The 111,088-nt window shown below is 64.6% G+C and carries 117 protein-coding genes, 2 tRNA genes and 2 pseudogenes (2 of these 121 cut by a window edge); 47 read left to right on the top strand and 74 right to left on the bottom strand.

Translation table 11 applies throughout. The annotated features are described in order from the left end of the window. Positions 1–460 carry the beginning of an NADP-dependent malic enzyme gene (locus tag V6B15_RS14085; RefSeq protein ID WP_334201697.1) on the bottom strand. It extends 1,802 nt beyond the left edge of the window, so only the first 460 of its 2,262 coding nucleotides appear in the window; the start codon lies at positions 458–460; the stop codon falls past the left edge of the window. Positions 461–573: 113 nt separating this feature from the next. On the opposite strand from V6B15_RS14085, the gene mutS reads away from it, so the two are divergent. The 3 genes from mutS to V6B15_RS14070 are packed head-to-tail and all read left to right on the top strand — an operon-like array spanning position 574 to position 4,077. Further along, a complete protein-coding gene (gene mutS / locus V6B15_RS14080) occupies positions 574–3,198 on the top strand; it encodes a DNA mismatch repair protein MutS (RefSeq protein WP_334201696.1) in 2,625 nt (874 codons plus the stop codon). Between the two features lie 26 nt (positions 3,199–3,224). Next, positions 3,225–3,629 (top strand): hypothetical protein, encoded by a 405-nt coding sequence (locus tag V6B15_RS14075; RefSeq protein ID WP_334201695.1) that lies wholly within the window; start codon positions 3,225–3,227, stop codon positions 3,627–3,629. A 37-nt stretch (positions 3,630–3,666) separates the two neighbouring features. Continuing rightward, a complete protein-coding gene (locus V6B15_RS14070; RefSeq protein WP_334201694.1) occupies positions 3,667–4,077 on the top strand; it encodes a YidH family protein in 411 nt (136 codons plus the stop codon). Here V6B15_RS14070 and V6B15_RS14065 read toward each other — a convergent pair. From V6B15_RS14065 to gluQRS, 5 genes are all read right to left on the bottom strand, one after another. Beyond that, complete coding sequence (locus V6B15_RS14065; RefSeq protein WP_253520522.1) at positions 4,074–4,412, bottom strand: hypothetical protein; 339 nt, start codon at positions 4,410–4,412, stop codon at positions 4,074–4,076. The genes V6B15_RS14070 and V6B15_RS14065 overlap by 4 nt on opposite strands. A 268-nt stretch (positions 4,413–4,680) precedes the next feature. After that, complete coding sequence (locus V6B15_RS14060; protein WP_334201693.1) at positions 4,681–5,553, bottom strand: 3-hydroxyacyl-CoA dehydrogenase NAD-binding domain-containing protein; 873 nt, start codon at positions 5,551–5,553, stop codon at positions 4,681–4,683. A gap of 67 nt (positions 5,554–5,620) precedes the next feature. Next, a complete protein-coding gene (locus V6B15_RS14055; protein ID WP_334201692.1) occupies positions 5,621–6,199 on the bottom strand; it encodes a cob(I)yrinic acid a,c-diamide adenosyltransferase in 579 nt (192 codons plus the stop codon). 19 nt (positions 6,200–6,218) lie between these two features. Continuing rightward, positions 6,219–6,449: an HIG1 domain-containing protein gene (locus V6B15_RS14050; RefSeq protein WP_253520528.1), complete on the bottom strand. Its 231-nt coding sequence runs from the start codon at positions 6,447–6,449 to the stop codon at positions 6,219–6,221. A gap of 12 nt (positions 6,450–6,461) precedes the next feature. After that, complete coding sequence (gluQRS, locus tag V6B15_RS14045) at positions 6,462–7,292, bottom strand: tRNA glutamyl-Q(34) synthetase GluQRS (RefSeq protein WP_334201691.1); 831 nt, start codon at positions 7,290–7,292, stop codon at positions 6,462–6,464. A 128-nt stretch (positions 7,293–7,420) separates the two neighbouring features. On the opposite strand from gluQRS, the gene V6B15_RS14040 reads away from it, so the two are divergent. The 3 genes and pseudogenes from V6B15_RS14040 to V6B15_RS14030 form a co-directional block, all read left to right on the top strand. Further along, entirely contained in the window at positions 7,421–8,029 is a 609-nt protein-coding gene (locus tag V6B15_RS14040) for an HNH endonuclease (RefSeq protein ID WP_320181117.1), read from the top strand. 31 nt (positions 8,030–8,060) lie between these two features. After that, positions 8,061–8,672, top strand: coding sequence for a hypothetical protein (locus V6B15_RS14035; protein WP_334201690.1), 612 nt, complete (start codon positions 8,061–8,063; stop codon positions 8,670–8,672). A 79-nt stretch (positions 8,673–8,751) separates the two neighbouring features. After that, positions 8,752–8,841, top strand: a pseudogene (locus V6B15_RS14030) (HNH endonuclease); the annotation flags it as partial. A gap of 465 nt (positions 8,842–9,306) precedes the next feature. Here the strand turns inward: V6B15_RS14030 and kynU are convergent. From kynU to dksA, 7 genes are all read right to left on the bottom strand, one after another. Further along, the gene (kynU, locus tag V6B15_RS14025) at positions 9,307–10,536 is read right to left on the bottom strand and encodes a kynureninase (protein WP_334201689.1); all 1,230 of its coding nucleotides are present in this window, start codon (positions 10,534–10,536) and stop codon (positions 9,307–9,309) included. After that, a complete protein-coding gene (gene kynB / locus V6B15_RS14020; protein WP_334201688.1) occupies positions 10,529–11,179 on the bottom strand; it encodes an arylformamidase in 651 nt (216 codons plus the stop codon). The genes kynU and kynB overlap by 8 nt, the downstream gene beginning before the upstream one ends. After that, the gene (locus V6B15_RS14015; protein ID WP_334201687.1) at positions 11,176–11,967 is read right to left on the bottom strand and encodes a tryptophan 2,3-dioxygenase; all 792 of its coding nucleotides are present in this window, start codon (positions 11,965–11,967) and stop codon (positions 11,176–11,178) included. Before V6B15_RS14015 ends, kynB begins: the two co-directional genes overlap by 4 nt. 36 nt (positions 11,968–12,003) lie before the next feature. After that, complete coding sequence (locus V6B15_RS14010) at positions 12,004–12,420, bottom strand: DUF4112 domain-containing protein (RefSeq protein WP_253520541.1); 417 nt, start codon at positions 12,418–12,420, stop codon at positions 12,004–12,006. 6 nt (positions 12,421–12,426) lie between these two features. Next, on the bottom strand, positions 12,427–13,887 hold the full coding sequence (locus V6B15_RS14005; RefSeq protein WP_334201686.1) for an ABC transporter substrate-binding protein: 1,461 nt from the start codon (positions 13,885–13,887) through the stop codon (positions 12,427–12,429). Between the two features lie 44 nt (positions 13,888–13,931). Continuing rightward, positions 13,932–14,306: a PilZ domain-containing protein gene (locus V6B15_RS14000; RefSeq protein WP_253520546.1), complete on the bottom strand. Its 375-nt coding sequence runs from the start codon at positions 14,304–14,306 to the stop codon at positions 13,932–13,934. 113 nt (positions 14,307–14,419) lie between these two features. Beyond that, complete coding sequence (gene dksA / locus V6B15_RS13995) at positions 14,420–14,875, bottom strand: RNA polymerase-binding protein DksA (protein WP_253520548.1); 456 nt, start codon at positions 14,873–14,875, stop codon at positions 14,420–14,422. A 290-nt stretch (positions 14,876–15,165) separates the two neighbouring features. Here dksA and V6B15_RS13990 point away from each other — a divergent pair, with 290 nt between their 5' ends. Next, positions 15,166–15,495 carry a hypothetical protein gene (locus V6B15_RS13990; RefSeq protein ID WP_320182149.1) on the top strand — a complete coding sequence of 110 codons (330 nt, stop codon included), beginning with the start codon at positions 15,166–15,168 and terminating at the stop codon, positions 15,493–15,495. Here the strand turns inward: V6B15_RS13990 and V6B15_RS13985 are convergent. From V6B15_RS13985 to V6B15_RS13965, 5 genes are read right to left on the bottom strand one after another with little or no spacing between them, the layout of a single operon-like run. Next, complete coding sequence (locus V6B15_RS13985; RefSeq protein ID WP_334201685.1) at positions 15,492–16,628, bottom strand: GNAT family N-acetyltransferase; 1,137 nt, start codon at positions 16,626–16,628, stop codon at positions 15,492–15,494. The two genes, V6B15_RS13990 and V6B15_RS13985, sit on opposite strands and share 4 nt — an antisense overlap. Beyond that, complete coding sequence (locus tag V6B15_RS13980) at positions 16,625–17,386, bottom strand: glycerophosphodiester phosphodiesterase family protein (RefSeq protein WP_442969031.1); 762 nt, start codon at positions 17,384–17,386, stop codon at positions 16,625–16,627. Before V6B15_RS13980 ends, V6B15_RS13985 begins: the two co-directional genes overlap by 4 nt. Then, positions 17,370–17,825: a RidA family protein gene (locus V6B15_RS13975; protein WP_320181123.1), complete on the bottom strand. Its 456-nt coding sequence runs from the start codon at positions 17,823–17,825 to the stop codon at positions 17,370–17,372. The genes V6B15_RS13980 and V6B15_RS13975 overlap by 17 nt, the downstream gene beginning before the upstream one ends. Beyond that, complete coding sequence (locus V6B15_RS13970) at positions 17,822–18,451, bottom strand: HAD family hydrolase (RefSeq protein ID WP_253520556.1); 630 nt, start codon at positions 18,449–18,451, stop codon at positions 17,822–17,824. Before V6B15_RS13970 ends, V6B15_RS13975 begins: the two co-directional genes overlap by 4 nt. Beyond that, complete coding sequence (locus V6B15_RS13965) at positions 18,448–18,681, bottom strand: DUF3572 family protein (protein ID WP_253520558.1); 234 nt, start codon at positions 18,679–18,681, stop codon at positions 18,448–18,450. Before V6B15_RS13965 ends, V6B15_RS13970 begins: the two co-directional genes overlap by 4 nt. A gap of 101 nt (positions 18,682–18,782) precedes the next feature. Here V6B15_RS13965 and V6B15_RS13960 point away from each other — a divergent pair, with 101 nt between their 5' ends. Beyond that, the gene (locus tag V6B15_RS13960) at positions 18,783–19,151 is read left to right on the top strand and encodes a response regulator (RefSeq protein WP_253520560.1); all 369 of its coding nucleotides are present in this window, start codon (positions 18,783–18,785) and stop codon (positions 19,149–19,151) included. On the opposite strand, the gene V6B15_RS13955 is transcribed toward V6B15_RS13960, so the two are convergent. Continuing rightward, positions 19,148–19,741, bottom strand: a complete 594-nt coding sequence (locus V6B15_RS13955) for a Pycsar system effector family protein (protein ID WP_334201683.1) — start codon at positions 19,739–19,741, stop codon at positions 19,148–19,150. The genes V6B15_RS13960 and V6B15_RS13955 overlap by 4 nt on opposite strands. 161 nt (positions 19,742–19,902) lie before the next feature. Here V6B15_RS13955 and V6B15_RS13950 point away from each other — a divergent pair, with 161 nt between their 5' ends. Genes V6B15_RS13950 through V6B15_RS13940 form a run of 3 tightly spaced genes read left to right on the top strand, consistent with a single transcriptional unit; the run spans position 19,903 to position 21,880 of the window. Next, entirely contained in the window at positions 19,903–20,145 is a 243-nt protein-coding gene (locus V6B15_RS13950) for an acyl carrier protein (protein WP_253520564.1), read from the top strand. Then, a complete protein-coding gene (gene spt / locus V6B15_RS13945; protein ID WP_334201682.1) occupies positions 20,145–21,395 on the top strand; it encodes a serine palmitoyltransferase in 1,251 nt (416 codons plus the stop codon). Before V6B15_RS13950 ends, spt begins: the two co-directional genes overlap by 1 nt. A 53-nt stretch (positions 21,396–21,448) precedes the next feature. After that, on the top strand, positions 21,449–21,880 hold the full coding sequence (locus tag V6B15_RS13940) for an OsmC family protein (protein WP_334201681.1): 432 nt from the start codon (positions 21,449–21,451) through the stop codon (positions 21,878–21,880). A 12-nt stretch (positions 21,881–21,892) separates the two neighbouring features. Here the strand turns inward: V6B15_RS13940 and V6B15_RS13935 are convergent, their stop codons facing one another. Continuing rightward, positions 21,893–22,546, bottom strand: a complete 654-nt coding sequence (locus V6B15_RS13935) for a YqaA family protein (protein WP_334201680.1) — start codon at positions 22,544–22,546, stop codon at positions 21,893–21,895. 196 nt (positions 22,547–22,742) lie between these two features. Between V6B15_RS13935 and V6B15_RS13930 the strand changes: the two are divergent. The 7 genes and pseudogenes from V6B15_RS13930 to V6B15_RS13900 all read left to right on the top strand — a co-directional run bounded on the left by V6B15_RS13930 (position 22,743) and on the right by V6B15_RS13900 (position 28,940). Beyond that, positions 22,743–23,705: pseudogene (locus tag V6B15_RS13930) on the top strand (IS1595 family transposase). A gap of 269 nt (positions 23,706–23,974) precedes the next feature. Then, positions 23,975–24,487 carry a hypothetical protein gene (locus V6B15_RS13925; RefSeq protein ID WP_334201679.1) on the top strand — a complete coding sequence of 171 codons (513 nt, stop codon included), beginning with the start codon at positions 23,975–23,977 and terminating at the stop codon, positions 24,485–24,487. Between the two features lie 175 nt (positions 24,488–24,662). After that, positions 24,663–24,815: a hypothetical protein gene (locus V6B15_RS13920; protein WP_334201678.1), complete on the top strand. Its 153-nt coding sequence runs from the start codon at positions 24,663–24,665 to the stop codon at positions 24,813–24,815. 977 nt (positions 24,816–25,792) lie between these two features. Next, complete coding sequence (locus tag V6B15_RS13915) at positions 25,793–26,542, top strand: GTA baseplate fiber-binding domain-containing protein (RefSeq protein ID WP_334201677.1); 750 nt, start codon at positions 25,793–25,795, stop codon at positions 26,540–26,542. A 12-nt stretch (positions 26,543–26,554) separates the two neighbouring features. Continuing rightward, positions 26,555–27,013, top strand: a complete 459-nt coding sequence (locus V6B15_RS13910; RefSeq protein WP_334201676.1) for a DUF2793 domain-containing protein — start codon at positions 26,555–26,557, stop codon at positions 27,011–27,013. Positions 27,014–27,203: 190 nt separating this feature from the next. Continuing rightward, the gene (locus V6B15_RS13905; RefSeq protein WP_334201675.1) at positions 27,204–28,316 is read left to right on the top strand and encodes an OmpA family protein; all 1,113 of its coding nucleotides are present in this window, start codon (positions 27,204–27,206) and stop codon (positions 28,314–28,316) included. A 96-nt stretch (positions 28,317–28,412) separates the two neighbouring features. Continuing rightward, on the top strand, positions 28,413–28,940 hold the full coding sequence (locus tag V6B15_RS13900; RefSeq protein ID WP_334201674.1) for a superoxide dismutase family protein: 528 nt from the start codon (positions 28,413–28,415) through the stop codon (positions 28,938–28,940). On the opposite strand, the gene V6B15_RS13895 is transcribed toward V6B15_RS13900, so the two are convergent. From V6B15_RS13895 to V6B15_RS13865, 7 genes are all read right to left on the bottom strand, one after another. Next, complete coding sequence (locus tag V6B15_RS13895; RefSeq protein WP_334201673.1) at positions 28,937–30,529, bottom strand: MFS transporter; 1,593 nt, start codon at positions 30,527–30,529, stop codon at positions 28,937–28,939. The genes V6B15_RS13900 and V6B15_RS13895 overlap by 4 nt on opposite strands. A 4-nt stretch (positions 30,530–30,533) precedes the next feature. Beyond that, complete coding sequence (gene queC / locus V6B15_RS13890; RefSeq protein ID WP_334201672.1) at positions 30,534–31,247, bottom strand: 7-cyano-7-deazaguanine synthase QueC; 714 nt, start codon at positions 31,245–31,247, stop codon at positions 30,534–30,536. A gap of 44 nt (positions 31,248–31,291) precedes the next feature. Then, positions 31,292–31,693: a hypothetical protein gene (locus V6B15_RS13885; RefSeq protein ID WP_320181151.1), complete on the bottom strand. Its 402-nt coding sequence runs from the start codon at positions 31,691–31,693 to the stop codon at positions 31,292–31,294. A 113-nt stretch (positions 31,694–31,806) separates the two neighbouring features. Further along, positions 31,807–32,712, bottom strand: coding sequence for an Hsp33 family molecular chaperone HslO (gene hslO, locus V6B15_RS13880; protein ID WP_334201671.1), 906 nt, complete (start codon positions 32,710–32,712; stop codon positions 31,807–31,809). 51 nt (positions 32,713–32,763) lie between these two features. Then, positions 32,764–33,687 carry an ornithine carbamoyltransferase gene (gene argF / locus V6B15_RS13875; protein WP_334201670.1) on the bottom strand — a complete coding sequence of 308 codons (924 nt, stop codon included), beginning with the start codon at positions 33,685–33,687 and terminating at the stop codon, positions 32,764–32,766. Between the two features lie 14 nt (positions 33,688–33,701). Beyond that, complete coding sequence (locus V6B15_RS13870; protein WP_334201669.1) at positions 33,702–34,889, bottom strand: aspartate aminotransferase family protein; 1,188 nt, start codon at positions 34,887–34,889, stop codon at positions 33,702–33,704. A 141-nt stretch (positions 34,890–35,030) separates the two neighbouring features. Further along, on the bottom strand, positions 35,031–35,828 hold the full coding sequence (locus V6B15_RS13865) for a cold-shock protein (protein ID WP_334201668.1): 798 nt from the start codon (positions 35,826–35,828) through the stop codon (positions 35,031–35,033). Between the two features lie 245 nt (positions 35,829–36,073). Here V6B15_RS13865 and V6B15_RS13860 point away from each other — a divergent pair, with 245 nt between their 5' ends. Together V6B15_RS13860 and V6B15_RS13855 are read left to right on the top strand one after the other, a co-directional pair. Next, positions 36,074–36,886 carry a TerC family protein gene (locus V6B15_RS13860; RefSeq protein ID WP_334201667.1) on the top strand — a complete coding sequence of 271 codons (813 nt, stop codon included), beginning with the start codon at positions 36,074–36,076 and terminating at the stop codon, positions 36,884–36,886. Next, entirely contained in the window at positions 36,886–37,326 is a 441-nt protein-coding gene (locus V6B15_RS13855; protein ID WP_334201666.1) for a TIGR01244 family sulfur transferase, read from the top strand. Before V6B15_RS13860 ends, V6B15_RS13855 begins: the two co-directional genes overlap by 1 nt. Here the strand turns inward: V6B15_RS13855 and V6B15_RS13850 are convergent, their stop codons facing one another. Further along, positions 37,327–38,748 (bottom strand): amidohydrolase, encoded by a 1,422-nt coding sequence (locus tag V6B15_RS13850; protein WP_334201665.1) that lies wholly within the window; start codon positions 38,746–38,748, stop codon positions 37,327–37,329. 61 nt (positions 38,749–38,809) lie between these two features. On the opposite strand from V6B15_RS13850, the gene V6B15_RS13845 reads away from it, so the two are divergent. The 3 genes from V6B15_RS13845 to V6B15_RS13835 are packed head-to-tail and all read left to right on the top strand — an operon-like array spanning position 38,810 to position 41,769. Continuing rightward, the gene (locus tag V6B15_RS13845) at positions 38,810–39,214 is read left to right on the top strand and encodes a hypothetical protein (protein ID WP_253520633.1); all 405 of its coding nucleotides are present in this window, start codon (positions 38,810–38,812) and stop codon (positions 39,212–39,214) included. A gap of 5 nt (positions 39,215–39,219) precedes the next feature. Next, positions 39,220–40,158, top strand: coding sequence for a sterol desaturase family protein (locus V6B15_RS13840; protein ID WP_334201664.1), 939 nt, complete (start codon positions 39,220–39,222; stop codon positions 40,156–40,158). A 24-nt stretch (positions 40,159–40,182) separates the two neighbouring features. Further along, complete coding sequence (locus V6B15_RS13835; RefSeq protein WP_334201663.1) at positions 40,183–41,769, top strand: GMC family oxidoreductase; 1,587 nt, start codon at positions 40,183–40,185, stop codon at positions 41,767–41,769. A 229-nt stretch (positions 41,770–41,998) separates the two neighbouring features. Here V6B15_RS13835 and V6B15_RS13830 read toward each other — a convergent pair whose 3' ends face one another. The 19 genes from V6B15_RS13830 to glpX form a co-directional block, all read right to left on the bottom strand. Next, the gene (locus V6B15_RS13830; protein WP_253520640.1) at positions 41,999–43,336 is read right to left on the bottom strand and encodes an ammonium transporter; all 1,338 of its coding nucleotides are present in this window, start codon (positions 43,334–43,336) and stop codon (positions 41,999–42,001) included. Between the two features lie 14 nt (positions 43,337–43,350). Beyond that, positions 43,351–43,689: a P-II family nitrogen regulator gene (locus tag V6B15_RS13825; protein ID WP_253520642.1), complete on the bottom strand. Its 339-nt coding sequence runs from the start codon at positions 43,687–43,689 to the stop codon at positions 43,351–43,353. 141 nt (positions 43,690–43,830) lie between these two features. After that, positions 43,831–44,532 carry an endonuclease/exonuclease/phosphatase family protein gene (locus tag V6B15_RS13820; RefSeq protein ID WP_334201662.1) on the bottom strand — a complete coding sequence of 234 codons (702 nt, stop codon included), beginning with the start codon at positions 44,530–44,532 and terminating at the stop codon, positions 43,831–43,833. Between the two features lie 6 nt (positions 44,533–44,538). Continuing rightward, positions 44,539–45,096: a pyridoxamine 5'-phosphate oxidase family protein gene (locus V6B15_RS13815; RefSeq protein ID WP_334201661.1), complete on the bottom strand. Its 558-nt coding sequence runs from the start codon at positions 45,094–45,096 to the stop codon at positions 44,539–44,541. Continuing rightward, entirely contained in the window at positions 45,096–45,968 is an 873-nt protein-coding gene (locus V6B15_RS13810; protein ID WP_334201660.1) for an alpha/beta fold hydrolase, read from the bottom strand. Before V6B15_RS13810 ends, V6B15_RS13815 begins: the two co-directional genes overlap by 1 nt. Before the next feature lie 37 nt (positions 45,969–46,005). Beyond that, a complete protein-coding gene (locus tag V6B15_RS13805; protein WP_334201659.1) occupies positions 46,006–47,526 on the bottom strand; it encodes a peptide chain release factor 3 in 1,521 nt (506 codons plus the stop codon). A 97-nt stretch (positions 47,527–47,623) separates the two neighbouring features. Then, positions 47,624–48,376, bottom strand: a complete 753-nt coding sequence (locus V6B15_RS13800) for an SDR family NAD(P)-dependent oxidoreductase (protein ID WP_334201658.1) — start codon at positions 48,374–48,376, stop codon at positions 47,624–47,626. Next, complete coding sequence (gene pheT, locus V6B15_RS13795; protein WP_334201657.1) at positions 48,373–50,763, bottom strand: phenylalanine--tRNA ligase subunit beta; 2,391 nt, start codon at positions 50,761–50,763, stop codon at positions 48,373–48,375. The genes V6B15_RS13800 and pheT overlap by 4 nt, the downstream gene beginning before the upstream one ends. After that, entirely contained in the window at positions 50,760–51,878 is a 1,119-nt protein-coding gene (gene pheS / locus V6B15_RS13790) for a phenylalanine--tRNA ligase subunit alpha (protein ID WP_334201656.1), read from the bottom strand. The genes pheT and pheS overlap by 4 nt, the downstream gene beginning before the upstream one ends. Positions 51,879–51,940: 62 nt before the next feature. Continuing rightward, positions 51,941–52,864 (bottom strand): helix-turn-helix domain-containing protein, encoded by a 924-nt coding sequence (locus tag V6B15_RS13785; protein WP_334201655.1) that lies wholly within the window; start codon positions 52,862–52,864, stop codon positions 51,941–51,943. Between the two features lie 114 nt (positions 52,865–52,978). Beyond that, positions 52,979–53,869: a helix-turn-helix domain-containing protein gene (locus V6B15_RS13780; RefSeq protein WP_334201654.1), complete on the bottom strand. Its 891-nt coding sequence runs from the start codon at positions 53,867–53,869 to the stop codon at positions 52,979–52,981. A gap of 88 nt (positions 53,870–53,957) precedes the next feature. Continuing rightward, a complete protein-coding gene (locus tag V6B15_RS13775) occupies positions 53,958–54,830 on the bottom strand; it encodes an AraC family transcriptional regulator (RefSeq protein WP_334201653.1) in 873 nt (290 codons plus the stop codon). A gap of 120 nt (positions 54,831–54,950) precedes the next feature. Further along, positions 54,951–55,310, bottom strand: coding sequence for a 50S ribosomal protein L20 (rplT, locus tag V6B15_RS13770; RefSeq protein ID WP_006834668.1), 360 nt, complete (start codon positions 55,308–55,310; stop codon positions 54,951–54,953). Between the two features lie 23 nt (positions 55,311–55,333). After that, entirely contained in the window at positions 55,334–55,537 is a 204-nt protein-coding gene (rpmI, locus tag V6B15_RS13765; protein ID WP_253520667.1) for a 50S ribosomal protein L35, read from the bottom strand. A 119-nt stretch (positions 55,538–55,656) separates the two neighbouring features. Then, positions 55,657–56,403 (bottom strand): SDR family oxidoreductase, encoded by a 747-nt coding sequence (locus V6B15_RS13760; RefSeq protein WP_334201652.1) that lies wholly within the window; start codon positions 56,401–56,403, stop codon positions 55,657–55,659. 1 nt (position 56,404) lies between these two features. Then, the gene (locus V6B15_RS13755; protein WP_334201651.1) at positions 56,405–57,160 is read right to left on the bottom strand and encodes an SDR family NAD(P)-dependent oxidoreductase; all 756 of its coding nucleotides are present in this window, start codon (positions 57,158–57,160) and stop codon (positions 56,405–56,407) included. A 26-nt stretch (positions 57,161–57,186) separates the two neighbouring features. Beyond that, a complete protein-coding gene (gene hisN / locus V6B15_RS13750; RefSeq protein ID WP_334201650.1) occupies positions 57,187–57,987 on the bottom strand; it encodes a histidinol-phosphatase in 801 nt (266 codons plus the stop codon). A gap of 2 nt (positions 57,988–57,989) precedes the next feature. After that, positions 57,990–58,925, bottom strand: a complete 936-nt coding sequence (locus V6B15_RS13745; RefSeq protein ID WP_253520676.1) for a ribose-phosphate pyrophosphokinase — start codon at positions 58,923–58,925, stop codon at positions 57,990–57,992. Between the two features lie 96 nt (positions 58,926–59,021). Beyond that, the gene (gene glpX, locus V6B15_RS13740) at positions 59,022–59,996 is read right to left on the bottom strand and encodes a class II fructose-bisphosphatase (RefSeq protein ID WP_334201649.1); all 975 of its coding nucleotides are present in this window, start codon (positions 59,994–59,996) and stop codon (positions 59,022–59,024) included. An 86-nt stretch (positions 59,997–60,082) separates the two neighbouring features. On the opposite strand from glpX, the gene V6B15_RS13735 reads away from it, so the two are divergent. After that, positions 60,083–60,604: a hypothetical protein gene (locus V6B15_RS13735; protein WP_334201648.1), complete on the top strand. Its 522-nt coding sequence runs from the start codon at positions 60,083–60,085 to the stop codon at positions 60,602–60,604. Here the strand turns inward: V6B15_RS13735 and V6B15_RS13730 are convergent. Both V6B15_RS13730 and V6B15_RS13725 read right to left on the bottom strand, forming a co-directional pair. Then, complete coding sequence (locus V6B15_RS13730) at positions 60,558–61,865, bottom strand: homoserine dehydrogenase (protein WP_334201647.1); 1,308 nt, start codon at positions 61,863–61,865, stop codon at positions 60,558–60,560. The two genes, V6B15_RS13735 and V6B15_RS13730, sit on opposite strands and share 47 nt — an antisense overlap. Before the next feature lie 69 nt (positions 61,866–61,934). Continuing rightward, the gene (locus V6B15_RS13725) at positions 61,935–62,777 is read right to left on the bottom strand and encodes a hypothetical protein (RefSeq protein WP_334201646.1); all 843 of its coding nucleotides are present in this window, start codon (positions 62,775–62,777) and stop codon (positions 61,935–61,937) included. A 362-nt stretch (positions 62,778–63,139) separates the two neighbouring features. Between V6B15_RS13725 and V6B15_RS13720 the strand changes: the two genes are divergently transcribed. The 4 genes from V6B15_RS13720 (at position 63,140) to V6B15_RS13705 (ending at position 65,737) form a co-directional block, all read left to right on the top strand. After that, positions 63,140–63,796, top strand: coding sequence for an energy transducer TonB (locus tag V6B15_RS13720; protein ID WP_253520687.1), 657 nt, complete (start codon positions 63,140–63,142; stop codon positions 63,794–63,796). Between the two features lie 64 nt (positions 63,797–63,860). After that, on the top strand, positions 63,861–64,646 hold the full coding sequence (locus V6B15_RS13715; protein WP_253520689.1) for a MotA/TolQ/ExbB proton channel family protein: 786 nt from the start codon (positions 63,861–63,863) through the stop codon (positions 64,644–64,646). Between the two features lie 83 nt (positions 64,647–64,729). After that, on the top strand, positions 64,730–65,260 hold the full coding sequence (locus tag V6B15_RS13710) for an ExbD/TolR family protein (RefSeq protein ID WP_253520692.1): 531 nt from the start codon (positions 64,730–64,732) through the stop codon (positions 65,258–65,260). Positions 65,261–65,299: 39 nt separating this feature from the next. Continuing rightward, on the top strand, positions 65,300–65,737 hold the full coding sequence (locus V6B15_RS13705) for an ExbD/TolR family protein (RefSeq protein ID WP_334201645.1): 438 nt from the start codon (positions 65,300–65,302) through the stop codon (positions 65,735–65,737). Positions 65,738–65,846: 109 nt separating this feature from the next. Here V6B15_RS13705 and V6B15_RS13700 read toward each other — a convergent pair whose 3' ends face one another. From V6B15_RS13700 to V6B15_RS13680, 5 genes are all read right to left on the bottom strand, one after another. Beyond that, the gene (locus V6B15_RS13700) at positions 65,847–68,315 is read right to left on the bottom strand and encodes a ligase-associated DNA damage response DEXH box helicase (RefSeq protein ID WP_334201644.1); all 2,469 of its coding nucleotides are present in this window, start codon (positions 68,313–68,315) and stop codon (positions 65,847–65,849) included. A 61-nt stretch (positions 68,316–68,376) separates the two neighbouring features. Beyond that, positions 68,377–69,222, bottom strand: a complete 846-nt coding sequence (locus tag V6B15_RS13695) for a DUF2059 domain-containing protein (RefSeq protein ID WP_334201643.1) — start codon at positions 69,220–69,222, stop codon at positions 68,377–68,379. Between the two features lie 27 nt (positions 69,223–69,249). Continuing rightward, positions 69,250–70,653 carry a phosphoglucomutase/phosphomannomutase PgmG gene (pgmG, locus tag V6B15_RS13690; RefSeq protein ID WP_334201642.1) on the bottom strand — a complete coding sequence of 468 codons (1,404 nt, stop codon included), beginning with the start codon at positions 70,651–70,653 and terminating at the stop codon, positions 69,250–69,252. Beyond that, positions 70,650–70,952 (bottom strand): DnaJ domain-containing protein, encoded by a 303-nt coding sequence (locus V6B15_RS13685; RefSeq protein WP_320181179.1) that lies wholly within the window; start codon positions 70,950–70,952, stop codon positions 70,650–70,652. The genes pgmG and V6B15_RS13685 overlap by 4 nt, the downstream gene beginning before the upstream one ends. Beyond that, positions 70,949–71,758 (bottom strand): division plane positioning ATPase MipZ, encoded by an 810-nt coding sequence (locus V6B15_RS13680; RefSeq protein ID WP_334201641.1) that lies wholly within the window; start codon positions 71,756–71,758, stop codon positions 70,949–70,951. Before V6B15_RS13680 ends, V6B15_RS13685 begins: the two co-directional genes overlap by 4 nt. A gap of 215 nt (positions 71,759–71,973) precedes the next feature. Between V6B15_RS13680 and panC the strand changes: the two genes are divergently transcribed. Then, positions 71,974–72,822, top strand: coding sequence for a pantoate--beta-alanine ligase (panC, locus tag V6B15_RS13675; RefSeq protein WP_334201720.1), 849 nt, complete (start codon positions 71,974–71,976; stop codon positions 72,820–72,822). Between the two features lie 32 nt (positions 72,823–72,854). Here the strand turns inward: panC and V6B15_RS13670 are convergent. From V6B15_RS13670 to pepN, 9 genes are all read right to left on the bottom strand, one after another. Beyond that, positions 72,855–72,928 (bottom strand) — tRNA-Gly (locus tag V6B15_RS13670). A 46-nt stretch (positions 72,929–72,974) separates the two neighbouring features. Then, positions 72,975–73,592 (bottom strand): OmpA family protein, encoded by a 618-nt coding sequence (locus V6B15_RS13665; protein WP_334201640.1) that lies wholly within the window; start codon positions 73,590–73,592, stop codon positions 72,975–72,977. A 1-nt stretch (position 73,593) separates the two neighbouring features. After that, a complete protein-coding gene (locus V6B15_RS13660; RefSeq protein ID WP_320181182.1) occupies positions 73,594–75,447 on the bottom strand; it encodes a cation:proton antiporter in 1,854 nt (617 codons plus the stop codon). A 100-nt stretch (positions 75,448–75,547) separates the two neighbouring features. Beyond that, positions 75,548–76,078, bottom strand: a complete 531-nt coding sequence (locus tag V6B15_RS13655) for an adenine phosphoribosyltransferase (protein WP_253523052.1) — start codon at positions 76,076–76,078, stop codon at positions 75,548–75,550. A 79-nt stretch (positions 76,079–76,157) separates the two neighbouring features. Beyond that, positions 76,158–77,009, bottom strand: coding sequence for a cytochrome c1 (locus V6B15_RS13650; RefSeq protein ID WP_253520712.1), 852 nt, complete (start codon positions 77,007–77,009; stop codon positions 76,158–76,160). 19 nt (positions 77,010–77,028) lie between these two features. Further along, positions 77,029–78,321 carry a cytochrome b gene (locus tag V6B15_RS13645; protein WP_253520714.1) on the bottom strand — a complete coding sequence of 431 codons (1,293 nt, stop codon included), beginning with the start codon at positions 78,319–78,321 and terminating at the stop codon, positions 77,029–77,031. 23 nt (positions 78,322–78,344) lie between these two features. Beyond that, positions 78,345–78,917 carry a ubiquinol-cytochrome c reductase iron-sulfur subunit gene (gene petA / locus V6B15_RS13640; RefSeq protein ID WP_334201639.1) on the bottom strand — a complete coding sequence of 191 codons (573 nt, stop codon included), beginning with the start codon at positions 78,915–78,917 and terminating at the stop codon, positions 78,345–78,347. 271 nt (positions 78,918–79,188) lie between these two features. Continuing rightward, on the bottom strand, positions 79,189–79,851 hold the full coding sequence (gene pgeF, locus V6B15_RS13635; protein ID WP_442969030.1) for a peptidoglycan editing factor PgeF: 663 nt from the start codon (positions 79,849–79,851) through the stop codon (positions 79,189–79,191). Positions 79,852–79,858: 7 nt separating this feature from the next. Further along, entirely contained in the window at positions 79,859–82,510 is a 2,652-nt protein-coding gene (gene pepN, locus V6B15_RS13630; RefSeq protein WP_334201638.1) for an aminopeptidase N, read from the bottom strand. Between the two features lie 147 nt (positions 82,511–82,657). Here pepN and V6B15_RS13625 point away from each other — a divergent pair, with 147 nt between their 5' ends. Together V6B15_RS13625 and V6B15_RS13620 are read left to right on the top strand one after the other, a co-directional pair. Beyond that, the gene (locus V6B15_RS13625; RefSeq protein ID WP_334201637.1) at positions 82,658–83,902 is read left to right on the top strand and encodes a M48 family metallopeptidase; all 1,245 of its coding nucleotides are present in this window, start codon (positions 82,658–82,660) and stop codon (positions 83,900–83,902) included. After that, positions 83,899–84,684, top strand: coding sequence for an SDR family NAD(P)-dependent oxidoreductase (locus V6B15_RS13620; RefSeq protein WP_334201636.1), 786 nt, complete (start codon positions 83,899–83,901; stop codon positions 84,682–84,684). Before V6B15_RS13625 ends, V6B15_RS13620 begins: the two co-directional genes overlap by 4 nt. Here the strand turns inward: V6B15_RS13620 and V6B15_RS13615 are convergent. Continuing rightward, positions 84,668–85,612, bottom strand: coding sequence for a DMT family transporter (locus V6B15_RS13615; RefSeq protein WP_334201635.1), 945 nt, complete (start codon positions 85,610–85,612; stop codon positions 84,668–84,670). The two genes, V6B15_RS13620 and V6B15_RS13615, sit on opposite strands and share 17 nt — an antisense overlap. Then, positions 85,609–86,604 (bottom strand): threonine aldolase family protein, encoded by a 996-nt coding sequence (locus V6B15_RS13610; protein WP_334201634.1) that lies wholly within the window; start codon positions 86,602–86,604, stop codon positions 85,609–85,611. The genes V6B15_RS13615 and V6B15_RS13610 overlap by 4 nt, the downstream gene beginning before the upstream one ends. A 110-nt stretch (positions 86,605–86,714) precedes the next feature. Here V6B15_RS13610 and V6B15_RS13605 point away from each other — a divergent pair, with 110 nt between their 5' ends. Then, a complete protein-coding gene (locus V6B15_RS13605) occupies positions 86,715–86,954 on the top strand; it encodes a GNAT family N-acetyltransferase (protein WP_334201633.1) in 240 nt (79 codons plus the stop codon). On the opposite strand, the gene V6B15_RS13600 is transcribed toward V6B15_RS13605, so the two are convergent. After that, on the bottom strand, positions 86,951–88,486 hold the full coding sequence (locus tag V6B15_RS13600; protein ID WP_334201632.1) for a PH domain-containing protein: 1,536 nt from the start codon (positions 88,484–88,486) through the stop codon (positions 86,951–86,953). The genes V6B15_RS13605 and V6B15_RS13600 overlap by 4 nt on opposite strands. Then, a complete protein-coding gene (locus V6B15_RS13595; RefSeq protein WP_334201631.1) occupies positions 88,483–88,950 on the bottom strand; it encodes a PH domain-containing protein in 468 nt (155 codons plus the stop codon). The genes V6B15_RS13600 and V6B15_RS13595 overlap by 4 nt, the downstream gene beginning before the upstream one ends. A gap of 89 nt (positions 88,951–89,039) precedes the next feature. Here V6B15_RS13595 and V6B15_RS13590 point away from each other — a divergent pair, with 89 nt between their 5' ends. Further along, positions 89,040–89,936, top strand: a complete 897-nt coding sequence (locus V6B15_RS13590; protein WP_334201630.1) for an SDR family oxidoreductase — start codon at positions 89,040–89,042, stop codon at positions 89,934–89,936. Between the two features lie 63 nt (positions 89,937–89,999). Here the strand turns inward: V6B15_RS13590 and V6B15_RS13585 are convergent. Then, a tRNA-Thr gene (locus V6B15_RS13585) sits at positions 90,000–90,074 on the bottom strand. Positions 90,075–90,186: 112 nt separating this feature from the next. Here V6B15_RS13585 and V6B15_RS13580 point away from each other — a divergent pair. From V6B15_RS13580 to V6B15_RS13535, 10 genes are all read left to right on the top strand, one after another. Continuing rightward, a complete protein-coding gene (locus tag V6B15_RS13580) occupies positions 90,187–90,330 on the top strand; it encodes a hypothetical protein (protein ID WP_253520741.1) in 144 nt (47 codons plus the stop codon). Between the two features lie 37 nt (positions 90,331–90,367). Continuing rightward, positions 90,368–91,054: a 2,3-diphosphoglycerate-dependent phosphoglycerate mutase gene (gene gpmA, locus V6B15_RS13575; RefSeq protein WP_320181193.1), complete on the top strand. Its 687-nt coding sequence runs from the start codon at positions 90,368–90,370 to the stop codon at positions 91,052–91,054. A 1-nt stretch (position 91,055) separates the two neighbouring features. Continuing rightward, entirely contained in the window at positions 91,056–91,550 is a 495-nt protein-coding gene (gene purE, locus V6B15_RS13570) for a 5-(carboxyamino)imidazole ribonucleotide mutase (RefSeq protein WP_334201629.1), read from the top strand. After that, positions 91,550–92,605 (top strand): 5-(carboxyamino)imidazole ribonucleotide synthase, encoded by a 1,056-nt coding sequence (locus V6B15_RS13565; RefSeq protein WP_334201628.1) that lies wholly within the window; start codon positions 91,550–91,552, stop codon positions 92,603–92,605. Before purE ends, V6B15_RS13565 begins: the two co-directional genes overlap by 1 nt. Continuing rightward, positions 92,602–93,081, top strand: coding sequence for a dihydrofolate reductase (locus tag V6B15_RS13560; RefSeq protein WP_334201627.1), 480 nt, complete (start codon positions 92,602–92,604; stop codon positions 93,079–93,081). Before V6B15_RS13565 ends, V6B15_RS13560 begins: the two co-directional genes overlap by 4 nt. Beyond that, complete coding sequence (locus V6B15_RS13555; RefSeq protein ID WP_334201626.1) at positions 93,078–94,259, top strand: dipeptidase; 1,182 nt, start codon at positions 93,078–93,080, stop codon at positions 94,257–94,259. Before V6B15_RS13560 ends, V6B15_RS13555 begins: the two co-directional genes overlap by 4 nt. Further along, a complete protein-coding gene (locus V6B15_RS13550; protein ID WP_334201625.1) occupies positions 94,256–95,182 on the top strand; it encodes a bifunctional riboflavin kinase/FAD synthetase in 927 nt (308 codons plus the stop codon). Before V6B15_RS13555 ends, V6B15_RS13550 begins: the two co-directional genes overlap by 4 nt. A 135-nt stretch (positions 95,183–95,317) precedes the next feature. Further along, positions 95,318–98,161: an isoleucine--tRNA ligase gene (gene ileS / locus V6B15_RS13545; RefSeq protein ID WP_334201624.1), complete on the top strand. Its 2,844-nt coding sequence runs from the start codon at positions 95,318–95,320 to the stop codon at positions 98,159–98,161. Next, the gene (lspA, locus tag V6B15_RS13540) at positions 98,158–98,706 is read left to right on the top strand and encodes a signal peptidase II (RefSeq protein WP_334201623.1); all 549 of its coding nucleotides are present in this window, start codon (positions 98,158–98,160) and stop codon (positions 98,704–98,706) included. The genes ileS and lspA overlap by 4 nt, the downstream gene beginning before the upstream one ends. Next, complete coding sequence (locus V6B15_RS13535; RefSeq protein ID WP_253520765.1) at positions 98,706–99,116, top strand: DUF3035 domain-containing protein; 411 nt, start codon at positions 98,706–98,708, stop codon at positions 99,114–99,116. Before lspA ends, V6B15_RS13535 begins: the two co-directional genes overlap by 1 nt. Before the next feature lie 250 nt (positions 99,117–99,366). Here V6B15_RS13535 and V6B15_RS13530 read toward each other — a convergent pair whose 3' ends face one another. Continuing rightward, entirely contained in the window at positions 99,367–100,671 is a 1,305-nt protein-coding gene (locus V6B15_RS13530) for a hemolysin family protein (RefSeq protein WP_334201622.1), read from the bottom strand. A 185-nt stretch (positions 100,672–100,856) separates the two neighbouring features. Between V6B15_RS13530 and V6B15_RS13525 the strand changes: the two genes are divergently transcribed. Next, the gene (locus V6B15_RS13525) at positions 100,857–101,552 is read left to right on the top strand and encodes an OmpA family protein (protein ID WP_320181202.1); all 696 of its coding nucleotides are present in this window, start codon (positions 100,857–100,859) and stop codon (positions 101,550–101,552) included. A 61-nt stretch (positions 101,553–101,613) separates the two neighbouring features. On the opposite strand, the gene V6B15_RS13520 is transcribed toward V6B15_RS13525, so the two are convergent. Next, positions 101,614–102,390 carry a 3'(2'),5'-bisphosphate nucleotidase CysQ gene (locus V6B15_RS13520; protein WP_334201621.1) on the bottom strand — a complete coding sequence of 259 codons (777 nt, stop codon included), beginning with the start codon at positions 102,388–102,390 and terminating at the stop codon, positions 101,614–101,616. A 117-nt stretch (positions 102,391–102,507) separates the two neighbouring features. Here V6B15_RS13520 and sucC point away from each other — a divergent pair, with 117 nt between their 5' ends. Continuing rightward, the gene (gene sucC, locus V6B15_RS13515) at positions 102,508–103,707 is read left to right on the top strand and encodes an ADP-forming succinate--CoA ligase subunit beta (RefSeq protein ID WP_253520778.1); all 1,200 of its coding nucleotides are present in this window, start codon (positions 102,508–102,510) and stop codon (positions 103,705–103,707) included. Between the two features lie 71 nt (positions 103,708–103,778). Here sucC and V6B15_RS13510 read toward each other — a convergent pair whose 3' ends face one another. Further along, positions 103,779–104,288, bottom strand: coding sequence for a DUF6265 family protein (locus V6B15_RS13510; RefSeq protein ID WP_334201620.1), 510 nt, complete (start codon positions 104,286–104,288; stop codon positions 103,779–103,781). Positions 104,289–104,489: 201 nt separating this feature from the next. Here V6B15_RS13510 and V6B15_RS13505 point away from each other — a divergent pair, with 201 nt between their 5' ends. After that, entirely contained in the window at positions 104,490–105,236 is a 747-nt protein-coding gene (locus V6B15_RS13505) for an electron transfer flavoprotein subunit beta/FixA family protein (RefSeq protein ID WP_253520784.1), read from the top strand. A gap of 29 nt (positions 105,237–105,265) precedes the next feature. Beyond that, positions 105,266–106,195: an electron transfer flavoprotein subunit alpha/FixB family protein gene (locus tag V6B15_RS13500; protein ID WP_334201619.1), complete on the top strand. Its 930-nt coding sequence runs from the start codon at positions 105,266–105,268 to the stop codon at positions 106,193–106,195. A gap of 100 nt (positions 106,196–106,295) precedes the next feature. Here V6B15_RS13500 and V6B15_RS13495 read toward each other — a convergent pair whose 3' ends face one another. The 3 genes from V6B15_RS13495 to V6B15_RS13485 form a co-directional block, all read right to left on the bottom strand. Next, complete coding sequence (locus V6B15_RS13495; protein ID WP_334201718.1) at positions 106,296–107,507, bottom strand: DUF445 domain-containing protein; 1,212 nt, start codon at positions 107,505–107,507, stop codon at positions 106,296–106,298. Between the two features lie 65 nt (positions 107,508–107,572). Further along, positions 107,573–111,049 (bottom strand): efflux RND transporter permease subunit, encoded by a 3,477-nt coding sequence (locus V6B15_RS13490; RefSeq protein WP_334201618.1) that lies wholly within the window; start codon positions 111,047–111,049, stop codon positions 107,573–107,575. 14 nt (positions 111,050–111,063) lie between these two features. Next, positions 111,064–111,088: the end of an efflux RND transporter periplasmic adaptor subunit gene (locus tag V6B15_RS13485; protein ID WP_334201617.1), read on the bottom strand. 1,178 nt of this gene lie beyond the right edge of the window; 25 of the gene's 1,203 nt are visible here — the last part of the coding sequence; the start codon falls outside the window, past its right edge; the stop codon is at positions 111,064–111,066.

Below are 111,088 nucleotides of genomic sequence, written 5' to 3'. Positions count from 1 at the left end.
GCGCCTGCTCGATGATGAAACATTCGGGCGCGGCGATGTCTTCCAGATTGATACCGCCGAAACTCGGCTCCATCAGCGCAACCGCTTCGATGAACTTGTCCGGATCCTCGGTATCGAGCTCGATATCGATCGAATCGACATCGGCGAAGCGCTTGAACAGCACCGCCTTGCCTTCCATCACCGGCTTCGAGGCCAGCGCGCCGAGATTGCCGAGGCCGAGAATCGCGGTGCCGTTGGAAATCACCGCGACCAGATTGGACCGCGCGGTGTAGCGTGCCGCATCCGCGGGATTGGCGGCGATCGCTTCGACCGGTGCAGCCACGCCGGGCGAATAGGCCAGGCTCAGATCGCGCTGGCTCGCCATCGGCTTGGAGGCGATGATCTCGATCTTACCCGGGCGGATAGTCTCGTGATAGAACAACGCCTCACGCGTGGTGAAAGCGGATTTTTCGTCGGCCATGGGTGTCCTCGTCTCGCTGCCCCCTGCCCCTAACCGCTCGCGCGGCGAAGTCATAGGGGAAATGGGGCCGCGGCGACTCCCCAATCGCGCGCGCGCTCGCTAGGTCCGGCGCCATGGCCGACACGCCCACTCCGATGATGCAGCAATATCTCGCGCTCAAGCGCGAGGCGGGCGATGCGCTGCTGTTCTACCGCATGGGCGACTTCTTCGAACTATTCTTCGAGGATGCGCGGGTCGCGGCGGGCGTGCTCGATATCGCGCTCACCACACGCGGCGAACATGGCGGGGAACCGGTGCCGATGTGCGGCGTGCCGGTGCATGCCGCCGAGGGCTATCTCGCGCGGCTGATCAAGGGCGGCTGCCGCGTCGCGATCGCCGAACAGACCGAGACGCCCGAGGAAGCGAAGGAACGCGCCCGGCGCGACGGGACCCCGGTGTCCAGGACGCTGGTGGCACGCGATATCGTGCGCTTCGTCACCGCCGGCACGCTGACCGAGGAAGCGCTGCTCGAACCGCGCCGCGCGAACCTGCTGGTGGCCGTCGCCCCGGTGCGCAACGGCGTGGGACTGGCGTCCTGCGATATCTCGACCGGGCGGATGGAGCTCGAACAATGCGCCCCCGATGCGCTCGATGCAGCGCTGGCCCGGTTGGGTGCGAGCGAGATGGTCGCCCCCGATGACTGGGATGCTACCCCCGCCGACATGATCGCCCGGCCGCGCGCCGATTTCCGCAGCGAGGATGGGGAGGCACGGCTCAAGGCGATCCACGGGATCGCCACGCTCGACGGGCTGGGCGATTTTTCGCGCCCGATGCTGGCCGCGGCGGCGGGCCTGATCGCCTATCTCGACCATGCCGGGCGCGGGACGCTGCCGTTCCTGCTGCCACCGGTCGCGCGCGGGACGGGTGCGCATCTGGCGATGGACGCGGCAACGCGGACCAGCCTCGAAATTCTCGAAGCGCAGGGCGGCGGGCGCGCGGGCAGCCTGATCGCCTGCGTCGACCGCTGCGCCACCGGCGCGGGCGCGCGCCAGCTCGCCGAAGACCTGTCCGCCCCGCTGGCGGATCGCGGCGCGATCGAACAACGGCTGGCCAGCGTCCACCATTTCCACGCCGATCCGCTGCTGCGCGCCGATCTGCGCGCGGTGCTGCGGCAGGCGCCCGATATCGGGCGCGCGCTGGGGCGGCTGGTCGCGGGCCGCGGCAGTCCGCGCGATCTGGGCCAGATTCGCGATGGCCTGTCCGAAGCGCGCCGGGTGCGCGCGATGCTGAGCGACAGCGCCGACCTGCCCGCGCTGCTGCAGCGGATGAGCGACGCGCTGGGCGGGCATGCGGCGCTGGTCGACCACCTGGCGCGCGCGCTGGTCCCCGCCCCGCCCACCGAACGCGGCCAGGGCGGCTATGTCGCGAGCGGCTACGACCACGCGCTCGACGCGCTGCGCGAGACCTCGGGCAATGCGCGCAAGGCGATCGCCGCTCTCGAGGCGAAATATCGCGAAGAAACCGGCACCCCCTCGCTCAAGATCAAGCACAACAAGGTGCTCGGCTATTTCATCGAAGTGCCCGCCAAGCACGGCGACAAGCTGATGGCGGCGGACAGCGGCTTCACCCACCGCCAGACCATGGCAGGCGCGGTCCGCTTCAATTCGCTCGGCCTGCACGAGGAAGCAACCCGCATCGCGGAAGCCGGCGCGCATGCGCTCGCGGCCGAGGAAGCACATTTCGAAACGCTCGTCGGCGAAGTGGTGGCCGCGCGCGAAGCGATTGCCGCGACCGCGGCGGCGCTGGCGCGGATCGATGTATCCGCGGCGCTGGCCGAGCGCGCGGTCGAGGGCGACTGGGCCCAGCCCGAAATGCTCGACGAGCCCTGTCTGGAGATTACCGGCGGGCGGCACCCGGTGGTCGACGCGGCGCTGGCGCAAGGCGGCGAGCGCTTCGTCGCCAATGACTGCTCGCTGGGGAGCGACGACCGGCTGTGGCTGATCGGCGGGCCGAACATGGGCGGCAAATCGACTTTCCTGCGGCAGAATGCGCTGATCATGCTGCTGGCACAGGCGGGCAGTTTCGTACCTGCCCGGTCGGCACGCATCGGGCTGGCGGACCGGCTGTTCAGCCGCGTCGGCGCGTCCGACAATCTCGCGCGGGGTCGCTCGACTTTCATGGTCGAGATGGTCGAGACCGCAGCGATCCTCAGCCAGGCCACCGCGCGCAGCTTCGTGATCCTCGACGAGGTTGGCCGCGGCACCTCGACCTATGACGGGATGGCGCTCGCCTGGGCGGTGGTCGAGGCGGTCCATGAGAATTTGCAGTGCCGCTGCCTGTTTGCCACGCATTATCACGAGCTCTCGCGGCTGGCGGACACCTGCGACAAACTGACCCTGCATCATGTCCGCGCGCGCGAATGGAAGGGCGACCTGGTGCTGCTGCACGAGCTTGCAAAGGGCGCCGCGGATCGCAGCTATGGGCTCTCGGTGGCCAAGCTGGCGGGGGTCCCCGCCCCGGTCATCAAACGCGCGCGCGCAGTGCTCGACAAGCTTGAAAAGGGCCGCGAGCAGACCGGCGGGCTCGCTGCGGGGCTGGGTGAACTGCCGCTGTTCGCGGCGACCGCGCAGCAGCAGGACGACAAACCCGATCCAGTGCGGACCGCGCTCGAGACGCTCGACGTCGATGCGCTTTCGCCGCGCGAGGCGCTCGATACGCTCTACGCGCTCAAGGCGCAGGCGAGCGAAACGGACACTTAACCGGCTTTCGTATAGGGTGCGCCGCTATGGATGACGGACTGCCTCCGGGAGTGCTGAAGAAGCTGGCGATGGTCGGCCTTTTCCTGCTCGCCGTGCTGCTGCTGGTCGGCGGCGAAGACGACCCCGGGCTGATCGGCCAGCTGGGCGACGGCGCACCGGGCGATGCAGGCTATGGCGAACCGCGCCAGACAGAGATCGTTTCATCCAGCCCCGAGCCGCCACCACCGGCACGGGGGCCGGACCCGTCGCTATCCGCATGGTACGCCGAGAGCGAGACCTCCGGTCCCGCCGAACCGACACCGTTCACCCCCGCCCCGCTCGATGACAGCTATCTGATCAACGACGCCGCACCGACCATCGACACGTCTACCTCGGTCCCGCCGTCAGGTGTGGTGATAGACCGGGAGCCCCCTCCCGAGATCGTCGAGTAAGCGCGGAACCGGGACACCGGTCCGCGATTGATATCCTATGGCGCAAGACGATCCCCCCGAAGATCCCGACAAGTCGACCGAATGGGCCGAATTGCGCACCGATCTTGCGGAAGACCGTAATATCATGGCGCTGGAACGCACCTTTGCGGGGTGGATGCGCACCGCTTTCGCCGCAATCGGCATCGGTCTGGGGTTCAAGGCGGTGTTCGGCGCGTTCGATCCGCCCTGGCTGGCCAAGGCGATTGCGACGGTATTCATCCTCGCGGGCGGGTGGCTGGCAATTACCGCGCAGCGCCGCGCCTGTCATACGATGAACAAGCTGAGCGCACACAAGTTCGAGGCCGTATCGACCCCGAACTTCCGTGTGCTGGCCTATGCGATTGCTGCGGGTGCGCTGATCCTGACCGCGGGCCTATGGATCCTCAATGATGGCAGCCTGACCTCTTAGGTCCCGTCGCCGCGCAATCCGTCGGGCTTGGCGGACTTGCCGTATTTGTCGACATTGTCGTCATGGTTGGGTTCGCCCCGATAGGCCGACATGTCGATCCGGCCCGAGCTTTCCATGTCGCGCATGTGGTCGATCGTGTCCTGCGTCGAATCGCCCATCAGGTCGCTCTTGTTGTCGCCCTTGATGCTCTCGGTCGGCGAGCCGGTCTCGCGGTTCTGCGCTTCCTCGGACACTTCCTGCGCCTGGTTGCGATGATCGTCCTGCTCGTCGTTATGCGTTTCGGGCGCGAGGTCGGCCTGGCGCTCCTCCTGGCTGCTTACCTTCTTGTCGGTCATGCGTCGTCTCCTTTGCCTGACCAACGGAGAGCGGGGGCGCGGGGTTCCTGCGGAGTTTGGTTAGTGGGCGCCCGGTGATGTTGGCTGCACCAGCCCGCGGCCCTCCCGAATCTTTGTAGCGTGCGGTCAGGACATCCGTCCTGACCTACGGCACCGGCCCACACCCCCTCCCGGCCACCCATAAAATACCGTGCGGTGGGTGGCCGGGAGGGGTTGCGGGCCGGTGAAGCAGCAAGGGGAGCGCGAATGCGCTTCCCGCACCCAGAAACTACCTGGTCGGCACCGGCTCATCGCCCGAATAATCGTAGAACCCGCGGCCCGTCTTGCGGCCGAGCCAGCCGGCCTCGACATATTTCACCAGCAGCGGTGCGGGGCGATACTTGGCATCGCGGGTGGTCTTGTAGAGCACCATGATGATGTCGAGACAGGTATCCAGCCCAACGAAATCGGCCAGTTGCAGCGGGCCCATCGGGTGGTTGAGACCGAGGCGGCAACCCTTGTCGATATCCTCGATCCCGGCAGTCGACTGGCCCAGCACGAACACCGCCTCGTTGATCATCGGCAGCAGGATGCGATTGACGACGAAGCCGGGCTCGTCCTGCGAGAGGACCACTTCCTTGCCCAGGCTCTCGGCGAAGGCGGTGGTGCGGTCGGTGGTCGCCTGTGCGGTCGCAAGGCCGGGGATGACCTCGATCAGCTTCATCACCGGCACCGGATTGAAGAAATGCAGGCCGATAAAGCGCGCCGGATCGGGCGCGTAATTCGCCATCCGCGTGATCGGGATCGAGCTGGTGTTCGAGGCCATGATCGCATCGGCGGCGAGGTACTGGCCGGCCTTTTCGAAGATCGCCTGCTTGATCGCTTCCTTCTCGGTCGCCGCCTCGATGATCAGGCTGGCGTCCTGCATCGGCGCGTAATCGGCGACCGGGGTGATGCGCTTCAGCGTCGCTTCGGCATCGGCGATCTCGATCTTGCCCTTGCCGACCAGCTTGCCCAGCGCCTTGTCGATCCCGGCGTGTGCCTGCTCGGCGACCTCCAGGCTGACATCGGCCAGCAGCACATCAATGCCGTTCGCGGCCACGGTCTGCGCTATTCCCGAGCCCATCTGGCCCGCACCGATGATGGCAACCGTATTGTTCATCGAAATTTCCTTCGCGTCTGCAGCATTGCCGCTGCACTAGCGAAGGCGCACAGCGCTGGCTAGCGCCTCAGCGGTTGGCGCCAGGCACCCACTTCACGTCTGCCCGACCGTCGTCATTGGCGACCCGCGCCAGCACGAACAGATAATCCGACAGGCGGTTGATATAGGCCAGCGCCTCGCTGTTGGTGGGCATCTGCGCCGCCATCGCCGTCATCGCGCGTTCGGCTCGCCGGACGGAAGCGCGGGCGACATGCAACCGCGCAGCCGCATCGCTCCCACCCGGAAGGACGAAGCTGGTCAGCGGTTCGAGCCGGGCATTGGCATCGTCGATCGCGCTTTCGAGCCATGCGACCTGCCCCGCGACGATCCGCAGCACCATTTCCGAGGGCGTGAAATCGTCGTCCTCGCCCGCAGGCGTCGCCAGATCCGCTCCAAGGTCGAACAGATCGTTCTGGATGCGATAGAGCGGTGCGGCGAATTCGCCATCGGCCAACGCCACCGCGGCGAGGCCAAGCGCGCTGTTGGCTTCGTCGACCGCGCCGATCGCTTCCATCCGCGCGGCGTGCTTGGGCAGGCGCGAACCATCGACGAGGCCGGTGGTCCCGTCATCACCCGTGCGGGTATAGATCTTGTTGAGCTTGACCATGCTGCAGCGGCCGTCCGGCTCAGTTCGCGATGGCGAGGATCACGGCGACCACCACCACTGCCAGTGCCTGGTATTTGATGCGTGCGAACATCATCTTGTTCTGCATCAGCTGCATGTCGGTGGCATCGGTCTGCTCACCACTTTCCAGATCGATCTTGGTGCTTTTCATGAAGGCAACGATCCCGCGGATGAGCGAGGCGACCACGAGAACCATCAGGATGACGAGGAGAATGATGAGGAATGTGTTCATAGCCCAACGGACTTAGGCGCTCGCGAGCGAAATGCCAGCCGGAAAACTGTGCAAGCGCAGTTGCTCTGCAAGCAACAGCCCGTCCTCGCCCGCCTCCCGCCGATCGGCCAGTGATGGCGACCCGCGCCGCTTGGCGAGCTTGTGCCCGCTCGCATCCACCAGCAGGCCGTGATGGTGCCAGCGCGGTACCGGCAGTCCGAGCAGCGCCTGTAGCAGACGGTGGATCGGCGTTGCCGCGAACAGGTCCATTCCGCGCGTCACCAGCGTCACCCCATCGGCGGCATCGTCGAGCGTGGCGGCAAGGTGATAGCTCGCGGGGGCATCCTTGCGCACGATCACGACATCGCCCGCCTCGCGCGGATCGGCAACTTGCGGGCCGGCCAGCGCATCCTCCCATGTCAGCGCGCCGACATCGGCCAGCGCCCGCGCGACATCGAGCCGTAGCGCTGCGGGCCGGTCCGGATCGGGCGGGCGGATTTTGCAGGTCCCGGGGTAGACGAGACCCTGCGAACCCATCTTCGCCCCCTGCGCCTCGATCTCGGCGCGGGTGCAGGTGCAGCGATAGAGGTAGCCGCGCGCCAGCAGGTCCTGCGCGGCGGCGGCATAGGCCGCGAGCCGGGTCGATTGCGCGGGCATTTCCTCCCATTCGAGCCCGAGCCACGCGAGATCGCGGCGAAACGCATCGGCCAGTTCGGGCCGCGAGCGCGGTCCGTCGATATCCTCGATCCGCAGCAGGAACCGCCCGCCGGCCTGCTTTGCCAGATCATGCGCGACCACCGCCGAATAGGCATGGCCAAGATGCAGCGGGCCGTTGGGACTGGGGGCAAAGCGGGTGACGGTCATACGGTTCTAGCAAGGGAGAGCGCGGAATAGCGCCGGTTGCGGACAAGTTTGTGGATAGCCTGTCTGTAACAGGCTTGACGCTTTTCCTTGCAAGTGCATTTTCTACCGCATCGGGGAGGAACGCACAGGTGTTCAGGGCCGAACTGCTTGAACGGGCCGCAAGGTTCCGCAGTACCGACGAAGATCCGACGCGCAATCTGCAGTCGTGCCCTTCGCTCGTCCTCAATGCCGACTACACCCCGCTGTCCTATTACCCGCTGAGCCTGTGGCCGTGGCAGACCGCGATCAAGGCGATCTTCCTCGACCGGGTCGACGTGATCGAGACCTATGACCGCGAGGTCCATTCGCCTTCGCTCGACATGAAGATCCCCAGCGTGATCGCGCTCAAGCAATATGTGAAGCCGAGCGAGTTTCCCGCGTTCACGCGCTTCAACCTGTTCCTGCGCGACCGCTTCAGCTGCCAGTTCTGCGGCGCGATGCACAATCTGACCTTCGACCACGTCGTCCCGCGCCGGCTGGGCGGCAAGACCACATGGGAAAACATCGCCACCGCCTGCGCGCCGTGCAACATGAAGAAGGGTGGCCGCACGCCGAAGCAGGCGGGCATGCAGCTCTACAACGAGCCGATCCGCCCGACGCACTGGCAGCTGCAACAACACGGCAAGCAGTTCCCGCCCAACTACCTCCACGAAACCTGGCGCGACTGGCTCTATTGGGACATCGAACTGGAGGCGTGAGAGAATGCGTGCAGGTCGAAACGCGATGGGCTTGAAGACCACGCTCGCGCTTGGCCGGATCGCGCGGGCCGGAGTTCTCTCGCTACTCTTTGCCGCGGTTCTAACACCCCCGACTGCAGCGCAGGACCACAGCGACCCAACCGAGACCCAACCTGACGCTCGGCCGAACAATCCCGAAATGACCGCAATTTTCGAAGCGGACCAGGCCGCTCGCAAGAAGCCCGATATCGATTGGGAGAAAGTCGCCATCGAAGATGCAGCGCGCAGGAAACGCGTCGGAGAACTACTCAATGGAGGCGCATTGCAAAGCGGTGACGATTACTATCACGCGGCATTTGTCTTCCAGCATGGTGATGCCCCGTCGGATTATTTGAAGGCACATGCGCTGGCGCTGCTCGCGGTGTCGCGGGGAAGGAAATCCGCCACTTGGATCGCTGCAGCGACACTTGATCGCTACCTGATGGCTATTGGGCAGCCGCAAATCTACGGAACGCAATTCACCAAACGGGACGATGGCTGGTCGCAAGAGCCCTATCAGCGTGAACTGCTAAGCGATGCCTTGCGGGAGGCGTCCAGCGTTCCACCGATCGCACAGCAGGAACGGCAGCGAAGCGCGCTTTCCGCACGAGATACGGGCGAATAATCGCTAAGCCGATAGAGCCTCACGTTACCGCTGCCCGATCGCGAAATTCATCGCTGCAATTCGCCTGCCGCTCGGGCCGCTGCAGCAGCCCGGCAAGCAGTTCCCGCCCAACTATCTCCACGAAACCTGGCCCGACTGGCTTTATTGGGACATCGAACTGGAGGCGTAAGATAGTCTATCTAGGTCAATCTTACGCCTTCTCGCGTTTCAGCTCAGGAATTTCTCTAGCGCTACAAGCGCAAGCAACCAAAAAAGGACTCGCAGGCTCTTCCGTTGCCAAACTGGTTTAGAGTCCTCGTATTCGTCAACGTCCGTAATTTTAATTCCGGGATCTTTGTATCGTCGACCACTCCAAGAATAAACCGAGCGAAACTTGGTCATCAAGTCCCCTCGCCTTGCTTCCGCCGAATGCGAACGCGCAGCAATTACATTTGCGTGGATGTGGCGACCCTGTTCGCGATCATAAGCTTCCTTGCCCTCCCCTTTCCGAAGGGATGGGTCCGTCGGTCGCATTCCGCAATCGATACAAGGATCGAAAAGGCTGTACCTCGGCGCACCGCAATTGAGACAGACTTGAATCATGGGCTCCGCTTAGCTTCGGATACTAAACAATGACTTACAAACGCGGCTCGGCTCATGTCACCGCTGCCCGCTCGCGAAATTCTGCGCGCTGCCATTCGCCGGTTTCGACCACCTCGGCAAGGTGCCGCGCGGCTCCGGCAATATCCTCGAACCGCAGATAGGCGGGGGCGAAGCCGAAGCGCAGGATATCGGGATCGCGGAAGTCGCCGATCACGCCGCGTGCGATGAGCGCCTGGCAGATCGCATAGGCTTCCGGATGGCGGAAGGAGAGCTGGCTGCCGCGCTGCGCGGGATCGGCGGGGCTGACGAGATCGAGTTCGACGCCGCGTTCCGACAGGCACTGGCGGAAGAATTCGGAGAGCGCCTGCGATTTGGCATACAAGCGGTCGACGCCGATTTCGGCAATGAGGTCGACGCCCACTTCGAGCGCTGCCAGCCCGAGGATCGGGGGCGTGCCGCACAGCAGCTTTTCGATCCCCGGCGCGGGTTGATAATCGTCGCTGAACGCGAAGGGCGATGTGTGGCCGAACCAGCCGGTCAGCGGCTGTTGTGCAGCGCTTAGGTGCCGTTCGGCCACGAAGGCATAGGCGGGCGCGCCGGGCCCTCCGTTGAGATATTTATAGCCGCAACCCACCGCGAAATCGGCCGCGCACCCGCCCAGATCGACGGGGAGCGCGCCGCCCGAATGCGACAGGTCCCACAGCACCAGTGCCCCCGCCTCATGCGCGGCGCGGGTCAGTTCGACCATGTCGAACAGTTCGCCGGTCTTGTAATGCACATGGGTCAGCAGCAGCAGCGCGACATTGTCATCGAGCGCCTCGACCAGCTGCTCGCGCGGAGCCAGCCGGCGCTCGGCAAGCCCTTGTTTTTCCAAGCCATCGATCATGTAGAGATCGGTCGGGAAATTGCCCGGCTCGCTCAGCACGACCTTGCGCCCCGGGCGCATCCCGAGCGCAGCGGCAATCAGTTTGAACAGGTTCACGCTGGTGGAATCGCAGGCGATAACCTCCTGTGGCTGCGCCCCGATCAGCGGCGCGATCCGGACGCCGATCCGGGCCGGCCAATCGACCCATCCGGCCGTATTCCAGCTGCGGATCAGGTCCTGCCCCCATTGCTCGCGCACCACCTCTTCCATCCGCGGCGGTGTCGCTTTCGGCAGGCAGCCCAGCGAGTTGCCATCGAGGTAGATCACGCCTTCGGGCACAAGGAACCGCTCGCGAAATTCGGCCAGCGGATCGCCTGCATCGAGGATCCGCGCGCGCTCAAGCCCCGGCTCAGTCATTGGGTAGTTCGCGCAGGATGGCACGGGTAAGACCGGCGTCGCCGCCCGCGATCTTCAAGGGCAGCGCGATCAGTTCATAGCGCCCCTCGCGCACGTCATCGAGCACCAGCCCTTCGAGGATGCGCATATCATGCGCGAGAACCGCCTTATGCGCAGCCATCGTCTTGCTGTCCTGCGGATCGACGCTGGGCGCATCGGTCCCGACCAGTTTGACGCCCTGAAGCGCCAGCCATTCGATCGCTTCGGCATCGATGGCGGAAAAGTTGCTGTCCCACGCGTCGTGCGGGAAGCGTTCGAAGGTACGGAACAGCACGCGGTCGGCGCTGTCGATATGCGGGAGATCGCCGACGGAGATCCTACCGCCGGTCACGCGCGTGGCATCGACCACGAGGCATTCGCCGAGATAGGGGTCGAGCGCGACACTCGCGATATCGGGCGCGGCCGGCGAATAATGCAGCGGCGCATCGCCATGCGTGCCCGAATGCGTGCTCATCGTCATCCGACCGACATTGACCGGCGAGCCGTCCTCCATCTTCCACGTCCGGTCGAAGGCGAAGGCGGTGTCGCCCGGCCAGACGGGCAGACCGGGGCGCAGCGTCTGCGAGATGTCCCAGATGCGGCGAGTGGTCTTCCAGCTGCTCATATCGCGGTCCTTACGCTGAGCAGCTCGGGGAAGAAGGCTCCCTTGAGCACGCTGGCGAGATAGGGGACGCCGGGGGTCCCGCCAGTGCCCTTCTTGAAGCCGATGATCCGCTCGACCGTCTTGAGGTGGCCGAAGCGCCAGCGCTGGAAATGGTATTCCAGATCGACCAGCTTTTCGGCCAGTTCGTAGAGGTCCCAATATTCCTTCGGGTCGCGGTAGATCTCCGCCCACGCCGCCTCGACCGCAGGTGTGTGTTCCCACGGACTGCCGTGATCGCGCGCGAGCACATCCTCGGGAATGGCGAAACCGCGCCGCGCGAGCAGCGCGATCGCCTCGGCATAGATCGATTTACGCGTCAGTTCGGCGCGCAAGGCATCGGCCACCTCGGGTGTCGCCTCGTGCATGGTGATCATGTCCGGATTGCGCCCGCCGAGGAGGAATTCCATCATCCGGTATTGTGCGCTCTGGAATCCGCTCGACCCGCCCAGATGCGGGCGGATGGTCGAATAGTCATGCGGGGTCATCGTGCTGAGCACGTCCCAACTCTGGATCAATTGTCCCTGGGCCCGCGCCACGCGGGCGAGCATCTTGAACGAGGGACGCAAATGGTCCTCGCGGATGCACTCGCGCGCTTCCGACAATTCGTGGAGGCATAGCTTGAGCCACAGCTCGCTGGCCTGGTGGACGATGATGAACAGCATCTCGTCATGCGCATTCGAAGTCGGATGCTGCGCCGCGAGAATGCGGTCGAGATCGAGATAGCTGGAATAGGTGACGTCGGATGCCATGCGCGCTGCCCTAGCGCGCATCGGTCACCGATGAAACTACCCCTCGATCACCTGCGTATGCGGGTGGTGCGTGTCGAGGTGTTTTTTCACGATGCGCAGGTTCTTGGTGTTCGAGCGATAGATCACGTCGAAGGCGTCGCCGATAAGCGGAACGCTGCCCACGGTGCTGTCGATCGCAATATTGCCGATCATGCGCCAGAGCTTCCAGCGCGGCAGGCCGAGGTTCTTCGCTTCCCAGACGATATAGCCAGCCAGCGCGGCGGTAATGATATCGCCGGCCACGGGGATGAAGCCGATGATCGTGTCGAGACCGATGGGATATTTCGTACCGGGGACCACCAGGCTGCGTTCGAGCAGATGCTCCATCGCCTCGATCCGTTTGCGGATCGATACCGGATCGGTGCCGGTCGGCAGGTCCAGCCCCATGGGCCGCGGGCGGTTCGAATTGTCCATGGTGTCCTAAATGGGTGCGCGGGAAAGGGGGAACAAGGGATGGATGTTCCACGGGTTCTCGATGAATGCCTCGACATCCGCGCGGACCAGCGACCAGCGGATCGGTGCGCCAAGCGGAATATAGAGATTGGTGCCCAGCAGGGCAGCTTCGGCTTCGTAAAGGTATGACGCTTCCTCCCCGCCATCGCGCGCATCGAGCGCCAGCGCGACGAGATAGTCGGCATCCTCGCTGCACTGCGGGCGGCTGACAGTGCAGTTGAACTGGTTGAGGAACCAGCGCGGCGAGGCATAGCGCGCCACGCGGTCGCGCAGGGTCAGATCGGCTGCCTCGAGAGAATCGGCGCGGGTGGCCGACACACCGATCGCGGCAAAATCCTCCGCCAGCCCCTCGAACAGGAGGTCGGACCCGGGTCCTGCCGGCAGGAACAGGCTGACCTGCGGTTCCTGGCCGCTGCCCGCGCGCCATTGCGCAACCCGCTGGCGGGCATCGCTCCGGCGTTGCTCGAGCGAGAGCGCCGCCCAGCGTTCGCTGGGGGATTGCGCTGGAGTAGACAGGATGGTCGGCACAATCCGGGTCGAGGCGATCCACCCGCCGATGTTGAACGGCTGCATCAGGCCTTCACGGTCGATGGCCATGGCCAATGCCTCACGGGTGCCGATCGTGCCGAGGAAGCCCGCGGCGCGGCGGACATCGAGGCCGAACAGGCCGACGGCTGCATCGAGCCGCACATTGCCGCGTGACAGCGGGCCGGTGCTAGCCAGCGGCAGTGTCGCCAACCGTCCGCCGAGTACGAGGTCGAACCGGCCCTCCGCGAACCCATCGGTCGCGGCTTGGGCGCTCGCCGGGTGCACCCGCACCGCCCGCACGACTTCGTCCCAGCCCGGCTGTTCGGGAAGTCCGCGCAATTCGGGTCGCAGGGGGGACAGCAGCAGGCCATCGTCCTGCGCCTGCTGTGTCATGAGACCCACGCTCTGCTCGCCAAAGCCGATCCCCAGTTCGGGTTGTGCGAGCACCTGGAGGAAATCGGGCATCGGGCTAGTGAGGCGGATTTCGATGACCCGTCCGGTCATCGCGCGGATATCGCGGACCTTGGCGAGGTCGAGGCCGAGCGAAGTGCCCTGCAACTGGCGCATGCGGCGCTGGAGCGCATCGCGGACCGCCTGCGCGGTCAGGCGCGAGCCGCCGGGCAGGTCGAATTCATTGATGCGGAAGATATAGCTCGCGCCGCCATCGGTCACGATCCAGCGTTCGGCCACGCCGGGGACCACTTCGCCGCGCGGGTCGAGTCGTACCAGGCCGGTCGAAACCGCCGCCCGGACATGCTGGCCAGCGGGGCTCAGCCGGACGCCCTCCGCCGCCAGTTCCCCCGGCTCGGCAATGAACGCGACATCGACGATGCCATCATCGGTGCCCGCGCTGCACGCAGCCAGCGAAGCAGACAGGAAGGCGAGGAGCCACGAGCGCATGACAGGCGGTTAGCAGCCCCCGCGCCCGGCGTCAGCCGAACAATTCAGAGTTTGCGGAGACGACGTTCTTCGTCGGAGAATGTGGTCGGCTGGGTCGCCGGTTGGGTATAGCGCGGCGCGGGCGCCGTGGAGCCGACGGGGGCCCGCACGATCTTGGGATCGATCTCGTTTTCGAAAGCCACCCCGAACCGGTTCCCCTGCGCCCAGGCGACGCTGCCCTTGACCATGCCGATATTGCGCAGCTCGATCATCAGCCGGTCGCCGCGCGAGGCTGTGACACCGCTTTCTTCAGCCATCATCCCGCCGGCCGACAGATTGCGCACCTTGACCCGGATCGCTTCCGAGCGACCTTCGAAGGTCAACTGGGCGAACAGGAGCAGACTATCACGCGTAACGTTGCGAGTCTCGACCGAGGACATGGCGTTTATCGTATCCCTACATGCGTTGCTCGGGCCCAAGGCCCGGACGATTGCTGGACCGATACTACACTAGCGACGATACATAAACATTCGGTTATCTCGCGCCTAGTCGTCTAGTCGTCGCGGGAGATCTTCTCGCGGCGCTCGTGCGCTTCCTGGGCTTCGACGGTCATGGTGGCGACGGGACGGGCAATCAGCCGCTTGAGACCGATCGGATCGCCGGTCACTTCGCACCAGCCATATTCGCCCTGCTCGATACGGCGCAGCGCGGAATCGATCTTCGAGATCAGCTTGCGCTGGCGATCGCGCGTCCGCAGTTCGATTCCCCAATCGGTTTCGGAAGAGGCACGGTCGTTGAGGTCGGGTTCGCGGATCGGGCCATCCTGCAACGACTGCAGCGTCTGCCCGGCGGCGTCATGGATCGACTTCTTCCAGTCGAGCAGCAGCATGCGGAAGTAATCCTGCTGCCGCTGGTTCATATATTCTTCGTTTTCGTCGGGAACGTAGGAGTCGCCAAGCGCAGCGCGCGCTTCGGCGAGTTTTTTCTTTTCGTTTGCCACGGAGGCCATTGAGGACCCTCTCACCACAGTCGAATACTGACGTCAGGCCATCGTCGTCCTGTCGGCCCGAAGTTTTCCGGTGCCCCCGATGACCCGTTGGGCGCGGCCTATAGGCAAGCGCTACCGGAGGCACAAGCGCCAATCCGACGAGCCGTTGAATTGCCGTCCGGACATGGCCGATGCGGGTTTATTCGGGGAGGGGTTAAGAAATCGGACGGGTCATTAACCGTTTATTGACCATGATTTGAGCAATTCTTGATCGTCCGGTGCACCAACCGGTTCTTTTTGGGGGAATGACAATGCAACTTACCAGTATCGAAGGAGGCAGCGGGACGATCGTCCAGGGCGAAGAAGCTGCGGCGCTGGTCGCCGATTGCCTCGCGCAATTCGCACAGGGCCGCATCGCCGCGCTGTATGATCTGGGCGTCGCCTTTTCGACCGGCAGCCACGGCACGGTCTGCGATCTGATCGAAGCCCATAAATGGTTCAACATCGCCGCTTCGAAGGGGCACGAGGAAGCCAGCTGGTGCCGCGCCGACATTTCCGAGGAAATGACGGCCCGCGAAATCGCCGAAGCCCAGCGCCGCGCCCGCGAATGGCTCGCCGAAGGCCGCCGCCGGGCCGCCTAAGTTTTCCGGAACGGTGTCCGATTCGCCAGGTAATTGCGATCGGCCGCCACGCCCGCACGCTCGCGTTTGAGGAAATCGGCAATCGCGGCGCGAAACCCCGGGTCGGCAATCCAGTGCGCCGAAACCGTCTCGACGGGTCGATATCCGCGGGCCAGCTTGTGCCCGCCTTGCGCCCCGGCCTCGACCCGCGCGAGGCCCAGCCCGATCGCTGCATCGATCGCCTGATAATAGCACAGCTCGAAGTGCAGGAAGCGCACCTCGCGCGTACAGCCCCAGTAGCGGCCGTACAGCGCCTCCCCGCCGATGAAATTGAGCGCGCCGGCGATCGGCTCGCCATCCTGTAACGCCAGCACGAGCAGTACCCGCTCGCCCATCCGCTCGCTGATCAGGTCGAAGGCCGCGCGGGTCAGATAGGGTGTGCCCCATTTGCGTGCGCCGGTATCTTGGTAAAATTCCCAGAAGGCGTCCCAGTGTTCGGCGCGGATATCCGCGCCGCGCAAGCGCTGGATATCGACCTCCGCCTGCGCCGCTGCACGTTCCTTGCGCAGATCCTTGCGCTTGCGCGAAGCAAGCGTCGCGAGGAAATCGTCGAAACTGGCAAAATCGTGATTGTGCCAATGGAACTGGAGGTCCGCACGCAGCATCCATCCGGCTTCTTCGAACACCGGCTGCTGGCCGGGTTCGATAAAGGTCGCATGCGCTGATGAAAAACCGTTCTGCAGGCACAATTGCTCGGCTGCGGCCAGGAGCGGCGCAGCATAGGCCGGGTCCGACAGCAGCAGGCGCGGCCCCGTCGCAGGGGTGAACGGCGCGGCGATCTGCAGCTTGGGGTAATAGCTGCCCCCGGCCCGCTCGAACGCATCGGCCCAATGATGGTCGAAGACATATTCGCCCTGGCTGTGGCCCTTGAGATAGGCGGGCATGGCGGCGACCAGCGGCCCGCCGTCCTCGCTGATGACCAGCGGGGTCGGCTGCCAGCCGGTGCCCGGCCCGACGCTGCCCGAATCTTCCAGCGCGGTGAGGAATTCGTGACTGACGAAGGGATTGTCCGCCCCCGCGAGCGCGTTCCATTGGTCGCGGTCGAAGGCGCCGACCGACCCGCCGACCCGCGCGGCGAGGCCGCCATCGCTCATGGGACGCCGGCCCCTTCGGCGATCGGGGCATCGGCATGGCGGCGGGCATGCGCGAGCAGTTCGGGCGTGTTCACCGTCCAGGTGAGCACCGGCATGCCGCCAGCGCGCAGGGAGGAAACCATCGGACTGGGCAAAGCCGCAACATGATAGGCGATGAATTCGGGCCGCGCGACCCACAGCGCCAGATGCCGCTGCCACGCCTGCTGGGTCATACCGTGGGCATCTTCGCGCATGACCAGCCCGCGCACGATATCCGGCGCATGGCGGCGGAACCAGCGCGCCACACGCGGATCGAAGCTCATCACGGCATGCCGGCCCCTATAGCCGGCCAGCGCGTCGCGCACCGCGATACAGCTTTGTTCGACATCGTAGCGGCGGCGCGACTTGATCTCGATCAGCAGCGGGACCGCGCCGTCGACGAGCGCCAGCAAATCGTCCAGCCGCGCGAGCCGGTGTTCGCTGTCGAGAAACGCGATCTGCGCCAGTTCCTCGGCCGAATAGCCGGCGGTCGGCCCGGTCACCCCGGTCAGCCGCTCGAGCTCCCAATCGTGCACCAGCATCGCCGCGTGATCGCGGCTGCGCTGAATATCGCATTCGATCCCCATGCCCCGGTCGATCGCCCCGGAAAAGGCCGCGAGCGAGTTTTCGGGGACGCCCTCGCGGTGCAATCCGCGGTGCGCAAAGGTCCAGTCGCGCAGCCAGCCGACCCGCGCGGGATCGGGAGCAGCTACGAAGAAACGATCAAGCCTTGAGAGCAACGATCGCATCGACCTCGACCGCGGCGTTGAGCGGCAGGACCGGGACACCCACCGCGCTGCGCGCGTGCTTGCCGGCATCGCCGAAGACTTCGGCCATCAGGTCCGAGGCACCATTGGCGACCTTGGGCTGGTCGGTGAAATCGGGGGTCGAGGCGACGAAACCGCCAAGCTTGACCATATGCGCGACCCGCTCGAGCAGCCCAGCCGCTTCGAGTTGCGCCAGGATCATCAAGCCGCAGGCGCGGGCTGCTTCCTGGCCCTGTTCGAGCGTGACGGTGTCGCCCAGCTTGCCGGTCACCAGCTTGCCGTCGACGAAAGGCAATTGCCCCGAAACATAGGCGGTGTGGCCGTCGACCACGACCGGCTGGTAACTGGCGACGGGCGCAGCGGCATGGGGAAGCTGCAGCCCGAGTTCGCGGAGGCGTGTGTGAATGCTCATGCGGTTTCCTTCTCGATTTCGTCCAGCAGCCACGGCAGCGCTGCATCCCAGCTGTCGATCCGCGCATCGGCGTGGCCCGACGTGTGCGCGCAGTCGATATGCGGAGCGAGCAGCGGTTCGCCGCACAGATGCAGCGTGGTGATGCTCCCCACCGTCTCTCGCGCAGAGCGATGGTGCTGCGCAAGGTCGTCGATGAAGATCGCCTTGGAGGGATTGTATTCGTCGAGGATCGCCTGCAGCGCCGGACCCTTGGGCCCCTGATTGGTGAACACGCGCGCATCCAGCCCGTGATCGAGCAATTGCGCCCGGCGCATTTCCTGCCGCTTGTCGACGAGATTGGTGAGGATCACCACATCGGCGTTCTCGCGCAGCGCGCCCAGCCCCTCGATCGCGCCGGGAATCGGCGTCTGGCGGTGCATTTCGGTATCGAAGAACCCGCCCAGCTTCTGCCAGATCTCTTCCGGGGCGAGGAACTCCCCGCTCTCCTGCCAGCGCAGCGCCTTGGCAAAATCATTGCCTTCCATACGGAATTCGACGCCCTGCGTTTCGGCCAGCCAGTCGCGGAAGGGCGAGACCATGTACAATAGCACTTCGTCGCAATCGGAGATGATCAGCGGGCGGCTCATGCGTTCAACTCCCGCGCGGCGGCGACCAGCGTTTCGGGTGTGGTCCCCAGCGCATCCGCGGCGAGGACCAGATCGGGTTCGTGATTGGCGAGAAAATCGAGCACTGCTGCCTGAACGCCGCGGTCGCTCAACCCGTTCCGCAAGTGGTCGGGCGTGAGGCCGGTCAGCGACAGCAGCCGCTCGGCGCGCTTGTCGTCGGCCAGCGCCCAGCCGAGCGCTTCGAGGGCCAATACCTCGGGTGCCCGCGCATCATTGCCTCTTGGTTCGCGAATAATTGTCAGCGCTCCCGCTTTTGCATAAGGCCACGCGCATTGCATGGAGGTCAGGCCAAGTGGCAAAGAGAATCCTCGTTGTCGAGGACAACGATCTCAATCGTAAGCTGTTCTGTGACGTGTTGAAGGCCAACGGCTACGAGGTGGTGCCCGTGTCCGATGGACAGAACGTGCTCGCCACCGCCAAGCGCTTCGGGCCCGATCTGGTGATCATGGACATCCAGCTGCCCAATATCAGCGGGATCGACCTGATCGCGCAGCTCAAGCGGGAAAGCACGCTCGCTGAAGTGCCGGTGCTCGCGGTGACAGCCTATGCCGGCAAGGGTGACGAGGAGCGGATCCGCGACGCGGGCGCGGCGGACTATCTCGCCAAGCCGGTGTCAATTGGCCCCTTCATGACCGCTGTCCGCGCGCTGCTGCCCGACTAGCTGATCGCCATTTCGATACCGAACACCGCCAGCGTCACGAACAGTCCGGTCATGAACACCTTGTAGGCCAGCGCGAGGAAGCGGTATTTCTTCCCCGCCAGCACCTGGCCGTTCTGGTACATGTCATGCGCCATCGTCTCGAACACGGTGCGGTCGGTTTCGAGCCGGGCGAGCAATTCCTCGGTCCATTCATCCTCGTCCATCCAGGTGTAGTGGCCGAAGAAGATCAGATTGCGGTTCTTCACCGGGCCATCGGGCCGCCCGACCTTGGGCAGCACCGCCATCACCGCGCAGAGCGAACTGGCGAAGCTGAAGCTGGCGAGGATCATCAGCGAGACCGGCATCTCCCCGGTCAGCGCGCGGCTCACCGAAAGCGAGAAGACAAGGAAGGTCGCGCCGAGCAGGATCGAGGCCTTCTGGTCGGCCATTTGCGACAGCTTGAGCGTGCTCATCTGCGCGGTGCGCATCAGGTGGATCGCGTGGTTGGAATAGGTCGTCTCGCGCTTCGCCCGGACCGAATCCGGCGGGCGGCCATCTTTCACGGCGGGACCTTCCGCCGATGCCGGTTTTGCGCTTGCTGTATCGCTCATCCGTTTTCCCCTGTTCGAACAGACGATTGCGACTTTTTCCCAAGCTTGCCATTGCGGCCTGCGCTTGACAAGGACCGCCACAAGCCGCTTTGCCCGCGGCAATCATTCGCGCGCTGCCCTGGTAGCGGGTGCGCGCACCACAAGGATTGGAAACCCCCGCCATGGACCGAGCCACAGTCGACGCCAAGATCCGCGAACTGGCCGAACCCTTCAACAAGAAGGGTGTGGAGATCACCGAAGCGACCACTTTCGCCACCGATCTGGAATTCGACAGCCTGACCGTGATGGATTTCGTCGCCGCCATTGAGGACGAGTTCGACATCATCATCTCGATGAACCAGCAGGCCGAGATCGAAACCTACGGCCAGCTGGTCGATACCGTCACCCGGTTGCAGGCCGACTGATGAGCGAGGGCATTTCGCAACCCGACAAGCCGCAGGCGCTCGAGGGAGAAGGCAAGGACCTCTTCTCCAAGTTCGACGACATCATCGCGCTGCGCGAGGGGCTGTTGTCGGCCGGACAGGAAGATCCGTTCAACCTGGTGATGGAGAAGGTGCTCTCGCCGACCCGCGCGATCTGCAACGGGCGCGAGACGATCCTGCTCGGCACTTACAACTACATGGGCATGACCTTCGACCCCGACGTGGTCGAGGCGGGCAAGCAGGCGCTCGCCGATTTCGGCAGCGGGACCACCGGCAGCCGCGTTCTGAATGGGACGTACCAAGGTCACAAGGAAGTCGAGCAAGCGCTCATGGACTTCTATGCCATGGACCACGCGATGGTCTTCTCGACCGGCTACCAGGCCAATCTCGGGATCATCTCGACGATCGCCGGCAAGGGCGATTACATCATTCTCGACATCGACAGCCACGCCAGCATCTGGGACGGCTGCGCGATGGGCAATGCCGAAGTGGTGCCGTTCAAGCACAACGATATCGAGGCGATGGAAAAGCGCCTGCGCCGCGTTCCCGAAGGCGCGGGCAAGCTGGTGGTGCTGGAAGGCGTCTATTCGATGCTTGGCGATATCGCCCCGCTCAAGGAAATGGTCGCAGTCGCCAAGAAGTACGGCGCCATGGTGCTGGTCGACGAGGCGCATTCGATGGGCTTCATCGGCGAGAACGGGCGCGGCGTGGTCGAACAGGCGGGCGTGCTCGACGATGTGGATTTCGTTATCGGCACGTTTTCCAAGAGCGTGGGCACGGTTGGCGGGTTCTGCGTTTCCAACCACCCCAAGTTCGAAATCATGCGGCTGGTCTGCCGGCCCTATGTCTTTACCGCCTCGCTCCCGCCGAGCGTGGTGGCGACCGCCTGCGTCTCGATCCGCAAGCTGATGCACGGGTCGAACAAGCGCGCGCATCTGTGGGAAAACTCCAAGACGCTGCACAAGGGGCTCAAGGATCTCGGTTTCCAGCTCGGCACCGAGGAACCGCAAAGCGCGATCATTGCGGTGATCATGCCCGACCTGGAAAAAGGCGCGGCGATGTGGGAGGCGCTGATCAAGGGCGGTCTCTACGTCAATCTCGCCCGTCCGCCCGCGACCCCGGCGAATATGACGCTGCTGCGCTGCTCGCTCTGTGCCGAGCATAGCGAAAGCGAAGTCAGCGAAATCCTCTCGATCTTCGAAGAAGCTGGCAAGGCGGTCGGGATCATCTGATCCGGAACGAACCGGCCCGATGAGGCGTCCCATGGTGGAAAGGAGATTCCACCATGAAGACGACCAATTCAGGCAGCGCGCGCTACGAGGGGCTGGGCAAGGACGGCAAGGGGCATGTCAGCACGCAATCGGGCGCGCTGAAGGACCAGCCCTATGGCTTCCAGACCCGGTTCGAGGATGCGGCGGGCACCAATCCCGAAGAGCTGATCGCGGCGGCGCATGCCAGCTGCTTCACCATGGCGTTGTCGTTCAAGCTGGCCGAGGCGGGCCATAGCGACGGATCGGTCGAAACCGAGGCCAAGGTGACGCTGGAGAAGGGCGATGATGGTTTCGCCGTCACCAGCTCCGCCCTGTCGACCAAGGCCAAGGTCCCCGGGCTCGACCAGGCGAAATTCGAGGAACTGGCGGCCGATGCCAAGGCCACCTGCCCGATCTCGAAACTGCTCAAGGCCGAGATTACGCTGGAAACCGCCTTCGAAGGCTGACCGGCAAAGTGCTCAGGCGGCCGGGACCACCTCGGTCGCCTGCGCGCAGGGCCCGCCCTCTTCGCCTTCGCTTCCGCCCAGCTGCGTCAGCGCGATGACCCCGCCGACCACCAGCAGCACAAAGATCGTGGTCACCGTGCCGAGATATTCGTCGATCACGCGCTTGATCGGCGCGCCGAAGACGCGGAACAGAATGCCCACGGTCATGAAAATCAGCGCGCGGGCGAACAGGCTGGCGAGCACGAAGGTGACGAGGTTCATGCCGATGAAACCGGCAGTGATCGTCAGCAGCTTGAACGGTACGGGCGTCGCGCCCGCAATCAGGATCGCTTCGAAATCATATTCGCGCAAATGGCAGGCGGCGATGGGAAACGCCTCGGTCAGGCCCAGCGCGCCGATCAGCCACACGCCCACCGTGTCGTACAGCCCCCAGCCAATCGCATAGCCGAGCAGCGCGCCCGCGACCGATGCCAGTGTGCAGACTAGCGCGAACTTCACCGCCTTCTTGGGTTCGGCGAGGCACATCAACCCGAGCAGCGGGTGCGGCGGGATCGGGAAAAAGGACGATTCGACGAAGCTGAACAGCGCCAGCCACCACACCGCATGCGGGTGCGAGGCCTTGGCCATGGTCCAATTGTACAACCCGCGCAGCGGTTTCATGATCATGGTATTGGGGGAATCCCTAGCATCGCGTGATGCGGCGGGATTAGGCGAGCCCCGCAGCGTAGGCAAGCGCGACGGAATAACCTATTTGGTTCTTTTCTATTGGCATCGTCACGCTTTTTGGGTACATACAAGGCGATTATGTACTTTACAAACCCAGTCTCTTGCCCTCTAACCAAAGGGGTAAGGAGCAAGCAGAATGTCGGTACTTTCCAGCCCCCACTTTCACGACGAAGCCAAGGCTTTCGAATACCTTGAAAGCATCGTGTGGGCGGACGGAGTCGTCTGCCCGCATTGCGGTACGGTTGGCGGTCGCGTGTACGATCTAAGCGGCGTTCGCTCGAAGCCCTCCAAGAAGCATCCCAAGGGCAAAGTTCGCCACGGCCTCAAGAAGTGCGGCCAGTGCCGTAAGCAGTTCACCGTCAAGGTTGGCACCGTGTTCGAACACGCACGCATCCCCCTTACGAAGATGCTCCAGGCCGTTCACCTGATCGTGTCGAGCAAGAAGGGTATCAGCGCCCACCAGCTCCACCGAGTTCTCGAAATCAGCTACAAGAGCGCTTGGTTCCTTGCTCACCGCATCCGCGAAGCAATTCGCTCCGGTGATCTTGCCCGCCCGTTCGGCACCAACGGCGGTGCGGTGGAGGTTGATGAAACCTACATCGGCCACAAGAAGGGCAAGGAAATGAAACGCGGCGGTTGGGGCCACTAGAACACCGTTCTCGCACTCGTTGACCGCGAGAGCGGCCAGAGCAAATGGTTCCACGTCGAGAGCGCCAAGTTCGATCAGATCCAGCCTATCGTGCTCGGCAACATACACCGCGAGGCACGTCTAATGACCGACGAAGCCCGCGTTTATAAGCCGATTGGCAAACGCTTCGCAGAGAACGGCACCACGCTCCACGGTGGCGGCACCTATGTCGATCCGACCGATCGCACCATTCACACCAACACGGTCGAAGGCGCGTTCTCGATCTTCAAACGCGGCATGCGCGGTGTGTACCAGCATTGCGGCGAGCAGCACCTGCACCGCTATCTTGCGGAGTTCGAGTTCCGCTACAACACGCGGGAAGCGAACGGCTACAGTGACCGGGGCCGTTCGGTTGCAGTGGTCAAGGGCATCGTCGGCAAGCGCCTCACCTATGGGGTCGTTAACCAATAATCCACAAGCCAGACGCGTGACCAAACGGAAGACTGGTGCGCGACGGAGGCGGGATTGTCGGTGGAGAACGGCGAGGCGGATTATTCTAAAAGAGTAATCGCGAGACCATCGCGTGGATGGTTTGCGTTCCTGCAGTTGACTCGATTCGGGAATCCTGCCTAGATGCACGAAACCCCCAAAATCCCATATGGGACTCGGGGGCTTCATACGGCCTTAAGCTGTTCTTTGCGGAGCGAGCTATGAGGCCACTGATAATAGGAGGCACTATAGTGCCGGATGCACTTGACACTGTCAAGGCGCTAGCTGCGGAGCTGCGCCGCCTTTCCCAAGCCGCCGAGCTAGAAGAGCCTGCACGCGCAAAGCGCCAGCAGGAGCGCGCCGAGGCTATGGATGCTGTTGCCCAGGAACTTGAAACCGCTCGCAAGCGCCTTCGGCCTGTAACGGGCGACTTCGGAGACCTTTCTGACTTACCCGAAGAGGTGATGGCGCAGCTCAATCTCTCCAAGGTGGACGAGCTTGAATTGCAGATACGCGACATCATCGCCGCCGCAGATGGCGAGGAAATCGGAATCGATCAGATCATCATTGAACTCTACCGTCGGCACAAGGTCGTACAGGAACGCAAGTTCATCATGAACAAGCTCTATCGCATGGGCACCAAAGGCCTGATCCACAGCGTCGATGGCAAGAAAGGCGTGTACCATCTCCCGCGACCGGCGCAGGCTTGGACGAAAAGTGGGGCAGGTGCCTACGACGACCTAGACGAAGAGATTCCCTTTTAATGTGCGAACGCCCCACCCTTTCGGGCGGGGCGTTCTGGAATGTGGGGCTGGCTTGGTGCGAGGTAGTGACTTCCCATCTCCGACCTCGAGGATTCAATTCCCTCCAGCTCCACCAATCTTGTGTCTTCATACAGGACATATATCATAGCCGCAACGGCCTTAAGGAGTGCCGAAAATGGGCGACGAAAAGCACCAACTCGACAAATTCAAGGACGCTGCGCGCGAACTTGAATGCGACGACGACGAAGCTAACTTTCGGAAAAAGTTGGGAGAGCTTGTCAAAAACTCGAAAGACGGTCAGAAAAGCGAAACCCCCGGAGGGCCGTGAGGCTGTCCGGGGGCTCTGTCTAGTCCTAGCCATCGCTGGCGTCGGCTCTCAAGCGTGGATTTAGTGTGTAGTGCCACTTCGTCAAGAAAATATTGAGGCGGAGGTTACTCCTGAATTAACCCGTGCTTTCGAGCGCACAGTGTCACCCGAGCGTTGGCGAACCTACAAGCTCGCAGCAGGGTTTCATGAGGAAACCGCCCTACGCCTCTATCTATGGAACGCTGCAATCGGGCAAAGTTTCCACTTCCCGCTGCAATCTACAGAGGTCGCGCTGCGCAACGTTGTTCATGCGTCTTTAGCAGCACTTTACGGCCCAAATTGGGCACACGACCCAAACTGCCGCCATATGCTAGGGCCGCAATTGGGCGACGATCTTGTGAAAACAGAGCGCCGCCACCACAACCGATATTCTGCACAACCCACGACGCCTCAAATGGTGGCATCTCTTTCTCTCGGGTTTTGGGTCGCCCTCATTCGACAGGGTTTTCACGGTTCAATTTGGGCCTCACAGACCGCCAACGCGTTCCCTCACCTAGTGAACGGTGATGACATGATGGATGTCAGCAGAACGGGTACCGCCATCCAAGACTTGCGCAACCGGATATTCCACCAGGAGCCGCTCATCGGTCACAACCTGTCACAAGACTACGGCGACATTCTCAAGATGCTCGGTTGGATATGCCCAGAAACCCGAGAGTGGGTAAGGTCCCACTCTTCCGTCCCGAAGGTTATTCGTGAGAGGCCGAGGCGCTAAGAACACCAATCCGGTTATCCTAACCCACGCATTTTGGCGGTTTTCGGGCATGGGTTTGTAAAAGACATAATCGCCACTTCCGTGGGACGGTAGCGGAGCGAGCGGATCGATCCAGCGGTTTGCCGCGGTCGGGGCGCCGACCGGGCGCTGGTCCGGCGCCGCGCTGTATGAGCTTGCGGGCAATGCGCTCGTCCCGCTGACGGAGAGCGGCCCCGTCCGCGCCGTGAGCGGCAGCTTGGTCGTATCACTTGGTGTCAGCCCCGGGTTGCGGTTCGAGGGTTCGGCATCGATGCAGGTCGCACTGGAAGATCACGAGGCCGAACTCGAACCTGCTACGCCCCACGCCATCGCGCGCGGCGCCAACCGCCTGCTGGTAGGGAGCGAGATCGTCCAGTTCGCGCAAGCCCAACCTGTGGGCGAAGGCGTCTGGGAGCTTACGGGATTGCTGCGCGGCCGCGGCGGTAACGAGATCGAGGCGCTGGCGGGGCATGTGCCCGGCACGCTGGTCACGCTGCTCGATGATCGTCTGGTCGAACTGCCTGCCACGCTCGCCCTGGGCGTAGGGAGCGAACTGGCCGCAATCGGATCCGCCGATCCCGATCCGGTGGTCGCGCCCCTCGAGAACGGGGGCAGGACCCGGCGGCCGCTGTTTCCGGTCCAACCACGAGTGCATGCGACGCCGGGAGGTGGCCTGATCCTCACTTGGACTCGCCGTGCGCGCGGCGGCTGGAGCTGGCTCGACGAAGTCGAGCAACCGCTCGTCGAACAGGCGGAAGCCTATGAGGTGGGGCTTGGCGATCCGGACAAGCCGCACCGGCTCTGGGCAACCCCTGCGCCGCACCTGCAGCTGGCACCGGCAGAGATCGCCGCGCTTTCCTTGCTCCATCCCGGACAGTCATTGTGGGTCCGGCAAAAGGGGAGCTTCGCGCTCTCGGCCCCGCTCCATCTCACCCACATTCCCGCATCCAGCTAACAGGATATTGCGATGACCGAGCCCGCTGCCTTCGACACCACGACTCCGCGCCAAGCGCTCCCCCTGCTGGTGGCGGGGCAGGCGCAGAAAGAATTTTTCGTCAACGAAGCTTTCGCGCGGATCGATGCGCTGCTCTATCCGGTCGTCGAGGGTGTGGCCAGCACCCCACCGGCCTCGCCCACGCCCGGAGATAGCTGGGTAGTCGCCGATCCGGCCAGCGACGAATGGGCGGGTCATGCACATGCATTGGCCAGCTGGGACGGCGCACAATGGACCTTTTGCGCCCCTACCGAGGGCATGCAGGTCTTCGACCGCACGCTCGGTGCGCGCCGGGCCTTTCTTGGATCATGGCAGTCTCCGACGCGGCCCGCCCAACCCACGGGCGGGACCGTAATTGACACCGAGGCACGCGCAGCGGTCACCGCCATTATCGACATGCTTGCAACACTTGGGGTTATTCCGCCCGAATGACGGGAACCGCAGGCCTCCACTGTCGTTCGGCTGTCACGGAAGGGGTCCACACGACGGAACTCGTTCTCATCGTGCGGGAAAAGCGGTATTATTACCACAGTTCCCGGCGATTGTTTGCTTGCCACCTTTGGGGTAGAAAGTTAGATATGTTCCACTCGGTGGCTCCAATTCGCAAAAAGGGGAAACTATAATGCGGAAATTCGTCATAGGAATGGCGATGGCCTCTACGGCCCTTGCATCGCCTGCCCTGGCAAAAGACGACAGCTGGTATATCGGCGCCGAATTCGGCTCGATGCTTGTCGAAGATGCCGATTTCGACATCAATGATACGGCCGAAGCGCACGAAGTCAGCCATGACTTCGGCTTCGACGGCGGCGGCTACGTCGGCTACGACTTCGGCGGTTTCCGTCTGGAAGCCGAAGTCAGCTATCGCCAAGCCGATGTCGATGGCATCACAGTCGGTGCGCCTGGCCTGACCTACGGTCCCGGCTCGGTTGCTCCAGCAGGCTTCTACGATGTTAGCGGTGACGTTAACGCGCTTTCGTTCATGCTCAACGGCCTGCTGGACTTCGGTCCTGATGACGGCCTGCAGGGCTATGTCGGTGGCGGTGTCGGCGTTGCCCGTACCAGCTACGAAGTGACCCCCTACTCCAACCTGGCATCGTCGATCGACGATTCGGACAGTGGTCTTGCTTGGCAGGTTCTCGCTGGCGTGCGCGCTCCGCTGACCGACAATGTCGACGTCGGCCTGCGCTATCGTTACTTCAACGCGGAAAGCGTGGAACTGGTCGATCTGGGCGGTAACTCGCTGGAAGACACTTTCACCAGCCACTCGCTGATGGGTACGTTGTCCTACAACTTCGGTGAGCCGGCTGCTCCGCCGCCGCCTCCCCCGCCGCCGCCGCCGCCGCCTCCCCCGCCGCCTCCGCCCCCGCCGCCTCCGGCGCCGGTTTGCGAGACGGGTCCGTACATTGTCTTCTTCAACTGGGACAAATCGGACATCACTCCGGAAGCAGCGACGATCCTCGACAACGCGGTTTCGGCCTACGCCAACTGCGGCACTGCCGCAGTCATGCTGGCTGGTCACACCGACCGTTCGGGTTCGACGACCTACAACATGGGTCTCGCCGAGCGTCGTAACGCTTCGGTCCGCGGTTACCTGAGCTCGCGCGGTATTCCGGATACCCGGATCACCAGCGAAGCCTTCGGTGAATCGCAGCCGCGCGTTCCGACTGCCGACGGTGTTCGCGAACTGCAGAACCGTCGCGTCGAAATCACTTACGGTCCGGGTTCGGGCATGTAAGCGAGGCGACACGCCAAAAACACGAAAGGGGCCGGAGCAATCCGGCCCCTTTTTCGTTGGCTAGAGTAGATCGCCGTTCAATTCGAAAGGATCGCCATGTCATCCCGTCTTCTGCTGCCCTCGCTCGCCGCCCTGCTCATGGCAGGCTGCACCACGGTCGACGACCTGCCGAGCAACCGCGTTGGCGAAACAACGCTGTATTTCGCCAACGGCCTGCCTGCCGGAACCGTCCAATTGTTGAGCAATGGCCAGACCGTCTCCGTGGCGATCGCCGCAATCGGCATGTCGCAGGGCGAGCACGGGTTCCACCTGCATACGACAGGTGCGTGTACTGCCCCCGACTTCACCAGCGCTGGCGGCCACCTCAACCCTGGCATGGCCACACACGGCTCGATGTCGCCAGGCGGAAAGCATCTGGGCGATATGCCCAATCTTACGATTGGCGCCAATCGCACCGGCACGGCCGAGGTCGCGCTCGACGGCAATGCCCGCGATGTGATCGATGATATTTTCGACGCCGACGGCACGGCTGTCGTCGTTCACGCAGGCGCCGACGATTACCGCACCGACCCTGCCGGCGACGCCGGTGCCCGGATTGCCTGCGGAGTGCTGAAGCCGGTCTAGATCGGCTCCCCGGCCGCGCGGGCGCGTTCGACCACGCTTGCCGCTGCCTGCGGCACCAGCTTCAGCGCCGCGATCAACAGCACCAGCCCGAACGGGGCGGCGACCAGCGTCGACAGCACGCCGAGCGACAGGTCGTCACCATTGGTTGCCGAGACGTAGCCGGCCATGAACGGGCCAAGCCCCAGCCCGATAAGGGTCGTCGCGAGGAAGAAGGTCGCAGTTGCCAGCCCGCGCATGCGCGGCAGCACCAGCGCCTGGCTCGATGCGGCAGCGGCCCCCAGCGCTGCGGCGCTGAGCATCTGTGCCAGGAACGCCCCGATATAGAACAGCACGACATCGTCGGTCGTATAGGCCAGCCACATGGCGGGAAGCGGAGTGACCAGACCGAACAGGATGACCCACACGCGGCCCGCAGGACGGCGTTCGAGCAGGTAGTCGGCCATACGCCCCCCGAGGATCACGCCAAGGAAACCGGCGACTGCCGCCGGCGCGCCGAGGAACCAGCCCAGGTCGGTCTTGTTTACGCCCAGCGCGCGCTCGGCATAGGGCGCGCCCCAATAGGAGGCGGCATAGGCGGTGAAGGCGACCGTCCCGTAGCCGAGGATGATGCACAGGAATGCAGGCGAGCCCCAGGTCAGCTTGAAGGTCGGCAGGTCGCGTGCGCGCAGGCCCATCGCCCAGCTGAAAACAGCGTAATAGCCGACGCCCAGGAACAGCCATTGTTCGAACACGCCCGTCAGGCGCCACAGGGTCCAGGCGAGCGCCGCAAAGAAGGCCGCGCCCAGCAGGTTCAATACCAATGCCCCGGTTCCGCGCGCCGCAGCTCCGAAGATCGTGAACGGCGGAATCACCTGGAAAAGCTCGCGGAAGAAGCCGCGGAAGGGTTCCGGGTCCTCGGGCGTCATCAGACCGTCGATCGCGCCGCGCACCGGTTCGCGCAGCGTCAGTACCCAAAGTGCCAGTGCCAGCCCCGGAAGTCCGACCGAGAGGAAGGCCGCCTGCCAACCGACCAAGCCCACCAGCGGCCCGCCATCGGGGTACGCCGCGTTCCAGTTCTCGACCACCAGGCCGCCGATCAGCAGCGAGATGCCGCCGCCGATATAAAGGCCCGACGAATAGATCGCGAGGGCGGTGGCGCGCAGGCGTGCCGGAAACCAGTCGGAGATCAGCGAATAGGCCGATGGGCTGGCGGTTGCCTCGCCCACGCCCACGCCGATCCGCGCCACGGTCAGCGTCGTCGCGTTCTTCGCGAAGCCGGACAGCGCGGTCATGGTCGACCACAGCGCCAGGCCGATGCTCATCAGGCGGATGCGTTTCCAGCTGTCCGCTAGCCTGCCGAGCGGGATACCGAAGAGCGCGTAGAAGACCGCGAAGGCGGTACCGTAGAGAAACCCGAGATAGTCATCCTCGACACCGAGATCGGCCTTGATGTCATTGGCCAGGATCGAGAGGATCTGGCGGTCGATGAAATTCAGGACGTAGATCAGGACCAGGACGCTGAGGGCATACCAACTGTATGCCGGGACCTTGTCCGCCCCGACGCCGGTTGCTGCTTCGGTCGGCGCGGCGGCGTCGTTGGCTTGGCTCAATTCCCTACTCCGTCAGTTCAGGGGCATCCTTGGAATAGGGGGTGGTATCGACAAGGCCCGCCTCGGCAAAGCCTTTTCGCCGCAAGCGACAGGAATCGCAGGCACCGCAGGCAAGTCCCTTGGCGGTCGGGTCGTAACAGGACCAGCTCCACGCCGGATCGAGACCCAGCCGATGGCATTCGCGCGCGATATCCGCCTTGGTCATATGCTGGAGCGGCGCATGGATTGCGAAGGGTGCCCCCTCGATGCCCTGCTTGGTGCCCAGCCGCGCGGTTTCGGCAAAGCTGGCGATGAATTCGGGTCGGCAATCGGGATAGCCCGAATAGTCGAGCGCGTTCACGCCGATGAAGATGTCACGCGAGGCCGCGGTTTCGGCAAAGGCGGTGGTCAGCGCGAGAAACACGAGATTGCGTGCAGGCACATAGGTCACCGGGATATCGCCGCCATCAACCCCGGTCTTGGGCACATCGATATCGTCGGTCAGCGCCGAACCGCCGAACCGGCGCAGGTCGAGCGGCAGTTCCACATGGCGGGTCACCCCGAGCCTGGCTGCGATTCCGCGGGCCGATTCCAGTTCGCGGACATGGCGCTGGCCATAGTCGATCGTCAGCACGTGCAGGGCATGGCCGCGCTCGCGGGCGATGGCGGCAGTGACCATGGAATCGAGCCCTCCCGAAAGCAGGATAACGGCGGGTCCGGGAGTGTCGGCTTTGTTCATGCCCGTCCGCTATGCGCGAACGCGGTAGCCTGCAAGTCGCGCGGTTAGTCGCAGCCACCCGTCCGGCGTGCCTCGGCAGTAAACTGGAAAGGCTTGCCGCCCGCGATCCCCTGGCTGTCGATCTGGACCAGCGTGTCGGATTCCTTGCGAATATGCGTGCGGCCATAGCCATTGCCGCGGCAGGTATATTGCACCGTCGTCTCATTCGCAGAGTTCTCGACCACGAAGCGGTTGCAAGTGCTGTCGGGGTGGCGCAGCTGGATCAGTTCGCGGCCGGTGCGCACGCATATCTTGCGCACCGACCCGCCATCGCGCGAGCGGACTTCCCACCCACCATGCGTGAGCGTGTCGAGCATCGTCAACGATGCCTGCGCAACGACCGGCGCGGCCAGAAGTGCAGCCGGCGTAGCCAGCGCTGCGAACAGGAACGCTCGTGTGCGAGCCATAGGGAAAGTGACCTTTCGTCGGCGGGACCAGTCGCGGTCGTGATTCGGTGTCGATACGGCAGATGTAATACAGGAAATTGTCAGCGCGGCGTTGTACGGCAACGACACGCTGGTCAGACGTCGATGGCGAACTGCCTGGAACAGAATGCGCAATCGACCAGGACGATCCCGTTCTCATCGCGCATGTCGACACGCTGATCTTCGGGAAACCGCTCAAGCACGTCGCGATAATGCTCGACCGAACAGCGGCATCCGCGCTCGATCGCGGCGCCACGCTGGATGCGGACCTCGTCCTCTTCGTGGAACAGGCGCCATGCAATCGCCTCGAGCGACAGTCCGTCATCGAGCAACTCGTCATGGCGCAGCGAACCGGCGAGGATCGCGACATGCTCCCATTCGGGATGGTCGAGCTGAGAGTGCAGGCGTTCGCGCCCCTCTTCGCCCGAGGGCAGATGCTGCACCAGCATCCCTGCCGCCCGCACGCCCGCTTCGTCCGAGCGCACTGCGCAGCGGATCAGCGTGGGCACCTGCTCGGACTGGTAGAAATAGCGCTCGCAGGCTTCGGCGAGGCTGTCCCCTTCGAGCGGGACGATACCCTGATACCGCCCCTGGTCGCCGGCAAGGTCGAAGGTGATCGCGAGATAACCCTTGCCGAACAGCGCAAAGAGCGAAGGGTTCGCGCCCAGCTCGGCAAGCTTGGCCGGGTCGAAATCGACATAGCCGCGCAGTTCGCCGCCCTTGTAGTCGCATACCAGCAGGCTGACCGCGCCCGCCTCGGTCTGCGCCTGCATCGTGACCTGCGAGCCGTCTTCCTTGACCAGCCCGCCCATCAGCACCGCAAGCACCAGCGCTTCGGCAAGCAGATGGGTGATCGGCGGCGGATAGTCATGCGCGGCGAGGATCTGGTCCAGCGTGTGGTCGAGCCGCACCAACCGGCCGCGGGCATTGCGCGTCGGAATGGTGAAGGCAAGCAGGCGGCCCGAGTGGGTCTCTTCGGTCATGTCGGGAGTAGCGTTCATCGCCGCCATATGGGGCGCGTTCGGCAAAATGGTAGAGCGCGGGAAGCGCCGCTAGATTTTATCGAAACACCACAACAGGACCGACTTCTGCGCGTGGATCCGGTTCTCCGCCTCGTCGAACACGACCGAGCTGTCGCCTTCGAAGACCTCCTCGGTCACTTCGTCGCCGACATGTGCGGGGAGGCAGTGCAGGAACTTCGCTTCCGGTTTGGCCGCGGCCATCAATCCGCGCGAAACCTGGAACGGCGCCATGGCGGCGAGCTTGTTGTGAACGTGCTCCTGCCCCATCGAGACCCAGGTATCGGTGACGATGATGTCGGCCCCCGCGGCTGCCTCCTGCGCATCCTGCGTCAGCGTGACGGTGGACCCCGCCGCGCGCGCCAGTTCGACGAATTCGGCTTCGGGTTCGTAGCCTTGCGGTGTGCCGATCCGGACGTTGAACTTCATCAGCGCGGCCGCTTCGAGAATCGAATGCAGCACATTGTTGCCATCGCCCAGCCACGCGAGTTCGAGCCCGGGCAACGCCTTGCCATGCTCGATCATGGTCAGCAGATCGGCAACGATCTGGCACGGATGCGAGCGATCGGTCAGCCCGTTGATGACCGGCACGCTGGCGTGGCGTGCCATTTCCAGCGCCTTTTCATGATCGTCGGTGCGCAGCATGATCGCATCGACCATCCGGCTAAGCACACGCGCAGTATCGGCAATGCTTTCACCGCGGCCGAGCTGGGTGGTACCCGAATCGAGGATAAGCGCCGAACCGCCCAGCTGGCGCATGGCGATATCGAAGCTGACCCGCGTCCGGGTCGAACTCTTCTCGAAAATCATACCGAGCACATGGCCCGCCAGCGGAGCATCCGCATCGGCCCTGCCCTTGGGCCAGTCCGCGCGCGCCGCCTTGCGATCCTGCGCGTCGTTGATCATGGCGGCGATCGCATCCCCGCCAGCGTCCGAAAGGTCGAGGAAATGCCGCATGCTCGCGCTCCTGATCAGTTGGCCGGATCGTAGCTCGCGGCACCCGCCGAAAGCTTGTCGAAGAACTCGTCGAACTCGGCATCGCCGGCGACCAACGGGGGCAGCACGCGCAGCGTGTTGTCGCCCGCAGCCACTGTCAGCAACTGGTGATTGTCGCGCAGGTGGACGAAGAAGGGTCGGCTTTCGACCTTCATCTTGATGCCCAGCATCAGCCCCTTGCCGCGCACCAGTTCGAACAGTTCGGGATAATTGCCGATGAACTGCTCGAGCCGCGTACGCAGCCGCTCGCCCTTCTCGGCGACCTCGGCGAGGAACTCGTCATTGGCGACAGCTTCCATCACCGCCATGCCCGCCGCCATACCGAGCGGGTTGCCGCCATAGGTCGAGCCGTGCGAGCCAAAGCCCATACCACGCGCCGCCTTTTCGGTGGCGAGGCAGGCGCCCAGCGGAAAACCGCCGCCGATCCCTTTGGCGCTGGCCATGATGTCGGGTTCGATGCCGTAGTGTTCATAGGCATAGAGCTTGCCCGTCCGCGCGACGCCGCACTGGACCTCGTCGAACACCAGCATGAGGTCATTCTCGTCGGCGAGCTGGCGCAGGCCGTGAATGAACGCATCCGAACCCGGCCGGATGCCGCCTTCGCCCTGGATCGGTTCGACCAGGAAGCCGGCGGTCTTGTCGCTCATCAGCGACTTCGCATGGTCGAGATTGTCGAATTCGGCATATTGGAACCCGGCGAGCAGGGGGCGGAAGCCCTGATGCATCTTCTCCTGATTCGACGCGCTGATCGTCGCCATCGTGCGCCCGTGGAAGGCATTGGTGAAGGTGATCAGCTCGGTCCGGTTGGCATCGCCATCCGCATGCTGATGATAGGCGCGCGCGGTCTTGATCGCGGTTTCGACCGCCTCGGCCCCCGAATTGGTGAAGAACACCGTATCGGCAAAGGTCTTGTCGACCAGCTTCTGCGCCAGCGCTTCGCCCTGCGGGCTGCCATAGAGGTTGGAGACGTGCATCAGCGTTTCGGCCTGGCGCTGGATCGCCCCGATCAGCCCGGCATGGCTGTGCCCCAGCAGATTCACCGCGATACCGCTGGCGAAGTCGAGATAACGCGTGCCGTCTTCGTCGATCAGGTGACAATGTTCACCCTTGACCGGGCGCACCCCGCAGCGGGGGTAGACGGGCATCAGCGGTGAAATCGACATGGGTCCTCCAGCGGCACCCCGGGCGGGTGCATTACTCGGGTGAAAGACAAATGGCGGTCCCTGAGGAACCGCCATCTGCGTGTGTGCCAGCGATCTATTGCGTCTCGCGTCCCGGGTCAAACCGGATCGCGGGGCGCGGCCTCACTCCTGAACGGGAACGAGGTTGACCGCCGAATATTTGCCGCGTCGGTCGACTTCGAGGTCGAATTCGAAGCGTTCGCCCTCGTTGATGCCGGCGAGACCGGACCGCTCAACCGCGCTGATATGCACGAAAGCGTCGGGCTGGCCGTCATCGCGGGTAAGGAAGCCGAAGCCCTTCATGGAATTGAAGAACTTGACCGTGCCGGTGGCCTTTTCGCCGGTCAGCTCGCGGCGCGGAGCACCGCCCGCATCGCCGCCGGGAGCACCGCCACCCGACTTCACGGGGATCACGTCGCCCACGACCTGGAGGTCCTGAGCCGAAACCTTGCCGCCACGATCGATGAGATTGAATTCGAGTTCCTGGCCTTCGGCGAGACCTTCGAGGCCGGCACGTTCGACCGCGCTGATGTGCACGAACACATCTTCGCCGCCGCCATCCTGCTGGATGAAGCCGAAGCCCTTCTGGCCGTTGAAGAACTTTACGGTACCCTTGCCGGTACCCACGACCTGGGCGGGCATGCGGTTAAAACCGCCGCCACCGCCACCAGCGCCGCCACCGCCGCCGCCGCGCGGGCCGCCGCCGAAGCCGCCGCCTCCACCGCCGCCGCGATTACCGCCGCCAAAGCCGCCACGGTCACCGCCGCCGCCGCCGCCAAACCGGTCGCCGCCGCGATCGTTGCGGAACGCATCATGCGGAGCGAAATCCGCCGGAGGGCCGCCGCCGAAGCTGTCGAAACCCTCTTCCCCGAAACCGTCGCGCTTGTCCTTCCCGCGGCGGCGCCCTTTGTCGTAACCCATAACTCGAACAATACCTTGTCGTGCAGTCCGCAATCAGAAGTCACCGGGACGGAGAACTGCATCCTGTTCCGGCGCGGACGGGCACAAAACCCACCCTCAGGCAATCATCATAGCGTGAAAGATAGCTGCGCGCGAATGATTTAGCCTCAGTGGCCAGCAAAGCGCCGAATTGTGACATTTTCGCAAAGCGTATGGGACATCGATCGTGTCTTGAATGCGTCCGCCTGCTGCGGCAGGGAGTTTCCATGGAATTCATCGCCCTGCTCTCGGATCCCGCCGCCTGGCTGGCCCTGCTCACCCTGATCGCGCTCGAAGTCGTGCTCGGCGTCGACAACCTGATTTTCATCGCGATCCTGTCGAACAAATTGCCCGAACACCAGCAGCAGCGGGCCCGGCGAATCGGGCTGGCGCTGGCGCTGATCATGCGGATCGGACTGCTGATGCTGATCGGCTGGCTGGTCACGCTGCAGACGCCGATCTTCGATCTGGGGCTGGTCGGCACGCCCAATGCCTATGGCGAGCCGAGCTTCGAGACCGCCTTCTCGGGACGCGACATGATCCTGCTCGTCGGCGGGCTATTCCTGCTGTGGAAGGCGACCAAGGAAATCCACCACCTGATGGAGCCCGAAGACGATTCGGGCGATTTGCTCGACAAGACCCCGGGCACCGCCGATGCGGTCAAGGCGACCTTCGGCGCGGTGATCGCCCAGATCGTCGCCATCGATATCGTCTTCTCGGTCGATTCGATCCTCACCGCGGTCGGCATGACCGACCATATCCCGATCATGGTCACGGCGGTGGTGATCACCGTGGGCATCATGATGATTGCGGCCGATCCGCTGGCCCGATTCATCGAGAAGAACCCGACGCTGGTGATGCTCGCACTCGCCTTCCTCGTGATGATCGGCCTGGTGCTGATCGCCGATGGCTTCGGCTTCCACGTGCCCAAGGGTTACATCTACGCCGCGATGGGCTTCTCCATCGGGGTCGAACTGCTCAACATGACCCAGCGCAAGCGCCGGGTTACCGAACCTGCTGGCGCGAAGGACAACGGATAATGAGCGAGTTTCGCAAGCTGTCCGACAGCTTCTACGCCAGCCCGCAGGTGACGCCGCAGGAAATCTCCGAAGCCGCGGCGATGGGCATCGCGCTGGTGGTCAATAATCGCCCCGATGACGAAGCGCCCGGCCAGCCCGCGAGCGCGGACATCGAAGCCGCGACGCGCGCGGCGGGTATGGATTACCTCGCTATCCCCGTGGGAAGTTCAGGTTTCAGCGAACCGCAGGTCGAGAAACTACAGGACGCGCTCGCCGCGGCGCAGGGTCCGGTGCTCGGTTTCTGCCGCTCGGGCACGCGTTCGACGCTGCTGTGGGCGCTGGCACAAGCCCGCAGCGGCGAGGATCCCGAGACCATCGGCGCAGCAGCCGCCGCCGCCGGCTACGACGTCGCCCCGGTACGCCCGGCGATGGATATGTTCGCCGCCCGCGCGCGTGGTTGATCAGCGGCGATAGTCGAGCGGCGGAGCGCGATCGCCGAGCAGCGATTCGTAGACGTAGTCCTCGCCCCGTGCGGCGATAAACTCTGCCTTGGCCTCCTCGCGCAACTGCGGGTTGGTATAGAGTTCCACGGCGGCCAGTATCATTGCCTTGGCAGCGTGCTGCGTGCCCTTGGTGCCGTAGCTGTGCCCGCTCGCGGCGACCGCCTGCCAGCTATGCGCGGCAGTCCCCGGCACCCAGGTAGCGGCGCGCACGCTGACCGTCGGGACCGCGCGGCTGACATCGCCGACATCGGTCGAGCCATAGCCGGTCAGGACGGCGTATTCCTCCACTTCGCGTGACTGCGCCTGATCGGGTGCATCGTCGCCAAAGCTTTCGCGGATCGTCTCGGCCCAGGCCAGTTCCGCCGCCGTGTACTCGATCGGCTCAAGCTGGCGCAGCTTGGCATCCATCATCCTCTGCAGCGATTCGAGCGGCAGCGTGGGATTGTTGCCGTGGACGATTTCCCAGTCGACCTCGGTCCCCGTCCCCATCGCCGCGCCCCGGGCCGCGGCTTCGAGACGCGGCCACAGCGCCCGGACCTCGTCCGCATCCGAATGGCGGACGTAATAGAAGACCTCGGCGAAGTCGGGGACGACATTGGGCGCCGAGCCGCCGCTGGTGATGACGTAATGGATGCGCGTATCCATCGTGGTGTGTTCGCGCATCATGTTGACCATCATGTTCATCGCTTCGACCCCGTCGAGTGCGCTGCGCCCGCGCTCGGGCGCCCCCGCCGCATGCGCCGAGACCCCGCGAAACCGGAACTTGCCCGAGCGATTGGCGAGGCTCATCCGCGAAGCAGCGGAATTGCGATCCGCCGGATGCCAATCGATCACGAAATCGGCATCGTCGAACAGGCCCGCCCGCGCCATATAGACCTTCCCCGAGCCGCCTTCTTCGGCCGGCGTGCCATAGAGCCGCACCCGGCCGGGGGTGCCGGTCGCTTCAAGCCAGTTACGGATCGCGATCGCCGCGCTGAGCGAACCCGCGCCGAACAGATTGTGCCCGCAAGCGTGCCCCGCATGCTTGTCTTCGACCAGCTCGCGCGTCGGTGCAGCCGACTGGGTGATGCCCGGAAGCGCATCGAATTCGGCGAGCAGGCCGATCACCGGCCCGCCTGTCCCCCATTCGGCCACGAAGGCGGTGGGGATACCGGCCACGCCCGAACGGATGGCAAAGCCCTCGCGCTGCAATTCATCGACCAGCAGACCGCTCGATTGCGTCTCGAGATAGCCGAGTTCGGCGAACTGCCAGATCTGCTGCGCGACACGCTGCGTCCGGTCCTTCTGCGCTTCGACCTGTGCGATCGGATTGGCGTCCTGCGCGTCGGCGGGCGCGGCAAGCAGTGCGGCTCCGGCGGCGAGAATGGCTAGCGATTTCATGTGCGTCTCCCTGTTGCAGCCTGCTTGCCGCAAAGCGGCTCCCGTGCCAATCGCCTTGCGCATGGATGTTCCGCCCGCCCTGCTCCAATTTCTCGGATCACTCGTCGCCATCCTTGCGCTGGCCGGACTGGCCTATTGGCTCAAGCTCGGTCCCGCGCCGCGATTGACCGACGAAGCCGCCGCGCGCCGCGCTGCGGACGATGCAGTCAGCGGATACGAGCCGGTCGCGATCGGGCTGGATCGTGACGGTCGAGCAGCCGTGATGCGCGATGCTGCGGGCCGTATCCTCCTGCTCCGCCCGCATGGTGTGCATTTTGCCGGACGCATCCTCACGGCCGCAGCGCGGGTGCATCGCACCGACACGGAACTGGTGATCGACACGGCCGAGAAGCGCTATGGTTCGGTGCGGCTCGTGCTCGACGATCCGGCGGCTTGGGTTCGCGCGATAGAGGCGATACAAAGGTAACTGCCATGCCCGATTTCTCGCCCACCGAATATGCCGTGCCCGGCTTCGTCGCGCTGGTCCTAATCGAGATGGTCTGGGCCTGGCGCAAGCGCCCCGACGCGTATGAACCCAAGGATACGCTCACCAGTCTCGTCTTCGGCCTGGGCTCCACTGTTTCGGGGTTGCTGTTCGGCGGGTTCTTCTTCGCGCTGTTCCTGTGGCTATGGGAATTCCGCCTGTTCGATGTACCCTGGACATGGTGGGCCTTCGCGCTGTGTTTCGTGCTCGACGACCTGAAGTACTACTGGGTTCACCGTTTCGGTCACCGGGTGCGCTGGTTCTGGGCGAGCCATGTGAACCACCATTCGAGCCAGCACTACAACCTGTCCACCGCGCTGCGGCAGACCTGGACCGGTTTCCTGACGCTGAGTTTCGTCTTCGCGCTGCCGCTGGTCCTGCTCGGCTTTCACCCGGGGATGATCGCGATCTGCGGCGGGTTCAACCTGATCTACCAGTTCTGGATCCATACCGAAGCGATCGACCGGATGCCGCGCTGGTTCGAGGCGGTTATGAACACGCCCAGCCATCACCGCGTCCACCACGCCACCAACCCGCGTTATCTCGACCGCAATTATGCCGGGGTCTTTATCGTGTGGGACAAGCTGTTCGGCACCTTCGAACCCGAGGTCAGGGAGGAGAAGATCCGTTATGGCATCGTCAAGCAGCTGGGCAGCTTCAACCTGCTGTGGTCGGTGTTCCACGAGTGGGTCGGCATCGCGCAGGACATGTGGCGCGCGCCGTGGAAGCACAAACTGTCCTACCTCCTGCGCGAACCCGGCTGGACGCATGACGGGAGCCGCGAGACCTCCGACCAGATCCGCAGCCGCTGGATCGAAAGGGCCGGTGGGGGAGAAAAATCGGTTTCATCTGAAAACCGGATTGCGGGCGAGGCCGAGGCTGCCTAACCTCTCGATTCGAGAGGAGATATCATGGACGAATTCGATGTCATCGTAATCGGTGGCGGCAGCGCGGGGAGCGCTGTTTCCGGGCGGCTGGCCGAGGCGGGGAAAAGCGTTTGCCTGCTGGAGGCCGGCCCGCGCAACGACACTGTGCTGATCAAGACACCCGGGCTCATGCCCTTCCTGCGCGCAGGTTCGAACTATCGCTTCGAGACCGTCCCGCAAAAGGGGCTGAACGGAAGGACCGGTTACCAGCCGCGCGGACGCGGCCTGGGCGGGTCTTCGGCGATCAATGCCATGATCTATATTCGCGGCAATCACTGGGATTACGACCAGTGGGCCGAGCTGGGCTGCACCGGCTGGAGCCACGACGATGTGCTGCCCTATTTCAAGCGCGCCGAACACAATGTGCGCGGCGCCGACGACCATCACGGGGCTTCGGGTCCGCTGTGGGTGTCGGACCAGAAATGGCCCAACCCGGGCAGTGTCGCCTTCGTCGAGGCCGCCGCGCAGCTGCAATTGCCGCGCAATGCCGACTTCAACGGCGCGCAGCAGGAGGGCTTCGGGCTTTACCAGGTAACGCAGAAGGACGGCGAACGCTGGTCCGCGGCGCGCGCCTATGTCGAACCCAAGCGCGGGTCGAAGAATCTCGACGTGCGGATCGGCGTCAGCGTCCAGCGGCTCGACATCACCGACGGCCGGGTGACCGGCGTGACCTATACCGTCGGCGATCAGGAACGCAGCATCAAGGCGCGCGGCGCGGTGGTGCTGTCGGCGGGCGCATTCAACTCGCCGCAGATCCTGATGCTGTCGGGCATCGGCCCTGCCGCGCATCTCAAGGAGCATGGGATCGACGTCGCGGTCGACCGGCCCGCGGTGGGTAGCGATCTGCAGGACCATATCGATTATGTGTCGAGCTGGCAGACCGAGAGCAAGGATCTGGTCGGCGATAGCCTCGCCGGGACCGTCCGGATGGTCAAGGCGATCATCGAGCACCGCCGCAAGCGCACCGGGATCATGACCACTCCCTATGCCGAGGCGGGCGGGTTCTGGACCGTCATGCCCGACGCGCCCGCGCCCGATATCCAGTGGCACTTTGTCCCGGCAATGCTCGAGGATCACGGCCGGACCAAGGTGAAGGGGCACGGGTTCTCGCTTCACGCCTGCGTGCTGCGGCCCGAAAGCCGGGGCACGGTGCGGCTCGACGGGCGCGATGCGCGGCTCGCCCCGCGGATCGATCCCAATTTCCTCGACGACGAGCGCGATATCGCGACCTTGCGCGAAGGCGTGCGCCTGTCGCACCGCATCGTATCCTCGCCGAGCCTGGCGAAATACGACCCGAAGGATCGTTACCCGATCGATCTGGACGACGACGCCCAGCTCGATGCGCTGATCCGCAACCGCGCCGACACCGTCTATCACCCGGTCGGCACCTGCCGCATGGGCGGGGACAAGGATGCGGTGGTCGATCCGACGCTCAAGGCGAACGGGATCGAAGGACTCTATGTCGCCGATGCCAGCGTCATGCCGCGGCTGGTCTCAGGCAACACCAATGCGCCGAGCATCATGATCGGCGAACGCTGCGCCGATTTCGTCAAGGATGCGCTCGCGGCCTAAGAGCATTGTCGCAGACAGAAAAGCGGGTCGGGGATTGTCTCCCCGGCCCGCTTTTTTCGTGCCTATCCCGCGCCCGCCGCAGCAAAAACATCACAGTGCGCATCGCGCATAAAAAAGGGGCCGGAGAGGTAATCTCCGGCCCAATACAGTCGGTGTTCGCAGGAGGAACATGGGTAGGCGGGGGCGCCCGAGGAGAGGAGAGAGAACGGCGCCCCCGCCGAACTGGTAATCAGTTGGCCCGGGCAAATTCCGGATAGGCTTCGATCCCGGTTTCGCCGAGGTCGAGACCTGCCATCTCTTCTTCTTCGCTGGGACGCACGCCGATCGTCGACTTGAGTGCGAACCAGACGATGCCCGAGGTCACGCAGACGAACACGCCGGTCGCAACCACACCCGTCAGCTGCGCCACGAAGGGCACGCCGGTGTTGGTCAGCGGCACGGCGAGCGTGCCCCAGATACCGGCCACGAGGTGGACCGGGATTGCGCCGACGACATCGTCGATCTTCAGCTTGTCGAGCAGCGGGACGAAGATCACGGGCAGTGCGCCGCCGATCCCGCCGATGATGATCGCCATGCCGACATTGGGCGTGAGCGGTTCGGCGGTGATGGCAACGAGGCCGGCCAGTGCGCCGTTGAGCGCCATGGTGGTATCCGCCTTGCCGTAGCGCAGCTGCGTCAGGATGATCGCCACGACCACACCGGCCGCAGCGGCCATGTTGGTGTTGACGAAGATCTTCGACACGTCGGAGACATCGCCGATGGTGCCCATGGCAAGCTGCGAAGCGCCGTTGAAGCCGAACCAGCCGAGCCACAGGATGAAGGTCCCCAGCGTCGCGAGCGGAATGCTCGAACCCGGGAAGACCGTCACGCCCTTGTCGGTATAGCGGCCCAGACGCGGCCCGATGATCAGCGCACCCATCAGAGCGGCCCAGCCACCGGTCGAGTGGACCAGCGTCGAACCGGCAAAGTCCGAGAAGCCCATCGCATCGAGCCAGCCGGCGCCCCATTCCCAGCTGACGATGACCGGATAGATGAAGCCGGTCAGCAGCGTGACGAAGATGAAGAACGGCACGATCTTGATCCGCTCGGCCACGGTGCCCGAAACGATCGAGGCGGTGGTGGCGCAGAAGACCATCTGGAAGAACCAGTCGGACGCGATCGAATAGCCGGTGTCGGTATCGGCTTCACCCACGCCCTGCATCCAATAGGGGAAATCGGCAATTCCGAAAAAGCCCCCTTCGAAGCCGGGATAGGCGATCGAATAGCCGATCACCCAGAACATGAGCCCCGCGATCGAATAAAGACCGATGTTCTTGAGGCATTGCACCGAAACGTTCTTGGAACGCACGAGGCCGGCTTCGAGCATGGCGAAGCCGGCGGCCATCCACATGACGAGGAAGCCCCCGATCAGGAACAGCAGCGTGTTGAAGATGTAAGCGGTGCCGCCGGAGACCGCCCCGGCGGCTTCGAGCGCCTCGGCGCTGACGGCGTCCTGCGCGAAGGCAGGTTCGGAAAGAAGCAACCCGGCCACGGCCAGGGGTGCTGCATGGAGAAATTTTCTGGTCATTTGCGGAAGCCCCCTCAAAGCGCGGTGTCGCCGGTCTCACCGGTGCGAATGCGCGTCGCGCTGGCAAGGTCGAACACGAAGATCTTGCCGTCGCCGATTGCCTCGGTGCTGGCGGTTTGCTGGATCGTCTCGACCACCTGATCGGCGAGGTCGTCGGCAGCGGCGATCTCGAGCTTCACCTTGGGCAGCATGTTGGTCGAGTATTCGGCGCCGCGGTAGATTTCGGTCTGGCCTTTCTGGCGGCCGAAACCCTTGACTTCGGTAACGGTCATTCCCGCCACTCCAATGCCGCCAAGTGCTTCGCGCACTTCGTCGAGCTTGAATGGCTTGATGACTGCGATGATGAATTTCACGCCTTCACCCCCTGTGTGATCCACCGGCCAAGCACCGGCGGGTCACAGTCAGCAATGTGCGTGCCAAACGCGATTACGGTAAGAAACAGGTGCAACCGCCGGCGTCGCGCGTCGATTATTGCCCACAGATTAGGCGTGTGCCTATTTTTTGATCAGGTCGAGCGTAGCCATGATGGGTAAATGATCCGAAGCCACCGCCGACAGGCCGGTGTGGTGGACCTCGGCACCGACGAGGCTCCAGTGCCTGCTCGCCACGATGCGGTCGAGCGTGGCCACCGGCTGGCGGCTGGGGTAGCTGCGACCGGGGGTGATGATGCGCCAGCCATCGGTGAATTCGCGCATGGCCCCCGTGCTGCGGCCCCATTGGTTGAAATCGCCCATGATGACGGTGGGCAGGTCGCCAGCGCATTCATCGACAAAGGTCAGCAGCGAACGGATCTGGTCGCGGCGGCGCAGGCCGGACAGATCGAGATGCGTGCCGATGACGCGCAGGCGCTTGCCCTCGATCATGATTTCGCCGCAAGCCGCGCCGCGCGGCTCGAGCGTGGGCAGGTCGAGCGCCTCGCCCGAGACAACCTCCAGATCGCGCCGCACCAGCAGGGCATTGCCATGCCAGCCGATGCTGCGCGGGCGCTTGGCCACCTCGATCACCCGCCAGCGCGTGTCGTCGATCTCGGCGCGCGGGAGCACGCTTGCGCGTTCGCCGATGCGCCGGTCGGCTTCCTGCAGCGCAATGATGTCCGCATCGATCTCGTTCAGAACCGACAGGATGCGCTCGGGATCGCGCTTGCGATCGAGCCCGACGGCCTTGTGGATGTTGTAGCTGGCGAAGGTAAGCTGCACGCGGGGCTACTCACCCTTGAAATAGCGGTCGGTCGGCCGGGTCGGAAGACCATCGATACTGATGGTGCGGCCCTGCGTCTTGGCAACCCACTCATCGGGATCGGCCTGGCCATGCGCTTTCTTGAGCGTGTGCCGTTCCTCGCGATATTCCATGAAGGGCACACCCCAGCCGCAGCTGGTCTGCACACTCTCGACCGCGATGTCGAATATCTGCCGCGTGCCGGGCAGCAGATCGAATTGACCGGCCAATGCGTCCCAGTCCGCATCCTGCGGCAGGACCGGCCGGCCGCGGCCATAGATCCGCAGGATCAGCGCGGGCCGGTCGAAATTGCAGAACATCACCGTGATGCGCCCGTCGGCCGCGAGATGGGCGTGCGTCTCGTTGCCCGACCCGCCAAGGTCGAGATAGGCGACCCTGCTTGGCGATAGCACGCGAAACGCGTCATAACCCTTGGGGCTGAGATTGATGCGCGCATCGTCGGCGGCAGTGGCGACGAAAAAGACCGGCTGCCTGCCGATCATGGCCATGTGCTTGTCATCCAGCCGATCGAAGAATTCGGCCACTAAAGAAAGTCCCTCAGCGTCGCCATGAAGCGGTCGATCTGATCGTGATGGAGCCAGTGGCCCGCATTCTCGAACTCGATCACTTGCGCATTGGCGAAATGGTCGAGCCGGCCGTCGCCCTCGGGATTGGAAGCCCAGCTGTCGGCGCCATACAGCAGCAAGGTCGGCGCGCTGATCGCGGCCCATGTCTGGAAAAGGAATTCATCGGCCACATCCTCGACCGCCCAGACGTTGAGATGCGGGTCGAACTTCCAGCTGTAGGTGCCGTCTTCGTTGCGATTGACCCCGTGGACCGTCAGGTGACGCGCCTGTTCCTCGGTGAGGTAGCTGTTCTCCTCGATCATGCGCGCGAACGCGGCTTCGATGCTGTCGTATTTGCGCGGGCTGCGGCCCGAAGCGGCGCGTTTCTTGCCGATCCATTCGTTGAGGCGCTGCGGATAGGGATCGGCGCGCATTTCGGCCTGCCGCTTGGGGCTTGGCCCCAGCCCTTCGATCGCGACGATCTTGGTGACCATCTCGGGGAAGGTCCCGGCATAGCGCAGCGAGACATTGCCCCCCATCGAATGGCTGACGATGGTCACCGGGCCGACACCCAATTGGTGGATCAGCTGCGCAAGGTCGTAGACCATATCGTTCGACGAGTAATTGCCATCGCTGACCCAGTCGGAATCGCCGTGCCCGCGGTGATCGAGCGCGACCACGTGCCAGTCGTCGCGCAATTGCTCGGCCACCCAGTCCCAGCTGCGCGCATGGTCGCGTCCGCCATGCACCAGCACCAGCGGCGGTTTCCCGCGATTGCCCCAGTCGAGATAATGCAGGCGCAGGCGCTGCGAGATGAAGGTCTGCGAGGTCGGTCCGGCATGTAGCGTCATGCGGTTTCCATGCCGCGTCCCCGCCGTGCCCGCAAGCCTACCGCTCCTTCGTCGCCGAGAAGATGAGGTCGGGGTTCTTTTCCTGCTGGTAGTTCACATCCCACGGGCTCTTGGCCATGAACACCAGATCGCCATCGCGATCCTTGGCCAGCGTCGACAGGTTGAATTTCTCGAACTCTGCCAGCGCCTTCGCATCCCCCCTGACCCAGCGCGCAGTGGCAAAGGGCGACGCTTCGAGTTTGGCTTCGACCTTATATTCGGCCGACAGGCGGCTGATCAGCACTTCGAGTTGGAGCTGACCGACGACGCCTATGATCCACTGTCCGCCCAACTCGGGATAGAACACCTGGATCACGCCCTCTTCGGACAGATCGTCGAGCGCTTTGCGCAATTGCTTGGTCTTGGTCGGATCGACCAGCGCGACACGGCGCAGGATTTCGGGTGCGAAATTGGGCAGGCCGGTAAAACGGATCACGTTCTTTTCGGACAGCGTATCGCCCACCCGCAGCGTACCGTGGTTGGGAATGCCGATGATATCGCCCGGTTCTGCGGTATCGGCCACCTCGCGGTCCTGCGCGAAGAACAGGATCGGCGAATGGATCGCCACCGGTTTGCCCAGCCCGCTCGGCGTCAGCTTCATGCCGCGTTTGAAGGTGCCCGAGACCTGCCGCATGAAGGCGATCCGGTCACGGTGGTTGGGGTCCATGTTCGCCTGGACCTTGAAGATGAAGCCGGTGACCTCGTCGCGGGTCGGCGGGATCTGCTCTTCCCCCGCAGGCTGCGGACGCGGCGGCGGGGCGTATTGTGCAATCGCCTCGATCAGCTCGGTGACGCCGAAGTTTTTCAGTGCTGAGCCGAAATAGACCGGCGTGAGATCGCCGCTGCGATAGGCCTCGAGATCGAACTCGGGATAGCCGATCTGCGCCAGCTCGATGTTCTCGGCGAAGCGTTCGGGGATTTCCGCATCGCAATCGCGCTTGCCGAGGAATTCCTTGCTGGGTCCCTCGGGCCGCGCAACGCAGCCGCTGGCGAAATCGAGCACGCCTTCGAACTCGCCGCCCATGCCGACCGGATAGGCCTGCGGGCTGACATCGAGCGCGAGCATGTCGGCGATCTCGTCGAGCAATTCGAATACGGGGCGGCCCTCGCGGTCGACCTTGTTGACGAAGGTGATGATCGGCACGCTGCGCAGGCGGCAGACCTCGAACAGCTTGCGCGTTTGCGGCTCGATGCCTTTGGCGGCGTCGATCACCATGATGGCGCTGTCGACCGCGGTCAGCGTGCGGTAGGTGTCTTCGGAGAAGTCCTCGTGCCCCGGCGTGTCGAGCAGGTTGAAGGTGATGCCTTCGCGTTCGAAGGTCATGACCGAGCTGGTCACCGAGATGCCGCGCTGCTGTTCGATCTTCATCCAGTCAGACCGCGCGCGCCGCGCCTGCCCGCGCGCCTTGACCTCGCCCGCGAGATGGATCGCGCCGCCGGTCAGCAGCAGCTTTTCGGTGAGCGTGGTCTTGCCCGCGTCGGGGTGCGAAATGATCGCGAAGGTACGGCGGTTCGACATTTCAACTTTCCTCGTCATTCCCGCGCAGGCGGGAATCCAGATAACATATCAACGGGCGGAAAGGTCGGCTGGACCCCCGCCGTCGCGGGGATGACGGTCAGTGGTGCTCTCTCGCCACCCGAAAGCCGGCGAAATCTTGGTTCACCGGCATCGGTTCGAGCCGGTTAATGTTGAGATGCGGGGGCAGTTCGGCGACCCATTTGATCATGTCGGCGATATCCTGCCCGGTCATCGGGTTCGCGCCGCGGTAGAGGTCGTCGCTGGCATCCTGGCTGCCGGTGCGCACCAACGTGAATTCGGTTTCGACCATCCCCGGTTCGATGCTCGTCACGCGTACGCCGGTACCATGCAGGTCGGCGCGCAGCGCGAGCGTGAAATGGTTCGCGAAGGCCTTGGAGCCTGCATAGACGTTACCGCCCGGATAGACATAATTGCCCGCCACAGAACCGATTGCAATGATCGCACCCTTGCGCTCGATCAGCGTTGGCAGGAGCTTGCGGGTAAGCACCACCATTGCCGTGACATTGGTGTCGATCATCGTCTGCCAGTCGTCCAGGCTGGCTTCCTGCGCGGGCGATAGGCCCCGCGCGAGACCGGCATTGTTGACCAGCAGGTCGATGCCAGCAAAACCATCCGGCAGCGCGGCAATAGCAGCGTCCATCGCATCGGCATCGCGCACATCGAAAACTGCGGGGTGGACCTTGTCCGCGCCCAACTCTTCGACAAGCGCATCGAGGCGTTCCTTGCGGCGACCGGTCGCAATACAGCGCCAGCCGCTTGCCACCAGTGTGCGGACGGTGGCCTCGCCAATGCCCGCCGTGGCGCCGGTCACGAAAGCTGTCCTGGTCATCCGCGTAGCTCCGCGCCCTGTTTGCCGGCCGCAGCAACGACCTTGTCGGCGATCGTCTTGATCTCGGCATCGGTGAAACTCTTGTCCCCCGGCTGCAGCACCACTTCGACCGCGACCGATTTCTTGCCTTCGGGCACGCCCTGGCCCGCGAACACGTCAAACACCCGCGCCTCGACGATGGCCTGCTTGTCCGCGCCCCTGACTGCGCGCACGAGGTCATTCGCGGGAAGGTCCGCGGGGACGAGGAAGGCGAAATCGCGCGTGACCGCCTGCAGCGCCGGCGGCGCAAAGGGAGGACGGGCAAAGCTGCCGCCGCCCTTTTTCGCGGGGATGGCGTGGAGGAAAATCTCGACCGCCATTACCGGACCATCGATATCGAAGGTCCTGAGCGTTTTGGGGTGCAGCGCGCCAAAGCGGGCGAGCACATTCTTGGGGCCGAGCCGCAAGGTACCCGACTGGCCGGGGTGGAACTGGTCACCCGCCTCGCCCATGACCATCAGATTATCGACTGGCGCGCCAGCGGCGGCGAGCAGTGCTTCCGCCTCGGCCTTGGCGTCGTACGCGTCGAACTGCGCGGCCTTGCCCTGCGCCCAGCCACGCGGCGTCTTGTCGCCCGCAAGCACCAGCCCCAGCGTCGGCTTCTCGTCGCTTGCGCCATCCTTGCCGCGGAAATACCGCCGCCCGAGCTCGAACAGCCGCGAGCCATCGGCGCCGCGATCGGCATTGCGCTTGGCAGCGCTCAGCAGACCGGGGATCAGCGAGGGGCGCATCGCCCTCATGTCTTCGCTGATCGGATTGTCGAGCACCCATAGCGCATTGCCCTCGGCAAAATGCTCGGCTTCGGCAGTGGGGAGGAAGGACCAGGTCACCGCTTCGTTGAGCCCGCGCCCAGCGGCAGCCCGGCGCAGCTTACGCTCAAGCTGCTGCTGCGGGGACGCGGTCGCCTTCGCTACGCCTTCGGCCCGCGGAAGCGCGACGCTGGCGACGTGATCGAGGCCGTGGATCCGGACCACTTCCTCGACCAGGTCGGCTGGCCCTTCGATATCGTGGCGGCGCGGCGGGCAGGCGACCTGCCAGTCGGCACCGACCGCAAAATCGAGCGCTTCGAGAATGCGGCGCTGTTCGTCTTCGCCGATTTGGACACCGCCCAGACGCGCGGTCAGGGCGGGATCGAATGCCACGAGGTTGGCTTCGGCAGGCGGCTCGCCCACACGCACCACCTCGGTCGGCTGGCCGCCGCAGGTCTGGACGATCAGGTCGGTCAGCAGCGCGAGACCATCATCGAGAAACGCCGGGTCGACGCCGCGCTCGAAGCGCGTACGTGCATCGGAGGCAAGTCCCAGCTTGCGCCCGGTCACGCCGATGCGCTCGGGATCGAAATAGGCGATCTCGAGCAGGACATCGCAAGTGTCGTCCGATGCGCCCGAATGCGCGCCGCCCATGATCCCGCCGATATCATGGACGCCGCTATCGTCGGCAATCACGGTCATCGTCTCGTCGAGTGTGTAGGTCTTCTCGTTCAACGCCTCGACGCTCTCACCAGTCGCAGCGCGGCGGGCGACCATCGCACCGGTCAGCTTGGTAAGGTCGTAGACATGCGCCGGGCGCCCGGTCGCGAACATCAGATAGTTGGTGCAATCGACCAGCGCGCTGATCGGCCGCTGGCCGGCCGCCTTGAGCCGGCGCTGCATCCAGTCAGGCGATGGACCGTTGCGAACGCCGCGGATCACCCGGGCGAAATAGGCCGGGACGCCTTCTGTGTCTTCGATCTTCACTTCGACCGGGCACGCGCCGTCACCCACGATGGTCAGCACATCGACCGGTTTGAACGTCCCCAGCCCCGCGGCGGCCAGATCGCGCGCAATGCCCAGCACGCCCATGCAATCGGGGCGGTCGGGCGTTATCGCGACGTTGAACACGGGCGACGCATCGCTGTATTCGGCAAAGCTGGTGCCGACCGCTGCATCCTCGGGCAGTTCGATAATGCCGTCATGCTCGTCGCCCAGTTCGAGCTCGCGCACCGAACACATCATGCCATTCGATTCGACCCCGCGGATCGCGCTCTTGCGCAGTTCCATGCCATTGGCCGGAACCACCGCGCCGGGCAGGCCCAGTACGCCCTTCATGCCCGCACGCGCATTGGGCGCGCCGCAGACGACCTGCAGCGGATCGCCCTCGCCCGTGTCGACGCTCAGCACCTGCAGCTTGTCGGCATCGGGATGCTTGGCGGCGGTTAGCACCTTGGCGACGCGGAACCCGGCGAGCCTTTCCGCCGGGTCCTCGATGCCTTCGACCTCGTGGCCGATCCGGTTGAGCGCGGCTGCGATTTGCGGCACCGAAGCATCGGTGTCGAGGAAGTGCTTGAGCCATTCGAGCGAGAACTTCATGCCTTCGCTCCTACGCCTGCGGAAAGGGTGGGCTGGTCGAACGGGCTGAAGCCGTAATGATCGAGCCAGCGTCCGTCGCCATCGAAGAAGGCCCGCAAATCGTCCATCCCGTATTTGAGCATGGCGAGGCGGTCGACGCCCACGCCGAAGGCGAAGCCCTGCCATTCGTCGGCGTCGAGCCCGGCGAACTCGAGCACGCGGCGATTGACCATGCCGCTGCCCAGCAGTTCCATCCAGCCATGCCCCGGCGCGTCACCGTCCCCGCCGAGCACGCGGCGGCCCTTCACATCCTGCCAGCCGACATCGACCTCGACCGACGGCTCGGTGAAGGGGAAATAGGACGGGCGCAGGCGCAGCACGATGTCGTCGCGTTCGAAGAAGGCCTTGAGAAAGGTCTCCAGCGTCCACTTGAGATGGCCCAGATGAATATCGCGATCGATCACCAGACCTTCGACCTGGTGGAACATCGGCGTGTGCGTCGCGTCGCTGTCGCTGCGATAGACGCGGCCCGGGGCGATGATCCGGATCGGCGCGCCCCCTGCATCCTTCGAAGCAACTTCGACCATCGAGCGGATCTGCACCGGCGAGGTATGCGTACGCAGCAGCATGCGGTGCCCGTCGCTATCGTGGTCGGGGAAATAGAAGGTGTCGTGCATCGCCCGCGCAGGATGCGTTTCGGCCATGTTGAGCGCGGTGAAATTGTGCCAGTCGTCCTCGATCTCGGGACCGGTAGCGACCGAGAAGCCGAGGTCGGCGAAGATTTCCGCCAGTTCGTCCATCACCTGGCTGACCGGATGGACCGAACCCGTGGGGGCAGCCGGTGCGGGCAATGTGAGGTCGAGACTTTCGGTGGCAAGGCGCGCTTCGAGCTCCGCATCCTCGAGCACCGCCTTGCGCGCGGCGATAGCATCGGCGGCCGCGGTGCGCAGGTCATTGAGCAAGGGCCCTTGCACCTGCCGGTCTTCGGGCGACATCTTGCCGAGCGTTTTCATCAAGCCCGAGATCGATCCCTGCTTGCCGAGGAATTCGATCCGCAGCGCTTCGAGCGCAGCCGCGTCGGGAGCATTTTCGATCCGCGTCAGCGCATCGGTCTTGAGTTGGTCGAGGTCGGTCATCATGTCTGCTTGGAATTGTCGGGACTCTGTGCACCGCGCCCCTAGCCCGATGTGGCGAAATGCTAAAGCCCAGTTTCGGGTCGGGCGAGCCGTTCGGGGTGGTACAGCGCCTGCATCGCCACGCCGCCGTTCATGTTCGACACACTCACCGCAGCCTTGATTACCGGATGGGGCAGCGCAGCGAACTCGCTCGGCGTCATGTTCATGGTGGCGCGGAAGTCGCGGATGAAATGCGCCTGGTCCCAATAGTGCATGTCGAGCGACCCGATCCAGCGCATCGACGGATCGAGCATATATTCGCCAAGACTGCGCAGGAAGCGCTGCCGCCGCAGCAGGGTGCGCGGGGCAAACCCGAAATGCCGCTTGCAGAAGCGTTCGAAGGTCCGCGCATTCAGGCCGATCTGCGCAGACATCGCCCGCACGGAGGTGCTTTCCAGTGCCAATACGCCGCGGTGGACCGCCTGCACGGTCGCTTCGGCCTCGGGCTGCTCGCCAAGCAGGGCGCGGAAGGTCCGGTTGATCAGCCGCGCCGCGGCGGCAAGATCGTCACCGTCACAGCGCAGCTGGTCGAGCATGGCATGGAGCGAACGGTCGGCCGCCGTCTGGCCCATAGCGCAAAACCTGTTGGCCATCTCGCTGGCGGGTGTTCCGATGAACCGCGTCCAGCCGGCCGGGGTCAGGCCGATGCCCCAGAACTTGCCTCCGACGATCCGCACGCGCGTGACCCGGTCGGTGGGACCGGAGAGTACCGCCGCGGGCACGGGGGCGAGCGGACCTTCGCCGATTACCGCCGTGTAGATCGATGCCTCGCCGGTGCGCAGGTTTGCCTCTTCGGGAGGAAGCCAATCCTCGACCTCCACGCCGGCGTCCAATTCGGTCCGGTAATAGGCGGAGAGATAGGGCGCGAGGTCGGGCGGCGGCCGCACGAGCCGCAACCGCAAACCGTCCGAATTGTATTCGGATACCCTCAACGACGATGTCATCATCGTGCTCCCCTGCGCGGGGCCTAAGGGTTAATTTCGCGGAAATGCAAGAGTTTTGCCCCGTCGGTCATGCGCGGCCGAGCCCGGTTGGCCCCCGAGTCCCGCTGCCGGCGGATGCTAGTCGATCGAGCGCCGATGCAGCACTTGCGACGCCTGGCCCGCCACCGCCATGCGCGCATGCGCGGCGGCGATCAGCACAGGGTGCGGACGCTTGGCATAGGCACTGGGCGACATGGTCATGAACCGCTTGAAGTCGCGCACGAAGTGGGCCTGGTCGTGATAGTGGCTGTCGAGCGTGTCGATCCACCTGAGCGAAGGGTCGAGCATGAATTTGGCGAGACTGCGCATGAAGCGCTGGCGGCGTAGGAGCAATTGCGGGGCAAAGCCGAACACGCGGCTGGAAAACCGCACCATGGTCCGCGTGCTCATGCCGAGCTCCTCGGCCAGTTCGGCGACGGTGCCGAAGCGCGGATCGGCCAGCGCTTCTTCGACCCGCAGGATATCCTTCTCGCGTGCTACGGGACGGGCCAGCAGCCGTTTCAGCTCGCGTAGCAAAGCGGTCTTTTCGGTGGCCAGATCGCCGCTGCCCGCGGGCACACAGGCACCGAGCGGTTGCAGACGGGCGAACGCCGGATCCACCGCGATATCGGCATAGTCGTCGGCATAGCTGCTGGCGGGGGCAGCGGTCAGACGCGCCCAGCCCAATGGCAGCAGACCGATCCCCCACGAGCGGCCGTTGCAGGCGCGGAAATGGGTCGCCACGCTGGTCGGGCCGACGACCACGGCGCGGGGTATCCGCTGGAGCGGCTTGCCCCCGATCCCGGCGGCGACGGTCCGGTCGGGAATGATCCGCAGATTGGCCCATTCGGGATGCAGCCAGTCTTCGATCGGCTGCGGATCGGCGCCGGAGATCTCCATGTGATAAAGCGTCGACACAAACGGCCGCAGGCTGGGGGGCGGCAGGAAGAACCGCAGCGCCAAGCCAGCCTGGGCATGCCCGGTGTTCATCGCCGTCCTGCCCTACCTGCATTCGCCCGCTCAACCAGAGAGTTCATCCCTCCCGTCGCTGCATAGTCGATAGCCACGCCGGCCTCCGTCAGTCCGGCGTGTCGAGCGTTTGCGCGGGCGATCCCCAGATCCGCTTGCGCTCGGCCATGAAGGCACCGAGCACGGGATGCGGCTGCGCGGCGAATTCGCTGGGCGTGCAGCGCATGAAGGCGTGGAACTCATGCACGAAATGCGACTGGTCGTGATAATGGCGGTCGATCACGGCGGACCAGCTGGACCGGGGTTCGAGCATGAAGGCGGCGAGGCTGCGCATCAGCCGTTGGCGGCGCAGCAACAGGCGGGGCGAGAACCCGAAATGGCGTGCGCAAATGCGTTCGAGCGTGCGCTTGGACATCCCGCTGCGCCGTGCGAATTCCTCGACCAGCAAGAGCTGCGGATCGACCATCACCCCGTGGATTTTCTGGATTCGCGGCTGTTCGCGCGGCGGGCCCGCCAGCTGGCGGAAGAAGTCGGTCAGGAAGTCGAACTGTTCCTCGTCCGAATAGTCGCGGGTGCACAGTTTTTCGCACAGGGGCGCGAACCGTTCGAAGATCGGGGATTGCTCGCCATCGACGATGGTGTTGCTGTGATCGCTCGCCGAAGTCCCGATAAAGCGCGCCCAGCCCAGCGGGAACAGGCCGATGCCCCACATGCGCGTGCGCCCAATGGTGAAATGCGTGGGGCATGAACTCGGCCCCGTCGCCTGGAAGCGAGCACCGCTTACGCGTGGCCCGTCGGGAAACTCCGCCGTGGGCGGATTGTCGGAGAAGAATCGCAGATTAGCCCACTCGGGCTGCAGCCAATCCTCGAGCGTCTCGCCCGCAGGCAGGTTCACTTCGAGCCGGTAGAAAGTCGTGAAGCAGGGGGCCAGATCGGCAGGCGGCGCAAAGAAACGCACATCGATACTGTCCAAACCGGTCAACCGCGCCCTCCGACTTGCGAACCCGGATCATAGACAGTTGTCGATGGGCGACAAGTTCCCCCCATGCAAAAAGGGCGCCCCTCGCGGAGCGCCCTTTGAAAGTTCCTGAAAAACAGGAGCCTAGGCGGGAAGCGCCTTTTTGGCCTGATCGATGATCGCCTTGAAGGCAGCGCCTTCGTTCATCGCCAGATCGGCCATGACCTTGCGATCGAGCTCGATGCCGGCAAGCTTGGTGCCGTGCATGAACTGCGAATAGGTCAGGCCTTCGGCGCGGACCGCGGCGTTGATGCGCTGGATCCACAGGGCGCGGAAGTTGCGCTTTTTGACCTTGCGGTCGCGATAGGCGTACTGGCCGGCCTTTTCGACGGCCTGGCGAGCGACACGGATCGTGTTCTTGCGACGGCCGCGATAGCCCTTCGCCTGATCCAATAGCCGCTTGTGCTTCTGGCGCGTGGTGACGCCGCGTTTAATGCGAGGCATTTCGTATTCTCCTTAATTCGCGCTCAGTCGAGGCCGTAGGGCGCCCACTTTTTCACTGTTCTGCTGTCGGCATCCGACAGGACAGTGGTGCCGCGGTTCTGGCGAATATACTTCGCATTGTGGCTCATCAGACGGTGGCGCTTGCCGGCGACACCATGCTTGACCTTGCCGGTTGCAGTGATCTTGAAGCGTTTCTTCACACCGCTCTTGGTCTTAAGCTTGGGCATTTTCATCTCCTTGACAGAGACACGTCCAACCAGCCCTGGCAGCCCTTACGGCCAGACCGGCAGATGAATCACGTGTCGGTGAAGGCCGCGCTGATAGCGATTCTGCGCGGTAAAGCAAGTCAGAAGTGGGTCAGATACCCGCCATCGACCGCCAGCGTGTGCCCGGTGATATAGCTTGCCTCGGGCGAAGCGAGGAAAGCGACCGCCCCGGCGATCTCGTCTGGTTCGCCCCAGCGGCCGAGCGAAGTGCGCCGGGAAAGATGCTGGGCGATCTCCGGATCGGCAGTCATTGTCCCGTTCGCCTCGGTCGCGAAATAGCCGGGGGCGACCGCATTCACCGTAATCCCGGTGATGCCGAGCTCGGCTGCCAGCGCGCGGGTCAGCGCGGCGAGCCCGCCCTTGCTGGCGGTGTAGAGCACATCGCCCCGCGCGATATCGGCGGCGATCGAGGTGATGTTGATGATCCGCCCGTATTTGCGCGCCTGCATCAGCGGCACCGCGCGGCGCGCGAGATCGAAGGGCGCGACGAGGTTGGTCGCCAGCATCGCCGCCATGTCGTCCCGCTGCAGCTGGTCCAGCGGCCGCCGGTCGCGCTGTCCGACATTGTTGACGAGGATATCGAGGCCGCCCTCGCCGAGGCGCGCGAAGGCTGCCGCGCTCGCCTGGTCGTCGCCAATGTCGAAGGGGAGCACCTGCGCGTGCGCGCCGATCCGCGCGGCGGCGGTGTCCAGCGCATCAACATCGCGCCCGTTGAGCCATACGGTAGCGCCCCGCTCGGCCAGCCGCTGGGCGATCTCGAAGCCGAGCCCGCGCGCCGCGCCCGTCACCAGCGCAATGCGTCCTGCAAGTGATCCCTCCCCGGCCATGTCAGTGCTCGTAAATCATCTTCGCGGTCATGCCACCGTCGATATTGAGGTGCTGGCCGGTCACGAAACCAGCTTCGTGCAGATAGGCGACCGCTTCGGCGATATCCTCGGGGCGCCCGATACGGCCGACCGGATGTTGCTCGCGGTCCTTGGGGCGGTGATCGGGATCGCTGCGGCTGTCTTTCTTTTGCCATGGCCCGGTTTCGATCCAGCCGGGCCGGATCGCATTCGCGCGGATCGTCGGGCCGAGCGAAACTGCCAGCGAATGCGTCAGGGCATCGAGCCCGCCCTTGGCCGCGGCATAGGCAAATGTGTCGGGCTCGCTCATCACTGCGCGGGTGGATGAGATATTGGCGATGCTGGCGCTGGCACTACGGCGGAGGAACGGCACCGCGGCGCGGGTCACGAGAAAAGCGGCAGTCAGGCTGGCATCGATCCACGCCTGCCAGTCCGCCAGATCGAGGTCTTCGAGCGGACCCGCATAGGGATCGGCGATCCCGGCATTGTTGACGAGACAATCGAGCGCCGCGTCGCCCAACCGCTCGGCGATGCGCTCGAAGGCCTGACCGACCGCGCCCTCGCGCCCGACGTCGCAAGTGAGGAACAGCGCGTTTTCACGGGGTAGCGCAGCGCGCAATTCGGCCAGCGCCTCGGCGTCATTGTCCAGCCCGATCACGCGCCAGCCAAGAGCGTGGAAATGCATGGTGATGGCGCGCCCGATCCCATTGCCCGCGCCGGTTATCAAAATGGTCTGCATGGCAGGGGAAACGGGTGCGCGGGCGATCAGTGCCCGTGCGCGGGAATCGCCGAACCGCCCATGGCCTCGAGCACATCCTCGAGCCGCGCCGCATCGCCCAGCGCGATCACGCGCCCGTCGCTGCCCGCATCGAGCGGATTGCCCTGCCAGTCGCTCATCACGCCGCCGGCGCCTTCGACCACCGGGACCAGCGCTGCGAAATCATACAGCTTGAGGCCCGCCTCCACCACGATGTCGACATGGCCAGAGGCGACGAGCCCGTAATTGTAGCAATCGCCGCCATAGATGATCTTGCGCTCGGCCACCGCCTTGGCGACGCCCATGAAGGCTTCGACATCGTCGCCCGAGAACTGGTGCGGCGTGGTCGTTCCCAGAACTGCGTCCGACAGCTCCTTGCACGCTACCGCGCGCACCGGGTTGCCGTTGAAGGTGGTGCCCTCGCCGATCCGTCCGACCCAGCGTTCACGCGCGATCGGCTGGTCGATCACGCCAAGCACCGGCCAGCCGTCCTGCATCAGCGCGATCAGCGTGCCGAAAATGGGGCGACCGGCGATGAAGCTGGTGGTGCCGTCGATCGGATCGAGCACCCATTGCCGCCCTGCGCCCTCGTTGCGCGTGCCGTATTCCTCGCCGATGATGCCGTCATCGGCGCGCTCGCTCTCGAGGATCGCGCGCATCGCGGCTTCGGCGGCGCGGTCGGCCTCGGTGACGAAAGTGCGATCGGTCTTCTGTTCCTGCGACCATTCGCCGCGGAACAGCGGACGGATCGCTTCGCCCGCCGCTTCGGCAAGGCGATTGGCAAGCGCGAGATCGGCAGCAGTTGCCATCTTCAGTCGAACAGCGAGCTGACCGAGCTTTCGTCGGCAATGCGGCGCACCGCTTCGCCGATCAGCGGGGCGATGGTGAGAATGCGGATGCGGTCGGAATCCTTGGCATCGTCGGTCGGGCGGATCGAATCGGTGATCACCAGTTCCTTGAGCGCCGAGCCATCGACCCGCGCCACCGCTCCGCCCGAAAGCACGCCGTGGGTGATATAGGCCGCGACCGAGGCCGCGCCCTGGTCGAGCAGCGCCTGCGCGGCGTTGCATAGCGTCCCGCCCGAATCGACGATATCGTCGATCAGGATGCAATGGCGGCCCGAGACCTCACCGATGATGTTCATCACTTCGCTTTCGCCGGGGCGGTCGCGGCGCTTGTCGACGATCGCCAGCGGAGCATTGTCGAGGCGCTTGGCCAGGGCCCGCGCGCGGACCACCCCGCCGACGTCGGGGCTGACCACCATCAAATCCTGATCGCCATACCGCGCCTGGATATCCGCTGCCATGACGGGCGCGGCGAAGAGGTTGTCGGTCGGGATATCGAAGAAGCCCTGGATCTGCCCGGCATGAAGATCGACCGCAAGCACGCGATCGGCGCCCGCCTTGGTGATCAAATCGGCCACCAGCTTGGCCGAAATCGGCGTACGCGGGCCGGGTTTGCGGTCCTGGCGGGCATAACCGAAATAGGGCACCACCGCGGTGATCCGCCGCGCCGATGCACGCTTGAGCGCATCGATGCAGATCAGCAGTTCCATGAGATTGTCATTGGCCGGATAGCTGGTCGACTGGACGACGAAGACATCCTCGCCGCGCACGTTCTCGTGGATCTCGACGAAAATTTCCTCGTCGGCGAAGCGCCGCACCTGCGCATCGACAAGCGGCATTTCGAGATAACCTGCGATGGCCCGCGCGAGCGGCAGGTTCGAGTTGGCGGCCATGATCTTCATGCGGAGAATCCCCGGGCAAACTGGATGTGCGCCCCGCCTAGCCGAGCGTCACGGATATGCAACATCGGACGGAGGCGTTTCCCCGCCGCGACGTGCCTAGTCTCCGCGGTGCTCACCCTTGATCCAGCGAACCGTACCGCTGCTGGCGCGCATGACCACGCTTTCGGTCGTCATCCGCCCGTCGCGCAGATATTTCACCCCGTCGAGCAGCGACCCTGCGGTGACCCCGGTCGCAGCAAAGATACAATCGCCTTTCACCAGATCGTCGCGGGTGTAGATGCGGTCGAGATCGTCGATCCCCCATTTCGCAGCCCGGGCCCGCTCGTCATCGTTGCGGAAGACGAGGCGGCCGTTGAACTGCCCGCCGACGCAGCGCAGCGCGGCAGCAGCCAGCACGCCTTCGGGGGCGCCGCCCTGGCCCATATACATGTCGATCGTGGTGTCTTCGTCGGTCACTGCGATCACGCCGGCGACATCGCCATCGCCGATCAGCACGACACCGCAGCCCAGCCCGCGCAGTTCGGCGATCAGGTCGGCATGCCGCGGACGGTCGAGTACGCAGACAATGATATCGGCAGGCGCGACGCCCTTGGCCTTGGCGACCGCCTCGACGTTCTCGGTCGGGGTCTTGGCGAGGTCGATGATGCCGTCGGGATAGCCCGGGCCGACCGCCAGCTTGTCCATATAGACGTCGGGCGCGTTGAGCAGGCAGCCCTCGGCCGCAGCAGCCAGCACGGCCAGCGCATTGGGGCCTGCCTTGGCAGTGATCGTCGTGCCCTCAAGCGGGTCGAGCGCGATGTCGATCTTGGGACCCTTGCCCGGCGCGCCGCCGACCTTTTCGCCGATGAACAGCATCGGCGCCTCGTCGCGTTCGCCTTCACCGATGACCACCGTGCCATCCATATACAGCGTATCGAAAGCCTTGCGCATGGCTTCGACCGCAGCGGCATCGGCGGCCTTTTCATCGCCCCGCCCGATCAGCTTCGAAGCGGCGACCGCCGCAGCTTCGGTCACGCGGACCATTTCGAGCACGAGGACGCGGTCGAGCGGGTTTTCGGCGAGCGAGTTCATAATGGGTTCAGTCCCTCCCATGAGTTTGTGCGGCGAAGGCAGGCACAAAGACTTTCAGGCCCGCCGGATAGACAGGGAGCTTTGCATTGTCGAGACGCTGGTGGGTGACAGGCGCGGCGATCGGCATGATCGCGATCGCACCGCCGCTGGCGGCGCAGGACGCGCAGGCGCCCGGCGAACAGATCGACATATTGGCGCCGCAGGAGGATTATCTCGGCCCGCTGGAGGATTGCAGCGCCGAACAGGAAGCGGCGAGCATTTCGGGCGAGATCGTCGTCTGCCGCCGACGGCGCGACAACGGCGCATTCGCGGTCGACGAAGATGGTGCGCAGCAGCGCTATGCCGAGGAAACCATGAACAGGGGCGATCCGCGCACTCCCGACGTGTTCGGCATTCCCAACCACGGCGTGGTCGCAGCGCGCGGCTGCTTTATCGGCCCCTGCCCGCCGCCCAAGGCCTTGATGATCGATATCGAGGCACTGCCAGAGGCGCCGCCCGGATCTGACGCAGACAGGATCTCCCGTGGTCTCGCGCCGAACGGCAGCGCTGCCGAGGAGGCCGTTAGTCCTTCAGAATCGGCATCACCAGCGGCGGAGCCGTCAGGCTAGGCGACCCGTCGAGCAGCTCGAGTGCCTTGGTCACACAGCGCTCGGGTCCTTCATGCGTAACCATCGCCACCAGTACCTCGCCGCCAGCATGGTCGCGCCCGCGCTGGATCAGACTTTCGATCGAAACCTCGGCATCGCGCATCGCGGCGGTAATTTCGGCCAGCACGCCGGGACGATCGTTGACGGTAAAGCGGATGTAATCGCGGCCCACCCGGTTGCCCGCATCGGCCGGTGCGAAGGGTTCAAGCTCCCCCACCGGCACCGAGAACGGCGCGCCGAGGTCACCGCGCGCGATGTCGATCAGGTCGGCGACCACAGCGCTGGCAGTCGGGCCCGCGCCCGCGCCCGCGCCCTGGAACAGCAGGCGACCGGAGAAATTCCCTTCCGCCACGACCGCATTGGTCGGACCCGTGACCGCCGCCAGCGGATGGCCGCGCGCCACGAGGCAGGGGCGGACCCGCTGGAGCAACCGTTTTGCGCCATCGCTCTCGTCGAGCGACGCGATGCCGACGAGGCGGATGACATAGTCCAGCGCGCCGGCCTGGGTGATATCGGCCGCGCGCACCTCGCGGATACCGGTCGCCGCGACAGCGTCGAAGTCCACCCGCGCCCCGAAGCCGATCGCCGCGAGGATGGCGAGCTTGTGCGCCGCGTCGATGCCGTCGATATCGAAAGTCGGGTCGGCTTCGGCATAGCCCTTGTCCTGTGCGGCCTGGAGCATCTCGCCGAAATCGGCGCCTGTGCGCTCCATTTCGGAGAGGATGTAATTGCAGGTCCCGTTGAGGATGCCGTAAATCCGCTCGATCCGATTGGCCGCCGCGCCTTCGCGCAGTCCCTTGACCACGGGGATACCGCCCGCGACTGCCGCTTCGAACTTGAGCGGGGCGCCGCGCAAGGCCGCCTGTTCGGCGAGCGCCAGGCCGTGGTGCGCGATCATCGCCTTGTTGGCGGTGACGAAGCCCTTGCCCGCATCGAGCGCCGCGCGTGCCAGCGTCAGCGCCGGGCCGTCCGACCCGCCAACGAGTTCGAGCACGACATCGACATCGGCCCGCTGCGCCATCGCCTGCATATCGTCGACCCAGGCATAGGGCGTGAGATCGACCCCGCGATCGCGCGCACGGTCGCGGGCATTTACCGCGACGATCTCGATCGCGCGGCCAGCGCGGCCTTCGATCAGCGAGCGGTTGGTTTCGAGCAGCTCGATCACGCCGGTGCCGACGGTGCCGAGCCCGGCGAGGGCAATGCGAAGAGGTTCAGCCATGGCAGCCGCCTAGCGCAGCCATCCCCCCGGTTGGAACCAGTTTGTCTTGGCCGAGGTGAAGCGGGGCCTTTATTCGCGCGTGCGGCTGCAGGGTCCGAGCGCTTCGCGCACCAGCGCATAGTCCGCCGTGGCGAGCGCCCTTTCCCGCGGATCGCGCGACAGGTTTGCATTTGCCGGCAGCGTGGCTGGCAGCGAGCAGGCCAGCCGGTACCATGCGAGCGTATTATGCTGCGGTGCGCGCGCCGACTGATCGACGATCTCGGTCCAGGACACACCCCAGCGCGGCGTCTGGCCGGGGCGGCGAACGATCGTCACCGAGACCGGCCCGTCATCGGCGGTGTCGAGGAAAAGCTGCGTTTCCGACTCGCCGACCAGCGTGCCCTCGACCGCCAGCGCATCGCGGATACCGGTCACGCGCGGCGGAGCGTCGGCGGCCAGCAATTCGGAGAGGACCGGGCGCAGCCGCGCTTCGAACTGTTCGCTATAGGGAAACTGCGCCTGCGGATCGACCAGCTGCAGCTGGTCCGGGTGCCCCGATACAGGCCGGGCGAACAGGATCACCTCCTGCTTCTTGAGCTTGGGCGCCTTGCCCTTCGCATCGAGCGGAACATCGACCAGATACCGCAGCGCCTCACCGACGGGGGCATTCCCCGCGATCAGCGCCGTGGTGCGCGCCTCGACATAGAGCCGCACGAAACCCGGCGCGAGACCGGGGGACCGTTCGCGCTCAACCGTCGCCTGCTGGCGGATCTGCGCGCGCAGGACCAGAGGCGCACTATCGGCAAGATCGACAATGTCGGCATAGGTCATGGCCGAGGGGCTGACGGACTCCTGCGCGATGGCCGCAGCCGGGGCGCATATCAGCGCGGCGCTGAGGAGCAGGAGCTTCGCGGGATGGCGTTGGATCGACATGGGAGGTGATTCTTTTTGCAGGGGAAATGGGAGGCTCGAATCGGTGAACCCATGGGCATTGTCCACGGTTCCTCGGGCCAGGTCACTGAATCCGCGCTTAACCGATAAAGGGTTTGCGGTGGCAGGGCATCGTAGCTAAAGGGTCGAGCCGGACCCGAGCGCATGACACAATATTGCTTGGGGAGAGGTGTCCGGGTTCTTATCGGGAACTTTGGTTTACCTTCGTCGCTTGGACTTTTGAATAAAGCCAAGGGGCGCGACTGCGTTAATGATGCCCCATGTCACGCCAGCCTGGCGGGTCGCAAAATGGGCATCCAGATACCCCGGATTTTCCGGGGTGACCGATGGAGTGATGCAACCGAATGGCTTATGCTGACCAACAGATGAGCGGCAATCGCGTTGTCGCGATCATCATTGTTGCCCTCATTCATATTGCTCTCGGCTATGCTCTCATCACCGGCCTCGCATATGATGCGGTCCAGCAGGTGGTCGAGCGCGTGACGACGATCGATATCGATGAACCCCCGCCGCCTGAAGAAGAGCCGCCGCCGCCGCCGGAGAACGTGCCTGACACGCCGCCGCCGCCGGTAGCACCGCCGCCGCCGATCAATATCGCCCCGGCGCCGCCGCCAATTCGGACGCAAACGACGATCCCGCCCCCGGCCCCGCCGCGGCTGGTCATCCCGCCGCCCGCACCGCCCGCTCCGCCGCCGCCGCCCTCGCAGGCGCGTGGTGCCACGGCCAAGGGCCAGAACGGCTGGGCTCGCCGGATTCAGAGCAATTATCCCCGCCGCGCAGAACGCGAAGGCATCGAAGGCAATGTCGGTGTGACCATCACCGTCGGAACCGATGGTCGCGTCGCCTCCTGCCGGGTCAGCAATTCCAGCGGATCGAGCGATCTCGATGCGGCGGCTTGCGACGGGATGACACGCTATGCGCGGTACGATCCGGCCCTGGATGCCGCGGGCAATCCAATCCAGGACACCGTTTCGACCACCATCGTTTATCGGCTCAATTAAACTCATCCCTGCTTAGGGGTCGGCTGGCCCGGCAGGGAACGACGCATCAAAAGGACTACTCGTTATGACCTTCGAACTTCTTGCTGCTGCCGGTGAAGCGGCTCCGCAGAACTCCTTCGGCTTTGTTGAAGCCATGGAACAGGGCGGCATCATTGCCTGGTCGATTCTGGCCGTGCTGGTAATCATGTCGGTCGGCTCTTTCTACATCCTGTTCACCAAGCTGTTCGAACAGCGCAAGGTGCTCGCCCAGTACAAGGCCGTTCGCACCCAGTTCTGGAAGACCGGTTCGCTCCGCGACGGTGCTTCCAAGCTTGAAAAGAACAGCGCCTGGCGCCAGCTCGTCGACGACGCGATCCTCGCCGAAGACCAGCACGCCAAGATGACCGACAAGCTCGAAGCGCATGACTGGATGCATGGTTCGCTGCAGCGTTCGGAAGACACCATCAACTCGAAGCTTGCGGGCGGCCTGCCGTTCCTCGCGACGGTCGGTGCAACCGCACCCTTCGTCGGCCTGCTCGGTACCGTTATCGGTATCTACCGCGCGCTGATCAACATCGGCATCGCCGGTTCGGCTTCGATCGACAAGGTCGCGGGCCCGGTTGGTGAAGCACTGATCATGACCGCCATCGGCCTGCTGGTCGCAGTTCCGGCCGTGTTCGCCTACAACTGGCTCCAGGGCCGCAACAAGCGGATCGCCGAGCTGCTCCACGCATTCTCGACCGACCTGCTGGCGAACATCAACTCGAACGGCGTCGTCAAGCCGACCTACATGACCGCGACGACCGCCTCGACCGCTCGCACCGCAACGGCTGCCAAGCCCGCTGCGGCGACCACCACGGTCAAGAAGTAATCGATCGGATACGGGGGCGGCGCACAGCCGTCCCCGCACCCACCGCATCGAACCCAAGAATTTCGAACGTTAGGAACTGAACCATGGCGATTTCGACAGGAGGTGGCGGCGATACGCCCATGTCGGACATCAACACCACGCCGCTCGTGGACGTGATGCTGGTGCTTCTGATCATCTTCCTCATCGCGGTTCCGGTCGCGATCCAGACCATCGAGAAGCTGGAAATCCCGGTCTTTGAATCGGTCGAATCCAAGGACAAGGTCGAAAACCTTCTCCTGACCGTCAGCACCACCGACGACAACGGTGTGAGCGCCGGCGAGCCGGGCTTTGCAGGTGCATCGCGCAGCGGTGAATGCCGCGTCTATTTCGGCAATGTTGCGCCGGTGAGTTCGGAAGAACTGTACGACCAGGCTTTCGAACGTCTCGATGCCATCGTGCAGCGTGCGGGCGGACCGGACGCGATCATGGAGGATCCGGAGAAGATCCCGCAGGTTCACATCCGCGGCGACGTCAATGCTCCGTGGTCGTGTGTGGCCGGTGCGATCTACAACGTCCAGGCGGCGGGCTATCCCACCGTTGGCTTCATCTCGAACCCGGTCGACCCCAACGGTTGATCGCGCGGTTCGGCAAAGCAGATTAGGGAGTAACCCACTATGGCAATGTCAGGCGGCTCAGATGATGGCGCGCCGATGATGGAAATGAACATGACGCCGTTGATCGACGTCCTGCTCGTTCTCCTCATCATGTTCATCATCACCATTCCGGTCGCGACCCACTCGGTCGATATCGACCTGCCGGCACCCAGCGACGTTCCACAAGACATCACCGTCGAGCCGGAGAAGAACAAGCTGGTCCTCACGGCCAACAACGAGATCCTGTGGAACGGCAATGCGATCGACATGGGCCAGCTGCGCACGCTGCTCGAGGAATCGAAGGCGATCAATCCGGAACCCGAACTCCAGTTCGAACCGGAAGCACAGGCCAGCTACGATCTCGCGGCCAAGGTCCTGCAGCTGATCAAGGCCAGCGGCGTGACCAAGTTCGGCTTCGTCGGCAACGAACGGTACCGGACTTTCGGCAAGGCCGGTTAATCGCGGCGACGCCAGCACAAGAACACGGGAAAGGGGCGGAGCGATCCGCCCCTTTCTTTTTGTCTGCTGCGAATGTGGCGGGCAGCAGCTGGGCCGCCCTCCCTGCGGCCTAATCGTCGTCGCCCGCGGGCAGGTCCACGCGCATCGCCGCACCCGCGAGGCTCTCCGCTTCGAGCAGCAATTCGTCATCGACCGAGCCCTGCGGGGTGGCCTCGCGCCCTATCATCACCATGACCGGGACCGCGAGCGGGCTGACCCGGTCGAGTTCGACATGGACCAATTGCTCGGCCGAACGATCGAGCAGATCGCCCAGCCGCCCGACATCGGTCAGCCGCGTGCGCGCATCGGCCCAGGCCGCTTCGAGCAGGACGTGGTCGGGCTCATACTTGCGCAGCACGTCATAGATCAGGTCGGTCGAGAAGGTCACCTGCTTGCCCGTCTTGCGCTTGCCCGGATGCTGCCGCTCGACCAGCCCACCAATCACCGCGACTTCGCGGAAGGCGCGCCGCAGGAGGTGCGAATTCTGCACCCATTCGATGAATTCGTCCTGCAGGATATCGGGCGACAGCAGCGGTGCAGGATCCTCGACCGGCTTAAGCCCCCAGACCGCCAGCGAATAGTCATTGGCGACGAAACCACCCGGCATCAGCCCGCGGTCTTCCATCCGCCGGGTAATCAGCATCCCGAGGCTCTGGTTCGCGTTCCAGCCTTCGAAGGTGTAATAGACGCTGTAATGTCGCTTGGCGTGCGGGAAGCTTTCGACCAGCAGCTGCCCCGGCCCCGGCATCCGGCTGCGCCAGTCCTGCACCTCGAGCCATTCGCGCACATCATCGGGGAAGCGGGCCCACCCCGCGCGGTCGACCAGCATTTGCCGCACCCGGTCGGCCAGGTGCGTGGTCAGCGGTAGCCGCGCCCCGCCATAGCTCGGGATCATGGCGGACGCCTTGGCGGCCTTCACCAGCACTTCCATGTCCTGCAGCTTGACGACTTCGAGACTCATCCCCGCGAAGGCGAAGGAATCGCCGGGGCTGAGCGACGCCGCAAAGCGCTCCTCGACCTTGCCGAGGCTGCGGCCACCGCGCCCGCGCCCCGCACTGATCCGGACGTCGAGCATTTCGGAATCGATGATGATCCCGGCGTTCATCCGGTGGCGCTGCGCCTGCTCGGGATGCGACAGCCGCCAGACGCCCTCGCCGTCGCGCACGATGCGCTTGAACTTGTCATAGGCCTTGAGCGCATAGCCGCCGGTTTCGACGAAGGAGAGCACGCGCTGCCACACAGCGTCATCGACCCAGGCATAGGACAGGCTCGCACGCAATTCGGCGAGCAGTTCACCCTCCTGGAACGGCGCGGCGCAGGCACAGGCCATGACATGCTGCGCGAGCACGTCGAGCCCGCCGGGGCGAAACTCCTCGCCGTCACGCTTGCCCTCGTCGACCGCTTCCTTGGCCGCGGTGGCTTCGAGGAATTCGAAGCGATTTCCGGGAACCAGCAGCGCCCGGCTGGGCTGGTCGAGCCGGTGGTTGGCACGCCCGATACGCTGCAGCAGCCGCGACGAGCCCTTGGGCGCCCCCATCTGCACGACGAGGTCGATATCCCCCCAGTCGACGCCAAGGTCGAGGCTGGCTGTCGCCACGAGCGCACGCAATTCGCCCCGCGCCATCGCCCCTTCGACCTTGCGCCGCGCCTCCTTGCTCAGAGACCCGTGGTGGACGCCGATGGGGAGCGTATCCTCGTTCACATCCCACAGGTTCTGGAAGATATACTCGGCCAGGAAGCGCGTGTTGGTGAAGATCAGCGTGGTGCGGTTCTCGCGAATCTGCGCGTAGAGCTGCGGGATCGCCCAGGTCGCCGCATGGCCGCCCCAGGGCACACGCTCGGCATCGGGCAGCAGGATCTCGACCTCGGCGGGCGCGCCTGCCTCGCCGGTGACCAGTTCGACCGTATCGATCTCGCCCCAGGGCGCGAGCCATTCGCGAAAACCCTCCGGATTGGCGAGCGTCGCGGAGAGCGCCACGCGCTGCATCGCCGGAGCGATCGCCTGCAGCCGGGTCAGCGCCAATGCCAGCAGGTCGCCGCGCTTGCCGGTGGCGAAAGCATGGACCTCGTCGATCACGATCCGCTTCAGCCCCCGGAACAGCTCGAAACTGTCGGGATAGGACAGCAGCAGCGACAGGCTTTCGGGCGTGGTCAGCAGCACATGCGGCGGGCGCGTACGCTGGCGCTTCTTGCGGTCCGACGGGGTGTCCCCGCTGCGTGTCTCGACCCGGACCGGCAGGCCAATCTCGCCGATCGGTGTCAGCAGATTGCGCTGCACGTCATGCGCCAGTGCCTTCAGCGGCGAGACATAGAGCGTGTGTAGGCCCTCGGGCGGGGGCGCATCGCCAAGCCGCGAGGGGGTAAAGTCGGCAAGCGTCGGCAGGAACCCCGCCAGCGTCTTGCCCGCGCCGGTATCCGCCACCAGCAGCGCATGGCGCCCGGCATCGCTCGCCGCCAGCATTTCCGCCTGGTGCCGCCGGACACGCCAGCCGCGCCCGGTGAACCAATCGTCCAGTTCGGGCGGAATGGCGGTCTGCATCAATTCAACAGCGAAGCAGCCATGCCTTCGGTTCCGCAGCGCCGCATCCCGCCGGTCCGAACTACATCGCGTCGGCGTTGGCCGGGCCGTCCATCGTCTCCGGGGGCTTGACCAGATCGGGCAGGCTCTCGGCTTGCACGTCCAGCAATTCGGCCAGGCGTGCGCGCTCCGCCGCGCTGAGATCGTCATAGCCGCGTTGCGCGGGCAGCGCCGCCATCGCCTCGATCATCGCCGCATCCAGATCGCCAAGCCCGCTCATCATGGCGGGCATCGCCTGCATCATGGCCTGCATCACCTGCGGATCGGCGAACAGCGCCATCGATTCCTCCGCATAGACCGTCCCGGTGGGCGTTGCGAAAAAAGCAGAAATATCGGCGAGCTGTGCCGGTTCGAAGCGAACCGCATAGGCTCTGGAAAGGCCATCGCGCATGGGGCCTTCCATCGCGGTGAAAACCCCGCTCATACGCGAGGTGATCACATTGACGACAGCACCGGCGCGGCGGTCATAGGCGGGATCGAGCATGGCCATGATTTCCGCCTGCTGCGCCTCCCCAAGCGTGCCCACATCGTCTTCTGCGATCTCCAGCCGCGACATGAGCACGAATTCGGGCGCCGAGAACATCGTCATCATGGGACGCATGATCTGGTCCATCATGTCGCCCATCATGCGGCCGTAAAAGCCTTCGGGCATCATCTTGCCGACGACCTGCTGCGCAGCGGGCAGCCGCGTCTGTTGCTCTTCGGTCAGCGGTTCGGTCTGGAACATCCCCGCGATCATGCCGGCAATTTCATCGACCTGCTCGCGAGACATATCGGCGGCAGGATCTTCCGCCGCGTCCTGTGCCATGACCGGGCTGGTCATGGTCAGCGCCATGGCCGCCAGCGACGTACTCAACAGTTTACGCATATTCTGCCTCCCGCTTGTCTCAGACCCTCAGTGCCCCGCTTGCGGGCCGCGCTCCAGCCCCGATGCGACCAGTTGCTCGTCGATCTGCGCGACCAGGCGGTCGAGGCCGGCCTGGTTTTCGCTTTCCGCGCGCGCGACGAGCACATCCTGCGTGTTCGAGGCGCGCAGCAGCCACCAGCCGTCGGCGGTGGTCACGCGGACCCCGTCGGTGGTGTCGGCGACAGCATCGCTCGCAGCAATGCGTTCGGCGATTTCGCCGATGGCAGCAAACTTGCGGCTTTCATCGACCTGGAAACGCATTTCGGGTGTATTGACCATCGGCCGCATCGCACCGCGCAGTTCGGTCACCGAACGGCCCAGCCGTGCCGATGCGGCAATCAGCCGGATCCCGGCATAGAGCGCATCGTCATAGCCGTAATATTCGTCGGCGAAGAACACGTGGCCGCTCATCTCGCCCGCCAGCGGCGAGCCAGTTTCCTTCATCTTGGATTTGATCAGCGAGTGGCCGGTCTTCCACATCAGCGGCTTTCCGCCGTGATCCGCGACATGATCGAACAGCGCGCGGCTGGCCTTCACATCGGCGATGATCGTCACGCCCTTGGTCCGCGCCAGCAGATCCTCGGCGTAGATCATCAGCAATTGGTCGCCCCAGATTACCCGGCCCTCGCCGTCGATCGCACCAATCCGGTCACCATCGCCATCGAAAGCTATTCCGAAATCGAGCGATTTCTCCGCGACGAGCGCGCGCAAATCCTCGAGATTTGCCTCGACGGTGGGATCGGGATGATGATTGGGAAAATTGCCGTCGACTTCGGTGTAAAGCAGGTGATGTTCGCCCGGCAGGCGCTCAGCGAGTTTCTCCAGCGCGGGGCCGGCCGCGCCATTGCCCGCGTCCCACCCGACCTTCAAACTAGCAAGCGTTGCAGGATCGAGCCCGTCGAGCGCTTCGAGCATCCGGTCGATATAGGCGTCGATCACATCGCGCTCTTCCACCGCGCCCGAACCGTCGACCCATTCGCCCGCCGCGCCGCGCCGACCGAGTTCCTGGATGTCCGCACCAAAGAACGGACGGCCCTGAAACACCATCTTGAAGCCATTGTAATTGGCGGGATTGTGGCTGCCGGTTATCTGGATGCCGCCATCGACATCTGACGCCGATGCTTCGGCGTAATAGAGCATCGGGGTAGCGCTCATGCCGATCCGCACCACATCCATGCCCGACGCGGTCAGACCTTCGACGAGGGCGTGTTCGAGCATGGGCGAGCTGACCCGGCCATCGTATCCAACCGCCACTTTCGTGCCCCCGGCTTCGGCCAGCATCGACCCGAAGCCGCGCCCGATTGCGCGCGCATCTTCTGCTCCCAGCGTTTCGCCGATAATCCCGCGGATGTCGTATTCGCGCAGCACGGTGGAATGGAAATCGTGGGTCATTGCGGGGGCTCCGTTGGGGTCCGGGAAATATGATCGAGCAAGAGGTCGCGCGCGGCATTGGCCTCTTGCAAGGTGGCTGCGCTACCCCCTTTGTCCGGGTGATTTATTGTAGCAATGCGACGGTGAGCTAGGCGGATTTCATCTTCGCTGGCATGCCGCGGCACGTCGAGTGTGGCCCGCGCCTGCGCCAGCGCCCGGTCCGTCGCGCTCTGCGCGGTCAGATATTCCCACGGCCATTTGCCGAATATCCAGCGACACGCCACCGCGAGCAGCAGCGCAAGCGCGAGGAAGCGGATCACTGGACCGCCTCCGCGAGAGTTTCCGTTTCGTTCGCGGGAAGACGCAGATTGGCCACGAGGCCGCGCAATTCCTGCCGGGCGACAAGATGGCTGGTGCCGAGATCGCCCAACTGCCCCTTGTCGAGCAGCGTCAGGCCCGAGGGGAAGAGTTCGCGATAGACCACGCGTTCGGACAGGCCCTTGGCAACGCGGAAGCCGACGCGTTTCGACATTTCGGTCAGCGCCTGTTCGATACGCGCCATATTGCGTGCTTCGGTATAGCCGGTGCGGTTGCGCACCACGACCCAGTCCATCTGCCCGCGGTTCTGCTCGATCTGCGTCCGGCTACGCTTGATCCGCGCCTCCCAGATCAGTTCGGCATAGAAGGACAGCTTGCGGACCTTGAAGCTCTCGCCCTCGACCTGGCCGATGAGGTCGAAGTCGACAAAGCTGTCGTTCATCGGCGTGACCAGCGTATCGGCGGTGGTGGCGGCGTGGCGCGCAAGCGGATCGTCACGGCCGGGCGTATCGATGACCACGAAGTCCGCGCCTGCGGACCAGGTTTCGATAAATGCCTCCATCGCCGCCTCGTCCATGCCCTCGACGACATGGCAGATGGCGGTGGGCAAATCGACGCCGCGCCGCTGGCTGGTCTCGGCACGGTTCTCGAAATAGCGGCACATCGTGCGCTGGCGATGGTCGAGATCGAAGGCGACGACCCGCGCGCCGCGAAACGCGAGCGCGACCGCAATATGCACGGCGGTGGTCGATTTGCCGGTGCCGCCCTTCTCATTGGCGAAGACGATGCGGTGGGGATGCGACGTCATCAGGGGTGGGCCGTAAAGTTCATGCTGGCGACGTCCCTATCCAACCCGCCGTCCGGCGGCAACGCACCGTGCTGGTGGCGAGCATGGTTTTTCCCACAATGGGAACCGGGTTTGTCCGGTGGGGCGGGTGCGAAAAGGTCATGGCGCGCGCGATCTTGCCACATGCCGCGCAGGGCGGCACAGGTGCCTCCCTTCAGTTTACGGGAGTCGGACCGCTGCAAACCGCCACCACCCTCGCCGCGCTTCGCACGGCCAGTTCGGCTCTGCGATCGAGCGGGAGCTTGGCGCTGGTGCCGACGATGGGCGCCTTGCACGAAGGCCATCTGACGCTGGTGCGCGAGGCGCGGGCGGCGGCCGAGCATGTCGCCGTGTCGATCTTCGTCAACCCGCGCCAGTTCGGGGAGAATGAGGATCTCGATGCCTATCCGCGGCAGATGGCGCGCGATTCGGCGCTGCTGGAAGCCGAGGGAGTCGCGCTGCTCTGGGCTCCGGCGCCGGAGGAGGTCTACCCCCCGGGCTATGCCACGAACATCTCGGTTTCGGGGATCAGCGATGGCTTGTGCGGTGCCGACCGACCGGGCCATTTCGACGGCGTCGCAACGGTCGTGTGCAAGCTGTTCAACCAGGTGCAGCCCGACCTGGCCTTCTTCGGCGAGAAGGACTGGCAGCAATTGGCAGTCATCCGCCGCATGGCACGCGATCTCGACCTCACGCTGCCGCATGTCGATGCAATCCGCGGCGTGCCGATCGTGCGTGAAGCTGATGGCCTCGCGCGGTCGAGCCGCAATGCCTATTTGACGTCAAGTCAGCGCGCCGCCGCCGCGGCACTGCCCCGGCAGATGGAAACCGCAATCGCACGCCTGGTCGCAGGCGAACACGCCGATGCCGCGCTGTCGGACCTTGCGGGTGCGCTGCTCGAAGCCGGGTTCGATTCGGTCGACTATGCCGATCTGCGTCGCGGCAGCGACCTGGTGCCCGCCAGCGATGCGGCGCCGGGCAACCGGCTGTTCGTGGCAGCGCGGATCGGGGGAACGCGCCTGATCGACAATATGCCGGTCGCCTGAGGGTGTATCGGTTCGAACGATGGCGGGAGGTCTGGAGCGGGTAAGGGGAATCGAACCCCTCTAGCCAGCTTGGAAGGCTGGAGCATTACCACTATGCTATACCCGCTCAGGTGACGCGCCAATGCCACCGAAGCCGCGCTGGCGTCAACACGCTATTGCGCGCGGTCGCTGCTTTCGGTCCGGGCCTCCTCGGCTGACGAAGCGATGCTTTCGGCGAGGGTTGGTTCCTTCGCCGAGGCCGGCTGCACCGGGACGCTGACTTCGATTTCGACGCGGCGATTGGTCGCCCGTCCCGCCTCGTTCGGCGTCCCGTCAGGCAGCGCATTGGGCGCGACCGGGTTCTGCTCGCCGAACGCGATGACGACGATCCGTTCCTGTGCGACACCGTTTTCGATCAACCATTCGGCCACCGCATCTGCGCGCGCCTGCGACGCGCGCAGGTTGGCTTCGTCGTCACCGCCGCTGTCGCTGTGACCGCGCAGGGTGATCGTCCCTCCCTCGCCCATCTGCGGCGAGGCGAGGACGGTGGCCAGGTCGGCGCGTGCCTCCTCGGTCAATTCCGCGCCTTCGGGGAAAGCGATCCGCGTTTCCAGCGCACCGCGGGGCTCAAGCGCCTCGATCGGCTCGACCTGGAACTCGGGCCGGAAGATCGAGCGCTTGTCGCCGCCCTCCTCTTCCTCGGGCGGCGGCGCGCCGCGCTGGTCGCCGCATGCGGCCAGCATGAGCGTGGCTGCAGTAGCAATGAGGGAAAATTGGCGCGTGTGCTTCATATCATGCCCCCTGTTCGGTGGTCTTGTTGCGCTTGCGGTCGCGCTTGGCTGCGGCGTCCTGCGCGGTGCGTTCCTGCGGCGGCGCGAAGCTGACGATGACGTCGCCGGCGCGCGGTTCGGGCCGCGCGGCATGGGTGAAGAAGCGGAGCGTTCCGCTGTCGCGTACCAGCAGCAGCATTGAAGCCGCATCGGGCAGCCGCTGCTGTGCCGCTTCGAAGTCGAATTCTTCCGACAACTTGGTCTTGCGAAACACCCAGCCCCGCGCGAGCCGCTCATTGACGTCCTCGACGCCGAAACCGGTTTCGAACAGTGCGCGTCCGCGGATGCCGCTGGGCAGCGCGTGGCGGTCGTCGTCGTCGACGGCATCACCGAGCTGGAAGACGGTGTCGCGCCCGATTTCATAGGCGAATTCGTTGCAGACGAGCGCGTTGTAGGCCTCGTTCTCGGTCGCCGCGACCAGCACCGCATAAGGGGCGAGGTCGAGATTGTGCTCGGTCGCCTCGTTGAGGATTTCACCGTGGTAGAAGGGCAGCCCCTTCTGGCGCGCCAGGGCGAGGCGCTGCCAGCTGGAATCGACCACCATCACCGGCGATTTGAGCTCCTGCATCATCAGCGCGAGCGAGATCGTCCATGGCGTGCTGCCGACGATCAGGATCCCCGGCCGGTTGCTGCCTTTGAGATTGAGTAGCCGCGCAACGAAATCGATGGTGAAGCCATGTGCGATGATCGTCACCACGACCACCGCGAAGCTCAGTCCGATCAGCGCGGTGCCATCATAGCCGATATCCTCGAGCCGCAACGCGAAGAGGCCGGAAATGGCCACCAGCACGATCCCGCGCGGGGCGATCCAGGCGAGGAACAGCCGCTCATTCCACGGCACCGAGCTGCCCAGCAGGCTGAGCAGGATCGTCGCCGGTCGGACGAGGAACAGCAGTGCCAGCAGGAACAGGCCGAAATTCCAGTTGAGATAGGCGAGTTCTTCGAATTCCAGACTGGCGGACAGGAGGATGAAGATGCCTGCGATGAGGATGACCGCGACGTTTTGTTTGAAGGGATGAATGCTCCTCAGCGAGGAGACGTTCATATTGGCAAGCGCGATACCCATCACCGTCACCGCGACGAGACCCGCCTCGTGCTCGATCTGGTTCGACAGCACGAACACCACGATCACCGAGGTGAGCAGGACCGGCACCTTGAGAAATTCGGGCACCGCGCCGCGCGGGAACGCCCAGGCGATCGCGGCCGCGGCGACATAGCCGATCAGGCCCGCGATGATCGCGGCGATAACCAGCGGCGGGACGACTTCGATCAGTCCCGAACCCGGCGATTCGGCGACCTTGCGGAAATATTCATAGGCAACGACCGCGCACAGCGCGCCGATCGGATCGTTGACGATCGCTTCCCATTTGAGGATCGCCGCGGGTCTGGGCTTGACCGAGGACTGGCGTAGCAGCGGCATGACTACCGTTGGTCCGGTGACCACGAGGATACCCGCGAACAGGATCGCGACGGGCCATTCCAGCCCGCCGATCGAATGGGCCGAGACCGCGCCCAGTACCCAGGCGATGGGCACGCCGAAGATCACCAGGCGCCAGACCCCGTCGCCGGCATGGCGCAATTCGCGGAAGTCGAGGCTCAGCCCGCCTTCGAACAGGATCAGCGCGACGCCGATAGCAATCATCGGGTCGAGCAAGTCGCCAAAGGCGTGTTCGGGGTCGAACAGGCCGAGGATCGGGCCCGCAAGGAAACCTGCGGCCAGCATCAGCACGATCGCTGGCCAACCCGTGCGCCAGGCCAGCCATTGGGCGCCGATGCCCAGCATGCCGACCATCGCGATGACTAAAGACTGTTCCATGCCCCTCCCTGACTACGCGAGAATTCGCGAGCAGCGCGCCGGCTTGGCGCGAGTCCTATGAATGTCCGAAGCGCGAAATATATCCTGCATCGCCGCGCGCTCAATCGCCCTCGAAGCCCATCAGCGTCCGCACATCCACCGCCTGGCTAGCAAGTTTGGCGCTGCCGCCCAAATCAGGCAGGTCGATGACAAAGGCCGCACGGCGCACTTCGGCCCCCGCCAGCCGCAGCAGTTCGGTCGCCGCCAGCGCGGTCCCGCCGGTGGCAAGCAGATCGTCGACGATCGCCACCTGTTGCCCGGGCGCCACCGCGCTGGGATCCATTTCGAGCCGGTCGAGCCCATATTCGAGCTCGTAATCCACCCCGATCACGGCGCAAGGCAGCTTGCCCGCCTTGCGGATCGGCAGGAACGGACGGCGCAGCCGCGCCGCGACCGCGGCCCCGAAGATGAACCCGCGCGCTTCCATTCCGGCAATCGCCTCGGCGCCTTCGACCGCCTCCGCCAGCCATTCGACCGAGGCGGCGAAGCCCGGCCCGTGACCGAGCAGCGTGGTGATGTCGCGAAACTGGATCCCCGTCTTGGGAAAGTCCGGGATCGTGCGGACCAGGGCCTTGAGTTCATCGGGCGTCATCGTCTTTTCCCCGGAAAGCAAAACGCCCCTCGCATCGCGCGGATGCAAGGGGCGTCATACGTTGGTCTGGTAATGCCGATCAGTCGGCTTTGCGCTTTGCCGCAGCCCAGATCTGGTTCTTCGACAGAAAGGCAAGGATCGTCGCGAAGAGCAGGAAGACCAGCACCGGCCAGCCCGTCTGCTTGCGCTCGACCAGCGTCGGTTCCGCGGTCCAGGTCAGGAAGGCGGCAACGTCTTCCGACATCTGCTGCACCGTCGCCTCGGTCCCGTCGTCATAGGTCACCTGACCGGTCGTGGTCAGCGGCGGCGCCATGGCGAGGTTGAGGTTCGGGAAATAGGGGTTGTGATAGAGGCCCGGTCCGGGTGCCGCTTCGGGATGATGCTCGAGCAGCTCTTCGGTCGGTTCGGCATAGCCCGCGAGCAGCGACGCGACATAATTCGTTCCGTCACCGCGTGCCTTGGTCATCAGCGATAAATCGGGCGGAATGGCGTTGTTGTTCGCTGCCGCCGCGGCGACATTGTTCGGATAGGGCGACGGGAAATAGTCGGTCGGCAGGCCCGGACGCGAAGTCGCTTCGCCGGTGTTCGGATCGATGCCCGGCACCTGCTTGGAGGCGGCGAACGCCTTCACCTGGCCTTCGTCATAACCCAGCTGTTCGAGATCGCGGAAAGCGACGAACTTGAGGCTGTGGCAGGCCGAGCAGACCTCGTCATAGACCTTGAAGCCGCGCTGCAGCTGCTGGATATCCCATTTGCCGAAAGCGCCGTCGAAGGAATAGGCGATATCGCGCGGTTCCTCGTAGGGAAGATGCCCGGCGGGCTCTTCGGTCATCCAGGCATAGGCGCCGATGACGAAGGAATAGAGCGCGATAAGCGCGAAGCCGAGGCCGACGAGAATGGCGACGAGGCGGATGCTGAGAAGCTTGGTCATGTCTTTTCTCGTAACTCGCTTAGACGCCCGGCGTCGTGTTTTCGCCCAGCACTGCCTTCTTGTCCGAGCCGAGAACGGCTTCGGTGATCGAATAGGGCAGCGGGGCGGGCTTCTCGATCTGGCTGACGATCGGCAGGATCACCAGGAAGTGCAGGAAGTAGTAAGCCGTCGCCACCTGGCTGAGCATCACATAGGGTTCTTCCGCAGGGGCGCCGCCACAGACGAACAGCACGCCCATCGTGGGGATCAGACCGAACCAGAAGAACTTGCGGAACAGCGGACGGTAATGGCCGCTGCGCACCGGCGACTTGTCGAGCCAGGGCAGGAAGAACCAGATCAGGATCGACCCGAACATCGCAATCACACCCAGCAGCTTGGCCGGCAGGATGAAATCGACGGTGAAGGCACGCAGGATCGCGTAGAACGGCCAGAAATACCATTCGGGCACGATATGCGCCGGCGTCGAAAGCGGGTTGGCTTCGATATAGTTGTCGGGGTGTCCCAGTGCGTTGGGCAGGAAGAACACCATGGTGAAGAACAGCAGCAGCGCGACGCCCAGGCCGAACCCGTCCTTGGCCGTGTAATACGGGTGGAAGGGCAGCGTATCGCTTTCGCTCTTCACTTCGACCCCGGTCGGGTTGGACGAACCCGGGATATGCAGCGCCCAGATGTGCAGGATGACGACACCGGCAATCACGAAGGGCAGCAGGAAGTGCAGCGAGAAGAAGCGGTTGAGCGCGGCATTGTCGGGCGCGAAACCGCCAAGCAGCCAGATCTGGATCGGCTCACCGACCAGCGGGATGGCGCCGAACAGGCCGGTAATGACCTTGGCACCCCAGAAGCTCATCTGACCCCAGGGCAGGACGTAACCCATGAACGCGGTCGCCATCATCAGCAGGAAGATCACCACGCCGAGCAGCCAGATCATTTCGCGCGGGGCCTTGTAGGACGAATAGAACAGGCCGCGGAAGATGTGCAGGTAGACGACGATGAAGAAGAAGCTGGCGCCGTTGGCGTGCGCATAGCGCATCAGCCAGCCCCAGTTGACGTCGCGCATGATATGCTCGGTGGTCGCGAAGGCGACCTGCGCATTCGCCGCGTAATGCATTGCCAGCACCACGCCGGTAACGATCTGCACGACGAGGAAGAAGCCCGCGAGGACGCCGAAGTTCCAGAAATACGACAGGTTGCGCGGCACCGGATAGCCCGCGCCCACAGCATTATAGACGAGGCGCGGCAGCGGCAGTTTCTCGTCGAGGAACTTGGTGACCCCATTGGTCGGGGTATATTCCTTGGCCCAGGGAAAGCTCATGGTTTCGTCTCTTCTCTCTAAGCTCAGCCGACCTGGATGACGGTGTCCGAGGTGAACTCGTATTCCGGCACTTCGAGATTGGTCGGCGCCGGGCCTTTGCGGATACGGCCGGCGGTGTCGTAGTGCGAACCGTGGCAAGGGCAGAAATAGCCGCCGAACTCGCCCTTCACTTCGCCTTCGGCAGCACCCAGCGGGACGCAGCCGAGGTGGGTGCAGACGCCCATGGTGACGAGCATGTCGCCATGGCCTTCCTTGGTCCGTTCGGCCAGCGACTGCGGGTCGCGCAGCGAATCCGTCGGCGTGGCATTGGCAGCCGCGACCTCGTCGGGCGTCAGTCGGCGGATAAACAGCGGCTGCTTGCGGAACACCGCCTTGATCGCCTGACCCGGCTCGATCGTCGAGACATCGACTTCGGTCGAGCTCGCGGCGAGCACGTCCTTCGACGGAGCCATCTGGCTGACCAGCGGGTAGACCACCGCGAGGCCACCGATACCGGCGGCGCTGACGGCCGCGATGTCGAGGAAATCGCGGCGCCGAATACCGTCGCCGGTTTCGCCTGCCGTTGCGGGAGTTGCGGTTGCAGCGGTCTCTGCCATCAGCGCTTGCCTTGCCTGCCTTGTACCTGCGCCTGGCCCGGGGGCATTGCGGCGCGATGTGCGAATCCAATGACCGGACGTTCAGGAAAGCCGGTGCGCCCGATCGACGATGCGTGCGCGAAAGCCCCCGGTATGCCCGGTTTGGTCGCGCCTCTAGCCGCTATGCGACAGGTTGCCAACCGCCATTTTGGCAAGCTTTGTGCACTCCCGCGCAATGGCACACAAAGGTGCGCGCAATCGTATGCGATTGGGTTCCGTTAGGTCGCGCGGTTCAGGCAGGCAGCCCGATAATGCTGATCTGGCGTCCGTTTGTCGGCTGTGAACGGTGGGTCGCGCGGCGATAGGAGAAGAAGCGACCCGGCTGCGCATAGGTGTCTTCGCCCAGATCCTCGACCAGCCCCACACCTGCGGCTTGCAAGCGGTGTGCGACAAAGGCGGGGAGATCGAACTGGCAGTGCCCGGGGCGGCCGGACACAAAGAACCGCGTATCCCCGTCATCAAAGGCGTCGCGGAATCCTTCGTCGACTTCATAGCTTGCCTGCGCGATGGTCGGGCCGATCGCGGCAACGATATTCGCAGGCTCCGCGCCGAGCGATACCATCGCCACGACAGTGTTCTCGATCACCCCGCCCAGTGCTCCGCGCCACCCGGCATGCGCCGTGCCGATTACGCCGGCGGCCGGATCGGCAAGCAACACCGGAGCGCAGTCCGCAGTGACGATGCCCAGCGCCAGACCGGGTCGGTCGGTCACCAATGCATCGCCCTCGGGCAAGGCCTTGTCCGCACGGGTTACCGCGAAGACTGCGCTCGAATGCACCTGCTTGAGACGGACCAGCGGCGCGCCAGGAAGGATCTCGGCCACATCGAGCCCCGCCGAGGTCGAGAACCCGTGCGCGATGCTGCCCAGCGACGCCGCCTTGAGATAGGTGCTCACGAAGTGCCTAGCCCAGCGAGCGGGTCACTTGCTCGTACGTATCACGCGACAGCTTGGGCGCCTTGGCGATCCGTTCGAGCGCCTCGCGCATCAGTTTCGCACGGCCTTCCTCGATCCGCTGCCAGCGGCCCAGCGGCGGGACGAAGCGCGCCGCGGTCTGCGCATTGATCGGATCGAGTTCGAGAATGAGATCGGCAAGCATGCGATAGCCCTCGCCATCGGCGGCATGGAAAGCCTGCGGATTGGCGGCGAAGGCCATGTAGAGCGAGCGTACGCGATTGGGATTCTTGAGCGTGAACTCGGGATGTTCGCGCAGCGCCTTCACATGTTCGATCGCATGCGGGTGGAGCGAGCTGGCCTGCAGCGCGAACCATTTGTCGATCACCAGCGCATTGCCCGCATAGCGGTTGTAGAAGTCGAGCAGCTTGCCCGTACGCGCCGCGCTGTCGAGCCCCGCCAGCACCATCAGAGCGCCCTGCCGGTCGGTCATATTGTCGGCGCCGTCATATTGATGCGCGGCGAGTTCGGCTGCCTTGGCCGGATCGCTGGCGGCGGCATAGGCAAGCACCAACGTCTTGACCTTGCGCGCGCCCTTGCCCTGCGCATCGAGCGAAAACGGCACCTTTGCGGTGCGCTTGTAAAGCGCATCGAATTGCGCGGCGAGACGCGTCCCGAGATCGGCTTTCAGCGCCTCGCGTTCGGCATGGATGCGGCCCGGATCGGCGACCAGCAGCTGCTCGGCGATATAGGTCTGGCCGGGCATTACCATGAGTTCGCCGCGCATGAGATCGTCGAGCTGGTCGTCCTCGATCACCGCGCGCATCGCCTGGGCGATATCGGTCCGCGCCGCCTCGCGCTCGCCATCGTCCATTTCGCCCGACACGGCGGCGACGAGATGGCCGGTCATCAGTTCCTGCATCGCTTCATAGCGAGCGAAGGGATCGTCATCCCTGGCGGCAAGAAACACGAGGTCTTCGCGCGACACGTCCCGGTCGATCGAGACGGGGGCGGAGAAGGTGCGGTTGATCGACAGGATCGGTCGCTGGGCAAATCCCTCGAAGGTGAACTCGGCGCTGTCCTTGTCCAGCACCACCAATTGCTCGCCAGAATGCGTCCCGCTGGTGCGGTCGAACAGCGCCAGCTTGAGCGGGATCGGCATCGGCTGCTTGTCGCCCTGGCCGGGGGTCGCGGGCACCGTCTGCGTCAGCTTGACCCGCGCTGTGTCACCGTCATGCGCAAGCGTGACCGCCACCTTGGGCGTGCCGGCCTGCGCATACCACAGGCGGAATTGCGTCAGGTCGAGACCCGTCCCCGCTTCGATTGCGGCGACAAAATCCTCGCAGGTCGCCGCCTCGCCGTCGTGGCGGTCGAAATAGAGATCGGTGCCCCGACGGAACCGCTCCGCGCCCGCCATGGTGCGCATCATGCGGATCACTTCCGCGCCCTTGTTATAGACGGTCGAGGTGTAGAAATTGCTGATTTCGCGATAGGAATCGGGCCGGATCGGATGCGCGAGCGGGCCTGAATCCTCGGGAAACTGGATCCCGCGCAACACGCGCACATCCTCGATTCGCTTGACCGGCTCGCTGCCCATATCGGCGCTGAACAGCTGGTCGCGCAGCACGGTGAAACCTTCCTTCAGGCTCAGCTGGAACCAGTCGCGGCAGGTCACGCGGTTACCCGACCAATTGTGGAAATATTCGTGCCCGATCACCCCTTCGACCCCGTCGTAATCGCCATCGGTCGCGGTCTCCGGGTCGGCGAGGACGTATTTGGTGTTGAAGACGTTGAGGCCCTTGTTCTCCATCGCGCCCATGTTGAAATCGCTGACCGCGACGATGTTGAACAGGTCGAGATCGTATTCGCGCCCGAACACCTCCTCGTCCCACTGCATCGAGCGCTTGAGGCTCTCCATCGCGTGCTCGGTGCGGTCGAGATCGCCCTCGCGCACATAGACGTTCAGCTCGACCTCGCGCCCGCCCATGGTCGTGAAGTGATCGGTCCGCGCGACCAGATCGCCTGCAACCAGCGCGAAGAGGTAGGACGGCTTGGGCCAGGGATCGTGCCATTCGGCCCAATGTGTGTCGCCGTCGGCGCCCTCACCCGTGCGGTTGCCATTGCACAACAGCACCGGGAACTGCGCCCGCGGCCCGCTCATTCGCACGGTATAGGTGCTCAGCACATCGGGCCGGTCGGGGAAGAAGGTGATCCGGCGAAACCCTTCGGCTTCGCATTGCGTGCAGAGCATGCCGTTCGAGGCATAGAGCCCCATCAGCTGCGAATTGTCCGAGGGATCGAGTTCGGTAACGATAGTCAGCACATGGCGATCACCCGGCAGCGTAACGACCAGGTCGTCGCCATCGATCATATGCCCGTCGCACGACCCGCCGTCGCAGGCGAGCGAGACCAGCGCGAGCCCGTCGCCATTCAGGCGAATGGTCGGCGAAGCGGCAGCGTCGGGATTGCGCTCGACATTCAGCGTGGTGGTGATCCGTGTCTTCTCCAGGCCCAGCTCGAATTCCATCCGGGTCGCCAGGATCAGCCACGGGAAGGGCGTGTAATCCTCGCGCCGGATGACCGGTGGTGCCTTGGGTTCGATGGCGGCATCGGCCATTACGGGATTGCCGTCGGGCGTGGCGGGAGTGCGCGCAATATCCATGGAATTCCTGTCGAATGCGGGGTCGAAAACGTACTGTCATTCCCTGCAACGCCCGTCGAGACTTTGCGTTCACTGGTCGGCTAGCGCTGGTCGGGTGATTGACAGCACTGCACCCGTGCCGCAGCGAAGCGCAACGGAGGGAATGACATGCTGGACCTGCTTGCCGCCACATCGGACGGCTTCGATGTCGCAAGTGCGACACGCGCCTATCTCGACACGCTTCAGGGCCCTGCGCGTGCACAGTCGGATGCCTATTTCGAAGGCGGATACTGGTTGCCGCTATGGGGAACCGCGATCGGTGTGCTGGTCGACTGGCTGCTCCTGCGCTTCCGCATCGCGCATGCCCTGCGCGCCTTCGGTGAGCGGGTGAGCAAACGGGCCTGGATCGTCACCGCGATCACCGCCTTTTTCTACACGCTGATCGGGACGCTGGTGACGCTGCCGTGGACGATCTACACCGGTTTCATCCGCGAAAAGCGGTACGATTTGCTTGACCAGACATTCGGTGCCTGGGCGGGCGAGCAGGCGATCGGCATCGCTATGGCGCTGGTTCTCATGCCGCTGGCGGTGGTCGCGATCTATGCGCTGATCCGCCGCGCGCCGCGCAGCTGGTGGCTATGGAGCACCGGCGTGATCGGTCTGTTCATGCTCTTCGCCATGGTGCTGGGGCCGGTGTTCATCGCGCCGCTGTTCAACGAGTATACCGAACTGGAAGACGGCCCGGTGCGCGACCGGATCGAGGCGGTCGCGGCGCAATACGAGATCCCGGCCGAGCACATCTACGTGTTCGACCAGTCGAAGCAGCACAAGCGCATCTCGGCCAATGTCTCGGGCCTCGGCCCGACGATCCGTATCTCGCTCAACGACAATTTGCTCGAACGGACCAGCGAAGAGGAAATCCTCGCGGTGATGGGGCACGAGATGGGCCACTACAAATTGCACCACACGTGGTGGATCGTGGGGATCCTGCTGTCGCTCTTCGCGCTGGGGCTGTTCGTGACCAGCCGCATCGCGCCGGCGCTGATCCGCCGCTATGGCGAGCGGTGGGGCGTGCGCGACATGGGCGACCCGGCTTCGCTCCCCGTGCTGGCGATCTGCCTGGGCATCTGGATGTTCCTGATGACCCCGGCGACCAATTCGCTGATCCGCTGGGCGGAAAGCAAGGCCGATGCGTTCGGGCTCGATGCCGCGCGGGAACCCGACGGCTTTGCCAAGGTCGCGATGCGCCTGTCCGAATATCGCAAGATCGAGCCCGGCCCGCTCGAGGAATTCGTGTTCTTCGACCATCCCAGCGGCGCGACCCGCGTGCGCATGGCGATGCAGTGGAAGGCGAATAATGTCGAAAACCCGCAGGTAGTCGTCCCCGAAGAAGGCTATCTCGACGCCAAATGAGCCGCCTGCTGATCTTCGGCCTCGGCTATACCGCCACGTGGATCGCCGACGCCCTGCGCGGGCGCGGCTGGCATGTCGATGCCACGGGCAGCGCGGGCAATCTCGCATTCGGCGATGACGAGGCCGTGCGCGGGGCCTTGGCGCGCGCAACCCATGTGCTGAGTTCGGTCCCGCCAGCGGAGGACAGCGATCCGGTGCTCGACCGGTACGGCAGCGCGTTGTCGGGCAAATGGCTCGCCTATCTCTCGTCGACGGGCGTCTATGGTGACGCAGCGGGTGCCTGGGTCGACGAAGCCTCCCCAACCGGCAGCGGGCGACGCCAGGCCCGCGCCGAATGCGATGCACGTTGGCTCGAAGCGGGGGCGCGGGTGTTCCGGCTGCCCGGGATCTACGGCCCGGGTCGCAGCGCGTTCGACCGTGTGGAAGCGGGCAAGGCGCACCGCATCGACTTGCCGGGCCAGGTGTTCAGCCGTGTCCATGTCGCGGATATCGTTGCTGGCGTGGTCGCTGCGATGGCAACCGATACACCGGCGGGGGCCTATAATCTGTCCGACGATTTGCCGACCAGCCAGAATGCCGTGATCGAGGAAGCCTGCCGCTTGCTGGGCCGCGAGGTGCCCCCGCTGCAAACGATCGACGCAGCCGGATTGTCGCCCATGGCGCGCGGTTTCTATGCCGAGAACCGAAGGGTCGCGAACGGCAAGGCGAAGCGTGTGCTCGGCTGGCAGCCGCGCTTTGCCACCTATCGCGAAGGTCTGGCGGCGATCAGGGCTCGGGCGTAGCGCGCCGCGGCGGGGCATTGGCCCGCCCGCGCATCGCGACCACCATCCCGACCAGCGTGATCACTGCCCCGGTGGCCGGCAAGAGGCCCCATTCGAAGCCTTCGAACAGCGTCGACAGCACCATCGCCACGATCGGCACGATAACCGAGCTGTAGGCCGCCCGCCCCGCCCCGACCTTGCGCACCAGCCCGTAATAGAGCGGGAAGGTGACGACCGATCCGGCAAGCCCAAGATAAAGGATCCCGAGTGTGTAGGAGGCGCGCGGATCGAATTGCGGCGGGCCATCGGCAACCAGCGCATAAATAGTGTTGATGACCGCACCAGCCGTCATCGACCAGGCAAGCAACGCCAGAAAGGGCTGCCGCTTGGCCCCCTCCATCGCTTGGGTGATATTCGCAGCGCTCGCCGAAAGGATACCGCCCACGGTCAGCGCCGCGCCCAGCAGAACGTCGCTCAGCGTTGCCGGGGAGGACCGCCACTCATGCGCGAACAGTAGCGAGACGCCGAGCGCCGCGATCGCCGAGCCGAGGACGAAGGCCCCGGTGATCGGCTGGCCGAGGAAGATGCGCCCGAAGATGGCATTGGGCACCACCAGCAGCGCGAACATCACCGCCACGAGGCCCGAGGTGATGTAGCTTTCGGCATTGTAGACGAAGCCGAAATTGAGCGTGAACTGGAACAGGCCCAACAGCAGCGCCCAGCGCAATCCTCCCGCCACCAGCCGGAGCGGTTCGCGGCGCATGGCGGCAAGCGCGAACATGGCGCAGGCGGCAATCATGAAGCGGTAGGAGATCGACCAGCTGGCGGGGACGCTGGCGATCTGGTCGCGGATGACCAGCCAGGTCCCGCCCCAGATCAGGCTGACCAGCAGGAATGCAGCGAAATTGCGCGGGGTGAGGAGGCTTTCCGCCTCGGGTGCAGCACTCATAGACTGGCCACGGCCTTGGCCAGCGCTGTCGCGTCTTGTTCGCGGGTATTCCATGCAGTGACGAAGCGCGCCGCATCATCGCCCCAATCGTAGAACCCGAAACCGTGGTCACGCAGCGCTGCGCGCTCCGCCGGGGTGCAGCGCACGAACAGCTCATTGGCTTCGACGGGGTGCATCAGGCGGCCGGAGCAGGCGGTGCCGATCTCCGCCGCGGCGGCATTGGCATGACGCGCATTGGCGAGCCAGATATCGCCTTCGAGCATGGCCTGGAGCTGCGCGGCAAGGAAGCGGCCCTTCGACTGGAGATGGCCCGCACGTTTGCGGCGGTAGCGCGCGACATCGGCCAGCGCCGGATCGAAGAACACGATCGCTTCCGCGCTCATGGCCCCGTTCTTGATGAAGCCGAAGCTTAGCGCATCGACCGGGCCTGCCGCCGCGGCGGGGCCGCAGTCGAGGAAAGCCACCGCATTGGCGAATCGCGCGCCGTCCATGTGGAGGCGCAGCCCGCGCGCACGTGCGAATTCGGCGATCGCGGCTACTTCGTCGGGGCGATAGCTGCAGCCATATTCGCTCGCCTGCGTGATAGAGATCGCATGCGGCTGGACCTGATGCACATCGTCGCGGATCGGATCGAGAACCGCAGCGATGGTTTGCGGCGTGAGTTTCGCACCCTCGCCCTGAGCCAGCATGAGCTTGGCGCCGTGGAGATAGAAACCGGGGGCCCCGCCCTCGTCCATCTCGATATGCGCTTCCTCGTGGCACACCACGCCGCCGTGCGGCGGCACCATCGCTGCCAGCGCGAGGCAGTTTGCCGCCGTGCCCGTGGCAACCCACAGGACCGCGCAAGGCCGCTGGAATACTTGCGCGAAACTGTCGTCCAGAGCGGCGCTCAGTGCATCGCCATCGTAAGGCGTATCGGGGGTATCTGCGGCCTTGAGAGCATCCCACACGGCAGGGTGGACCGAGGCGGCATTATCGGAGAGAAACTGCATCGGAACGCCATAGCCATGTGTGCGTTGGTTGCCCAGAAAGGAAACTTTCGACAATGAAAACGGACGAAATTGTAATCGAACGTCGCAACCGGGTAACTCACGGAGAATATTTGGTTAGTATCGGCGAAAATCCGGCTTCTGGTCGGCTGACATGGACCTTGCGCAACGATGCCCGCGATGCCGAGCATACGGTGGTCCCGCCCGCGCTGCGCGGCCAGGGTATTGCCGCTCGTCTGGTCGAGGCGCTGATCGAGGATGCACGTAGCGAAGGCTTCAAGATCATCCCGACCTGTTCCTATGTCGCGGCGCAATTCGACCGCCATCCCGAATGGGCAGATCTGCGCGCCTAGGCTTCGCGCGGCGCCCCGTCGACGATTTCGGAGAAGTCCTGCTCGGCCATGCTGTCGAGCACACTATCGCGGATGCGCCGGGCATCTGCCAGCGCCAGTCCGCGCATGCACAAGCGACCACCCGCCAGCCCGAAGTGAAGATCCACATAGCCGCGCAGGCGTGCCAGCGGGTGGCGGACGATATCGGCCGATTGCAGCTTGCTCCGTGAGCCGATCGCGAGGCTTGGCGCAAACCAGCCGCGCCGCGAGTACAGCTGGCAAGCGTCAAGCGCGTGGCGGCTCCAGCGCCAAGACAGATATTCGTGCAACCCGATCCAGACGCCCCCGATGATCGGCGGAAGCAGCGCCAGTTCCCAGCGGCCCAGCGCGGCCGCGACACCCGCGATCACGAGGAGGACTACAAAACCCAGGAGGAAGTTGTCGATCCGGTAAGCCGGTGCCGCGCGGGTCCATGCGATATCGGTGCCCGGCAGCGCGAACCCGGTTTCGCCGACAACCGGTGCGATCTCGTCCATTTGCGCAAAGGGCACCGCCTCGTGATTGGCGGAGCCGCTATCGCTTGCGAGGCTGACGACCTTGAGCGTGTGCCAGCCGAACAGGCGGCGCAGGAAACCGGTCTTGATCCGCAGCGCCTGAACCCGGTGCACGGGCATGACGAGGTCGGTCCGGGTAAGCAGCCCGCGCCGGCGCCGGAGGCCCTTGTCGGTGCGTTCGAGCCGGAAATTCCATTCGCGCAGCACGGTCCGGATCACGCCGGTCAGGACACCGATCAGCGCCAGCGACCCGACCGCGATGATGGCCCCGACAAATTGGGCGAGGAAACCCAGACCCGCCAGCCATTGCCCCGGTCCGGCCAGTTGTTCGCGCCAGGCGCGCCAGTCCCAGACCTCGAACGGCAGGATGAAATCGAACTGCTGCGCGAGGCCGGCAGCCACGGCCACGACCGCGAGCGAAAACTCAAACAGGCCGAAGGTGACCACGCGCCTGGGCGACATGGCGAAGAGCAATCGGGCACTCTCCTCCGGCAGAGGCGTGGCCGCGCCATCGACGGGTGCGGCACCAATTCCTTCGCGGCGGCTTCGCGCCAGCTCGCGCAGTCGTTCGCCCTCGCTCTCGGGCACATAGGCCAGCTTGAGGTCGTCACCGCCGCCCGCGCCGGTTTCGAACTTGACCTCGACCAGCCCGAACAAGCGCGGCAAAAGCTTCTGCTCGAGGCTCACGTCCTGGATTCGCTCATAGGGCACCGAGCGGGCGGAGCGCGACAGCACGCCGCTATCGACGCGAATATCCGCGGCTCCGACAGTATAGGTCAGTCGGCTCCAGCGCAGATAGGCGAACAGCAGGTTGAGCCCGATCGCTACGATAACCAGTGGGAGGAAGTAGACGATGACATCGTGGAAATCGCCCCGGTCGAAGATCGCGAAGCCGCCGACGATGATCGGGAGAACCAGCTGCCCGACCAGCGAGGCGGCACGCACTGCGAAAGTGCGCGGGTCGGTCCGGAGCGGGGTTGCGACGGGTTCCTCGCTCACCGCGTATCGCGCCTGATCGCGGCGCGGATATCCTCGCGCATGGCGGTGGCATCCGCATGCTTCAGCCCGGGCAGCGACACCGAGGCGTTATGCGTGCCCGCGGTATGCACGGTGAGCGTGGCGAGACCGAAGGCGCGCTCGAGCGGTCCCTGACCGACATCGATATGCTGCACCCGGCCAAAGGGGACCACCGTATCGGCACGAAAGAACACGCCGCGCACCACCCGCAACCGTTCCCCGGCCAGCGAATAGCCGCGCGCATTGTACCGCCGCAGCGGCACGCGGATGAGCGCATAGGCGACCACTGCCAGCGCCGGGATCCACACGGCGCCGGTCCAGCCCGGGATCGCGAACTCGGCAATCGTCGCCGCAACCAGCAAGACCAGCGCCGCGATCGCCAGCTGGACGCGCAGAAGCGATTTATAGGCCGGGTCGAGCGGGGTCAGGTCGTCGGATTGGTCCATACCGTTATAGCTAGGCAATACAGCGCCGCGATTCAATCTAGTTTCGCCGCTGACCTGCGCTATGCCTCACGCCAACAGGGGAGAGGGTGATGGATATTTCGCAACTGATGTTTCGCGACGGGCTGATGGAGGGCGAGCGCATTCTCGTCACCGGGGGCGGGACCGGGCTGGGCCGCGTCATGGCCGAGGCCTTCCTCAAGCTGGGCGCCGAGGTGCACATCTGCGGGCGCCGCCAGGGCAAGCTCGACGAAACCGCGGCGGAGCTGACCGGGCGCCACGGCGGCACGCTGGTCGGCCATGCCTGCGATATCCGCGATCCCGACGCGATCCATGCCATGGTCGATGCGATCTGGGAGCAGGGACCGTTGACCGGCGTGGTCAACAATGCCGCGGGCAATTTCATCAGCCGGACCGAAGACCTCTCGGTGAACGGTTTCAATGCAATCAGCGATATCGTCTTTCGCGGCAGCTTCTATGTCACGCTCGATATCGGCAAGCGGCTGATCGAGGAGGGGCGCCGCGCGAACTTCCTCTCCATCCTCACCACCTGGGTATGGAATGGCGGCCCGTTCGTGGTGCCGAGCGCGATGAGCAAGGCGGGGCTCAATGTGATGACGCAGAGCCTCGCGGTCGAATGGGGCCGCCATGGCCTGCGCTTCAATGCGATCGCGCCGGGGCTGTTCCCCACCGACGGGATGAGCGCGCGGCTGTCGCCCGGTGGTCGCGGCGGCAATTCGCAGGACGATATGAACCCGATGGGCCGCCACGGCGAAATGCACGAACTGGCCAATCTGGCGGTGTTCCTGATGGGCCCCGGCGCGGAATGGATCAATGGCGAGACGATTGCCATCGACGGTGCCGGCTACAAGGCGCACGGCGGCAGTTTCTACGGCGCGCTCAAGGACATGGGCGACGAGCAATGGAGCGCGATGCGCGAGATGATCAAGGGGACCAATGCGCAGGACAAGTCCGAACGCACGACCTAGCGCGCCCCGCTTCCCAAGCTGGGCGAACAGCCCGCTGCCGGGAAACCATTTCTCTGTGAAAAATGGTGCTGCTGGGGAGGATTGAACTCCCGGCCTCACCCTTACCAAGGGTGCGCTCTACCACTGAGCTACAGCAGCACATGGTGCCCGCGAATGGCGTCGCGGGGTGGAGGCGCGCGCTATTGGCAGAGACGCGGGAGAAGTCAACCTTAGGTTGCTTATCGCGCGTGTTTTGCCGAAGAGTTGCGCCATGGCCGCTGAAAAAGACGAAATGACCCGCGAGGAGCGCCTTGCCGCGAAACTTCGCGAGAACCTGCGCCGCCGCAAAGCGCAGGGCCGCGAAATGCGCGAATCGGACGCGCACCCCCTTTCCAAGGACGATGCGGGCAGCTAACGCGCCTTGCTCCTAGGGGAATTACGGGAGCCTCCCAGTGTCCAAGCTGATCCTCGTCCGTCACGGGCAAAGCGAGTGGAACCTCGCCAACCGCTTCACCGGCTGGTGGGATGTCGATCTGACCGAAAAGGGCGAGGTCGAGGCGCGCGAGGCGGGTGAACTGATGAAGGCCAGGGGCGTCCTGCCCACACTTGCCTTTACCAGCGTCCAGAAGCGCGCGATCAAGACGCTCAATATCGCACTCGAAGCCTGCGACCGGCTGTGGATCCCGGTGACGCGCGACTGGCATCTCAACGAGCGCCATTATGGCGGGCTGACCGGGCTCAACAAGCAGGAAACCCGCGAGCGTCATGGCGACGAGCAGGTGCATATCTGGCGCCGCAGCTTCGACGTGCCGCCGCCCGAGCTCGAGCCGGGGAGCACCTTCGATCTGGCGGACGACCCGCGCTACGCCGGGATCGACGTCCCGCGTACCGAAAGCCTCAAACTCACCATCGAACGCGTCCTGCCCTATTGGGAAGAAGCGATCCTGCCGCAGCTCGGCAAGGGCGAGACGGTGATCATTTCCGCACATGGCAATTCGCTGCGCGCGCTGGTCAAGCACCTCTCGAACATCTCGGACGACGAGATTACCGGGCTCGAGATTCCCACCGGCCAGCCGATCATCTACGAATTCGACGGCACGCAAGTGGCGGGCGAACGCTATTATCTGAAGGATAGCTGAGATGACGGCTGCGGGAAACGCCAAGGTCGCGGTCGTGATGGGCAGCCAGTCGGATTGGGACACCATGACCTGCGCCGCCGAAGTGCTCGACGAGCTGGGGGTCGCTGCCGATGTGCGTATCGTCTCGGCGCATCGCACGCCCGAGCGGATGTATGATTTCGCCAAGGGCGCGGCTGCCGCGGGCTTCGAAGTGATTATCGCGGGGGCCGGCGGTGCGGCGCACCTTCCCGGCATGATTGCCGCGCTCACGCATGTGCCCGTGCTCGGCGTACCGGTGAAGTCGAAGGCACTGTCGGGCGAGGACAGCCTGCTGTCGATCGTCCAGATGCCCGCCGGGGTGCCGGTCGGAACGCTTGCCATCGGCAAGGCGGGGGCGACCAATGCCGGCCTGCTCGCCGCGGCGATCCTTGCCACGCACGATACCGCGCTGGCGCAGCGGCTGCAGGACTGGCGCGCTGCACGCAGCGCCGCAGTGACCGAGCGTCCCGTCGATTGATGCTGGGGCGCGGCGGTACGATCGGGATCCTCGGGGGCGGCCAGCTTGGCCGGATGATGGCCATGAGTGCGGCGCAGCTGGGCTATCGCTGCATTGCTTACGCTCCCGAAGGCGACAATGTGGTGAGCCAGGTGTGCGACGATGTGTTTCACAACAAGTGGGACGACACCGCGGCGCTCGCCGCCTTTGCCGCGCAATGCGATGTGGTGACCTGGGAATTCGAGAACGTCCCCGTCCCGACCGCGCAGGCCATGCCCGCCGGCCGCATCTTCCCCCATCCCCGCGCGCTTGAGACCGCGCAGGACCGGCTGGCGGAAAAGCGCTTCGTCGAGGATCTCGGCGGACGGCCCGCGGCCTATGCGCGGGTCGATTCGCGCGCTGATCTGGAAGCCGCGGTTGACCGGCTGGGGGTGCCCGGCATCCTCAAGACGCGGCGCGATGGCTATGACGGCAAGGGCCAGTGGCGGATCGGTTCAGACCGCGATGTCGCCGGGCTGAGCCTGCCCGAGACGCCGCTGGTGTACGAAGCCTTCGTCGAGTTCGAAGCCGAGTTCTCGGTGATCCTCGTGCGCGCGCAGGATGGCGCGATCCGCTTCTGGGATTCGCCCCGCAACAGCCACGAGAACGGGGTGCTCGCCACCTCGACGCTGCCCGCGGGCGAACCGATCGAGGCGCAGGTCGAGGCGGCGCGCGACCTCGCCCGGCAGGTCGCCGATGCGCTTGAATATGTCGGCGTGCTGACGCTCGAATTCTTCGCCACGCGCGATGGACCGGTGTTCAACGAGATGGCCCCGCGGGTCCACAATTCGGGGCACTGGACGATCGAGGGCGCGATCACCAGCCAGTTCGAGAACCATGTCCGCGCGGTCGCGGGGCTGCCGCTGGGCGACACCGCAACGGCCGCAAAAACGGTCACCATGAACAATATCGTGGGCAAGGACATAAAGGGGGCACACGGCCACCTGGACACCCCCGACACGCACCTGCACGACTATGGCAAGGCCCAGGTCCGAGCCGGGCGCAAGATGGGCCATGTGACCCGGCTCGAACGGTGAGCCTGTTCCTGATCTATGCCCGCGCCGCCAATGGCTGCATCGGCCGCGACGGCGCCCTGCCGTGGCACCTGCCCGCCGACCTCAAGCGCTTCAAGGCGCTGACCATGGGCAAGCCGATGATCATGGGCCGCAAGACCTTCGAGAGCTTGCCCGGCCTGCTGCCCGGGCGCCGCCATATCGTGCTGACCCGGCGCGAGCGCTGGGATTCGACCGGCGCCGAGGTCGTGCGGTCGGTCGAGGAAGCGCTGGCGCTGGCGGACAGCGACGACGTCGCGGTGATCGGCGGGGCAGCGATCTTCGATGTGTTTGCCGCGCATGCCGACCGGATCGAATTGACCGAAATCCACGCCGATTTCGCAGGCGACACTTTCATGCCCGCGCCCGGCCCGGGATGGGTAGTGGTTGGCCGCGAGGACTTCGCGGGCACGGACGAACACCCCGCCTACAGCTTCGTCACGCTGGACCGCGCGGCATGAAGCGCAAGCTGTTCCTCGGCCTGACCGGCGTGGTTGTCCTTGCACTGGCAGCTTTCTTCGCCTTCGCCCCCGGCGTGGTCGAGCGGGGGATGAACCAGGTCGACGGCGAGCCGCTGATCGAAGTGTCGGACGAGGCCAGGGCTCTCCACGCGACGCTCGATATCGTCGATCTGCATTCGGATACACTCCTGTGGAAGCGCGAACTGCTCGAACGCGCGGGTCGCGGGCATGTCGATGTGCCCCGGCTACGCGAAGGCAATGTCGCGCTGCAGGTCTTCTCGAGCGTGACCAAGACCCCCAAGGACCAGAATTACGACGCCAACAGTGCCGATAGCGACAACATCACCCTGCTCGCCATCGCGCAGCTCCAGCCGGTGCGCACATGGGGAAGCCTGCTCGAACGCTCGCTCTGGCATGCGCAGAAGCTGGAGACGGCGATCGAGACCGGCCGCGACGAGATTTACCAGGTGTGGACTCCGGACGACATCCGCAGGCTCCTCGACCGCCGCGCCAGTGGACGCAAGCCGGTCGGCGCGTTGTTCAGCGCCGAAGGGCTGCAAAGCCTCGAGGGCGATCCCGACAATCTCGACACGCTCTACGCTGCGGGGATGCGCATGGCGGGCCTCACTCATTTCTTCGACAACGAACTCGCCGGATCGATGCACGGGCTCGACAAGGGCGGCCTCACGCCGATGGGCCGCGAGGTGGTCGACCGGATGGAGCGCATGGGGATGATCGTCGACATCGCGCATTGCAGCCACGAATGCGTGGCCGAGGTCCTGGCGATGGCAAAGCGCCCGGTCGTGTCGAGCCATGGCGGGGTGCAGGCGACCTGCAGGGTCAACCGCAATTTGACCGATGCGGAGCTCCGCGGCGTCGCGAAGACCGGCGGCGTGGTGGGGATCGGCTATTGGGACGGGGCGGTCTGCGGCACCAGCCCGCGCTCGGCGGCGCAGGCGATGAAACATGTCCGGGACCTGGTCGGGATCGAGCATGTCGCGCTGGGAAGCGATTACGACGGGGCCACGACAGTGCGTTTCGACACCGCGCACTTGCTTCAGGTTACGCAGGCGCTGCTCGACGAGGGTTTTAGCGAAGACGAAATCCGCGCCGCAATGGGCGGCAATGCACTGCGGGTCATCCGCGCCGGGCTGGTTCCACTGGAGAGTGCGGGATGAGGTTTCTCGACCATCGGGAACAGCTGCCCGAAAGCCTGCGCGGCGCGATCGTCGCGCTGGGCAATTTCGACGGTTTCCACCTCGGCCACCAGGCGGTGGCGGGCGAGGCGATTCGCTGGGCGCGCGAAGAAGGCCGCCCCTCGATCATCGCGACCTTCGATCCGCATCCGGTGCGCCATTTCAAGCCCGATGCCGAACCCTTCCGCCTGACTACGCTCGAACAGCGGCAGGAGCTCTATCTCGCCGCCGGCGCCACCGCGATGCTGGTGTTCCATTTCGATGGCGCGCTGGCGGGCACGACGGCGGAGGATTTCGTCCAGAAGCTGCTCGGCGAGCATCTCGGCGTAGCGGGCGTGGTCACCGGCGAGGATTTCACTTTCGGCAAGGCGCGCGGGGGCAATTTCGACAAGCTCGTCAGCCTTGGCAAGGACAGCGGGATCGAAGCGCGCGCGGTGCCCCCGGTGATGGACGAAGGTACGCCCGTATCCTCAAGCCGCGTGCGCGATGCCCTGCGCAATGGCGACCCGCAGGAAGCCGCGCGTCTGCTGACCCGCCCCTTCGCGATCCGCGGTGTGGTCCAGCACGGCGACAAGCGCGGGCGCGAAATCGGCTATCCCACGGCCAATCTGCCGGTCGAACACTATCTGCGTCCGCGATACGGTATCTACGCGGTAACGGGCCGCGTGCTCGCCACCGGGCAGGAACTCAAAGGCGCGGCCAATATCGGCGTGCGCCCGCAATTCGATCCGCCCAAGGAATTGCTCGAGCCCTATTTCTTCGATTTTTCGGGCGATCTCTACGGGCAGGAAATCGAGGTGGCCTTCCACCATTTCCTGCGCGGAGAGGCGAAATTCGACAGCCTCGATGCGCTGATCGCGCAGATGGATAAGGATTGCGAAGAGGCACGAAGGCTGCTGGCGTAGCCCGTCACCCCCGCGCAGGCAGGGGTCCAGCTGATCTCACCCTTACGCCCTCCGCAAGCTTATCTAGGCCCCTGCCTGCGCAGGGGCGACGAAAGTCTTTATTGCGGAGCGGGTTTGGCCTAACGGCTCGCCTCTATGTCCGAAAAGCGCGATTACAGAGACACGGTCTTCCTGCCCAAGACCGATTTCCCCATGAAGGCCGGCCTTCCTGCGAAGGAGCCGAAGATCGCCGCGCGCTGGGAGGAAGAGGGGCTGTATCAGCAGCTGCGCGAAGCGCGCGCCGGGCGCGAGACCTTCGTGCTGCATGATGGCCCGCCCTACGCCAATGGCGACATGCATATCGGGCACGCGCTCAACCATACGCTCAAGGACATGGTCTGCCGCACGCAGAACCTGATGGGCAAGGACGCGCCCTACGTGCCCGGCTGGGACTGCCACGGCCTGCCGATCGAATGGAAGGTCGAGGAACAGTACCGCAAGAAGAAGCTCGACAAGAAAGCGGTCCCGCCAGCCGAATTCCGCGCCGAATGCCGCGCCTATGCCCAGAAATGGGTCGATGTGCAGCGCGAGCAATTGAAGCGGCTCGGCATCATGGGCGACTGGGACAACCCCTATTTGACCATGCAGTTCGACAGCGAGGCGACGATCGTCGCCGAACTGATGAAATTCGCCGAGGCAGGCAATCTCTATCGCGGCTCGAAACCGGTAATGTGGAGCCCGGTCGAGGAAACCGCGCTGGCCGAGGCCGAGGTCGAATATGAGGACATCACCTCGACGCAAATCGACGTGGCGTTCAAGATCACCGAAAGCCCGAACGAAGATCTGGTCGGCGCACATGCGGTGATCTGGACCACCACGCCGTGGACGATCCCGGTGAACCAGGCTTTGGCCTATGGGCCAGAGATTGAGTATGCGCTTATCACTTGGCCGAATGCCAAATACCTTGTGGCTCGCGATCTTGCGGCCGAATTCATCAAGCGCGTTACAACGGTCCCGAGTGGTCAACCCATAGAGCCGTGGCCTGAGGCCGACGAATGGGATGAGCGAGTAACGCTCGTCCAAGGCTCCGACCTCGCCGGGACCAAGGCTCGCCACCCGATGCACCGTCTCGGTGGGTTCTACGCCAAGCCGCGCCCCTTCCTGCCGGGCGATTTCGTCACCACCGACAGCGGCACCGGTCTCGTCCACATGTCGCCCGACCATGGCGAGGACGACTTCCTGCTGTGCCGCGCCAACGGACTCGAGCCGGTCTTCGCGGTCATGGCCGACGGGCGTTATCGCGATGACTGGGAATGGCTCGGCGCGGGCGATCTGGACGAGAACGGCAAGGAACGCCGCCGCAGCGTCATCAACAAGCCCTTTAACTCACCCGAAGGCCCGATCTGCAGCGATTTGCGCGAAGCGGGCGCGCTGCTGTCCGCCAGCGACGATTACCAGCATTCCTACCCGCATTCGTGGCGTTCGAAAGCCAAGGTCATCTATCGCTGCACGCCGCAATGGTTCGTGCCGATGGACAAGGAACTGGGCGGCGGCGGCACGCTGCGCGAACGTGCCATGTCCGAAATCGAGCGCGTCCGCTTCATCCCCGAAAAGGGCCGCCGCCGGATCGGCTCGATGGTCGAAGGCCGCCCCGACTGGGTGCTGTCGCGCCAGCGCGCCTGGGGCGTGCCGATCACGCTGTTCGTCAAGAACGGCACGGGCGAATATCTGCAGGACTCCGAAGTCAACGCGCGCGTCATCGCCGCAGTGCGCGAGCACGGCGTCGATGCCTGGGTCGAGAGCCGCAAGGCCGAATTCCTCGGCGATGCGCACAATCCCGACGATTACGAAATGGTCGGCGATATTCTCGACGTCTGGTTCGATTCGGGCTGTACGCATGCCTTCACGCTCGAAAGCGGGCGCTGGCCGGCATTGAAATGGCCCGCCGACCTTTATCTGGAGGGCAGCGACCAGCATCGCGGCTGGTTCCAGTCCTCGCTGCTCGAAAGCTGCGCCACGCGCGGCCGCGCGCCCTACGACCAAGTGCTGACGCATGGCTTCACCATGGCCAGCGACGGTCGCAAGATGTCCAAGAGCCTCGGCAATACGATCGACCCGCTCAAGGTCATGGAACAGTACGGCGCGGACATCATCCGGTTGTGGGCGCTCAGCGTCGATTCGACCGAGGACCACCGCATCGGCGACGAGATCCTCAAGGGCGCGGGCGACCAGTACCGCAAACTGCGCAACACCTTCCGCTACCTGCTCGGCGCGCTCGACGGTTTTGTCGGCGATATGGGCGATGTCGGCGAGGTGCCCGAACTCGAGGTCTATATCCTCGCGCTGCTGGCCGATCTCGATGGCAAGCTGCGCCACGCGGCAGAGAATTACGACTTCAACGCCTATACGCGGCTGCTGGTCGATTTCTGCAACGAGGACCTGTCGGCCTTCTACTTCGATATCCGCAAGGACGTGCTCTATTGCGACGGGCCGGGCAGCGTGAAGCGCAATGCCTATCGCACCGTGCTCGACCTGCTGTTCCATGCGCTGGTCCGCTATGCCGCGCCAGTGCTGGTGTTCACTGCCGAGGAGGTCTGGTCGACCCGCTACCCCGATGGCGGCAGCGTCCACCTGCTCGAATGGCCGCAGGTGCCGGGCGTGACCGCCGAGGGCGCACGCTGGGAGAAGCTGCGCGAATTGCGCGAGAACGTGATGGAAGCGATCGAGCCGCTGCGGCGTGAGAAGGTGATCCGTTCTGGTCTTGAGGCCGATGTCGTCGTGCCTGCGAATGCAGTGCCCGAGGGCTTCAGCGATGCCGACCTCGCCGAATTGTTCATCACCGCGTCAGTCACACGCGGCGATAGCGATGCCGTGACGGTCACGCGGACAGATGAGAACAAGTGCGGGCGCTGCTGGCGCCTGCTGCCCAGCGTCGGGGAAGACGGCGATTTGTGCGACCGCTGCGAAAGCGCGGTCGCCGAGCTGGATGCCGTGCAATGACCCCGGTGCTGAAGAACCGCCTGATCGGCTGTGTGGTCGCGCTGCTGATCTTCGCTTCCGACCAGTGGAGCAAGAATTTCGTCACCAAGACGCTCGGCATCGACCGGGTCGGCGAGGCGATGGAACTGCTGCCCATTTTCGACCTGCGTTTCACGCGCAATTTCGGTGTCTCGCTCGGCATGTTCGAGGCGACCTCGCCCGAAATGCGCTGGGGCCTGGTGCTGGTGACCGCAGTGATCGCGCTGGTGGTGACCGTGTGGATGCTGCGCGAGAAATTGCTTGGCGATATCCTCGCGCTGTCGCTGATCCTCGGCGGCGCGCTGGGCAATATCAAGGACCGCTACGAATTGGGCTATGTCGTCGATTTCGCCGATCTGCATTTTGGCGATTTCCGCCCTTTCCTGATTTTCAATGTCGCCGATGCGGCTATCACCATCGGCGTGGTCATCGTCCTTGCACGCGCCTTCCTCATGCGCGACAAGGACGACCAAGAGGTCGATGGCCTCATGAACACCAAGGCGGCCGACGCCGCGGAGAGCAAGTGATGAGTAAATTCGCCCGTATCGCCCTGATCGCCGGCCTCGGTGCCATGACCGCAGCGTGCGGTGGTGGCGGCCTGCTCAACCGCGACCGGCCCGACGAGTTTGCCGTGCAGCGCCAGGCACCGCTGGTGGTTCCGCCCGATTTCAACCTCGTGCCGCCGCAGCCCGGCGCCCCGCGCCCGTCCGAGGGCAGCGCCGCATCGCAGACGCTCGAAGCGCTGTTCGGTGGCCCGCAGGCGCGTAGCAGCGTCGAAACCAGCATGCTCGAACGCGCCGGAGCAGCGGCTCCGGGCATCCGCAGCGCGGTTGGCGATCCCGGCACGGCAACGGTGGCCAAGGGCAGCGTGACCCGCGACATCATCGCCGCGCCCGAAGGTGACGGCGCCAGCGCCGCGGCGGTTATCCCGGGGTAGTTTTTGTGTTTCGCACCGACATCCGTCGGTGCATCCTCGGGGCCATTCCTTCGCTTTGCTCCGGGCCCCTGTGGGCGGGCGGTCGCCCTTGCCTCGCCTTCGGCTCGGTTCCCATTGCCACCATGCCTGAATCGCGCAAGTCCCGTCCGCGACCAGCGGACGGCAAGGCCGACTGGCCGCCCGCAGCGGGCGCAGCTTGCTGCGCATCTAGCGAGGACGCACCGACGGATGTCGGTGCGAACAGCAAAAACTAAACTTCGCTCGCCTCGCTGCTCACCAGCAATTTGTCGATCCGCCGGCCATCCATGTCGATCACTTCGAAACGCCAGCTCTGGTCGGTGAAATAGTCGCCTTCGCCCGGCAGCCGCTTGAGCACGTGCAGCGCATAGCCTGCCGCAGTGCCGAATTCGCGATCGTCGCCATATTCGATGCCTAGCCGGTCGGCGAGCACATCGGCCGAGAGCGAGCCCGACACCAGCAGGCTTCCGTCGGAGCGTTCGGTTATTCCCGGCGAATCGCCAGGGTCCTGGTCGCTGGCGAAATCGCCCACCAGCGCGGTGAGCAGATCGACCGGCGTTATGATCCCGTCGAGATGGCCGTATTCGTCATGCACCATTGCCAGCGCGACTTCGGCCTGCTGCAACACGCGCAAGGCATCGACCGCATCGAGCTGGTCGGGCACGACTTCGGCCTTGATCATCAGATCGGCAATTTTGACTGGCTGGTTGGCGATGAGCCGCGACAGGATATCGCGCACCTTGACCACGCCCAGCACCCGGTCGGGCGAACCCTCGGCCACGGGCAGCAGCGAGTGCGGGCTGGCGTCGAGCACCGCGCGCACTGCCGCCTCGTCCGCAGCGATATCGATCCAGTCGACCTCGGTGCGCGGCGTCATCAGTTCACGGACCGGGCGCTGGGCCAGCCGCACGACGCCCTGCAGCATCTGGTGCTGTTCATGCTCGATCACACCGCTGCGCGTGGCCTCGGCAAACAGCATGTGCAGTTCTTCGGCGGTAACCGCGCTCTGGCCCGCAGGCCGCACGCCAAGCAGGCGGATAAGCAGGCCCGACGATGCATCGAGCAGCCACACAAGCGGCGCAGCGACCTTGGCCAGCACCGCCATCGGCCGCGCCATATAGATTGCGATCGGCACAGCCGCGCGCAGCGCGACCTGCTTGGGCACCAGTTCGCCGACTACCAGGCTGAGATAGGTGGTGAGGGCGATGACGGTCGCGAACCCCGCCTGGGGCGCCCAACTGGCGGGCACGCCGAGCAGCACCAGCCGCTCGCCCACCGGTCCGCCGAGACTGGCCCCCGAATAGGCACCGGCAATGATCCCTATGAGCGTGATGCCGATCTGTACGGTCGAGAGGAACTTGCCCGGCTCCGCCGCCAGCGTGAGCGCGATCTGCGCCCCGCGTGTGCCCTGATGCGCGGCGGACCGCAGGCGCGCGGTGCGCGCCGAGACGATGGCGAGTTCGCTCATGGCGAACACGCCATTGAGCACGATCAGCCCCGCGATGATCAGCAGGTCGGTCCAGGGAAAAGGTGTCACCCGCGCGTCGCTAGCACAAAATCCCCGCGCTGCCAGCCTCGGATGACTTATCTGCCGCGCGGATGGAACTGGCGGGCCGCTGGAAGGTTGGATGAACAGTGACGCGGGTTGGGCGCGTCCGGTATCACTCGCCCGGCAGCGATCCCGGACAGGGCCACCTGCCACCTCAGAGGAGGAGAATTTACATGAACAAATCGCGCATTCTTACCGCCAGCCTGGCCGCCGTGTCCCTGATGACCGTGTCGGCCTGTGTCACCGATCCCAATACCGGCGAGCAGAAAATCTCGCGCACCGTGCTCGGCACGGCCGGCGGCGCTGTCGTCGGCGGATTGCTCGGCGGCGTCATCGGCGGCAAGACCGGACGCATTGTCGGCGCAGCAGCGGGCGGTGTCGCCGGCGGCGTGGTCGGCTACAAGATGGACCAGCAGGTCAAGGAACTGAAGGAACAGACCGCCGGCTCGGGTGTCGACGTGACCGAAACCGATGGCGGCGAGGCGATCCTCGTCAACCTGCCCGACGGCGTGACCTTCGCCACCGGCAGCTACACCATCTCGCCGGGCTTCCGCGATCTGCTCGACCGCGTGGCCAGCAGCCTGACGCAATATCCCAACAGCCTGGTCGACGTTTACGGTCACACCGATACCGTCGGTTCGGCCGAATCGAACCAGCGCCTGTCCGAACAGCGCGCGCAGGCCGTCGCCAATTACCTGACCTCGCGCGGGGTCAGCTCCTCGCGCCTGCGCTGGATGGGCTTTGGCGAAACCCGGCTGAAGGTGGCGACTGCCGACAACGTCAACCAGCCGCTCAACCGCCGCGTTGAAATCAAGATCATCCCCTTCGACCAGCAGGACGTCGAAGCCGCCCAGTCCCAGGGGATGTAAGGCCCCCGGGCCCTTTGGAAGATCGCACGAACTGGGGGCCGGTTTCTGACCGGCCCCTTTTTCACGCCTGCGTGTCGAGTCGCTGCGCCAGCCGCGCGACCGCTGCGGTGTGGATGTCGGGCGCGCTGACCAGCACCCCGAACGCGCGCGGATCGCGCTTGTTGTAATCGAGCTTGTTGCCATAGGCATCGCTCACCGCCGCGCCCGCTTCGCGCGCGATCATGCCCGCTGCGGCGATATCCCATTCGAATCCCCAGCGCACCGTTGCCACCAGATCGGCCTCGTCGGCGGCGACCATGGCGATGCGCAGCGCGATAGAATTGGGCTGGTCGACGGTGACCAGATCGGTGTCGGTCTTGGGCAAGGCATGCGCCGGAACCCGCGACCCTGCGAATTCGCGCCGCATCGAAGCCGAGAGCGGCTGCCCGTTGCGGAACGCGCCCTGCCCCGCGACTGCCTGCCAGGTTTCGCCACGTGCAGGGGCGCAGAGCGTCCCGATCAGCGGGCGCCCGCCGCTGATAAGCGCGACCGATACCGCCCAGCCGGGGCGTCCGCGGATGAAGTCGCGCGTGCCGTCGACCGGATCGACCAGCCAGATCAGATCGTGCTCGAGACGCGCAGGATCATCGGCCGTTTCCTCCGACAGCCAGCCCGCCGACGGCAACAGCGCGCCAAGTTCGCGCTTGAGAAAGGCATCGACCGCAAGATCGGCTTCGCACACCGGATCGCCGGGTTTTTTCTCCCATGCGTCCAGTGCGTTACCCGCCCCCGGCCACAGGTCGTAGGCGATCCTCCCGGCTTCGGAGACGATGGATTCGAGGCGTTGGCTGTCGATCATGTGCGTGTGACGCGGCCCTGCACCCGAATGCGGGCCTTTTCAAGCGCGCCCAGACATGCTTATGGCCGCTGCGACTCCCATTACCCCACGCGCATCACGCGAAGGACGACGCACTCCATGAACATTCACGAATACCAGGCCAAGGAACTGCTCGCTAAATACGGGATCGGCATCCCCGCCGGCCATGCCGCGCTGACCGTCGAGGAAGCGGTCGCCGGTGCCAAGCAGCTGCCCGGACCGCTTTATGTCGTGAAGGCGCAGATCCATGCCGGTGGTCGCGGCAAGGGCAAGTTCAAGGAACTCGGCCCCGATGCCAAGGGCGGTGTCCGCCTGTCGACCAGCATCGAGGATGTCGAAGCCAACGCCAGGGACATGCTCGGCAATACGCTGGTGACCGTGCAGACCGGTGATGCGGGCAAGCAGGTCAACCGCCTCTATGTCACCGACGGCGTGGACATTGCCGAAGAATACTATCTGTCGATGCTGGTCGATCGCGCCACTGGCCGCGTTGCCATGATCGTGTCGACCGAAGGCGGGATGGATATCGAGGAAGTCGCGCATTCGACGCCCGAGAAGATCACCACCATCACCATCGACCCGGCGCAGGGCTTCATGCCGCATCACGGCCGCGCAGTGGCCTTCGCGCTCAAGCTGACGGGCGATCTCAACAAGCAGGCGCAGAAGCTGTCCAAGCAGCTTTACACCGCCTTCATGGATCTCGATTGCGAAATGCTCGAGATCAATCCGCTGGTCGAGACCAAGGACGGCAATCTCCTCGTGCTCGACACCAAGATGAGCTTCGACGGCAATGCTCTGTTCCGGCACAAGGACGTGGAAGCGCTGCGCGACGAGACCGAGGAAGACCCGGCCGAGGTCGAAGCGAGCGAATACGACCTCGCCTACATCAAGCTCGACGGCAACATTGGCTGCATGGTCAATGGCGCGGGTCTCGCCATGGCGACGATGGACATCATCAAGCTCAACGGCGCCTTCCCCGCCAACTTCCTCGACGTGGGCGGCGGCGCCACCACCGAGAAGGTCACTGCGGCATTCAAGATCATCCTCAAGGACCCGGCGGTCGAGGGTATCCTCGTCAACATCTTCGGCGGCATCATGAAGTGCGACGTCATCGCCAACGGCATCGTCCAGGCGGCAAAGGACGTAAACCTCTCGGTTCCGCTGGTCGTGCGCCTCGAAGGCACCAATGTCGCGGAAGGCAAGTCCATCCTCGAGAATTCGGGCCTGCCGATCGTCAGCGCCGACGATCTGGGCGATGCCGCGAAGAAGATCGTCGCCGAGGTCAAGAAGGCGGCCTGATCGCTTCGACCGCTGCCGCGTAAGGTTTAGGAGGGCGGGCCCGGCAGGGTCCGCCCTTCGCATTCCCGGCGTCAGCGGTTGCGCCGGAAGCGGAACACCAGCTCTTCGACCGCGTCGCCATCGCTCTTCATGCGGACGGCGACCACCAACCCGTCTTCGCCATCGCAGCGATAGGTCAGCGCGCTGAAATAGGCGGCGCAATCCTCCACTGCGACCAGGCGGAAGCGCAGCATATCGTCCTTTTCCTCCCATCCGGTGAGGTCGGGATTGAAATGCTTGAGCTTGACGACGAGCGAGCCGTCCTCCTCCGCCAGATACATGTGCTCGGTGAACATGACCTCGCCCTCGCCGGTTTCCTGGACGAAGGTCCCGACCATGGTTCCACCGCTCGGCGGCAGCCAGCTTTCATGCGCGGCGACGCCGGCGATACCCTCGCCCGACCAGTGACCGACCAGCCAATCGAGCTGTTCGATCGCTGCGGGTGGGGGGACATGGTCGTCTGCGGCGAGGCGCGTTTCCTGGGCAGCCACCGGTGCGGCGGCAAGCGCAGCTACGGCCGCGAAAATCGTCCAGACGTGCATTGCCTTCCTCCCACCGAGAAGATGCGAAACTAATCCCGCCGCCACCCATAGTAAAGATGAAGGCCAGCGCCGCTTGACCCACCCCGCGCATAGCGCGAGGGATTACGGTAAGCGTCGCATTCACCGCACCCGGCTTACTTGACGTTTACGTAAACGCGAGATAGGCGGGCGCCACAGATTCTATCGAGAGGAAGGTATCGCATGAAAATCCTCGTCCCCGTGAAACGGGTGATCGATTACAACGTCAAGCCGCGCGTCAAGGCCGACGGCTCGGGCGTCGACCTCGCCAACGTCAAGATGAGCATGAACCCCTTCGACGAAATCGCCGTCGAGGAAGCCATTCGCATCAAGGAAGCGGGCAAGGCCGAAGAAATCGTGGTCGTCAGCGTCGGCCCCGCCAAGGCGCAGGAAACGCTGCGCACCGCGCTCGCCATGGGCGCCGACCGCGCGATCCTGGTCGAAACCGATGACCAGGTCGAACCGCTCGCCGTCGCCAAGATCCTCCAGGCAATCGCCAAGGAAGAAGAACCCGGCATCGTGATGCTCGGCAAGCAGGCGATCGACGACGATTCGAACCAGACCGGTCAGATGCTCGCCGCACTGATGGGCCGTCCGCAGGGCACCTTCGCCAACACGGTCGAGGTCGAGGGTGACAGCGTCACGGTAAAGCGCGAAGTCGATGGCGGTCTGCAGACGGTCAAGCTGACCATGCCCGCGATCGTCACCACCGACCTGCGTCTCAACGAGCCGCGCTATGCCTCGCTGCCCAACATCATGAAGGCGAAGAAGAAGCCGCTCGATACCAAGAGCCCGGCGGATTACGGCGTCGATACCGCGCCGCGCCTGACCACGACCAATGTTTCCGAACCGCCGGTCCGCCAGGCGGGTGAAAAGGTCGAGGATGTCGATGCGCTCGTCGCCAAGATCAAGGCCCTCGGGATCGCCTGAGCCCGCCCGGACACGAAAGGAATAGACACATGAAAACTCTCGTCTGGGTCGAACACGATAACGCCCATGTCGCAGACGCCACGCTGGCCGCGGTAACCGCCGCGGGCAAGCTCGGCGAAGTCCACCTGCTGGTTGCCGGCGCGGGTTGCCGCGCGGTGGCCGAGGAAGCTGCCAAGATCGCCAGCGTGGGCAAGGTCCACCTGGCGGACGACGCGGCGTACGAACATGCGCTGGCCGAAAACGTGGCCCCGCTGGTCGCCGATCTCATGGGCCATCACGATGCCTTCGTCGCGCCTTCCACCACGACCGGCAAGAACGTCGCTCCGCGCGTCGCCGCGCTGCTCGACGTGATGCAGATTTCGGACATTCTCTCGGTCGAAGGCGACAAGACCTTCACCCGCCCGATCTATGCCGGCAACGCTATTGCGACGGTCGAATCGTCCGACGCCAAACTGGTCGTCACCGTGCGCGGTACGGCCTTCGAAAAGGCCGCTGCCGAAGGCGGCTCGGCCGAGATCGAGGACGTCTCGGGCCCGACCGATGCGGGCATCTCGACCTTCGTCAGCGAGGAAATCGCCGAAAGCGATCGCCCCGAACTGACCAGCGCCAAGGTCATCGTCTCGGGCGGCCGTGCGCTGAAGGATTCGGAGACCTTCGAACAGGTCATCACCCCGCTCGCCGACAAGCTCGGCGCCGGGATCGGTGCGAGCCGCGCGGCGGTCGATGCGGGCTATGTCCCCAACGACTACCAGGTCGGCCAGACCGGCAAGATCGTCGCTCCGGAAGTCTATATTGCCATCGGCATTTCGGGCGCGATCCAGCACCTTGCGGGCATGAAGGATTCCAAGACCATCATCGCCATCAACAAGGACGAGGACGCCCCGATCTTCCAAGTCGCGGACATCGGCCTCGTCGGCGATCTGTTCAAGATCGTGCCGGAGCTGACCGAAAAGCTCTGATTGCCTGGCTAAGCCCAAGGTTTGACCCTCTCGCCGAGCGATCGGCGGGAGGGTTTTTCATTACCGGGTCGCCGTGCTGGCCGCGCGGCCTGTCCGCCAGCTAGATCACGTAAATGTCGAGCGCGTGGATCGTCAGCCCCACCAATCCGCCGACCAGCGTGCCGTTGATGCGGATGAACTGGAGGTCGCGGCCCACCGCGCTTTCGACGCGGTCGGTAATCGTCTGGGCATCCCAGCGGCGCACGGTTTCCGAAACAAGCTGCACGATCTGATCGCCATAGCGCGTCGCAACACCCACTGCCGTGCGGCGCGCGAAGCGATTGACCTGGCGTTGTAGCCGCGCGTCGTCGCGTAGCGCGGAGCCGAGTTCGGCAAGCGTTTCACCCAGATAGCCAGTGCCGCCGCCGTCGTTGCTGCGGATCGACTGGATGAGGTTCGCGCGCAGCCGCTCCCACACGCCCTGCCACCAATCGCCGATCGCCGGGTTGTCGAGCAGCTCGCGCTTCATCCGCTCGACCCGCTGCTGCATTTCAGGATCCTCGCGCAGGCCATGCGCGAGCTCCTGCAGCCCCTCTTCGATCTTCGCGCGCAGCGGATGGTCGGGGTCGACCAGCACTTCGGCGAGCAGCTTGTACAGCCCGTCGAGCACCGAATTGGCGAGGCGTTCGTCGAGACCGGTAAAGCGCAGCACCGCATTGGCGCGCTTGTGGACCATGTCGCGCACCATCGCTTCATTGTCTTCGAGGACCAGCCCCGCCCAGCGGATAATCTTGTCGATCAGCGGCTTGTGCCGCCCATCGGCAATCATCGCATCGAGCATGCCGCCGAGCAGCGGGGCGATTTCCAGCTTGCCCAGTTGGGTTTTAATCCCGCTGCGCACCTGCGTGCCCAGACGGTCGGGATCGAGCGATTCGAGCACTTCGATCGCCAGTTCTCCGGCCCCCGCGCGGATCCGCGAATCCTTGGTCACCTTGGGATCGGCAAGGTAGCTACCGACCGCATGCGCGAGGTTCATCGCGCCCATCCGCCGCCCGACCACTGCGGGGGTGAGGAAATTCTCGCGCAGGAAGCCCGCCATCGTGTCGGCGATGCGGTCCTTGTTTTCGGGAATGATCGCCGTGTGCGGGATTGGCAGGCCGAGCGGACGGCGGAACAGCGCGGTGACCGCGAACCAATCGGCCAGCCCGCCGACCATCGCGGCCTCGGCGAAGGCATGCAGATAGCCCCAGGCGGGATGAAACTCGAGATAGCGCCCTGACCACAGGAACAGCGCCGCCATCAGCACGATCAGCCCGGTCGCCGTCCGCCGCATCATGCGCGCGCGGTCGGGCGGGATCGGGGGACCGGCCTTGCGCAGCCCCGCAGGCACGGCGTCGCTCACTCCGCGGGTTCGACCCCCGGCTCGGGCGAACCGTCGCCGATAATACCGCGAGTGTCGTCGCCTTCATTATAGGTCAGCAGGCGGCGGCGCATCCACGGCCCCACGCGCTTTTCGAAGCCGTCGGCCAGACTGAAGCCGGCGGGCACGATCAGCAGCGTCAGCACGGTCGACAGTAGCAGGCCGCCGATCACCACCGTGCCCATGGGCGCCCGCCAGGCACCATCGCCCGAGCCGAGTACGCCCGACAGCGCGGTCGGGACCATGCCCGCGGTCATCGCGACGGTGGTCATAACAATCGGCTGCGCGCGCTTGTGGCCCGCATCGATGATCGCGTGAAGCTTGCGCGTCCCCTTGTCCATTTCCTCGATCGCGAAGTCGATCAGCAGGATCGAGTTCTTCGATACGATGCCCAGCAGCAGCAGGATGCCGATATAGACGGGCATCGATTGCGGCTGGCCGAACAGCCAGACGAGCAGGATACCGCCCAGCGGGGCCAGCGCGAGACTGGTCATATTGACCAGCGGGCTCATCAACCGCTTGTAGAGCAGCACGAGCACCGCGAAGACCAGCAGCACGCCCGAGACGATGGCGATCATCAGGCTGGTAACCAGCTCTTGCTGCCATTCCTCTTCACCCACCACATCGCGGATTACGCCTTGCGGCAGGTCCTGCAGGACCGGGAGCGCGTCGATCTCGGCCTGCGCTTCGCCCTTGATCACACCCTGCGCAAGGTCGGCGCCGACGAGTACGCGGCGGTTCTGGTTGTAGCGCTGGATGGTCGTCGGGCCCGAACCGAAGGAGACATCGGCAACCCGCGACAGCGGCACCGAGCCGCCATTGGCGGTCTGGACCGGAAGACTCTTGATCGTCTCGAGGTCCTCGCGCGAGCGCTCGGGCAGCTTGACCCGGATCGGGATCTGGCGATCCGACAGCGAGAACTTGGCCGCGTTCTGCTCGATCTCGCCCATCGTCGCGATACGGATCGTCTGACTGATCGCGACGGTGGTGACACCGAGTTCGGCGGCGAGGTCTTCGCGCGGTTCGATGATCAGTTCGGGCCGGTTGATATCGGCGCTGATGCGCGGGGCGACGAGCATGTCGATCCCCTTCATCTGCTCGACCAGCGTAGCCGCGGTCTGGTTGAGCTGTTCGGGATCCGAACCGGCCAGCATCACGGTCATGTCGCGGCCCGAACCGAAGCCCCCCGATTGCGAGGCGAACCGTACCCGCGCATCGGCAATCTGCGCGAAGGTCGGCGCCAGAGCGCGTTCGAATTCGATCGACGTGCGTTCGCGATCGGGCTTGAGCGTCACATAAAGCGTCGCCTGTCCTTCGCGGACCCGTTCGAGAGCGAGTTCGACTTCGGGCTGCGCATAGAGAATATCAGCGACCTGATCGGTCACCCGCTCGGTGGTCTCCAGCGTCGTGCCCGGGACCATTTCGATTTCGACACGGCTGTTTTCGTCATCGATGTTCGGCTGGAACTGCGCCGGCACGATACCGAACAACAGGATTGTCAGCAGCAGTGCGAAATAGCCGACACCGAGCATCCACACACGGTGGTCGAGGAAGCGGGCATAGAGATATTGCCAGGCCTGCGCCATGTGGCCGCCCAAACGGCGGAGGATGAAACCGGTGACGCGGAAGAAGGCGAGCGCTGCGAACAGGCCGATCGCCAGTGCCAAGGCCAGTTGGACGACCCCGACAAGCGTGGCGATGAAGTTTGCAAAGCCGCCCGCGTCGGGATTGCCGCCGGTTATCAGGTCGGTCAGCTCGAGATTCTGGATAAGGTCCGATGCCGTGAACGTGGCCATTGCAGAAATGCCCAGCGCTGCGAGCACGACGACCAGCAGCGACAGGATATAGAGCCAACGCCTGCGCGGCCCTTCGATATTCTCCCGCGCAGCGTACATCTTGCCACGGTCGAGCGACCAGCGCAGCACATTCATGTAGCGGTCCATCATCGGACCTTCGCCATGCGCGGCCTGCCCCTTCGCTTTCAGGAAATAGGCTGCCAGCATCGGCGTGATCATGCGCGCGACCGCGAGCGACATCAGCACTGCGACCACCACGGTGAAACCGAAATTCTTGAAGAACTGGCCGGAAATGCCGGGCATGGCACCGACTGGGAAGAACACGGCGACGATACAGAAGCTGGTCGCAACCACCGGCAGCCCGATCTCGTCGGCTGCATCGATCGACGCCTGATAGGCGGTCTTGCCCATGCGCATGTGTCTGACGATGTTCTCGATCTCGACGATCGCGTCATCGACCAGCACCCCGGCAACCAGCGCCAGCGCCAGCAGCGAAAGCTGGTTCAAGTTGAAGCCCAGCAGATCCATGAACCAGAAGGTCGGGATCGCCGACAGCGGGATGGCGACCGCGGAAATCGCGGTTGCACGCCAGTCACGCAGGAAGAAGAACACCACGACGACTGCGAGGATCGCGCCTTCGATCATCGCGGCCATGGCGCTTTCGTACTGGTCTTCGGTGTATTTGACCGTGTTGAACAGCGGGATGAACTTCACCCCGGGGTTTGCGGCTTCGATCTCGGCGATCTTTTCCAGCGCCTCGTCGAAGACGGTAACGTCGGAAGCACCCTTGGCGCGGCTCATCGCGAAATTGACGACTTCCTTGTCACGCACCTTGCTGATCGAAGTGCGCTCCGAATAGCCGTCGCGAACCGTAGCGACATCCGCGAGCTTGACCGTACGCCCGCCGCCGAGTTGGATCTGGCGCTGGCTGAGCGCATAGGCGTCGTCGCTATTGCCGAGAACACGGACCGACTGGCGCGTCCCGCCAACCTCGGCCATTCCGCCAGCGGCATCGACATTGCTTTGGCGAAGCAGGCCATTAATCTGACTCGCGGTGACACCCAGCGCCTGCATTCGCGCAAGGTCGAGGATGACTTCGATCTCGCGATCGACACCGCCGAAGCGGTTGACCTCGGCCATGCCCTCGATGCCGAGCAATTGCTTGGCCACCGAATCGTCGATGAACCAGCTGAGCCCTTCGATCGTCATGTCGTCGGCTTCGACCGCGTAAATCGCGAGGAAGCCGCCGGAGATTTCTTCCTTGGTCACGCGCGGTTCGAGAATTCCGTCGGGCAGCGATCCGCGGACCGTATCGACCGCATTCTTGACCTCGGCCACCGCATCGTTGGGATCGGTACCGATTTCGAATTCGATAAAGGTGTTCGAGCTGCCTTCACGCGCGGTCGAATTGATCGAATTGACGCCATTGATCGAACGCACGGCGGATTCGACGCGCTGGGTGATCTGGTTCTCGATCTCGGTCGGCGCGGCGCCGGGCTGCGAGATCGATACGTTGACCGCGGGGAACTCGATGTCCGGATTGTTGACCACGTCCATCCGGGCAAAGCTGATCAGGCCCGCAAGCAGCAGCGCAGTGAAAGCGACCAGCGGGATGACCGGGTTGCGTATCGACCAGGCGGAGATGTTGCGGAAGTTCATCGAGTTACCCCTGCTTAGTCGGCTTCGGCCATTTGTGTC

Origin of the sequence: Qipengyuania sp. Mu-71 (assembly GCF_036867055.1) — a bacterium.
In the GTDB taxonomy this organism is placed as follows: domain Bacteria; phylum Pseudomonadota; class Alphaproteobacteria; order Sphingomonadales; family Sphingomonadaceae; genus Qipengyuania; species Qipengyuania profunda.
Note: the sequence above shows the minus strand (reverse complement) of the source record. Positions and strands in the feature narration are given on the sequence as shown.

Coding starts and splice junctions, on each gene's coding strand:
- pgmG (WP_334201642.1), bottom strand. CDS start 70,653: ATGACCCACGATTTCCATTCCACCGTGCTGCGCGAATACGACATCCGC.
- V6B15_RS13985 (WP_334201685.1), bottom strand. CDS start 16,628: ATGAGCGATGGCGGCCTCGCCGCGCGGGTCGGCGGGTCGGTCGGCGCC.
- spt (WP_334201682.1), top strand. CDS start 20,145: ATGAGCGAGGGCATTTCGCAACCCGACAAGCCGCAGGCGCTCGAGGGA.
- V6B15_RS13910 (WP_334201676.1), top strand. CDS start 26,555: ATGACCGAGCCCGCTGCCTTCGACACCACGACTCCGCGCCAAGCGCTC.
- hslO (WP_334201671.1), bottom strand. CDS start 32,712: ATGAACGCTACTCCCGACATGACCGAAGAGACCCACTCGGGCCGCCTG.
- V6B15_RS14010 (WP_253520541.1), bottom strand. CDS start 12,420: ATGGACAATTCGAACCGCCCGCGGCCCATGGGGCTGGACCTGCCGACC.
- V6B15_RS13745 (WP_253520676.1), bottom strand. CDS start 58,925: ATGAAGATCATGGCCGCCAACTCGAACCTGCCGCTCGCGCGGGCCATC.
- hisN (WP_334201650.1), bottom strand. CDS start 57,987: ATGGCAACTGCTGCCGATCTCGCGCTTGCCAATCGCCTTGCCGAAGCG.
- V6B15_RS13885 (WP_320181151.1), bottom strand. CDS start 31,693: ATGGCTCGCACACGAGCGTTCCTGTTCGCAGCGCTGGCTACGCCGGCT.
- V6B15_RS13785 (WP_334201655.1), bottom strand. CDS start 52,864: ATGATGACATCGTCGTTGAGGGTATCCGAATACAATTCGGACGGTTTG.
- V6B15_RS13705 (WP_334201645.1), top strand. CDS start 65,300: ATGGCAATGTCAGGCGGCTCAGATGATGGCGCGCCGATGATGGAAATG.
- V6B15_RS13835 (WP_334201663.1), top strand. CDS start 40,183: ATGGACGAATTCGATGTCATCGTAATCGGTGGCGGCAGCGCGGGGAGC.
- V6B15_RS13805 (WP_334201659.1), bottom strand. CDS start 47,526: ATGTCGAACCGCCGTACCTTCGCGATCATTTCGCACCCCGACGCGGGC.
- V6B15_RS14015 (WP_334201687.1), bottom strand. CDS start 11,967: ATGGCATCCGACGTCACCTATTCCAGCTATCTCGATCTCGACCGCATT.
- V6B15_RS13755 (WP_334201651.1), bottom strand. CDS start 57,160: ATGCAGACCATTTTGATAACCGGCGCGGGCAATGGGATCGGGCGCGCC.
- V6B15_RS13650 (WP_253520712.1), bottom strand. CDS start 77,009: ATGACCAAGCTTCTCAGCATCCGCCTCGTCGCCATTCTCGTCGGCCTC.
- rpmI (WP_253520667.1), bottom strand. CDS start 55,537: ATGCCCAAGCTTAAGACCAAGAGCGGTGTGAAGAAACGCTTCAAGATC.
- V6B15_RS13935 (WP_334201680.1), bottom strand. CDS start 22,546: ATGATCATGAAACCGCTGCGCGGGTTGTACAATTGGACCATGGCCAAG.
- V6B15_RS13615 (WP_334201635.1), bottom strand. CDS start 85,612: ATGAGTGCTGCACCCGAGGCGGAAAGCCTCCTCACCCCGCGCAATTTC.
- V6B15_RS13715 (WP_253520689.1), top strand. CDS start 63,861: ATGACCTTCGAACTTCTTGCTGCTGCCGGTGAAGCGGCTCCGCAGAAC.
- V6B15_RS13800 (WP_334201658.1), bottom strand. CDS start 48,376: ATGACCAGGACAGCTTTCGTGACCGGCGCCACGGCGGGCATTGGCGAG.
- V6B15_RS13580 (WP_253520741.1), top strand. CDS start 90,187: ATGGCCGCTGAAAAAGACGAAATGACCCGCGAGGAGCGCCTTGCCGCG.
- purE (WP_334201629.1), top strand. CDS start 91,056: ATGACGGCTGCGGGAAACGCCAAGGTCGCGGTCGTGATGGGCAGCCAG.
- V6B15_RS14065 (WP_253520522.1), bottom strand. CDS start 4,412: ATGACCGACAAGAAGGTAAGCAGCCAGGAGGAGCGCCAGGCCGACCTC.
- rplT (WP_006834668.1), bottom strand. CDS start 55,310: ATGCCTCGCATTAAACGCGGCGTCACCACGCGCCAGAAGCACAAGCGG.
- V6B15_RS13760 (WP_334201652.1), bottom strand. CDS start 56,403: ATGGCCGGGGAGGGATCACTTGCAGGACGCATTGCGCTGGTGACGGGC.
- V6B15_RS13590 (WP_334201630.1), top strand. CDS start 89,040: ATGGATATTTCGCAACTGATGTTTCGCGACGGGCTGATGGAGGGCGAG.
- V6B15_RS13730 (WP_334201647.1), bottom strand. CDS start 61,865: ATGGCTGAACCTCTTCGCATTGCCCTCGCCGGGCTCGGCACCGTCGGC.
- V6B15_RS13680 (WP_334201641.1), bottom strand. CDS start 71,758: ATGACGTCGCATCCCCACCGCATCGTCTTCGCCAATGAGAAGGGCGGC.
- V6B15_RS13625 (WP_334201637.1), top strand. CDS start 82,658: ATGCTGGACCTGCTTGCCGCCACATCGGACGGCTTCGATGTCGCAAGT.
- V6B15_RS13620 (WP_334201636.1), top strand. CDS start 83,899: ATGAGCCGCCTGCTGATCTTCGGCCTCGGCTATACCGCCACGTGGATC.
- V6B15_RS13920 (WP_334201678.1), top strand. CDS start 24,663: ATGGGCGACGAAAAGCACCAACTCGACAAATTCAAGGACGCTGCGCGC.
- V6B15_RS13830 (WP_253520640.1), bottom strand. CDS start 43,336: ATGACCAGAAAATTTCTCCATGCAGCACCCCTGGCCGTGGCCGGGTTG.
- V6B15_RS14075 (WP_334201695.1), top strand. CDS start 3,225: ATGGATGACGGACTGCCTCCGGGAGTGCTGAAGAAGCTGGCGATGGTC.
- V6B15_RS13725 (WP_334201646.1), bottom strand. CDS start 62,777: ATGTCGATCCAACGCCATCCCGCGAAGCTCCTGCTCCTCAGCGCCGCG.
- V6B15_RS13500 (WP_334201619.1), top strand. CDS start 105,266: ATGAAAACTCTCGTCTGGGTCGAACACGATAACGCCCATGTCGCAGAC.
- V6B15_RS13490 (WP_334201618.1), bottom strand. CDS start 111,049: ATGAACTTCCGCAACATCTCCGCCTGGTCGATACGCAACCCGGTCATC.
- V6B15_RS13655 (WP_253523052.1), bottom strand. CDS start 76,078: ATGACGCCCGATGAACTCAAGGCCCTGGTCCGCACGATCCCGGACTTT.
- sucC (WP_253520778.1), top strand. CDS start 102,508: ATGAACATTCACGAATACCAGGCCAAGGAACTGCTCGCTAAATACGGG.
- V6B15_RS13950 (WP_253520564.1), top strand. CDS start 19,903: ATGGACCGAGCCACAGTCGACGCCAAGATCCGCGAACTGGCCGAACCC.
- V6B15_RS14055 (WP_334201692.1), bottom strand. CDS start 6,199: ATGGTCAAGCTCAACAAGATCTATACCCGCACGGGTGATGACGGGACC.
- V6B15_RS13860 (WP_334201667.1), top strand. CDS start 36,074: ATGGAATTCATCGCCCTGCTCTCGGATCCCGCCGCCTGGCTGGCCCTG.
- V6B15_RS13850 (WP_334201665.1), bottom strand. CDS start 38,748: ATGAAATCGCTAGCCATTCTCGCCGCCGGAGCCGCACTGCTTGCCGCG.
- V6B15_RS13565 (WP_334201628.1), top strand. CDS start 91,550: ATGCTGGGGCGCGGCGGTACGATCGGGATCCTCGGGGGCGGCCAGCTT.
- pheT (WP_334201657.1), bottom strand. CDS start 50,763: ATGAAGTTCTCGCTCGAATGGCTCAAGCACTTCCTCGACACCGATGCT.
- V6B15_RS13780 (WP_334201654.1), bottom strand. CDS start 53,869: ATGAACACCGGGCATGCCCAGGCTGGCTTGGCGCTGCGGTTCTTCCTG.
- V6B15_RS13870 (WP_334201669.1), bottom strand. CDS start 34,889: ATGTCGATTTCACCGCTGATGCCCGTCTACCCCCGCTGCGGGGTGCGC.
- argF (WP_334201670.1), bottom strand. CDS start 33,687: ATGCGGCATTTCCTCGACCTTTCGGACGCTGGCGGGGATGCGATCGCC.
- V6B15_RS13610 (WP_334201634.1), bottom strand. CDS start 86,604: ATGCAGTTTCTCTCCGATAATGCCGCCTCGGTCCACCCTGCCGTGTGG.
- V6B15_RS14050 (WP_253520528.1), bottom strand. CDS start 6,449: ATGAACACATTCCTCATCATTCTCCTCGTCATCCTGATGGTTCTCGTG.
- V6B15_RS13495 (WP_334201718.1), bottom strand. CDS start 107,507: ATGCGGCGGACGGCGACCGGGCTGATCGTGCTGATGGCGGCGCTGTTC.
- V6B15_RS13840 (WP_334201664.1), top strand. CDS start 39,220: ATGCCCGATTTCTCGCCCACCGAATATGCCGTGCCCGGCTTCGTCGCG.
- V6B15_RS14060 (WP_334201693.1), bottom strand. CDS start 5,553: ATGAACAATACGGTTGCCATCATCGGTGCGGGCCAGATGGGCTCGGGA.
- V6B15_RS13665 (WP_334201640.1), bottom strand. CDS start 73,592: ATGAAGCACACGCGCCAATTTTCCCTCATTGCTACTGCAGCCACGCTC.
- V6B15_RS13940 (WP_334201681.1), top strand. CDS start 21,449: ATGAAGACGACCAATTCAGGCAGCGCGCGCTACGAGGGGCTGGGCAAG.
- V6B15_RS13550 (WP_334201625.1), top strand. CDS start 94,256: ATGAGGTTTCTCGACCATCGGGAACAGCTGCCCGAAAGCCTGCGCGGC.
- V6B15_RS13595 (WP_334201631.1), bottom strand. CDS start 88,950: ATGGACCAATCCGACGACCTGACCCCGCTCGACCCGGCCTATAAATCG.
- V6B15_RS13505 (WP_253520784.1), top strand. CDS start 104,490: ATGAAAATCCTCGTCCCCGTGAAACGGGTGATCGATTACAACGTCAAG.
- V6B15_RS14005 (WP_334201686.1), bottom strand. CDS start 13,887: ATGCGCTCGTGGCTCCTCGCCTTCCTGTCTGCTTCGCTGGCTGCGTGC.
- V6B15_RS13700 (WP_334201644.1), bottom strand. CDS start 68,315: ATGCAGACCGCCATTCCGCCCGAACTGGACGATTGGTTCACCGGGCGC.
- V6B15_RS13660 (WP_320181182.1), bottom strand. CDS start 75,447: ATGGAACAGTCTTTAGTCATCGCGATGGTCGGCATGCTGGGCATCGGC.
- kynU (WP_334201689.1), bottom strand. CDS start 10,536: ATGACTGAGCCGGGGCTTGAGCGCGCGCGGATCCTCGATGCAGGCGAT.
- V6B15_RS13845 (WP_253520633.1), top strand. CDS start 38,810: ATGGATGTTCCGCCCGCCCTGCTCCAATTTCTCGGATCACTCGTCGCC.
- V6B15_RS13535 (WP_253520765.1), top strand. CDS start 98,706: ATGAGTAAATTCGCCCGTATCGCCCTGATCGCCGGCCTCGGTGCCATG.
- gluQRS (WP_334201691.1), bottom strand. CDS start 7,292: ATGACCGTCACCCGCTTTGCCCCCAGTCCCAACGGCCCGCTGCATCTT.
- V6B15_RS13955 (WP_334201683.1), bottom strand. CDS start 19,741: ATGAGCGATACAGCAAGCGCAAAACCGGCATCGGCGGAAGGTCCCGCC.
- dksA (WP_253520548.1), bottom strand. CDS start 14,875: ATGGCCTCCGTGGCAAACGAAAAGAAAAAACTCGCCGAAGCGCGCGCT.
- lspA (WP_334201623.1), top strand. CDS start 98,158: ATGACCCCGGTGCTGAAGAACCGCCTGATCGGCTGTGTGGTCGCGCTG.
- V6B15_RS13520 (WP_334201621.1), bottom strand. CDS start 102,390: ATGATCGACAGCCAACGCCTCGAATCCATCGTCTCCGAAGCCGGGAGG.
- V6B15_RS13970 (WP_253520556.1), bottom strand. CDS start 18,451: ATGAGCCGCCCGCTGATCATCTCCGATTGCGACGAAGTGCTATTGTAC.
- V6B15_RS13720 (WP_253520687.1), top strand. CDS start 63,140: ATGGCTTATGCTGACCAACAGATGAGCGGCAATCGCGTTGTCGCGATC.
- kynB (WP_334201688.1), bottom strand. CDS start 11,179: ATGAGCAGCTGGAAGACCACTCGCCGCATCTGGGACATCTCGCAGACG.
- glpX (WP_334201649.1), bottom strand. CDS start 59,996: ATGAACTCGCTCGCCGAAAACCCGCTCGACCGCGTCCTCGTGCTCGAA.
- pepN (WP_334201638.1), bottom strand. CDS start 82,510: ATGGATATTGCGCGCACTCCCGCCACGCCCGACGGCAATCCCGTAATG.
- V6B15_RS13695 (WP_334201643.1), bottom strand. CDS start 69,222: ATGCGTAAACTGTTGAGTACGTCGCTGGCGGCCATGGCGCTGACCATG.
- V6B15_RS13525 (WP_320181202.1), top strand. CDS start 100,857: ATGAACAAATCGCGCATTCTTACCGCCAGCCTGGCCGCCGTGTCCCTG.
- V6B15_RS13990 (WP_320182149.1), top strand. CDS start 15,166: ATGCAACTTACCAGTATCGAAGGAGGCAGCGGGACGATCGTCCAGGGC.
- V6B15_RS13855 (WP_334201666.1), top strand. CDS start 36,886: ATGAGCGAGTTTCGCAAGCTGTCCGACAGCTTCTACGCCAGCCCGCAG.
- V6B15_RS13865 (WP_334201668.1), bottom strand. CDS start 35,828: ATGGGTTACGACAAAGGGCGCCGCCGCGGGAAGGACAAGCGCGACGGT.
- V6B15_RS14000 (WP_253520546.1), bottom strand. CDS start 14,306: ATGTCCTCGGTCGAGACTCGCAACGTTACGCGTGATAGTCTGCTCCTG.
- V6B15_RS13555 (WP_334201626.1), top strand. CDS start 93,078: ATGAAGCGCAAGCTGTTCCTCGGCCTGACCGGCGTGGTTGTCCTTGCA.
- V6B15_RS14070 (WP_334201694.1), top strand. CDS start 3,667: ATGGCGCAAGACGATCCCCCCGAAGATCCCGACAAGTCGACCGAATGG.
- ileS (WP_334201624.1), top strand. CDS start 95,318: ATGTCCGAAAAGCGCGATTACAGAGACACGGTCTTCCTGCCCAAGACC.
- V6B15_RS13710 (WP_253520692.1), top strand. CDS start 64,730: ATGGCGATTTCGACAGGAGGTGGCGGCGATACGCCCATGTCGGACATC.
- V6B15_RS13810 (WP_334201660.1), bottom strand. CDS start 45,968: ATGACGCTACATGCCGGACCGACCTCGCAGACCTTCATCTCGCAGCGC.
- petA (WP_334201639.1), bottom strand. CDS start 78,917: ATGGCAGAGACCGCTGCAACCGCAACTCCCGCAACGGCAGGCGAAACC.
- V6B15_RS13510 (WP_334201620.1), bottom strand. CDS start 104,288: ATGCACGTCTGGACGATTTTCGCGGCCGTAGCTGCGCTTGCCGCCGCA.
- V6B15_RS13975 (WP_320181123.1), bottom strand. CDS start 17,825: ATGAGCATTCACACACGCCTCCGCGAACTCGGGCTGCAGCTTCCCCAT.
- V6B15_RS13645 (WP_253520714.1), bottom strand. CDS start 78,321: ATGAGCTTTCCCTGGGCCAAGGAATATACCCCGACCAATGGGGTCACC.
- mutS (WP_334201696.1), top strand. CDS start 574: ATGGCCGACACGCCCACTCCGATGATGCAGCAATATCTCGCGCTCAAG.
- queC (WP_334201672.1), bottom strand. CDS start 31,247: ATGAACAAAGCCGACACTCCCGGACCCGCCGTTATCCTGCTTTCGGGA.
- pheS (WP_334201656.1), bottom strand. CDS start 51,878: ATGACCGACCTCGACCAACTCAAGACCGATGCGCTGACGCGGATCGAA.
- V6B15_RS13900 (WP_334201674.1), top strand. CDS start 28,413: ATGTCATCCCGTCTTCTGCTGCCCTCGCTCGCCGCCCTGCTCATGGCA.
- V6B15_RS13905 (WP_334201675.1), top strand. CDS start 27,204: ATGCGGAAATTCGTCATAGGAATGGCGATGGCCTCTACGGCCCTTGCA.